This window comes from Microseira sp. BLCC-F43, from assembly GCF_041929235.1.
Lineage (GTDB): Bacteria > Cyanobacteriota > Cyanobacteriia > Cyanobacteriales > Aerosakkonemataceae > Microseira.
This window is the reverse complement of record NZ_JBHFNP010000085.1, coordinates 1-114,872: the sequence shown is the minus strand read 5'-3', so window position 1 is coordinate 114,872 and position 114,872 is coordinate 1. Positions and strand designations below refer to the sequence as shown.

Annotated in this window: 113 protein-coding genes, 1 other RNA gene and 3 pseudogenes (1 of these 117 running past the window's edge); 63 read left to right on the top strand and 54 right to left on the bottom strand. The window is 45.3% G+C overall.

The features are described 5' to 3' along the window. From ACE1CM_RS13185 to ACE1CM_RS13135, 11 genes are all read right to left on the bottom strand, one after another. On the bottom strand, nucleotides 1-76 hold the 5' portion of the coding sequence (locus tag ACE1CM_RS13185) for a chemotaxis protein CheX (RefSeq protein ID WP_374877956.1). The gene continues 917 nt to the left of window position 1, outside the view; only the first 76 of its 993 coding nucleotides appear in the window; its start codon is at nucleotides 74-76; its stop codon lies off the left edge, out of view. An 88-nt stretch (nucleotides 77-164) separates the two neighbouring features. After that, nucleotides 165-2,063, bottom strand: a complete 1,899-nt coding sequence (locus tag ACE1CM_RS13180) for a methyl-accepting chemotaxis protein (RefSeq protein ID WP_374877994.1) — start codon at nucleotides 2,061-2,063, stop codon at nucleotides 165-167. 229 nt (nucleotides 2,064-2,292) lie between these two features. Then, nucleotides 2,293-2,790: a chemotaxis protein CheC gene (locus ACE1CM_RS13175; protein WP_374877955.1), complete on the bottom strand. Its 498-nt coding sequence runs from the start codon at nucleotides 2,788-2,790 to the stop codon at nucleotides 2,293-2,295. After that, nucleotides 2,791-2,898, bottom strand: a complete 108-nt coding sequence (locus ACE1CM_RS13170; RefSeq protein WP_374877954.1) for a chemotaxis protein CheC — start codon at nucleotides 2,896-2,898, stop codon at nucleotides 2,791-2,793. Nucleotides 2,899-2,909: 11 nt separating this feature from the next. Then, a complete protein-coding gene (locus ACE1CM_RS13165) occupies nucleotides 2,910-3,272 on the bottom strand; it encodes a response regulator (RefSeq protein WP_374877953.1) in 363 nt (120 codons plus the stop codon). Between the two features lie 119 nt (nucleotides 3,273-3,391). Further along, complete coding sequence (locus ACE1CM_RS13160; protein WP_374877952.1) at nucleotides 3,392-3,661, bottom strand: adenylate/guanylate cyclase domain-containing protein; 270 nt, start codon at nucleotides 3,659-3,661, stop codon at nucleotides 3,392-3,394. Nucleotides 3,662-3,674: 13 nt separating this feature from the next. Continuing rightward, on the bottom strand, nucleotides 3,675-3,944 hold the full coding sequence (locus ACE1CM_RS13155; protein ID WP_374877951.1) for an adenylate/guanylate cyclase domain-containing protein: 270 nt from the start codon (nucleotides 3,942-3,944) through the stop codon (nucleotides 3,675-3,677). A 78-nt stretch (nucleotides 3,945-4,022) separates the two neighbouring features. Beyond that, the gene (locus tag ACE1CM_RS13150; protein WP_374877950.1) at nucleotides 4,023-4,250 is read right to left on the bottom strand and encodes a hypothetical protein; all 228 of its coding nucleotides are present in this window, start codon (nucleotides 4,248-4,250) and stop codon (nucleotides 4,023-4,025) included. Next, a complete protein-coding gene (locus tag ACE1CM_RS13145; protein WP_374877992.1) occupies nucleotides 4,251-4,760 on the bottom strand; it encodes a response regulator in 510 nt (169 codons plus the stop codon). Between the two features lie 185 nt (nucleotides 4,761-4,945). After that, nucleotides 4,946-5,752, bottom strand: coding sequence for a histidine kinase dimerization/phospho-acceptor domain-containing protein (locus ACE1CM_RS13140; RefSeq protein ID WP_374877949.1), 807 nt, complete (start codon nucleotides 5,750-5,752; stop codon nucleotides 4,946-4,948). A 371-nt stretch (nucleotides 5,753-6,123) separates the two neighbouring features. Continuing rightward, nucleotides 6,124-6,285: a hypothetical protein gene (locus ACE1CM_RS13135; RefSeq protein WP_374877948.1), complete on the bottom strand. Its 162-nt coding sequence runs from the start codon at nucleotides 6,283-6,285 to the stop codon at nucleotides 6,124-6,126. A gap of 180 nt (nucleotides 6,286-6,465) precedes the next feature. On the opposite strand from ACE1CM_RS13135, the gene ACE1CM_RS13130 reads away from it, so the two are divergent. The 6 genes and pseudogenes from ACE1CM_RS13130 (at nucleotide 6,466) to ACE1CM_RS13105 (ending at nucleotide 10,934) form a co-directional block, all read left to right on the top strand. Next, entirely contained in the window at nucleotides 6,466-7,107 is a 642-nt protein-coding gene (locus tag ACE1CM_RS13130) for an Hpt domain-containing protein (protein WP_374877947.1), read from the top strand. Between the two features lie 96 nt (nucleotides 7,108-7,203). Further along, the gene (locus ACE1CM_RS13125; protein ID WP_374877946.1) at nucleotides 7,204-8,286 is read left to right on the top strand and encodes a chemotaxis protein CheA; all 1,083 of its coding nucleotides are present in this window, start codon (nucleotides 7,204-7,206) and stop codon (nucleotides 8,284-8,286) included. 42 nt (nucleotides 8,287-8,328) lie between these two features. Then, nucleotides 8,329-8,784 (top strand): chemotaxis protein CheW, encoded by a 456-nt coding sequence (locus ACE1CM_RS13120; protein ID WP_374877945.1) that lies wholly within the window; start codon nucleotides 8,329-8,331, stop codon nucleotides 8,782-8,784. 126 nt (nucleotides 8,785-8,910) lie between these two features. Continuing rightward, entirely contained in the window at nucleotides 8,911-9,351 is a 441-nt protein-coding gene (locus tag ACE1CM_RS13115; protein ID WP_374877944.1) for a chemotaxis protein CheW, read from the top strand. A gap of 132 nt (nucleotides 9,352-9,483) precedes the next feature. Next, a pseudogene (locus tag ACE1CM_RS13110) lies at nucleotides 9,484-10,311 on the top strand (CheR family methyltransferase). A gap of 245 nt (nucleotides 10,312-10,556) precedes the next feature. Beyond that, nucleotides 10,557-10,934 carry an SH3 domain-containing protein gene (locus ACE1CM_RS13105; RefSeq protein ID WP_374877943.1) on the top strand — a complete coding sequence of 126 codons (378 nt, stop codon included), beginning with the start codon at nucleotides 10,557-10,559 and terminating at the stop codon, nucleotides 10,932-10,934. Nucleotides 10,935-11,179: 245 nt separating this feature from the next. Here ACE1CM_RS13105 and ACE1CM_RS13100 read toward each other — a convergent pair whose 3' ends face one another. Both ACE1CM_RS13100 and trpS read right to left on the bottom strand, forming a co-directional pair. Continuing rightward, complete coding sequence (locus ACE1CM_RS13100) at nucleotides 11,180-12,121, bottom strand: methylenetetrahydrofolate reductase (RefSeq protein ID WP_374877942.1); 942 nt, start codon at nucleotides 12,119-12,121, stop codon at nucleotides 11,180-11,182. A 192-nt stretch (nucleotides 12,122-12,313) separates the two neighbouring features. Beyond that, a complete protein-coding gene (gene trpS, locus ACE1CM_RS13095; protein WP_374877941.1) occupies nucleotides 12,314-13,321 on the bottom strand; it encodes a tryptophan--tRNA ligase in 1,008 nt (335 codons plus the stop codon). A 536-nt stretch (nucleotides 13,322-13,857) separates the two neighbouring features. Between trpS and ACE1CM_RS13090 the strand changes: the two genes are divergently transcribed. Next, on the top strand, nucleotides 13,858-15,432 hold the full coding sequence (locus tag ACE1CM_RS13090; RefSeq protein ID WP_374877990.1) for a B12-binding domain-containing radical SAM protein: 1,575 nt from the start codon (nucleotides 13,858-13,860) through the stop codon (nucleotides 15,430-15,432). Nucleotides 15,433-15,542: 110 nt separating this feature from the next. Here ACE1CM_RS13090 and ACE1CM_RS13085 read toward each other — a convergent pair whose 3' ends face one another. After that, complete coding sequence (locus ACE1CM_RS13085; protein ID WP_374877940.1) at nucleotides 15,543-16,013, bottom strand: tetratricopeptide repeat protein; 471 nt, start codon at nucleotides 16,011-16,013, stop codon at nucleotides 15,543-15,545. A 182-nt stretch (nucleotides 16,014-16,195) separates the two neighbouring features. On the opposite strand from ACE1CM_RS13085, the gene ACE1CM_RS13080 reads away from it, so the two are divergent. The 3 genes from ACE1CM_RS13080 (at nucleotide 16,196) to ACE1CM_RS13070 (ending at nucleotide 17,258) form a co-directional block, all read left to right on the top strand. Continuing rightward, nucleotides 16,196-16,549: an SH3 domain-containing protein gene (locus ACE1CM_RS13080; RefSeq protein ID WP_374877939.1), complete on the top strand. Its 354-nt coding sequence runs from the start codon at nucleotides 16,196-16,198 to the stop codon at nucleotides 16,547-16,549. A 291-nt stretch (nucleotides 16,550-16,840) separates the two neighbouring features. Further along, a complete protein-coding gene (locus ACE1CM_RS13075) occupies nucleotides 16,841-17,047 on the top strand; it encodes a type II toxin-antitoxin system HicB family antitoxin (RefSeq protein WP_374877938.1) in 207 nt (68 codons plus the stop codon). Continuing rightward, entirely contained in the window at nucleotides 17,037-17,258 is a 222-nt protein-coding gene (locus ACE1CM_RS13070; protein ID WP_374877937.1) for a type II toxin-antitoxin system HicA family toxin, read from the top strand. Before ACE1CM_RS13075 ends, ACE1CM_RS13070 begins: the two co-directional genes overlap by 11 nt. 14 nt (nucleotides 17,259-17,272) lie before the next feature. On the opposite strand, the gene ACE1CM_RS13065 is transcribed toward ACE1CM_RS13070, so the two are convergent. Further along, on the bottom strand, nucleotides 17,273-22,072 hold the full coding sequence (locus ACE1CM_RS13065) for a HEAT repeat domain-containing protein (RefSeq protein ID WP_374877936.1): 4,800 nt from the start codon (nucleotides 22,070-22,072) through the stop codon (nucleotides 17,273-17,275). Nucleotides 22,073-22,530: 458 nt separating this feature from the next. On the opposite strand from ACE1CM_RS13065, the gene ACE1CM_RS13060 reads away from it, so the two are divergent. Together ACE1CM_RS13060 and ACE1CM_RS13055 are read left to right on the top strand one after the other, a co-directional pair. Further along, on the top strand, nucleotides 22,531-22,818 hold the full coding sequence (locus ACE1CM_RS13060; protein ID WP_374877935.1) for a hypothetical protein: 288 nt from the start codon (nucleotides 22,531-22,533) through the stop codon (nucleotides 22,816-22,818). A 110-nt stretch (nucleotides 22,819-22,928) separates the two neighbouring features. Then, complete coding sequence (locus ACE1CM_RS13055; protein ID WP_374877934.1) at nucleotides 22,929-23,687, top strand: DUF429 domain-containing protein; 759 nt, start codon at nucleotides 22,929-22,931, stop codon at nucleotides 23,685-23,687. 80 nt (nucleotides 23,688-23,767) lie between these two features. Here the strand turns inward: ACE1CM_RS13055 and glgP are convergent, their stop codons facing one another. From glgP to ACE1CM_RS13025, 6 genes are all read right to left on the bottom strand, one after another. Continuing rightward, the gene (glgP, locus tag ACE1CM_RS13050; RefSeq protein ID WP_374877932.1) at nucleotides 23,768-26,398 is read right to left on the bottom strand and encodes an alpha-glucan family phosphorylase; all 2,631 of its coding nucleotides are present in this window, start codon (nucleotides 26,396-26,398) and stop codon (nucleotides 23,768-23,770) included. Nucleotides 26,399-26,888: 490 nt separating this feature from the next. Then, the gene (locus ACE1CM_RS13045; RefSeq protein WP_374877931.1) at nucleotides 26,889-27,401 is read right to left on the bottom strand and encodes a universal stress protein; all 513 of its coding nucleotides are present in this window, start codon (nucleotides 27,399-27,401) and stop codon (nucleotides 26,889-26,891) included. A gap of 68 nt (nucleotides 27,402-27,469) precedes the next feature. Beyond that, on the bottom strand, nucleotides 27,470-27,619 hold the full coding sequence (locus ACE1CM_RS13040; RefSeq protein WP_374877930.1) for a hypothetical protein: 150 nt from the start codon (nucleotides 27,617-27,619) through the stop codon (nucleotides 27,470-27,472). Nucleotides 27,620-27,718: 99 nt separating this feature from the next. Continuing rightward, on the bottom strand, nucleotides 27,719-28,420 hold the full coding sequence (locus tag ACE1CM_RS13035) for a hypothetical protein (protein WP_374877929.1): 702 nt from the start codon (nucleotides 28,418-28,420) through the stop codon (nucleotides 27,719-27,721). A gap of 46 nt (nucleotides 28,421-28,466) precedes the next feature. Further along, nucleotides 28,467-28,857: a transfer-messenger RNA gene (gene ssrA / locus ACE1CM_RS13030) on the bottom strand. Between the two features lie 159 nt (nucleotides 28,858-29,016). Continuing rightward, the gene (locus ACE1CM_RS13025) at nucleotides 29,017-29,256 is read right to left on the bottom strand and encodes a hypothetical protein (protein ID WP_374877988.1); all 240 of its coding nucleotides are present in this window, start codon (nucleotides 29,254-29,256) and stop codon (nucleotides 29,017-29,019) included. A gap of 249 nt (nucleotides 29,257-29,505) precedes the next feature. Between ACE1CM_RS13025 and eis the strand changes: the two genes are divergently transcribed. After that, a complete protein-coding gene (gene eis / locus ACE1CM_RS13020; RefSeq protein ID WP_374877928.1) occupies nucleotides 29,506-30,690 on the top strand; it encodes an enhanced intracellular survival protein Eis in 1,185 nt (394 codons plus the stop codon). 56 nt (nucleotides 30,691-30,746) lie between these two features. On the opposite strand, the gene ACE1CM_RS13015 is transcribed toward eis, so the two are convergent. Continuing rightward, a complete protein-coding gene (locus ACE1CM_RS13015) occupies nucleotides 30,747-30,962 on the bottom strand; it encodes a hypothetical protein (RefSeq protein ID WP_374877927.1) in 216 nt (71 codons plus the stop codon). Here ACE1CM_RS13015 and ACE1CM_RS13010 point away from each other — a divergent pair, their 5' ends adjacent. Beyond that, a complete protein-coding gene (locus ACE1CM_RS13010) occupies nucleotides 30,963-32,288 on the top strand; it encodes a serine/threonine protein kinase (protein ID WP_374877925.1) in 1,326 nt (441 codons plus the stop codon). A gap of 181 nt (nucleotides 32,289-32,469) precedes the next feature. Here the strand turns inward: ACE1CM_RS13010 and mutS are convergent, their stop codons facing one another. The 4 genes from mutS to ACE1CM_RS12990 form a co-directional block, all read right to left on the bottom strand. Then, complete coding sequence (mutS, locus tag ACE1CM_RS13005; RefSeq protein WP_374877924.1) at nucleotides 32,470-35,235, bottom strand: DNA mismatch repair protein MutS; 2,766 nt, start codon at nucleotides 35,233-35,235, stop codon at nucleotides 32,470-32,472. A gap of 350 nt (nucleotides 35,236-35,585) precedes the next feature. Then, entirely contained in the window at nucleotides 35,586-36,821 is a 1,236-nt protein-coding gene (locus ACE1CM_RS13000; RefSeq protein WP_374877923.1) for an AAA family ATPase, read from the bottom strand. 21 nt (nucleotides 36,822-36,842) lie between these two features. After that, nucleotides 36,843-37,268: an NUDIX domain-containing protein gene (locus ACE1CM_RS12995; RefSeq protein ID WP_374877922.1), complete on the bottom strand. Its 426-nt coding sequence runs from the start codon at nucleotides 37,266-37,268 to the stop codon at nucleotides 36,843-36,845. A 10-nt stretch (nucleotides 37,269-37,278) separates the two neighbouring features. Next, nucleotides 37,279-37,668 (bottom strand): hypothetical protein, encoded by a 390-nt coding sequence (locus ACE1CM_RS12990; RefSeq protein ID WP_374877921.1) that lies wholly within the window; start codon nucleotides 37,666-37,668, stop codon nucleotides 37,279-37,281. Between the two features lie 112 nt (nucleotides 37,669-37,780). On the opposite strand from ACE1CM_RS12990, the gene folD reads away from it, so the two are divergent. The 4 genes and pseudogenes from folD (at nucleotide 37,781) to ACE1CM_RS12970 (ending at nucleotide 41,103) form a co-directional block, all read left to right on the top strand. Continuing rightward, a complete protein-coding gene (gene folD / locus ACE1CM_RS12985; protein WP_374877920.1) occupies nucleotides 37,781-38,656 on the top strand; it encodes a bifunctional methylenetetrahydrofolate dehydrogenase/methenyltetrahydrofolate cyclohydrolase FolD in 876 nt (291 codons plus the stop codon). 27 nt (nucleotides 38,657-38,683) lie between these two features. Then, a pseudogene (locus ACE1CM_RS12980) lies at nucleotides 38,684-39,492 on the top strand (RNA-guided endonuclease InsQ/TnpB family protein); the annotation flags it as partial. Between the two features lie 159 nt (nucleotides 39,493-39,651). Next, nucleotides 39,652-40,605, top strand: coding sequence for a geranylgeranyl diphosphate synthase CrtE (crtE, locus tag ACE1CM_RS12975; RefSeq protein WP_374877919.1), 954 nt, complete (start codon nucleotides 39,652-39,654; stop codon nucleotides 40,603-40,605). A gap of 42 nt (nucleotides 40,606-40,647) precedes the next feature. Beyond that, nucleotides 40,648-41,103 (top strand): divergent PAP2 family protein, encoded by a 456-nt coding sequence (locus ACE1CM_RS12970; RefSeq protein ID WP_374877918.1) that lies wholly within the window; start codon nucleotides 40,648-40,650, stop codon nucleotides 41,101-41,103. A 3-nt stretch (nucleotides 41,104-41,106) separates the two neighbouring features. Here the strand turns inward: ACE1CM_RS12970 and ACE1CM_RS12965 are convergent, their stop codons facing one another. The 3 genes from ACE1CM_RS12965 to ACE1CM_RS12955 all read right to left on the bottom strand — a co-directional run bounded on the left by ACE1CM_RS12965 (nucleotide 41,107) and on the right by ACE1CM_RS12955 (nucleotide 43,155). Then, the gene (locus ACE1CM_RS12965) at nucleotides 41,107-41,892 is read right to left on the bottom strand and encodes a hypothetical protein (protein ID WP_374877917.1); all 786 of its coding nucleotides are present in this window, start codon (nucleotides 41,890-41,892) and stop codon (nucleotides 41,107-41,109) included. Nucleotides 41,893-41,953: 61 nt separating this feature from the next. Further along, nucleotides 41,954-42,283: an MgPME-cyclase complex family protein gene (locus ACE1CM_RS12960; RefSeq protein WP_374877986.1), complete on the bottom strand. Its 330-nt coding sequence runs from the start codon at nucleotides 42,281-42,283 to the stop codon at nucleotides 41,954-41,956. Nucleotides 42,284-42,432: 149 nt separating this feature from the next. After that, nucleotides 42,433-43,155: a pyridoxine 5'-phosphate synthase gene (locus tag ACE1CM_RS12955; protein WP_374877916.1), complete on the bottom strand. Its 723-nt coding sequence runs from the start codon at nucleotides 43,153-43,155 to the stop codon at nucleotides 42,433-42,435. Between the two features lie 122 nt (nucleotides 43,156-43,277). Here ACE1CM_RS12955 and ACE1CM_RS12950 point away from each other — a divergent pair, with 122 nt between their 5' ends. The 10 genes from ACE1CM_RS12950 (at nucleotide 43,278) to ACE1CM_RS12905 (ending at nucleotide 50,335) form a co-directional block, all read left to right on the top strand. Next, on the top strand, nucleotides 43,278-43,535 hold the full coding sequence (locus ACE1CM_RS12950) for a multiprotein-bridging factor 1 family protein (RefSeq protein ID WP_374877915.1): 258 nt from the start codon (nucleotides 43,278-43,280) through the stop codon (nucleotides 43,533-43,535). 3 nt (nucleotides 43,536-43,538) lie between these two features. Beyond that, the gene (locus tag ACE1CM_RS12945) at nucleotides 43,539-43,778 is read left to right on the top strand and encodes a helix-turn-helix transcriptional regulator (protein ID WP_374877914.1); all 240 of its coding nucleotides are present in this window, start codon (nucleotides 43,539-43,541) and stop codon (nucleotides 43,776-43,778) included. Between the two features lie 200 nt (nucleotides 43,779-43,978). Further along, nucleotides 43,979-44,590 carry a Uma2 family endonuclease gene (locus ACE1CM_RS12940; RefSeq protein ID WP_374877913.1) on the top strand — a complete coding sequence of 204 codons (612 nt, stop codon included), beginning with the start codon at nucleotides 43,979-43,981 and terminating at the stop codon, nucleotides 44,588-44,590. 52 nt (nucleotides 44,591-44,642) lie between these two features. Continuing rightward, the gene (locus ACE1CM_RS12935) at nucleotides 44,643-45,395 is read left to right on the top strand and encodes a Rossmann-like domain-containing protein (RefSeq protein ID WP_374877912.1); all 753 of its coding nucleotides are present in this window, start codon (nucleotides 44,643-44,645) and stop codon (nucleotides 45,393-45,395) included. An 86-nt stretch (nucleotides 45,396-45,481) separates the two neighbouring features. Continuing rightward, on the top strand, nucleotides 45,482-46,537 hold the full coding sequence (locus ACE1CM_RS12930; RefSeq protein WP_374877911.1) for a DNA cytosine methyltransferase: 1,056 nt from the start codon (nucleotides 45,482-45,484) through the stop codon (nucleotides 46,535-46,537). Next, a complete protein-coding gene (locus ACE1CM_RS12925) occupies nucleotides 46,537-47,511 on the top strand; it encodes a BsuBI/PstI family type II restriction endonuclease (protein ID WP_374877910.1) in 975 nt (324 codons plus the stop codon). The genes ACE1CM_RS12930 and ACE1CM_RS12925 overlap by 1 nt, the downstream gene beginning before the upstream one ends. Nucleotides 47,512-47,524: 13 nt before the next feature. Continuing rightward, nucleotides 47,525-47,740: a DNA cytosine methyltransferase gene (locus ACE1CM_RS12920; RefSeq protein ID WP_374877909.1), complete on the top strand. Its 216-nt coding sequence runs from the start codon at nucleotides 47,525-47,527 to the stop codon at nucleotides 47,738-47,740. Nucleotides 47,741-48,059: 319 nt separating this feature from the next. After that, the gene (locus tag ACE1CM_RS12915; protein WP_374877984.1) at nucleotides 48,060-48,770 is read left to right on the top strand and encodes a DNA cytosine methyltransferase; all 711 of its coding nucleotides are present in this window, start codon (nucleotides 48,060-48,062) and stop codon (nucleotides 48,768-48,770) included. A 127-nt stretch (nucleotides 48,771-48,897) separates the two neighbouring features. After that, nucleotides 48,898-49,659, top strand: a complete 762-nt coding sequence (gene map, locus ACE1CM_RS12910; protein ID WP_374877908.1) for a type I methionyl aminopeptidase — start codon at nucleotides 48,898-48,900, stop codon at nucleotides 49,657-49,659. 544 nt (nucleotides 49,660-50,203) lie between these two features. Further along, on the top strand, nucleotides 50,204-50,335 hold the full coding sequence (locus ACE1CM_RS12905) for a hypothetical protein (protein WP_374877907.1): 132 nt from the start codon (nucleotides 50,204-50,206) through the stop codon (nucleotides 50,333-50,335). On the opposite strand, the gene ACE1CM_RS12900 is transcribed toward ACE1CM_RS12905, so the two are convergent. The 8 genes from ACE1CM_RS12900 to ACE1CM_RS12865 all read right to left on the bottom strand — a co-directional run bounded on the left by ACE1CM_RS12900 (nucleotide 50,308) and on the right by ACE1CM_RS12865 (nucleotide 60,042). Continuing rightward, nucleotides 50,308-51,156, bottom strand: coding sequence for a hypothetical protein (locus ACE1CM_RS12900; RefSeq protein WP_374877906.1), 849 nt, complete (start codon nucleotides 51,154-51,156; stop codon nucleotides 50,308-50,310). The genes ACE1CM_RS12905 and ACE1CM_RS12900 overlap by 28 nt on opposite strands. Before the next feature lie 267 nt (nucleotides 51,157-51,423). After that, complete coding sequence (locus ACE1CM_RS12895; RefSeq protein WP_374877905.1) at nucleotides 51,424-53,130, bottom strand: tetratricopeptide repeat protein; 1,707 nt, start codon at nucleotides 53,128-53,130, stop codon at nucleotides 51,424-51,426. Nucleotides 53,131-53,140: 10 nt separating this feature from the next. Next, nucleotides 53,141-53,530 (bottom strand): hypothetical protein, encoded by a 390-nt coding sequence (locus ACE1CM_RS12890; protein WP_374877904.1) that lies wholly within the window; start codon nucleotides 53,528-53,530, stop codon nucleotides 53,141-53,143. 770 nt (nucleotides 53,531-54,300) lie between these two features. Beyond that, a complete protein-coding gene (locus ACE1CM_RS12885) occupies nucleotides 54,301-55,473 on the bottom strand; it encodes a hypothetical protein (RefSeq protein ID WP_374877903.1) in 1,173 nt (390 codons plus the stop codon). Next, nucleotides 55,439-57,088, bottom strand: a complete 1,650-nt coding sequence (locus tag ACE1CM_RS12880; protein ID WP_374877902.1) for an MBOAT family O-acyltransferase — start codon at nucleotides 57,086-57,088, stop codon at nucleotides 55,439-55,441. The genes ACE1CM_RS12885 and ACE1CM_RS12880 overlap by 35 nt, the downstream gene beginning before the upstream one ends. Before the next feature lie 197 nt (nucleotides 57,089-57,285). Beyond that, nucleotides 57,286-58,068: an ABC transporter permease gene (locus ACE1CM_RS12875; protein ID WP_374877901.1), complete on the bottom strand. Its 783-nt coding sequence runs from the start codon at nucleotides 58,066-58,068 to the stop codon at nucleotides 57,286-57,288. A 51-nt stretch (nucleotides 58,069-58,119) separates the two neighbouring features. Beyond that, nucleotides 58,120-58,908: an ABC transporter permease gene (locus tag ACE1CM_RS12870; protein ID WP_374877900.1), complete on the bottom strand. Its 789-nt coding sequence runs from the start codon at nucleotides 58,906-58,908 to the stop codon at nucleotides 58,120-58,122. Nucleotides 58,909-59,058: 150 nt separating this feature from the next. Further along, nucleotides 59,059-60,042 (bottom strand): ATP-binding cassette domain-containing protein, encoded by a 984-nt coding sequence (locus ACE1CM_RS12865; RefSeq protein ID WP_374877899.1) that lies wholly within the window; start codon nucleotides 60,040-60,042, stop codon nucleotides 59,059-59,061. Between the two features lie 660 nt (nucleotides 60,043-60,702). On the opposite strand from ACE1CM_RS12865, the gene ACE1CM_RS12860 reads away from it, so the two are divergent. The 17 genes and pseudogenes from ACE1CM_RS12860 to ACE1CM_RS12780 all read left to right on the top strand — a co-directional run bounded on the left by ACE1CM_RS12860 (nucleotide 60,703) and on the right by ACE1CM_RS12780 (nucleotide 71,352). Beyond that, on the top strand, nucleotides 60,703-60,972 hold the full coding sequence (locus tag ACE1CM_RS12860) for a hypothetical protein (protein WP_374877898.1): 270 nt from the start codon (nucleotides 60,703-60,705) through the stop codon (nucleotides 60,970-60,972). An 82-nt stretch (nucleotides 60,973-61,054) separates the two neighbouring features. After that, the gene (locus ACE1CM_RS12855) at nucleotides 61,055-61,438 is read left to right on the top strand and encodes a hypothetical protein (protein WP_374877897.1); all 384 of its coding nucleotides are present in this window, start codon (nucleotides 61,055-61,057) and stop codon (nucleotides 61,436-61,438) included. 126 nt (nucleotides 61,439-61,564) lie between these two features. Further along, nucleotides 61,565-61,750, top strand: a pseudogene (locus ACE1CM_RS12850) (zinc ribbon domain-containing protein); the annotation flags it as partial. A gap of 64 nt (nucleotides 61,751-61,814) precedes the next feature. Next, a complete protein-coding gene (locus tag ACE1CM_RS12845; RefSeq protein ID WP_374877995.1) occupies nucleotides 61,815-62,006 on the top strand; it encodes a hypothetical protein in 192 nt (63 codons plus the stop codon). 15 nt (nucleotides 62,007-62,021) lie between these two features. Next, entirely contained in the window at nucleotides 62,022-62,888 is an 867-nt protein-coding gene (bchL, locus tag ACE1CM_RS12840; protein ID WP_374877896.1) for a ferredoxin:protochlorophyllide reductase (ATP-dependent) iron-sulfur ATP-binding protein, read from the top strand. Nucleotides 62,889-62,921: 33 nt separating this feature from the next. Then, complete coding sequence (locus tag ACE1CM_RS12835; protein WP_374877895.1) at nucleotides 62,922-63,677, top strand: DUF5331 domain-containing protein; 756 nt, start codon at nucleotides 62,922-62,924, stop codon at nucleotides 63,675-63,677. Nucleotides 63,678-63,858: 181 nt separating this feature from the next. After that, nucleotides 63,859-65,253, top strand: coding sequence for a ferredoxin:protochlorophyllide reductase (ATP-dependent) subunit N (locus tag ACE1CM_RS12830; protein ID WP_374877894.1), 1,395 nt, complete (start codon nucleotides 63,859-63,861; stop codon nucleotides 65,251-65,253). A gap of 207 nt (nucleotides 65,254-65,460) precedes the next feature. Continuing rightward, entirely contained in the window at nucleotides 65,461-65,688 is a 228-nt protein-coding gene (locus ACE1CM_RS12825) for a hypothetical protein (RefSeq protein ID WP_374877893.1), read from the top strand. A 350-nt stretch (nucleotides 65,689-66,038) separates the two neighbouring features. After that, nucleotides 66,039-66,461: a hypothetical protein gene (locus tag ACE1CM_RS12820; RefSeq protein ID WP_374877892.1), complete on the top strand. Its 423-nt coding sequence runs from the start codon at nucleotides 66,039-66,041 to the stop codon at nucleotides 66,459-66,461. A gap of 14 nt (nucleotides 66,462-66,475) precedes the next feature. Then, nucleotides 66,476-66,964, top strand: a complete 489-nt coding sequence (locus ACE1CM_RS12815) for a hypothetical protein (RefSeq protein WP_374877891.1) — start codon at nucleotides 66,476-66,478, stop codon at nucleotides 66,962-66,964. A 161-nt stretch (nucleotides 66,965-67,125) separates the two neighbouring features. Further along, nucleotides 67,126-67,344, top strand: coding sequence for a hypothetical protein (locus ACE1CM_RS12810; protein ID WP_374877890.1), 219 nt, complete (start codon nucleotides 67,126-67,128; stop codon nucleotides 67,342-67,344). Between the two features lie 377 nt (nucleotides 67,345-67,721). Further along, a complete protein-coding gene (locus ACE1CM_RS12805; RefSeq protein ID WP_374877889.1) occupies nucleotides 67,722-68,546 on the top strand; it encodes a DUF4231 domain-containing protein in 825 nt (274 codons plus the stop codon). A 497-nt stretch (nucleotides 68,547-69,043) separates the two neighbouring features. Further along, nucleotides 69,044-69,661, top strand: a complete 618-nt coding sequence (locus ACE1CM_RS12800) for a retropepsin-like domain-containing protein (protein ID WP_374877888.1) — start codon at nucleotides 69,044-69,046, stop codon at nucleotides 69,659-69,661. A gap of 115 nt (nucleotides 69,662-69,776) precedes the next feature. Further along, complete coding sequence (locus tag ACE1CM_RS12795; RefSeq protein WP_374877887.1) at nucleotides 69,777-69,995, top strand: hypothetical protein; 219 nt, start codon at nucleotides 69,777-69,779, stop codon at nucleotides 69,993-69,995. 257 nt (nucleotides 69,996-70,252) lie between these two features. Beyond that, complete coding sequence (locus ACE1CM_RS12790) at nucleotides 70,253-70,483, top strand: hypothetical protein (RefSeq protein ID WP_374877886.1); 231 nt, start codon at nucleotides 70,253-70,255, stop codon at nucleotides 70,481-70,483. Nucleotides 70,484-70,612: 129 nt separating this feature from the next. Further along, nucleotides 70,613-70,957, top strand: a complete 345-nt coding sequence (locus ACE1CM_RS12785) for a DUF6883 domain-containing protein (RefSeq protein WP_374877885.1) — start codon at nucleotides 70,613-70,615, stop codon at nucleotides 70,955-70,957. After that, nucleotides 70,954-71,352 (top strand): DUF2281 domain-containing protein, encoded by a 399-nt coding sequence (locus ACE1CM_RS12780; protein WP_374877884.1) that lies wholly within the window; start codon nucleotides 70,954-70,956, stop codon nucleotides 71,350-71,352. Before ACE1CM_RS12785 ends, ACE1CM_RS12780 begins: the two co-directional genes overlap by 4 nt. Before the next feature lie 458 nt (nucleotides 71,353-71,810). On the opposite strand, the gene ACE1CM_RS12775 is transcribed toward ACE1CM_RS12780, so the two are convergent. The 3 genes from ACE1CM_RS12775 to ACE1CM_RS12765 form a co-directional block, all read right to left on the bottom strand. Then, nucleotides 71,811-72,401: a Uma2 family endonuclease gene (locus ACE1CM_RS12775; RefSeq protein WP_374877883.1), complete on the bottom strand. Its 591-nt coding sequence runs from the start codon at nucleotides 72,399-72,401 to the stop codon at nucleotides 71,811-71,813. Nucleotides 72,402-72,666: 265 nt separating this feature from the next. Next, complete coding sequence (locus ACE1CM_RS12770; protein WP_374877882.1) at nucleotides 72,667-73,329, bottom strand: class I SAM-dependent methyltransferase; 663 nt, start codon at nucleotides 73,327-73,329, stop codon at nucleotides 72,667-72,669. Between the two features lie 183 nt (nucleotides 73,330-73,512). Beyond that, nucleotides 73,513-74,010 (bottom strand): DUF4385 domain-containing protein, encoded by a 498-nt coding sequence (locus tag ACE1CM_RS12765; RefSeq protein WP_374877881.1) that lies wholly within the window; start codon nucleotides 74,008-74,010, stop codon nucleotides 73,513-73,515. 168 nt (nucleotides 74,011-74,178) lie between these two features. Here ACE1CM_RS12765 and ACE1CM_RS12760 point away from each other — a divergent pair, with 168 nt between their 5' ends. Further along, nucleotides 74,179-74,949 (top strand): hypothetical protein, encoded by a 771-nt coding sequence (locus ACE1CM_RS12760; protein WP_374877880.1) that lies wholly within the window; start codon nucleotides 74,179-74,181, stop codon nucleotides 74,947-74,949. Nucleotides 74,950-75,774: 825 nt separating this feature from the next. Continuing rightward, entirely contained in the window at nucleotides 75,775-77,709 is a 1,935-nt protein-coding gene (dnaG, locus tag ACE1CM_RS12755; protein ID WP_374877879.1) for a DNA primase, read from the top strand. A gap of 220 nt (nucleotides 77,710-77,929) precedes the next feature. Here dnaG and ACE1CM_RS12750 read toward each other — a convergent pair whose 3' ends face one another. Then, entirely contained in the window at nucleotides 77,930-78,430 is a 501-nt protein-coding gene (locus tag ACE1CM_RS12750; protein ID WP_374877878.1) for a pentapeptide repeat-containing protein, read from the bottom strand. Nucleotides 78,431-78,488: 58 nt separating this feature from the next. On the opposite strand from ACE1CM_RS12750, the gene ACE1CM_RS12745 reads away from it, so the two are divergent. Then, a complete protein-coding gene (locus ACE1CM_RS12745) occupies nucleotides 78,489-79,070 on the top strand; it encodes a YraN family protein (protein WP_374877877.1) in 582 nt (193 codons plus the stop codon). Nucleotides 79,071-79,630: 560 nt separating this feature from the next. Here ACE1CM_RS12745 and ACE1CM_RS12740 read toward each other — a convergent pair. Beyond that, complete coding sequence (locus ACE1CM_RS12740) at nucleotides 79,631-80,020, bottom strand: hypothetical protein (protein ID WP_374877876.1); 390 nt, start codon at nucleotides 80,018-80,020, stop codon at nucleotides 79,631-79,633. Between the two features lie 229 nt (nucleotides 80,021-80,249). Here ACE1CM_RS12740 and queA point away from each other — a divergent pair, with 229 nt between their 5' ends. Both queA and ACE1CM_RS12730 read left to right on the top strand, forming a co-directional pair. After that, complete coding sequence (gene queA / locus ACE1CM_RS12735) at nucleotides 80,250-81,488, top strand: tRNA preQ1(34) S-adenosylmethionine ribosyltransferase-isomerase QueA (RefSeq protein ID WP_374877875.1); 1,239 nt, start codon at nucleotides 80,250-80,252, stop codon at nucleotides 81,486-81,488. 88 nt (nucleotides 81,489-81,576) lie between these two features. Then, entirely contained in the window at nucleotides 81,577-82,476 is a 900-nt protein-coding gene (locus ACE1CM_RS12730) for a tetratricopeptide repeat protein (RefSeq protein WP_374877874.1), read from the top strand. A 184-nt stretch (nucleotides 82,477-82,660) separates the two neighbouring features. Here the strand turns inward: ACE1CM_RS12730 and ACE1CM_RS12725 are convergent, their stop codons facing one another. Both ACE1CM_RS12725 and ACE1CM_RS12720 read right to left on the bottom strand, forming a co-directional pair. After that, a complete protein-coding gene (locus ACE1CM_RS12725; RefSeq protein ID WP_374877873.1) occupies nucleotides 82,661-83,356 on the bottom strand; it encodes a potassium channel family protein in 696 nt (231 codons plus the stop codon). Between the two features lie 92 nt (nucleotides 83,357-83,448). Continuing rightward, nucleotides 83,449-84,783, bottom strand: coding sequence for a TrkH family potassium uptake protein (locus tag ACE1CM_RS12720; protein ID WP_374877872.1), 1,335 nt, complete (start codon nucleotides 84,781-84,783; stop codon nucleotides 83,449-83,451). Nucleotides 84,784-84,884: 101 nt separating this feature from the next. Between ACE1CM_RS12720 and ACE1CM_RS12715 the strand changes: the two genes are divergently transcribed. From ACE1CM_RS12715 to coaE, 7 genes are all read left to right on the top strand, one after another. Further along, complete coding sequence (locus ACE1CM_RS12715) at nucleotides 84,885-85,733, top strand: methyltransferase domain-containing protein (protein WP_374877871.1); 849 nt, start codon at nucleotides 84,885-84,887, stop codon at nucleotides 85,731-85,733. Nucleotides 85,734-86,005: 272 nt separating this feature from the next. Then, the gene (locus tag ACE1CM_RS12710) at nucleotides 86,006-86,596 is read left to right on the top strand and encodes a PEP-CTERM sorting domain-containing protein (protein WP_374877869.1); all 591 of its coding nucleotides are present in this window, start codon (nucleotides 86,006-86,008) and stop codon (nucleotides 86,594-86,596) included. 142 nt (nucleotides 86,597-86,738) lie between these two features. After that, nucleotides 86,739-87,794 carry a glycosyltransferase gene (locus ACE1CM_RS12705; protein WP_374877868.1) on the top strand — a complete coding sequence of 352 codons (1,056 nt, stop codon included), beginning with the start codon at nucleotides 86,739-86,741 and terminating at the stop codon, nucleotides 87,792-87,794. A gap of 472 nt (nucleotides 87,795-88,266) precedes the next feature. Then, a complete protein-coding gene (locus ACE1CM_RS12700) occupies nucleotides 88,267-89,301 on the top strand; it encodes a homogentisate phytyltransferase (protein ID WP_374877866.1) in 1,035 nt (344 codons plus the stop codon). A gap of 678 nt (nucleotides 89,302-89,979) precedes the next feature. Beyond that, nucleotides 89,980-91,119, top strand: a complete 1,140-nt coding sequence (locus ACE1CM_RS12695) for a tetratricopeptide repeat protein (RefSeq protein ID WP_374877864.1) — start codon at nucleotides 89,980-89,982, stop codon at nucleotides 91,117-91,119. Between the two features lie 134 nt (nucleotides 91,120-91,253). Then, on the top strand, nucleotides 91,254-92,993 hold the full coding sequence (gene cobA, locus ACE1CM_RS12690) for a uroporphyrinogen-III C-methyltransferase (RefSeq protein WP_374877862.1): 1,740 nt from the start codon (nucleotides 91,254-91,256) through the stop codon (nucleotides 92,991-92,993). Nucleotides 92,994-93,291: 298 nt separating this feature from the next. Continuing rightward, a complete protein-coding gene (coaE, locus tag ACE1CM_RS12685; protein ID WP_374877860.1) occupies nucleotides 93,292-93,885 on the top strand; it encodes a dephospho-CoA kinase in 594 nt (197 codons plus the stop codon). A gap of 165 nt (nucleotides 93,886-94,050) precedes the next feature. On the opposite strand, the gene ACE1CM_RS12680 is transcribed toward coaE, so the two are convergent. Beyond that, a complete protein-coding gene (locus tag ACE1CM_RS12680) occupies nucleotides 94,051-95,448 on the bottom strand; it encodes a TldD/PmbA family protein (protein WP_374877858.1) in 1,398 nt (465 codons plus the stop codon). A gap of 359 nt (nucleotides 95,449-95,807) precedes the next feature. Here ACE1CM_RS12680 and hemB point away from each other — a divergent pair, with 359 nt between their 5' ends. From hemB to feoB, 3 genes are all read left to right on the top strand, one after another. Further along, nucleotides 95,808-96,806, top strand: a complete 999-nt coding sequence (hemB, locus tag ACE1CM_RS12675; RefSeq protein WP_374877856.1) for a porphobilinogen synthase — start codon at nucleotides 95,808-95,810, stop codon at nucleotides 96,804-96,806. 377 nt (nucleotides 96,807-97,183) lie between these two features. Continuing rightward, nucleotides 97,184-97,429: a ferrous iron transport protein A gene (locus ACE1CM_RS12670; protein ID WP_374877854.1), complete on the top strand. Its 246-nt coding sequence runs from the start codon at nucleotides 97,184-97,186 to the stop codon at nucleotides 97,427-97,429. A 2-nt stretch (nucleotides 97,430-97,431) separates the two neighbouring features. Beyond that, on the top strand, nucleotides 97,432-99,225 hold the full coding sequence (gene feoB / locus ACE1CM_RS12665) for a ferrous iron transport protein B (RefSeq protein WP_374877852.1): 1,794 nt from the start codon (nucleotides 97,432-97,434) through the stop codon (nucleotides 99,223-99,225). 200 nt (nucleotides 99,226-99,425) lie between these two features. On the opposite strand, the gene ACE1CM_RS12660 is transcribed toward feoB, so the two are convergent. The 5 genes from ACE1CM_RS12660 to ACE1CM_RS12640 form a co-directional block, all read right to left on the bottom strand. After that, on the bottom strand, nucleotides 99,426-100,724 hold the full coding sequence (locus ACE1CM_RS12660) for a dicarboxylate/amino acid:cation symporter (protein ID WP_374877850.1): 1,299 nt from the start codon (nucleotides 100,722-100,724) through the stop codon (nucleotides 99,426-99,428). A 16-nt stretch (nucleotides 100,725-100,740) separates the two neighbouring features. After that, nucleotides 100,741-101,484: a TPM domain-containing protein gene (locus ACE1CM_RS12655; protein ID WP_374877983.1), complete on the bottom strand. Its 744-nt coding sequence runs from the start codon at nucleotides 101,482-101,484 to the stop codon at nucleotides 100,741-100,743. Next, the gene (locus ACE1CM_RS12650; protein WP_374877849.1) at nucleotides 101,484-101,726 is read right to left on the bottom strand and encodes a hypothetical protein; all 243 of its coding nucleotides are present in this window, start codon (nucleotides 101,724-101,726) and stop codon (nucleotides 101,484-101,486) included. The genes ACE1CM_RS12655 and ACE1CM_RS12650 overlap by 1 nt, the downstream gene beginning before the upstream one ends. Before the next feature lie 19 nt (nucleotides 101,727-101,745). Beyond that, nucleotides 101,746-102,069 (bottom strand): hypothetical protein, encoded by a 324-nt coding sequence (locus ACE1CM_RS12645; RefSeq protein WP_374877848.1) that lies wholly within the window; start codon nucleotides 102,067-102,069, stop codon nucleotides 101,746-101,748. 157 nt (nucleotides 102,070-102,226) lie between these two features. Further along, nucleotides 102,227-103,066 (bottom strand): prohibitin family protein, encoded by an 840-nt coding sequence (locus tag ACE1CM_RS12640; RefSeq protein WP_374877846.1) that lies wholly within the window; start codon nucleotides 103,064-103,066, stop codon nucleotides 102,227-102,229. 638 nt (nucleotides 103,067-103,704) lie between these two features. Here ACE1CM_RS12640 and ACE1CM_RS12635 point away from each other — a divergent pair. Further along, nucleotides 103,705-104,076, top strand: a complete 372-nt coding sequence (locus ACE1CM_RS12635) for a phage holin family protein (RefSeq protein WP_374877844.1) — start codon at nucleotides 103,705-103,707, stop codon at nucleotides 104,074-104,076. Between the two features lie 394 nt (nucleotides 104,077-104,470). On the opposite strand, the gene ACE1CM_RS12630 is transcribed toward ACE1CM_RS12635, so the two are convergent. The 4 genes from ACE1CM_RS12630 to ACE1CM_RS12615 form a co-directional block, all read right to left on the bottom strand. Further along, nucleotides 104,471-106,465, bottom strand: coding sequence for a carboxypeptidase regulatory-like domain-containing protein (locus ACE1CM_RS12630; RefSeq protein WP_374877842.1), 1,995 nt, complete (start codon nucleotides 106,463-106,465; stop codon nucleotides 104,471-104,473). Nucleotides 106,466-106,869: 404 nt separating this feature from the next. Further along, nucleotides 106,870-107,580 (bottom strand): DevA family ABC transporter ATP-binding protein, encoded by a 711-nt coding sequence (locus tag ACE1CM_RS12625; protein ID WP_374877840.1) that lies wholly within the window; start codon nucleotides 107,578-107,580, stop codon nucleotides 106,870-106,872. Nucleotides 107,581-107,892: 312 nt separating this feature from the next. Then, on the bottom strand, nucleotides 107,893-108,033 hold the full coding sequence (locus ACE1CM_RS12620; RefSeq protein ID WP_374877839.1) for a hypothetical protein: 141 nt from the start codon (nucleotides 108,031-108,033) through the stop codon (nucleotides 107,893-107,895). Further along, nucleotides 108,023-110,635: a dynamin family protein gene (locus tag ACE1CM_RS12615; RefSeq protein WP_374877837.1), complete on the bottom strand. Its 2,613-nt coding sequence runs from the start codon at nucleotides 110,633-110,635 to the stop codon at nucleotides 108,023-108,025. The genes ACE1CM_RS12620 and ACE1CM_RS12615 overlap by 11 nt, the downstream gene beginning before the upstream one ends. Before the next feature lie 85 nt (nucleotides 110,636-110,720). Between ACE1CM_RS12615 and ACE1CM_RS12610 the strand changes: the two genes are divergently transcribed. Further along, nucleotides 110,721-113,063: a hypothetical protein gene (locus ACE1CM_RS12610; RefSeq protein ID WP_374877836.1), complete on the top strand. Its 2,343-nt coding sequence runs from the start codon at nucleotides 110,721-110,723 to the stop codon at nucleotides 113,061-113,063. Between the two features lie 369 nt (nucleotides 113,064-113,432). Further along, complete coding sequence (locus tag ACE1CM_RS12605; RefSeq protein WP_374877834.1) at nucleotides 113,433-114,785, top strand: hypothetical protein; 1,353 nt, start codon at nucleotides 113,433-113,435, stop codon at nucleotides 114,783-114,785. Nucleotides 114,786-114,872: the final 87 nt, after the last annotated feature.

Genomic DNA, 114,872 nt, shown 5'->3' with positions numbered 1-114,872 from the left:
CGCGCAATCTTTGATTTTCTGAAAGCGAACCAGCTGCCAAAAGAATTAATGAAATTGGTTTGAGGTAATTTTTCATTATTATTGGTAATGGGGAATTGGGAATTGCAGATTGCAGATTGGAGATTGCAGATTTAAATCAAATCTAAAATCTGCAATCTAAAATCTTAAATCTTAAATTGCCCGACAAGTTCTTGCAATTCGCTGGCGGTTTTGGATAGCTGAATTGCTGCTGTTTGCGTGTTGCTGGCGCTGGTAGTGGTACTGGTGGCAGCATCGGCGACGCTGGTAATATTGCGGGCAATTTCCGACGAACCGAGGGCAACTTGGTTGACGTTACGAGCAATTTCGTTTGTCGTTGCGGTTTGTTCTTCTACAGCGCTGGCGATGGTGGTTTGGAAATCGCTAATTTGGTTAATGATGGTGGTAATTTGCGCGATCGCACTCACCGAACTCTTGGTATCCGCTTGAATCGCCTCGACTTTCTTGCTAATATCTTCCGTGGCAGTTGCGGTTTGTTTCGCTAGTTCTTTCACCTCATTTGCCACGACTGCAAAACCTTTACCCGCTTCCCCTGATCTTGCAGCTTCAATTGTGGCGTTGAGTGCCAACAAATTCGTTTGTTGGGCGATAGAAGTAATGACTTTAACGATATTGCCAATTTCCCTGCTGCTGACACCCAGCTTAGCGATCGTTTCGTTAGTAGTTTCTGCCGTTTTCACCGCTGAATTTGCAACGGTGGCAGCTTCGGCAGCACTTTTGGCAATTTCTTTGATGCTAGCGTTCATTTGGTCGATACCAGTGGCGACGGACTGCACATTGACGCTAACTTGTTCGGCGGCGGAGGCGACTGTTCCAGCTTGTGCGGAAGTTTCTTCTGCCGCAGCACCCATATTTTGGCTATCTGCAAGCAACTGTTCCGAGGCATTGTTGAGAGCGATCGCAACTCCACCAATTCGCTGCACCTGGTCAGTCAAATTCGCCGCCATTAAATTCACATCATCGGTTAAATCTTGCCAAATTCCGCTCACACCCGATACAACTGCCTGACCGCCTAATTTTCCGTTTACCACCTCTTTTGTCAGTCGCGTTACTTCTGAAGCAAATCCATCCAAGCGATCGGTCATTTGATTGACGGTATTCTTCAGTTCTAAAATTTCTCCCTTCGCTTCTACGGTAATTTTCTTGGACAAATCTCCATTAGCAACTGCGGTGGTTACTTCAGAAATATTGCGTACCTGATCGGTCAAATTATGCGCCATTAAATTAACGCTATCGGTTAATTCTTTCCAGATTCCAGCTACGCCGCGCACTTGTGCTTGACCGCCGAGAATGCCTTCCGTGCCGACTTCCCTCGCTACCCGCGTCACTTCCGAAGCAAAGTCGTTGAGACTATCAACCATTTGGTTGAGGGTATCTTTTAATTGCAATATTTCGCCTTTAGCATCAACCGTTATTTTTTCGCTCAGATCGCCAACGCCGATTGCCGTTGCCACTTTCGTAATATTGCGGACTTGATTGGTTAAATTATTTGCCATCAAGTTGACGCTTGCGGTCAGGTCTTTCCAAATACCGGATACGCCTTCTACGCAAGCTTTACTTCCTAATATTCCTTCGCTGCCAACTTCAATCGCAACGCGGTTAACTTCTACGGCAAAGGCATTGAGTTGGTCTACCATTTTGTTGAGCGTAGTACCGATGCGGCGGAACAATCCCTTTATTTGCTTGCCTTCAACTTCTAACTCAAATTTTTGGGAGAGATCGCCTTTGGAGACAGCGTGCAAAACCCGTGCAATTTCTATAGTCGGGTTAACCAAACTATTGACCATCTCGTTGATAGCATCAATACTGGCAGTCCAGGTTCCTTTAAATTCTTTGTGGACTACCTGTTTGTTGACCTTTCCTTCTTCAACCACTCCCTGGTGAATGCGAATCAACTCGTTAGCAAATTTTTGATTAACGCTCACCATTTCATTAAAAACGGTGGCAATTTCTCCCAAGCCGTTATTTTCGTCTAAGCGCACGGTAAAATCTCCATCCCGCACCGCTGCTAAGGCGTGGATCAGTTGTTGAAGTGACTCGGAATTGGTGATGGGAGATGGGAAATTTTGGAAATATTCCTCAATTTATCTGGCAACATTTATCGTTAATTCGTTTGGCATATCCATGGGTTTGGGTTGAGTTTTTGGTAATTCCTTTTTAATCGGTAATTGCTAATTGGTAATTGGTAATTGGTCATGGTTGAAAGTTTACCGATTACCGATTACCCATTACCCATTACCTATTACCTATTACCTATGACGCTACGGCGGCGATCGCTTCCAGCAAAACCTCGAAGGAACCCACATCGAAAAAGATGACAATATCTCCTTGAACGTGCAATTCCTCAATGGTGAAACGCGCTGGAGCCAAAAGGACAGCACTATCTTGCTCAGACTTGGGGGTGGGTAGCAAATGCTCGATCTGTTCCTCAGCGTAGGAGGGAACCGCGTAGTCTAACGGTCGATTTAACACATTACCAATCGACCCCATAACACCATTGATAACGATATTTCCCACCTCGCTGAGGGTGCTAATTTTTAGCGCATCAAGGTCAGGATTTCCCACATCTTCACCCGTAAGAACAGAGACTAAACTCGCTGCACTTTCGGTTGGGAAAACTAGCTGAGCGCCGCCAGCAAAGGAACCCCTAAAGCCTAGCTTGACAGCCGAAAGCGGATCTGTCCCTAAGCGGCGCTTCAGTTCGTTTTGCAATTCTAAAGGAGATACAACATCAACTTCAGGAATCTGCAACTAAATGCGAAATTCAATCATTTCACTCAACATTCCGGCTGCATTACCCACGCCGATATTAATCAGTTCCCTCAAGGCATCTGATTGTTCTTCTGTTAGTTTTGGCACAGAGTAAGCTCCTACTTATTATTCAGAGCTTTTTGAATAGCGTCGATAATTTCAGGAGCTTTTGGCGGTTTTTTCAGCATCATAAACGCTCCCAAACTTTCACATTGCTGACGCGCACTATCTTGAATATCTGCTGACAAAACGATGACGGGAACCTTCGCTCCTTGCTCGCGCAAAGACTTCAGCAAACCATAACCATCCATTTCTGGCATTAACAAATCCGAAATAATACAATCTGGTGAATTGGCAGTCAGCATGTCTAGGCATTCCCGTCCGTTTGCTGCTTCTATTACTTTATGACCCCCTTCTTCCACCGCTTTGCGGATCATGCGCCGAGAAAATGCCGCATCGTCTGTAATTAAAACTAAAGCCATCTTCCTTCTTTCCTTACGTTGTCAACAGTTTTAAGTTACCCAGTTTGCTGGTTTGCTGGTTCCCAGGTTGAACCTGGGAACCCATTCCGGAGGATCCCGCCACCAAACCAAGACATTATTCACGCCAAGCTTGCATTACTATCCCCTTGTAAATCTAAGTTTTTGGCATACTCATAAAAATCCAACAAAAATGTTTTCAGCTTGCCTTTGCCCTTGATATCAATCATGTCTCTTTCCGTAAATAAATGCTTTCTTGACAATTGCTTATAGGTCGCTTCTGTAATTTGAATACAACCAGGAATACCGTACTTTTCCATCCGGCTAGCGGTATTCACCGTGTCGCCCCAAAGATCGTAGCTGAACTTTTTAATCCCAATCACTCCAGCCACAACTGGACCTGTATTAATACCAATTATCAGGTTGATTTTTTTTTCGTATTCTTGTTAATATTTGCCAGAGTTTCTTGCATTGCCAGTGCCATTTACATAATGGCATCCCCATGAGGCGGGGATTTGGTAACCCTGATGCTACCATATAACCATCCCCAATTGTTTTATTTTTTTCCAATCCATACCGCTCGGTTAATTGGTCAAATTCTGAAAAAATCGAGTTTAATTTTACAATTAACTCCGTCGGTGAAATTTGCGACGCCAGCCGGGTAAAACCAACCATATCGGCAAAGAGAACGCTGACATCTTCAAAGTGTTCTGCTATTACCCATTCTACTTTTTTCAGGCGTTATGCAATCGATTATGGCAAAAGATTGAGCAATAAATTTTCGGTTCTTTCTTGACTTTCAAGTAACTCTCGGTAGATCTGGGATTCTTTAATTAAACGACGAAATCGCTGAATGAGTACGGCGCAATGAATGGGTTTGGTAACATAGTCAGTTGCTCCTACTTCAAATGCTTTATTAACCGATTGGGCTTGCTTGATAGGTTTGTAAACAAAAGCTGCAAAATCAGCTTCTTCTTGCATTTATTTTCGACTTGGTTTACCTCCATAACTCAGAATTAATAAAGGTAAATCTTTTGTCTTCGTTAAAGCATAAATCTCTTGATCCAGAGCAATTCCATCCATTTCTGGCATGTGGTAGTCTAAAATCGCCAAGTCAAAGTCATAGCCTTGATTGAGTAATTTTAAAGCTTGGGCACCCGACTTGGCAGCGCGGACAACCAGGCCCCAAGATTTAGCCATCAGGGTGAGTATTTTGCGGTTTGTGGCATTGTCATCCACCACCAATACCTGCAACCCTGCTAATTCTTGCTGAGGCAGGTTTAGATCTAACGTATCTTCGCTTTTTGGAGCTAAAGGAGCAATTATTGTGAAAGAAAACTTGGAACCCTTTCGTAATTCGCTTTCTACCCACATCGTACCGCCCATCAATTCGCACAACCGCTTGCTGATGGCTAAGCCTAACCCTGTGCCGCCGAATTTGCGCGTGGTGGAACTATCAACCTGAGTAAAGGGTTTAAATAGTGAATTTATTCGTTCGGGGGGAATGCCAATGCCGGTATCTTTAACTGTAAATTGGATTTCGTATTGGGAATTGGTGATGGGTAATGGGTAATTGGTAATTGGGAATTCCCATCTTCGCTTTGAACCCGCGTTGCTGGGTCTTCTGACCCAGTCGACAATTTTTTAGCATAAACGGAGACAACTACTTCCCCTGATCAGGTAAATTTGACGGCATTGCCAATCATATTTACCAAAATTTGCCGCATTCGCGTGATATCTCCAAAAATAAAGTTGGGGGTATTTGTGGCAAATTGGTAGGCTAATTCCAGATTTTTTTCAATGGCTTTGGTAGCAACTAAATCTAAAGCTTCTTCGACACAACTTCGCAGGTTAAAAGGTTCTGATTCTAAATCTAGTTTACTGGCTTCAATCTTAGAAAAATCGAGGATATCGTTAATAATGGCAAGCAAGGAATCGCCGCTGGTGCGAATTGTATTGATCAAATTGCGCTGGTTGGGTGTTAGTTGAGTATCTAACAGTAATTCGGTCATGCCGATGACGCCATTCATGGGGGTGCGAATTTCAGGGCTCATCATGGCTAAAAATTCGCTTTTGGCGCGGTTTGCTGATTCTGCCGCGACTTTGGCGCGTTTTAATTGTTCTTCTACGAGCTGGCGTTGTTTTAGTTCTTCTTGATAGCTTTGGATGCGCTGGGTGAGTTCGGTCACGTCTTGAATGGCAATTAAGGCATCGAATCCTTCTCCCGAAACTGCTGGTACTGGGGTGACGTTGGTTTGTTGAATGCGCGGTTTGCCGTTAGGTTGGTTGGCAGTAATTAATGGCTGGTGCAGCTGAGGGGAAAATACGGCGGGTAAGCCGTGTTTAAACACTTGTCGCAAGCGACTTTGGTACTTCGGTTGATTGATGTGGGGAAAATAGGTATCTAGTTTCTTGCCGATGATTTCGGTTTGAGGGATTTTCGTCCAGTCTTCTAGGATGCGGTTCCAATAAAGAACCACCATATCTTGCTGGATGACGCATAAACCCACTGGGACGCGGTGTAAGGTCTAAAAGGGTGAAATTTTGGGCGGCTTTTTCAATTGCCTGGGTCATGGCTTTAGCTGGAAAAACAACAAATCAGTATTCTTACGTAGATGCGCTCCCTCGATCCTTAATTTATCTGCACCCTATGAAAAATCCATCGGTATTCCCACGTAAGTGTGATGGCGCGGGTCTTGATTTATCTTCACCCTAAAAACTGAATTAGTTTCGGTAATCCCTGAACTTTATGGTTGACTGGTCAAAGTAAGTCAAGCGAATCTCTTTGGCGATTATAATAAGTTCTGATCAAAATAATGAGTAAGGTATAATTACAGTGTCAAGCAATCAACCCTTAAGTTATAAGTTTTAGAGCTAGGGTGTAATTTTGCTGGGGTAGCACTACTGTTTCCAAGTATTCGTCGCTAGATGTGGGTGCATAGTTAGTCAGCGGCGCGGCAATCGCTCGCAAGGCATACAGCGGTCGAGGAAAGTTTTGGGTTAGGGATTTTGGCACAGTTTTAGGTAATCGCCCTAGGCGATCGCTCAATCCAAAGTCTAAAATCTAAAATTTTTATCGTTAACTTTCCGGATACTTAGATATTTCTGCGGAAAAAAAGATCGGGTCGGTTGGAGTCGGGGAGTTTTCTGACTCTTGTTGATGAATCTGGCAGTTAGAAAAGAAGGAACTTAGTCAATGCAAATCGATGAAGATGTCAAGGAATTCCTCATCGAAGGTTACGAACACCTAAACCAGATCGAAGGGGATCTGTTGGTGCTGGAGCAAAGTAATTCCGATCCAGAGGTGATGAACCGCATTTACCGCAGTCTGCACACGATTAAAGGAAATAGCGGATTTTTGGGTTTAGACAAGCTGGAAGGGGTGACTCATGCGGGAGAAAATTTGCTCAGTCGCTTGCGCGATCGCACTATCACTCTCACTCCCTCTATCACCGATGCTTTACTACAAGTAGTGGACGCAATAAAACACCATTTCCAAGCGTTAGAAACAACCAGCAGCGAAAGCGATGCCGAATTTACAGCACTGCTGGATCGATTAAATAAATTACAGGAATCTGAGAGCGTTGGTGAAAAGGACGCGGAGATATCAACTGATCCCCCCCTGCCCCCCCTTCTACAAGGGGGGGTGCCAAATTCACCATCGGATCCCCCCCTGCCCCCCCTTGCACAAGGGGGGGTGGAACGTCCAAAATTGGCAGTTGTTGCTGAAACTGATACTGATAAATTTAGCGTTGCCGATACGGCGATCCGAGTTGATGTTGCGGTTTTAGATAAATTAATGAATTTGGTGGGGGAACTGGTTTTATGTCGCAACTAAATTCTGGAGTTTTCTAATAGCGAAATTAAAGACGATGCTTTTAAATCCGTATCCGGACGCTTAAACTTAGTCACCTCAGAATTGCAAGAAGGGGTGATGAAAACTCGGATGCAACCTATTCGCACGCTGTGGAACAAATTCCCCCGCGTGGTGCGGGATATTGCGATGAGTTTGAGTAAGCAGGTGCGCTTGGAGATGGAAGGGGAGGAAACTGAATTAGACAAGACTTTAATTGAAGCGATCGCAAATCCCCTCACCCACCTGATCCGCAACTGTTTAGATCGCGGACTAGAAACCCCAGAGGAACGAACTGCTGCGGGTAAACCCCCCGTCGGACGAGTTTGTTTGCGAGCGTATCACGAAAGCGGTCAAGTGACAATTGAAGTGTCCGATGATGGTAAGGGAATCAATTCAGAACGCATTAAACAGAAAGCGATCCAACGGGGGATAATTACCTTAGATCGATCTATGCAAATGAGCGATCAAGAAGCGCTCAATTTGATTTTTCTACCCGGTTTTTCCACTGCCGAACAAATTACCAATATTTCCGGACGAGGCGTGGGGATGGACGTGGTGCAGGCGAATGTGGAAAAAATCAACGGTAGCATCGATGTCCACAGTCGCATCGGACAAGGAACGACGTTTAAGCTAAAGATTCCCCTGACGCTGGCGATTATTCCCACTTTGATTATTACCAGTGGAGGCGATCGCTTTGCTATTCCCCAAGTTAATTTAGTCGAACTCGTCCGCCTCGAAGGCGAACAAGCACTCAAAAGCATCGAAATGTTTCACGACACCCCCGTTTATCGCCTGCGGGGACGACTGCTACCGTTAGTTTATTTAAATCGGGAATTAAAGCTGGACTCAGAACAGGACGCGGGGACGGGGAGACACGGGGACGCGGAGAATTCAAATCTATCTAAAATCGCCAATGACGAGGTTCTCAATATTGTTGTTGTCCAAGCAACTGACAAACCGTTTGGATTAGTCGTATATCCGATTAACGACACCCAAGAAATTGTTGTTAAACCTTTAGGAAAACAACTAAGAACGCTCAATTGTTTTGCCGGGGCGACGATTATGGGGGATGGCAAAATTGCCTTGATTTTGGACCTGCAGGGAATTGCCCAGCGAACCCATTTATTATCCGAGCAACAAAAGGCTTTGGTAGCTGAATAAAATCTCCATAAGCAATCAGAAGAAGAACCCCTGCAACTGTTATTGTTTCAAATTGCCGACGAACGCCGCCTGGCGATTTACCAGGCAAATGTATGCCGTTTAGAAGAGATTTTACCCGCTATTTTAGAGCGATTAGGCAAGCAGCATGTCATCCAATATCGCCAGCAAATAGTGCCGCTGATTTATCTATCTTCGGTTTTTGGCAGCGCTACGAGTAACGGGGATATGAGTCAAATAATTACCGATTTACCATCCTCAAACGAGGATAAATTACGAGTTGTTGTCGTATCCCTTGATGGGGAAAATCATGTAGGTTTAGTCGTCGATCGGATTCTTGATATCGTGGAACAAGTCATCGAAGTTAAAGGAGGTGCTACTCAGGAGGGAATTCTATATTGTGCTGTGATTCAAGGTCAAGTTACTGAAATTATCGATTTGTATTCAGTTATTAGTAGTAATTTATTTGGAGGGGGGAAGATGTTGGCAGTTGTTAGATAAAGCACGACGAGGACACGGATTTTTTTCACGGATGCAGGGATGTTTGATCTGGATGACAATTGCCCCTAGAGAAATAACGGCAATTAAAAAGTTACCAATTAGCAATTAGCAATTAGCAATTAGCAAATGCCTAAAACAACTACTCAATTATGTACTTTTTTTATCGACAAATTGTTTTTTGGTATCGAGGTCGAGAAAGTTCAAGAAGTTACTCGCTATCGGGAGATGACGCGAGTACCTCTAGCACCGCCAGTGGTGGGTGGGTTAATTAATCTCCGGGGTCAAATTGTGACGGCGATTGAGTTGCGGCAACGGTTAAATTTAACCGATCGCTCCCCAGATACTCTACCATTAAATGTCATTGTCCGCTCTGGGGAGGAAACCGCTAGCTTACTAGTAGATGATATTGGAGATGTTTTAGAAGTCAGCGCAGAAGACTTTGAAACTCCTCCGGATACTTTTACCAGTCAGGTGCGCTGCTTGATTCGAGGAGCTTATAAGCTTAAAGATAGGTTATTGCTGTTTTTAGATGTGGATAAAGTTGTCGATTTTACAGCTAATGGCTAATAGCTAATGGCTAATGGCTAATGGCTAATGGCTAATCGGTAATAACAAAGGTTGTTGAGGTTAACTAGCAATTAGCAATTAGCTATTAGCCATTAGCGATTCCCAATTACCAATTACCAATTACCAATTACCATGCCAATCAACGCTGCTGACTTTGATTATATACGCAAACTGGTACGCGATCGCACGGGTGTAGTAATATCCGACGATAAGCATTACCTCATCGAGTCGCGTTTGTCAATATTAGCCAAGAATGCTGGAGTTAATTCGATTGGCGCTTTAGTAACGCAACTGCGACTAAAGCCTTTTAACCCGCTCTACAATCTAATTGTGGAAGCAATGATGACCAACGAAACATTTTTATTCCGCGACGAACACCCCTTCCAAGCACTAAAAATACATATCCTGCCAGAATTACTAAAGCAGCGACAAATAGAAGGAAATCTAAATATCTGGTGCGCCGCCTGTTCCAGCGGACAAGAACCTTACAGCATTGCTATGTTGATGCGCGAGCATTTTTCAAATCTTTCTTCTTGGAACGTGCAAATAATTGCCAGCGATATTTCTACCGCCATGTTATAAAAAGCACGCGCTGGACGCTACGGACAGCATGAAATTAATCGGGGAATACCCGCAACATTGCGGACATAATACTTTCAGCCTTTTGGCAATGAGTGGCAGCTAAAAGAAGAGATTCGCCGGATAGTAGAGTTTCGTCAAATTAATTTGACTTCGACTTTTCCACCGTTGTCGCCAATGGATATTATTTTTATGCGTAACGTTTTAATTTATTTTGATATTGAAACTAAACGATGTATTTTATCGAGGGTGCGGCGGGTTTTAAAACCCGACGGTTACCTATTTCTAGGCGGGGGGGAAACAACCATTAATCTTGACGATGCCTTCGAGCCAGTACAATTTGGTAAAGCTGTGTGTTATAAATTGCGACAATTAACTTAGTAACTCAAGTTGCTAGTTATCTCTCTGGTGAGCGGCTAATGGCTAATCGGTAATCACAAAGACTGCAATTAGCAATTAGCAATTAGCAATTAGCAATTAGCCACTTGCGTTAGTATTAAAAAATATCTCTATATAAATGGTGCTCCAGTGGGAGTAAGTTTTGTAGGGGCACGGCGTAGATAACTTTTGATTTGTACTAAAAGGTTGTAAAATGTTCCCTACTGGTTGTTTCTCATTAATTTTACATGAGATATTCAAGAAAATTTTTAGGTGCGATCGCTCTTTTATCTGCCTCTATGACTGGTCTGTCGTTTGCGTCTTTAGCGCTGGCTAATCCTCAAAGGCCAAATTCAGTACAAAATAATGGCATCTGTTCGTTTATTAACGCAAATGGTGTTAATGTCCGCAGCGCTCCCAATACCCAGTCTCAAGTGGTCACCAAACTAAACAGGGCAGACATTGTTAGAGCGGTGCGAAGATCGGGTAACTGGGTTCAAATCTCTGGAAGAGTCACATCACCCCCTGGAACTTCCCCGGAAGTTGTTCGACCCCTTAGAGGTTGGGTACAAAATACTTATATTAACGGCTGTTCTGAAGATCAATTTGAGAGATGGCGACGTTAAGATGAGGTTTTGTAGCGCAGGTAGATAACTTTTCAAGAGTTACGCAGAACATCCATATATAGCGTTTTGTAGGGGCAATCCCCCCGTGGTTGTCCCTAAATCGGTCGGCGTTACGTAAGTCCTGTTTTGATTTCTACCCAAAGATTGTAGAACGCCGTGCTTTTGTTTTAACAGGTTTTGTAGGGGCAGGGCGTAGATAAATTTTGATTTGTACTAAAAGGTTGTAAATGCCGTGCCCCTACAGCTTACACCCCTACTGTCACCGCATGGGAAGCGGATAGGGGAGCAATTCCAGCCATATCCAAAATTGGGGGAATTAAATCTTCTCGCTTCACCGCCATCATGTGAACGCCGTGACAAAGTTGACGCGCATGTTGAATTTGTTCGGCGGCTATTTTCATCCCTTCTTCTAAAGGATCTTTTGCGGCTGCTAGTCGGTCGATAATATGTTGGGGAATGTTAACTCCAGGCACGCATCGATTGATAAATTGGGCATTTTTTGCTGATTTAAGCAGGAAAATTCCGACTAAAATTGGTTTATTCGTACCAGCAACAATTTGAGCCATAAATTTTTCTAGTCGGTCGAAGTCGGTAACCAACTGACTTTGGAAAAATTGCGCCCCTGCTTCTAATTTACGCTCAAATCGTTGCTGCAATCCCGACCAACTGGCACACTGCGGGTCAACAGCAGCACCGACAAATAAGTCGGTAGCGCCATCGGTGAGGGGTTGATCGTTACAGTCAAAACCGCGATTCATTTTATCTATTACTTTGAGCAAGCGTACCGCTTCCAAATCGAAAACGCCTTTACAATCTGGATGGTCCCCCGCTTTCACCGGGTCGCCTGTGAGGGCTAAAATATTCCGGATACCGAGAGCATGAGCGCCCATGAGGTCCGCCTGCAGTCCGATGCGGTTGCGATCGCGACACGCAACTTGGCAAATTGGTTCTACTCCCTGCTGTAATAAAATCATCGATGCCGCCAACGGACACATCCGCAGCACCGCCCGACTGCCATCGGTAATATTAACTGCATGGACTCTACCTTTTAGCAGTTGCGCCATTTTTACCATGTGGGCGGGGTTACCTCCCTTGGGTGGCATAACTTCGGCGGTAATTAAAAATTCTCCCGCATTGACGGCAGCGCGGAAAGAATTTAAGGGTGTTGGGTATAGGGTAGCGTGCATCGGGTGTCAGGTTTGAAGAAATTCTAAAATTAAGCTTTGATCTGTTATGCGTTATGCTTGATTGCTCTGTCCAGCCAATGCCTAATCGCTTTATAGAAACTTTACACTAGGCTGCTGCCTCCATTTGGGAGGCAGAGCCTCCCCAATGGCCTTCCCAGGCCGGAGCCTGGGAACTAGAGAAGGAGAGAATGTTTACAAGGGCTTTGTATAACCCAGGGCGTCTTTCACTTGGGATAGGGTAACGTTAGCGATTGCTTCTGCCTTTTCCCGTCCTTGTCGCAACACCGACTCCAAATAACCTTTCTCGTCCATCACGGCACGATATTTTTCTTGAATCGGGTTTAATGCATAAATTATCGTTTCTGTCAAGAGTGGCTTAAACTGACCCCAACCCATATCCGCACACTCTGCTGCTACTTCCTCCTTAGTTTTCCCAGAAAGTATCATGTAAAGCGTCAGCAAGTTATTGCACTCTGGACGTTCTGGATTGCCAAACTCTAAACCCTTAATTGGGTCAGTTTTACAGCGCTTAATCTTTTTGGTAATCTCATCTGGAGAGTCTAGCAGACTAATCCGACTCAACTCGGAAGGATCGGATTTAGACATTTTTTTCGTCCCATCCGTCAGACTCATCACCCGCGCGCCATCAGACCGAATTAGGGGTTCTGGGGACTTTAACACTTTTTCCCCTTTGCCGAATTGGTGGTTAAATCGGTTCGCAATATCGCGGGTGAGTTCCAAATGCTGCTTTTGATCTTCACCCACGGGGACTTTATCCGCTTGATACAGCAAGATATCCGCCGCCATCAAAACCGGGTAATCCAGCAAGCCGGTATTGACATTTTCCCCTTGCTTGACCGCTTTTTCCTTGAACTGAATCATATCTTGCAGCCAGTTGAGCGGCGTAACGCAGTTGAGCAACCAAGCTAATTCGCTGTGAGCGCAGACGTGGGATTGCACGAAAATGGTGGAATATTCCAGATCTATACCACAAGCCAGGTACAGGGCTGCGATAGTGTAAGTATCGGATGCCAAGGTTTCCACGTTGTGGGGGACGGTAATTGCGTGCAAATCGACCACGCAGAAGTAATTATCGTACTGACTCTGCCCTTCTACCCAGTTGCGAATCGCTCCCAGGTAGTTTCCCAAATGAAGATTCCCGGTTGGTTGAACTCCAGAGAGAACTCGCTGTTTTGTCATTTTTGCTAATTGCTAATTGCTAATTGCTAATTGGTCATTGGTCATTGGTCATTGGTCATTGGGAAAGCTATCGCGCATTATACTTCTGCAATCACTCTTGTGGGATAGGCGTCTCGCCTGTCTTGGAGTTTGTTTTTTGCAGAGGTCTATTACCCATTACCCATTACCCATTACCCATTACCCATTCCCTATCTAGTTTGACATTGTTTGGCGCCACAACCGCAGCCTTTCTCAATGGCAGGCCATAAATTATACCGCTCTAATCTAGCTTTTCACAAAAATTTACCTAAAAATCTTCCTTTTGGATGATATGAGTCAAGGCAGCGGGGAACTAAATTATTTCTTTATATTTTATGTTTTGACGGGTGCGTTCGCGATTTTTCGGCTTCGTTTTCGCCGCATCGGTTACAGGTAAAGCGGTAATCCCCGCCCCGCTTTCCTGCCGATTTGAGAGCCAATGTGCAGGGAAAGCCTTGTCAACAGGGCAACTATCCCCCATCCAACATCCAAAATCCAAACTAGCGGGTTTTTTTGTGATGAAAGCTTTACTAATCTGGCCTCATTTTCCCAATTCTTTCTGGTCTTATCAAGAAACGCTGAATTTAGCCGGTTTACGCTCGACCAATCCGCCCTTAGGATTGATTACGGTCGCTGCGATGCTGCCGAAAGACTGGGAAATCCGATTTGCAGACCGCAATGTGCGGCAGGAAACCGAAGCCGACTGGGAATGGTGCGACATGGCGATCATCTCCGCCATGATCGTCCAGAAAGCCGATTTCCGGGCATTAATTCAAAAAGGCGTCGCCTTGGGTAAAAAAGTAGCCGTGGGTGGGCCATTCCCCACTTCCGTACCGGAGTTTGCATTAGAATCTGGCGCAGATTATTTGATACTCGATGAAGGTGAATGCACAATCCCGATGTTCCTAGAAGCATTGGAACGCGGGGAAGAACGCGGGATTTTCCGTTCGCCGGAAAAACCCGATGTGACTCAAACGCCGATTCCCCGGTTTGATTTACTCGATTTAGATGCTTATTTAGCAATTACGGTACAGTTTTCGCGGGGATGTCCGTTCCAGTGCGAATTTTGCGACATTATTAACTTATACGGACGCAAACCGCGCACGAAGACGCCTGAGCAGATGCTAGGGGAATTGGAAGTCCTCTACAAGATGGGTTGGCATAGGTATGTGTTTATTGTGGATGATAATTTTATTGGCAATAAACGCAACGCCAAGGTGTTTTTGAGGCAGCTAATTCCTTGGATGCAAGAACGGAATTATCCATTTATTTTGCTCACGGAAGCATCGCTAAATTTAGCCGAAGATGACGAAATGATCGAGCTAATGGTGAAGGCAGGTTTTAATATCGTATTTATGGGGATCGAAACGCCAGATACAACTAGCCTGCTGGGTATCCACAAAAATCAAAATACGCGCCATCCTTTGGTTGAATCTTGTCAGAAAATTACCAAAGCTGGAATGCAAATTATGTCTGGTTTTATCATCGGGTTTGATGGCGAACGTCCGGGTGCGGGTAAGCGGATTCAAGAATTTATTGAAGCGACGGGAATTCCTCAAGGTCAGTTTAGCTTGCTTCAGGCGTTGCAGAATACGCAAATGTGGACGCGCTTGAAGCAAGAAGGGCGTTTGGTGGATGGTTTGGGAACGTTTCATCAAGGTGCAATAATGAATTTTACCCCGACGCGCCCGGTGGAAGAAATTGTGGCAGAATACATCGATGCCTTCTGGAATATTTACGAACCGATGCCGTATTTGAAGCGGACGTTCCGTCATTTTATGATGATGAATGGTTGGCGGGGTCGGTGGATGCCTAAAATTACCTCGAAGGAGTTGCGCTTATTTTTGGCAGTTTGTTGGCGTCAGGGTGTGGTGCGTTCAACCCGGTGGCGTTTCTGGTGGCAAATGATGGCGATCGCACTAATCAAACCTCGTCTATTTTACGACTACATGACCGATTTAGGCGTAGGCGAACACTTCTTTAAGTATCGTCATGAAGTGAAAGCGCAACTGCTGCAACAGCTAGAAAACATCAAGCAAGCAAAACAGGAAAAAGTGCAGGAACAAGTGCAGGAACCAGTTGCAGTTGGGTAATAGCTAATAGCTAATTGCTAATAGCTAATTGCTAATTGTTAGTTAACCACAAGAGTCTTGGTTATTACTCATTAGCCATTAGCCGTTAGCCATTAGCTATTAGCTATTACCTAACTTAACTTAGCAGTACATTCTAAAATCCACCGCTGATTTTCGATCGCATAAGGTTGAACTTGCAGTGCTTTGTGGAAAGCTTGAATTGCTTGACGATACTCTCCTAGTGCGACGTGACACAACCCCATCCCGTGGAGTGCGCCGAAGTGATAGGGTACGATTTGCAGAGTTCTTTGACAGTCAGCGATCGCTTTCCGGTACTGGCTGAGAATATAGTAGAGGATGGCGCGTCGATTCCAAGCTTCCGCAAAGTCTGGCATATCTGCAATCAGTTGATTCAAGACGGTTTCCGCCTTGGTCAACTCTCCCGCTTCCAGGAAAGCTTGAGATTGCTGTAGCAGTTCCAGTCCCAGTACACCCTTTTGGCGAAACCAGAGACGCCAAAGTTCCGATGACGCCTCCTGGCGCACCGTGTCATCGGGGTTTTTCAGGTCTTCGAGTAACTGTTTGATCGATGAATTGTTCATGGCTAAAGCAGGCGAACAGTTATAGTACTATTTTCCCTTGAATTCGCTCCATATCCGGCGTTACCCATCCCGCTTTCCTCTCCCGCTTACCTCTCTCTGTTAAAAGTACCCCGTAATGGTACTGTCAAACCCTAGTTAGCTTGCTGAGAATGAAAGAGTAAAGCAACTAAGGAAAGTAGTTTATGAAAACTATCAATTACCGGAAAAACTTTTTAGCAGCAATTGCATTTTTATCCCTCGCCGTGCCTAGTTTAACATTGATTTCTGCTGCCAATGCTACTACCACGGGGCGTTCATTTGAGCAAAATGCCGCTGAAGAGGAATTGGTTACAGTCGCCAATAATTCCAGCTGTCGGCGAGTTGTAACTAACGGTACTCCTTTGAATGTGCGTTCAAGACCAGGCGGTCGAATTATCGGTAAATTACGCAACGGAACCCGCGTTACGATTGTAAATCGCGGTGCAAATGGCTGGGTGCGGATTTCCCGTCCTATGCGGGGTTATGTATCTTCCCGTTATCTGACTTATTGTCGTTAAAAACTGAGAAACCCGGTTGCTTGAAGAAACCGGGTTTCTGGGTGTTTGGTGTTTGGGATGCGATCGCTTTAACAGTAACATGCTCTTTGTTTTAGGTAATATAATCTCCCGTAGCTTTGGTTGTGTATAGTTTTTGTTCCTGTAGGGGCGGGTTTTACGAGAGATCTTTGCTACTAGCGCAAAGGATAAATAAACCCGCCCCGCCTCACGCTACCGATACAACCCGGCATGATATAAGCCATTGTTGTGGCATAATAAAGTTCAAAGCTCGTGACCGAAAAAAGAAAAGTTATGAAACGAACTTTTACAGCAAGCGTATGGCAAGAAGGTAGTTGGTTTGTGGCGCAGTGCGTAGAGGTTGATATTGCCAGTCAAGGGGAAACGGAAGCAGAGGCATTAGCTAATCTTAGTGAAGCTTTGTCACTGCATTTTGAGCCACCATTCGCTACGATAACCCCTCAAATGAGGACGTTGGAGGTAGAAATCGGTGCCGCTTAACCCACTATCTTATCGTGAAGTTAAACGTAAATTAGAGACAGCTGGGTTTGTGGAGGTTAGCCAGAAGGGTAGCCATGTCAAGTTTGCCAAATCTACTGATGAAGGAACTCGCACGGCAATAGTACCTCGTTATCGGGAAATTACTATCGGTACGCTAGCAAGTATTTTACGACAGGCTGGAATAAGTGCTGATGAATTTGGGGCGTTGTAATTGCATCGGTTTCTCTATTGTTCCATCATCTTCTCTCTCATCCAACCGACAATATCTGCTATTAAATTTGGTTGACTGGGTGAAAAAGTTTGCAAGGGAATATCCCCTTTTTCCCGCACCACACAAATCGCACCATCAAATTTGCTTAAAGCTTTCAGAAATGGATTGCTAAATCCTGTGGGTGTAGAGAGTGCTGTGGAATCGTAGCAGATGAAAAACCGGGGAATTTCGCTATTGCGGCGTAGGTAATTCCAATAAAGTTTAAGTTTTTGCATTGTTTCTGGATACCCATTCTGCCACTCTGGACATTTTTGATTTAGCATCTGGTCGTAAATTTCTGGGGCGGGGTTTTCAGGGTCGATGAATTGATGCGTGTCGATGCAAATTAGCTTTACTTTGCTGCATATTTCGGGTTGATTGTTAATAGCTTCGGCAAGGATTTGGGGTAAGTTTGCTAAGTTGAGGTTTGCTGTTGCGGAGTTGGTAAGGGTGTCTTTGTGCCAAGCTTGGTAGAAGTCGGGGTAAGGCAGATTTTGGGCGCAGTGCCAGATTAATCCGTAGTGGTACTTATCAATTTTCTGAGAGTCGTTGAAGTTGGCTTTTAAGGCTGTGATGACGGCAAACTGCTTGTCTATCTCGATTTCCTTCAAACTTTGTGCTACTCGCCAACGGGTGTAATCATAAAAATTGGGAGAATTGAGCAGTTGCACCAAAGCATTGATGGCTATTTGATTGCCTCGCCCAATTTTTCCTAAGCTTTCTGCCACTTCCCTACGGGTGATATCATCCAAATCGGAACAATTGAGCAGTTGCACCAAAGCATTGATGGCTGTTTGATTGCCTTGCCCAATTTTTCCTAAGCTTTCTGCCACTTCCCTACGGGTGTAATCATCAAGATGGGGAGAATTGAGCAGTTGCACGAAAGCAGGGATCAAATTTTGATTGCCTGGGTCAATCTTCTCTAAGCTTTCTGCTATTCGCCAAAGGACGACATCATTAAACTTGGCAGGATTAAGCAATTGCATCAAAGTATCAATGGCTTTTTGATTGCCAAAATTAATTTCCCTTAAGCTTTCTGCCACTTGCCTACGAGTGTCATCATCAAGAGCGGGATAAATGAGCAGTCGTACCAAAGCATTAATGTCTTTTTGATTGCTACGACCAATTTTCCCGAAACTTTCTACCAATCGCCAAACCCAGCCATCATTAAGATAGAAAGAAATTAGCATTTGAACCAAAGCATCGATCGCATTTTGATTGCCTGGGTCAATTTTCCCTAAGCTTTCTGCCACTTGCCTACGGGTGAAATAATCAAGTTGGTCAGAACCCAGCAGTTGCACTAAAGCAGCGATCGCTTTTTGATTGCCTGGGTCAATTTTCCCTAAGTTATCTGCCACTTGCCTACGAGTGTAATCATTAAGAGCGGAAGAATTGAGCAGTTCCTCTAAAGCATCGATCGCTTGTTGATTTCCTTGCCCAATTTTCCCTAAGCTTTCTACCACTTGCCTGCGGGTAGAATCATCAAGCTCGCGAGAATTGAGCAGTTGCACTAAAGTATTGATCGCTTTTTGATTGCCTTGACCAATATTCCCTAAGTTTGCTGCTACTTCCTCACGGATGTAATCATCAAGATTGGGATAAACTAGCAGTGACACCAAAGCATCGATCGCTTTTTGATTGTCATAGCCAATATTCCCTAAGCTTTTTACCACATCCCTACGGATGTAATCATCAAGATTGGGATAAACTAGCAGTGACACCAAAGCAGCGATCGCTGTTGGATTGCCAATGCCAATATTCCCTAAGCTTTTTACCACTTGCCAACGGGTATAATCATCCAGATCGGGAGAATCTAGCAGTTGCACTAAAGTATTGATCGCTTTTTGATTTCCTTGACCAATATTCCCTAAGCTTTGTGCCGCTAGCCTACGGGTATCATTATCGAGAGTGGGAGAAGTGAGCAGTTGCACCAAATCATTAATGGCTGTTTGATTGCCAATTCCAATTACCCCTAAGATTTCTGGCACTTGCCTACGGGTGTCATTATCGAGAGTGGGAGAAGTGAGCAGTTGCACCAAATCATTGATGCCTGCTTGATTGCCAATTCCAATTGCCCCTAAGATTTCTGGCACTTGCCTGCGGGTGCGAGGATTGAGATAGGGAGGACTGAGCAGTTGCACCAAAGCATCAATGGCTGTTTGATTGCCTTGACCAATCTTCACTAAGCTTTCTGCCACTAGCCCATAGATGAAATCATCAAGATCGGGAGAATCGAGCAGTTGCACCCAAGCATCAATGGCTGTTTGATTGCCTTGACCAATCTTTCCTAAACTTTCTGCCACTAGCCTATAGGTGAAATCATTAGGATCGGGAGAATCGAGCAGTTGTACCAAAGCATCAATGGCTGTTTGATTGCCATGACCAATCTTCCCTAAGCTTTCTGCCACTCGCCAACGGGTGTAACCATCAATATCGGGAGAATTGAGCAGTTGCACTAAAGTATTAGTGGCTTTTGGACACTGCGTCTGTTGGAATGCTTCCCTAGCAGCATTGCTAATTACATCGGAAAAAATTACCCACTCTTGTTTTTCAGTATCGAAATAACCAAAGCCCCACGTAAAAATTTGCCCTATTACTTCATCTATTTGGTCGTAATCGTGATACTCAGAAATTCCAGCGACAGCTAAAAAATAGGCTTGATATTCATAAAAGCCTTTATCTATATAACCAAAGTTGCTAGTGACCTCTTGGTTTTGGCTAGTAGTAGGTAGTTGATAGTTGGTAGGAGGTGAGGAAAAAGTAGCAGTTTTATCCCGAAAATTTACTAGCCCGTCATTTGGCAGTACAACCTCAATTTTTTTAATATATAGATTACGATTTCCCAAAAAGTGTTCATTTAGTACTATATATAGATTGCGCCATTTTCCACATCCATCCTCGAACTTAATCAAAGCATCAATAAACTCTTCCTTTTGCTTATTTATCATTTCCTCATCACGCCCCAACCACAGCAAAATTACCTCTTTCCACTGCGGCTCAAAAATGCGGTATCGCTTATATTCCTGTGGCTTATCTCGATCTTTAACAGGTCGATCGATATGTTCGCGAGGTAAGAAAAAATCCCGATCGTCAACAGCCAACGCCGCAAAATATTCCTGAAAAGTCGAATGAAAAAACTCATAAATAGGCTTTTTCGCGCGCGTATCCCTATCAACTAAAACCAACCATCCCAATTCATCTGCTAAATCAAACCACTCCTCCTCCATCTGCTCAATCGCAAAATCTTGCTCAATCAAAAACCTATTGTTGCTTTCCATTGCCGCTAAAGCCAACTTTGCCAAAGCTTGTTGAATCTGTTTTTTATCCGTCTCCTTTAATACTCGATGTTTTTTCTGAAACTCCTCTTGTTTCCACTCAAAAAAATAAGTGGTAAACTGCTCGTAAAGTGCCGCTTTCGTTTCGGGCAAATCCTGTTCGGGTACGCACCAAGACTGACACAACATCGACAACCGCAGGGGATTGCGTACCAGTTCCCTAATTCGCTCTTTTCCAGGTGCTTTTAACTGTTGCTGTAAGCGTTTTCCCTGTTCCCGCCAAAAAGTTTCATTCCCAGAATTGCGCCGTTTCTCATCCTGAGAAGCTTCCTCAAACCACTGGCGAATAAACTCATCCACATCATCGGGTTCAAATTCCAAAGTTTTATAAGTATCAAAATTTGTCAGGGTATTGCTAATCGCCGCATCCCAAACATTCAAACGGCAAGTTAGCACCACCCGCGCCTTACCCACCCAGTCTGTCAGTTGTTCCCGAATTCTCGCCAACGCCTCCACAGGGGATGTCGCCGCCATTTCATCCACCCCATCCAACAGCAACCACACCTTACCTTCAGCGAAAAGTTGCTTGAGTGCTTTCCCGATTTCTGGGGTGACATTTTCCGCCTCATAATCGATAAATTGCAGCGCTTTTGAGAGCCAATTATTGAGTAAATAATCTGCAATTGTGCTATCCCGTAAATCTGCCAGTCGAATACAAATGGGGAACCTAACCCCCCAACCCCCTTCCCTACCAGGGAAGGGGGAGTAAGAGTTAGAGTCATTCTCCCCTCGCCTCGCAGGAGAGGGGTTGGGGGAGAGGTCAATCAACCGTTCCGCCAGTTCTCCTAACAGCGTAGTTTTTCCCGCACCCGGTTCGCCAATAATCGCGATATGCTTGCGGTTTTCGGTGCGATTTTCGGCAATCACTTTCTGGAAAAAAGCATCATCTTTATAAGTTTGGACGATTTGCAGTTCTGGTTCTTTCTGCGGTTGCGACTCTTCGCCAGTAGGTTCTGGTCTGGGGTTTGGTGGCAATTTGGGACGTTCCATTAATCCCAAGGGAACGTAAATATTTAATTCATATTGTTGTGCGGTTGCTGGGCGGCGGAGTTGTTGAGTTGCTAAAACTTTGTTGCAGATATCGCGCCAGTCTATCGGTGTTTCCGTTGTAGCAGGTGATGAGGCAGAATCAGAGTCTTGAACAGGTAGCCATTGAGAATATTGAGCCTCTAGCCATTTCTGTAAAGCCTTGGATTTGTGCTGGATCGATTTAAGTTCAGGGTAGCTCTGAGAGAATTTATCATATACCTCTGACATCCGCTTTTTATGAGTTGCCAGTGGATTTTCCATCAGCGGCAGTTGTTCGGAAAGTTCGTTTTGACTTTTACCAATATTCTGTCTAGTAAATTGTAATAAAAAAGATTCTGTTTCAGCCTCAGTCAACCGATAATCGCGAGACATTATTTTTATAAAATCATCCCAGTGTCGCCACGATTCCATAATTAATCTGTTCAGCAAGATATTTTAATTATACAAGCGGTGATTGTAGAGGTGGCAAGTGCAGCACAAATCTTTGTGGGGACAAGACCTTCAACCATTTGTCGGTTGGTAGGGGCACGGCATTCTACCATCTTTGGGTTACCTTCCAAGCTTATTGATGCCGTGCCCCTACATCCAATATCGTCAAATGTAACACCTCTCTTTGTGGGGAAATGGCATTTAATTAACCATTCGTTTTTGGGACAAGACCTTCAACCATTTGTCGGTTGGTAGGGGCACGGCATTCTACCATCTTTGGGTTACCTTCCAAGCTTATTGATGCCGTGCCCCTACATCCAGGATCTCGAAGTGGAAGATTATTTCCACTTGTTTCTACTTCTGGTGGAAACTATTGGGAACTGACTTGCTTATTTCGGTCATTTTTAATGGGATTAACAACCCATTGAAGGCTTTTGTTTATGTATCCAATCCCTAACAATTTGCTCAAATACAGCCTGGTGATTCAAGAACCCGAAGTTCAGGTTTTAATCTTACAATGTCTTATTCTTGCTTTACAGTCGGACAATATCAATCAAAGGTATAAGTTTGCAATTAAAGCCGCGTACATTGATGTCAAGGGCATTGTTTTGGTGTTGTCGGGTGTTCCCTTGCCGCTGGTGATTTTTTGGATGGTGATCGAGGGAACTAATTTAATTATGGAGGCTCGCCGCGTTGAGAGCAACGGGAATAAATGCGATCGCACGTAAAATCCCCATAAAAATACCCTGACAATTGAACATCCCCCAGTTTGAAACCAGGGGGAATCTAGGGGCATTTTATCGGGCATGATAAGAGAGCGATCGCACGTAAAATCCCCATGATGAAATTTCTCGGAATTGACTTAGGTTGGCGTTCCGGTGCCAGTGGTTTATGCTGTCTACAATGGCAAGATAACCAATTGCAACTCCTCGATTTAAACCGACTAGAAACCATTACAGACATCCTCGCCTGGATCGATACCTGGCTATCCCCCAACCAACCCGGAATCATCGCCGTAGACGCCCCTACAATCATCCCCAACGCAACCGGAATGCGCCTCCCCGATAAACTCGCTCACAAACATTTTGGACGCTATCACGCCGGTTGCTACCCCGCCAATTTAGGACGCCCTTTCGCCCAACGCACAGTAGAATTTGGCCTAAGTTTAGAAGCACGCGGTTTCGCCCACGCCCCGATTATCGAACCACAACGATTGGGACGATTTCAAATCGAAGTCTTTCCCCATCCAGCGATTGTCAATCTCTTCAAATTAGACCGAATTTTAAAATACAAAAAAGGCAAAATATCCGAAAAAAGAGCCGAATTAATCAAGCTGCGACAGCATATTTTAAATGATTTTTCAACCGTACAACCGCACCTCAACCTAACAGAATTACCCGAAATTCCCTTGACGGGATTAGCTCTAAAAACCGTAGAAGATAAACTAGATAGCCTGATCTGCGCTTACGTAGCCGCCCACTGGTGGTATTGGGGGGTGGAGCGAAATTTGGTATTAGGCGTTAGCGCAGCGACGACCCAGGAGTTTCGCTCCACCGGATACATTATCATTCCTGGTAGAGGTAGAGGTAATGGGTAATAGGTAATAGGTAATCGAAAAAAATCAACTCAATTACCCATTAGCAATTAGCAATTAGCAATTACCCATTACCAATTCCCCTAAGCCCAACGAATCAATCCCAGTTCATAAGGATTGCTGAGATTATCGTGTTTGGGTAGAACGCGCAGGGACATCCCTTGCAAACCACTGGCATTATAGATAATATCGCCCGTGTAAATGCAGGCATGTTCTTGATCTTTTCCTTGGAATTCCATCACCGATGACTTGGCGTTGACAATATTCCCATCGGCATTGACTTCGCCGGTATAAAGTTCTACCTGTACGTCATCGGGACTCAAACCTGCCAAATGAATGCGCGCTTTCACCCCAATGTTTTGATTCACCTGAACTTCAGGGCCATTGGAAACATCAACGTTGGCGATTTTAATGTTGTACCAATTATCAAACAATTTGGTTTTCCAATGCGCCAAGTCTTTAGCAGGTGCAAAGTTTGAGCTGCTCAAATTCGAGAAGCGATCGCTTGCCGGGAAATAAGCCCGCCATGCATAGTCTCGCACCATCCGCGCCGTATTAAAGTGCGGACAATTTAACCGAATCGCATCTTTCATTTTCTTCACCCAAGCGCGGGGAATTCCTTCGCTATCCCGGTCGTAAAATAGCGGTACAACCTCCTGTTCGAGCAATTCATAAAGCGCGTTAGCTTCCACATTATCCTGATAGTTGGGATCTTGATAATCTTCCCCATGACCGATGGGCCATCCAGTACGGACGTAATCCGCTTCATCCCACCAACCATCAAGAACGCTGAGGTTTAATAACCCGTTCATCGAAGCTTTCATACCGCTAGTACCGGATGCTTCGCGGGGACGGCGGGGAGTATTTAACCAAACATCGCAACCCGCTACCATTAATCGCGCCACGTGCAAATCGTAATCGGGAATAAATACAATTTGACGACCCAATCCTTGTTCGCGAATAAAGTGGTTAATATCGCGGATTAACTCTTTTCCGGGAATATCCATTGGGTGCGCTTTACCGGAAATTACGAACTGCACCTTGCGATGTTTGTTGCCTAAAAGGCGCTTAATCCGTTCTACGTCGCGCATCCACAAAGTTGCCCGTTTATAAGTCGCAAAACGACGGGCAAAACCGATAGTGAAAACACCCGGATCGAGGAATTCAGCAGCGGCGGCGACTTCAGCGGGAGATGCACCGCGATCGCGCAACTTTTTCGCCATCCGTTCCCGCACAAATACTACCAACTCGGCGCGACACCGTTCGTGATAGCGCCACAATTCTTCATCGGGCATCGACTTCATCTTATCCCACAGGGGATCGTCAGTTGGCGCGTGTTGCCAGCGCGGACCCAGGTAGCGATCGTACAATCCTTGCATTACCGGCGAAGTGCAACTGCGCGCGTGTACCCCGTTGGTAATAGATGTGATCGGTACTTCCTCCAACGGTAAACCCTGCCACAGGCGGTGGAACATCGACCGGGCGACGACACCGTGCAACTTGGCAACCCCGTTAACAAACGAAGCCATTTTAATTGCTAAAATTGCCATGCTGAAAGGCGCTGCCAAATCTCCCGTATTTTCCCGCCCTAAAGCCAGAAATTCTTCTCGCCGCAAGCCAAAAATATCTGCATAGTAACCCAGGTAATACAACACCTTATCCGGCGGGAACAAATCAATCCCCGCAGGTACTGGCGTGTGAGTCGTAAAAATGCTACTCGCCGTCACCACCTGCTTAGCTGCTTGGTAACTTAAGCCGTTTTCTTGCATTAAAATGCGGATGCGTTCTAACGCCAAAAACGCCGCGTGTCCCTCGTTCATGTGATAGGCGGTCGGGTTTAATCCCAATGCTTTGAGCGCCAAAACGCCGCCGATACCGAGCATAATTTCTTGGTGAATCCGCATGTCGATATCGCCGCCATATAATTGGTCGGTAATATCGTGGTCGTATTGACTGGCGTTAGCTTCAATATTGGTATCCAACAAGTATAAGGGTACCGTTCCCACCTGCACCCGCCAGATGCGAGCGTAAACTTTGCGCCCCGGATAATTGACTTCAATCCGAATTTCCGATCCATCTGGATGCCGCTCTAATTGTAGGGGCATGTTGTAAAAATCATTGATCGGATAGTGTTCGTTTTGCCAGCCATCGGCGTTAAGAAACTGGGAAAAGTAACCTTGTTGATAAAGCAACCCCATCCCTACTAAGGGCAAACCTAAGTCGCTAGCAGATTTCAAGTGATCGCCCGCGAGAACCCCCAAACCACCAGAATAGACCGGAATGCAATCCGCCAGGCCAAATTCCATTGAAAAGTAGGCATAGCACTCTTTTTGGCTATTGGGTAATGAGTTATTGGTCGTGGGTGCTGTGTCTTCTTCCCCATTACCTATTACCGATGACCCTTTGACCAATTTGCGATTTTTGTGATACCAAGTTAATCGGTGATGGTAGTCGTCTAATTGTTGGACGGCGCGTTCCATTTGGGCGATAAAGCCTTCGTCTTCGGCTACTTCCTGTAACCGCGCTTGGGAAATCGTGCCTAACATTAAAACTGGGTTATGACGACTCGATTCCCACAAGTCGCGGTCGAGGCGGCGGAACAGGTCTTTAGTATCTGCATTCCAATCCCAGTGCATGTTGTAGGCTAGTCGCCGCAAGGGTTCGAGTCGCGAGGGCAGGGCGGGAGTAACGTTAAAAGTGCGAATCGGCTGCATGGGCGGGCTTTCCTCCTAGTCTAGATATGGCTATTGTGCCTTCACTTCTGCTGGGAGAGGACGATCTTAATACTCATTTTGTCCTGTCGGCTAGGAGAGTTCCGCCCCAATAAACAAGCCACGAGGCCAGAAACCCGGTTTCTTCATCGATCTATAGCTACCAAACCCATGATTTTTCATAGAAACCGGGTTTCTTTGCGCCAGAGATGTCACCCAAAATAAAAAAGCCCAGAGCGACCGACCTCTAGGCTTCTCGTTGGTGTGTGAGGAGTAAAATAATTTACTATGTTTATATTGACTAATGCTTTTGACGCTGTTGTGACGCGGATATTTCAATTTTGTGAAATTTGACACAACGCGAACCCACGCTCACTCCTCCCGACCTTGCCATCAACTTTGTTTCGACCTAGATCTCTAGTTTCCCAGCGACGATTTTTCATAGAAACCCGGTTTCTTGGCGTAAGTCTTGACAAAGTGCGCGAACGCACGCTTACTCCTCCCCCCCATCTCCCCCACCTTCCTTACCTTGCACGGTGAGAACCGAACAAGGCGCATGGTGGGTAACGTAGTTACTAACGCTACCTTGAATCAGTTCGCTCAATCCCGTGTGGCCCCGGCGACCCATGACAATCAAACTGGCTCCCCAACTACGCGCCAGTTGGCAAATCTCTTTACCCGCATCGCCGATTGGTTGTGCGTACTCTGTAGCAATACCTGCGTCTTTAGCCTGTTCTGCCAAAGATTTCAGCAATTCCAGGTCTTGCTGTTTCACGATCTCCCACTGCTGTAGGTAATTTTGCAAAGCCTCTGTTTGCGCGGCGATGTAGGCACTGTTTACTATTGGCATTACCAGATTCGGATACCCGGAATCGAGTCCAGCCAGGGACGAGACGTTAACTAGCATTAAACTAGCGCCTGTGGCTTTTGCCAAGAACATGCCTTGCTCAAATGCCTGTTTGCTAGTGGGAGAATTATCGATTGGGACTAGAATTTTTTCAAACATAATTCTTAAGGTGAATAGCAACGGGTTCAATCCAAGTTTAGTTTATGCCGTGCTATCGCTCTTCCACTTTAACCGTTTCCTCCCCTATATTCTGCCACTGCTTGACAAAATTCTAAAAGTTCCTCTTGCTTAAAATCTCTCTTTCCCAAGTTAGCTATCACCGACACAAACTGCACGTTTCCCGGCACATAGCCGCCATGGGGATCTATCCTGTCCAAACTCGCTCTCTGCGGGTGAAACCTATAATTCTCCCAATCTTTAGTTGTTTGTGGATTATCTAGTTTCCACCCAGCATAAGGGCAGCGTCCACCTTGTTTTTACCACAAATATTTTAAGTAGTCCAGGGTGATACTGCATTCTTTTCCTTTTGCTTTTGCATTCTTTCTTGCCATCTTTAAATAATAGCGATTCAAGCATTCATCTATCCTGTTTTCTGCGAGCGATGATTTTATTAATTCAGATTTTGTCATGTCATATTGAGTGACTGCTTGACAAAATTCGATTAAATCTTGGTCGGTAAAGGCATTTTTAGTGAAGTTGGCAATCGCCGCCACAAATTGTATGTTATCAATCGTGTATCCTTTAGAACAATCTTTCCGATCTACACTAGCTCTTTTGGGCGTTAAAGGTGCCTTCTCGCAGTCAGTCACGCAAGGTAAAAGCTCTAACTTCCATCCCGTATAAGGACAAATACCTTGCTGTTGCTCCCATAAAAACTTTAGTTCTTCCAGCGTTACAGAATACTCTTTATTTCTCTGTATACTCGATTTTTTAATAATTTTTAAGTAATAGCGAAACGGCGACAACTCGTCTCGTTCGCTGCCTTTTTGTAAATGTTCGGTATTTGTATTAATCTTATCCTTAAAATTTCGGATTCCTTTACACTGTGCGAAGCATTTTAAACAGCAAAAATGCTGCCTACCTAAGTTTTCACTTCGTTTAAATTCAGCTAGCGACTTAGTAAATTCTTGGCTACAAGCCGGATTCTCACAGGTTAGAATTATTAGCGCTCCCGCCATAAAAACTTAAAAACCACCCTGTAACTAATTGTACGGGGTGGTTTTTAAATGGAGCCTACGGGAGTCGAACCCGTGTCCAAACCGGGTATTAACCTACCGCTCATTCACAGGCTTAGCTCTTCTGACCCTCAGAGCGGGAACCATCCATTATCCCGGATGACAGGATGCTCTGGTTAATTCTTAGCTAGAAAGCTGACCAGAGGCTACTTTCTAGAGCATCCGTTGGGGTTTGTCCGCAGCCCTTAACGGAGTCAGACTACAGACGCTCGAACCTTGTTTAGGGGTTATTAGGCAGCTACAGTGGCAGCCTTACGAGCAAAAGGAACGATGTTGTTCGCATTTACTTTTTTTTGAGCCTTGGATTAACGAGAGCAGACTCACTCTCGGCCTGTATCACGGGGCGGCGTTCGCCAGCCTGTCGAAACCATTAAGGCCCCGTGTCTTACATTTCTTATTATAGTGCGCGGTTTCAGGTTTGTGTTTTCCCACCAGAGGCAGAGCCTCCCGGCACTCGTTCCCAGGCGTAAGCCCGGAGAACGATAATCTAGTGGGCTGCTGCCTCCCGATCAGATGATGAGACGGGTTAAAGCTTTGGATTAAAACCCTTGTCTGGAAACTAGCTTTTCAAAATCTGCTTGAGTCTGCTGTAGCAACTGCTGGCGGCTATCTACCGCTTGGGTGAGGGTGGGAACTAGGTTACGAGCTTGTAACGCCATGTGAAGTTGGAGGTGAGCCACGTACTCGCTAAAATCTTCACGAAATGCAGCAGTTGAGGATTGGTGCGTCGGTAATGCCACAGTGTTCTCCGTTCCTGTCTCTAAGCCGTTTGTCAACATCAATGAAAGTACCATGACAGCCTTGCTATGTTGGTACTCCGCAATGAAGTTTAACGCTTTTGACCACTAATTGTTAAGTAAAGTAAATTTATCGGGTCAGTTATTCAAATTTCTTCGCATTTTGGCTAAAGAGACTGGGACTAAAATTAGCGAGGCAGAGCCTCTAAATCTTCGTTCTCCGGGCTTACGCCTGGGAACGAGTTCGGAGGCTGAGCCTCCTGTGTCTCCAGCTAAAGTAGCAATACGACGATGACACCTAATTTTGAATTTGGCACGCCTACAAACCCCGAACAGACTCAGCAGTTAGGAGCGATACTCAGCCAGTGCTTCAACTCGCCGCTGAGCGAATGGTCTGTTTATCTCAACCGCATCGGGGTGGAAAACTTCCGGGTGCTTCGCCAAGGGGGACAAGTTGCGGGCAGTTTGGCTGTTATTGAGATGGGACAGTGGTTTGGGGGATGTAGCGTCCCGATGGCAGGGTTGGCGGTGGTGGGAGTACCGCCAGAGTATCGGGGGATGGGGGTCGCGGTAGAATTGCTTACCCGCACGCTTTTGGAACTCCAGGGGAAGCAAGTGCCGATATCGGTATTGTATCCGGCGACGCAGTATCTTTATCGGCAAGTGGGTTACGAACAGGGGGGAACGGCGGGTGGTTTTGAAATGCGGTTGGATGGGTTGAGGTTATCAGTTGATCAAACAATTCGTGCCATCCCAATGCAAGCGGTAACTCCCATCCGCCACGAAGTTTTTCACGAGATTTACCGCCAATGGGCAGTACAAAATAACGGCAATTTAGACAGAAACTCAGCCATTTGGCAGTCAATTATCCAACCGCGAGAACAAGAGACAATTTATGGTTATCTAGTCGGTTCGCAAAATCAACCGCAAGGCTACATTATTTTTAAACAGGATGCCAAAGAATCGCAAATAGTAATTCTGGACTGGGTAGCGCTAAGTGCGGCGGCGGCCCAACGTTTGTGGATGTTTTTAGCAGATCACCGTTCCCAAATTCAAAAAGCGGTATGGCGGGGTGCAGCGAGCGATCCTTTTTTATTATTGCTGGCGGAACAAACCGCGAAGGTGCGATATTTAGAACGCTGGATGCTGCGGATAATTGATGTGGCTAAAGCTTTGGAGGGTAGAGGTTATCCAATGGGAGTGGAAACCGAATTACATTTGGCAGTTGTGGATGAATTATTGCCTGAAAATAACGGTAATTTTGTGGTGAGGGTTTCCGGTGGGCGAGGCGAGGTGACGCGGGGAGGTAAAGGCGAATTGCAGTTAAATATACGCGGACTTGCACCGCTTTATACGGGTTTGTATACGCCTTCTCAGTTACAAGTTAGCGGTTATTTGGCAGGGACAGATAATGCTGTTGCGGCGGCGACGCAGATATTTGCGGGTGCTGAACCTTGGATGCCGGATCACTTTTGATTGGTAATTGGTAATTGGTAATTGGTAATTGGTAATTGCTAATTGCTAATTGGTCATCAGACGGGCAAGATGCCCATCCCACAAGAATCATTTTCAGCATCTAGGCAAAGAAACCGGGTTTCTGCGAAAAATCGTCGCTTTATCACCACAGATCTATGCAGCAACCCGGTTTCTAGATCGCGATCGCGTAAGTCCTGATTTTTTCTTGTGGGGTAGGCGTCTCGCCTGCCGAGTGCCAATATAGAAATACACTTTCTAGGAAGCGATACCAAATGTTGCAACCAGAACAGATATTACAGGAACGCTATCAACTCCAAGAAAGATTAGGACGGACGGCCGCAGGTCGTCAAACTTGGTTAGCCAGGGATTTACAATCTAACGAGCAGGTAATTGTTAAGTTACTGGCGTTTAGTCCTCAAATGCAGTGGGACGAATTGAAATTATTTGAACGGGAAGCGCAAGTTTTGGCGAATCTGAATCATCCGCGAATTCCTCGCTATCGGGATTATTTTTCCCTAGATAGGCAAATAGGAGAAGGGTTGCCTTGGTTTGGGATTGTGCAAGATTATATTCCCGGTGCTTCTCTACAGGAATTATTAGAACAAGGTAAGCGTTTTTCGGAAAAACAGGTGAAAAGCATTGCTACCCAAGTTTTGGATATTCTGATTTATCTGCACTCACTCATTCCGCCCGTTTTGCACCGCGATATTAAGCCGAGTAATATAATTTTAACAGAAGATGAGCAAGTTTATCTGGTAGATTTTGGGGCGGTTCAGGATAAAGCTGCTTTTACGGGGGTGACATTTACTGTTGTTGGGACTAGCGGGTATTCACCGTTAGAACAATTTTGGGGAAGGGCAGTTCCCGCATCGGATTTATATGCTTTGGGAGCAACTTTGATTCACTTATTAACGGGTATTGCTCCTGCTGATTTACCGCAGAAAGATTCGCGGATTCAATTTAGCGTTCGCATCACCCTAAACCCCAATTTTATAAGTTGGATTGCTCAGCTTACAGAAATAGCAATAGAAAAGCGATTCAGTAATGCTAAGCAAGCACTGCAAGCGCTGGAATCTGGAATAATTAGACCTTCTCGCGGTACTTACACTAGAAAAATACCTGAACCTTTTACTTTCATAAAATTAAGTAAATCGGCGGAAAAAATGGAAATTCAGCTGACATCTGGGGGAACGAAACAACTTGAGAGGTTTGGCTGTTTGGGTCTATTCTTTTTTCTAGGTTTTGGAACAGTTATATTGTTCCTAATACTGTTTATAATAGTGGCGGGACAGCCTATTATTGGATTGACAATTTTCGCAGCCTTATGTGCTGGATTAGCAATTTTATTTGGCAAACAGACTCACATTTACTTTGACCGCAAGCGGTTTGAAATTGTCCGGCAGACATTTAACTATACTTACAGTAGCCGAAAAGGGAATGTTGCAGAAATTTTAGGTGTTTTCCTAACTCTCCAAGGTTGGGTTTATGAAGTATGTATTCGCACCGACTATGGACTTTATCAATTGGGTGGTGCTTTGGACGAATCTGAGGCTACTTGGTTAGCTAAAGAAATCCAAGATTGGCTTAATTTAAAGTAAAGACTGACCTCTCCCCCCAACCCCCTCTCCTGGGAGGAGAGGGGGCTTTTTAAACCCCCCAACCCCCTCTCCTGGGAGGAGAGGGGGCTTTTTAAACCCCCCAACCCCCTCTCCTGGGAGGAGAGGGGGCTTTTTAAACCCCCCCTTCCCTTGCAGGGAAGGGGGATGGGGGGTTAGGTTTTTATTCGGTTGGTTGTTCGTCGGGTGTAGGGGTTTTTGGGGATTTTTTCTTGCGTGTAGTAGTGCGCGTTTCGCTGCCAATTCCCTCTCTCAATCCCACGGCTATTTTACTATGCTTCTCAATCTGTCCCATCACTTGTTTTGCCCGCTGAATTACCACCGCTGGTAACCCCGCCAAACGCCCTACTTCTATTCCATAAGACTTATCCGCACCTCCGGGTTGCACTTGATGCAAAAATATAATTTGCTCCGGCAATTCTTTCACAGTTACCTGATAATTAGCCACATTAGACAACATCGAAGCCAATTCGTTCAACTCGTGATAGTGCGTGGCAAAAATAGTCCTAGCTTTGATTTCCGCTGCCAAGTATTCCGCCACCGCCCAAGCAATAGAAAGACCATCAAAAGTAGCCGTCCCCCTTCCTATTTCATCTAACAAAACAAGCGATTTAGGCGTCGCATGATTGAGGATATTTGCCGTCTCATTCATCTCCACCATAAAAGTAGATTGACCAGTCGCCAAATCATCCACCGCACCCACTCGCGTGAAAATGCGATCGCACACCCCCAAAACCGCCTCCCGCGCCGGAACAAAACTCCCAAGCTGCGCCATCAACTGAATCAACCCCACCTGCCTCAAATAACAACTCTTCCCACTAGCATTAGGCCCCGTTAATATTACCAAATCCGGCCTCTCTCCCTCTTCCTCTGCGCCCTCTGCGTCTCTGCGGTTCAATAACTCATCCCTCCCCAACTGCGTAGAATTAGGCACAAAAAACCCAGCAGGTAAAGATTGCTCAACCACCGGATGACGCCCATCAACAATAATAATTTCCCGCCCCATCACCATCTCAGGACGACAATAACCTTGATATACCGCAACTTCAGCCAAACCAGCCAAAACATCCGCCGCAGCAACAGCACGAGAAACATTACGAATTAACTCCGCTTGTTCTCCCACCTCGGATCTCAAATCGCAAAATATTTCATATTCCAGCCGGTCTAAATCTTCCTTAGCTGTTAAAATTCTCGCTTCCCTTTCCTTCAATTCCGGAGTAATATAACGCTCCTCTTTAGTCAGCGTTTGTTTGCGTATATAGTTTTTTGGAACTTGGTCTATTTTCCCTTTCGAGATGCTGATATAGTATCCAAAAGTTTTGTTATATCCTACTTTTAGCGTAGAAATACCCGTACTAGCTCTTTCGGTTACTTCCAAATTGGAAACCCATTCATGGTCATCTTTTGCCCCTGCTCGCATTTCATCTAATTGGGGATGGACTCCATCTCGAATTAAACCACCTTCGGTGATATGAATTGGCGGCGATTCTACTAAATAAGCGCGAATTCTTTGACCCAATTGTTCCAGAATTGGATGTACTTTTTGCAATGCTCTCAGGTAAGGCGATTTCCCATCTGTTACCAGTGCTGCTAAGTCTGGTAATTTTAACAGCGAATCGGCTAATGCTACTAAATCTCTCGCACTCGCCGTACCAGATCCTGCGCGTCCTGTCAAGCGCTCAATGTCGTATATTTGGCGCAATAACTGACGCAATTCTTGCCGCAAAGAGCTATTTTCTACTAATTCTTGAATTGTATCTTGTCGCGCTCGAATTCCTTTAATATCGAGCAATGGTTGCAAAACCCATCGGCGCAAGGCGCGACCTCCCATTGCGGTGCAGGTTTTATCTATTGCCCACAATAGAGAACCGTGAAAGGTGTTATCGCGGACGGTTTGAGTGATTTCTAAATTGCGGCGGGTTTGGTAGTCTAATATTAAATAATCGGCAATGGTGTAAGTTCGCAGAAGTTGTAAAGGAACCTGGAGTTTATTTTGGATTTGGGATTTTATATTTTGGATTGAATTTTTTCCTGTTGTCTCCTTTTCTTCTACTTTCTTATTTACAGTTCTTTCCAGATATTCTAATAATCCACCAGCGGCGCGGGCGGCGAGGGGGAGGTGTTCGCATCCCAAACCTTCGAGGGATTTCAAATTAAATTTTTGCAATAATCTCGGCTTGGCTTCGGATAAACTAAACGGACTTTGGGGACGCAATGCATAACAAAAACTATTGGGTAAACAAGCTGGTATACTCTCCGATTTTTCTCCTGGACGTAGCAGTGCGCCTAAATCTGGGGCGTTGGTTGGTACTAAGATTTCCGAAGGCTGCAAGCGCATTAATTCTTGCGTTAAATGAGCTAAATTAGTCGATTGCGTGGTTAGAAATTCGCCTGTAGAGATATCTGCATAAGATAAACCCCAATGTTCGCCTGCAATCACAACTGCTGCTAGAAAATTATTGCGCTTTGCAGTGAGCATTCCCTCATCTAAGAGAGTTCCGGGGGTAAAAACGCGGGTAATTTCTCGGCGGACTAAACCTTGTGCTTCTGCTGCATCTTCGACTTGGTCGCAGATAGCGATCGCATACCCTTTTTCTACTAACATCGCGCAGTATCTTTCTAACGCATGGTGAGGTACGCCCGTCATCGGAACTCGCCCAACTTCTTTCCCCCCTTCTTTACTCGTCAGAACCAGTTCTAATTCCCGCGAAACTGTAATTGCATCCTGAAAAAACGTTTCAAAAAAATCGCCGCACCGATACAACAGCAACGCATGAGGATACTGCTGTTTTACTTCCACGTAATGCTGATACATCGGCGACAGCTTTGTCCGATCCAACAGTCGGTAGTCTGCATTAGGGATTGTAGCTTCGGTTACTCTAGCGCTTTTGGTTGTTTTTGGAGTCGATGCCTCGGTAGAATAGCTCATGGACGTTTGGTGATAGAGATGGAATTTCCATTTAAGGATCGTACCCCGTAGCCAGTCTTGTCTTTTGTGGCGATTTTTCTGCGGTAAAAACCGCTCAATTTCCACTTCTCCTTTTCTTTTGAGTCCTGACTGGGGGAGACGGTTCCTATGCCTTTAACTGCTCAGCAACTGTTAAAAATTGTACCCGATCGCCTTTTTTTGCCTAGAATTGTCCAACAATCTTAATAGTTGCATCCCCCATCGAAGTCTGTTGTGTTGCTATATTAGGCCATTGGGCCGCTAATTTTTTCAGTTTCTCCGCATTTCCCAGGACAAACTCTGTGCCGAAAGCTGCCTCAGGACTTGTCTCATTACCGGCATCGGTCATTACCCAAAGAGGCAGATGCCAACATCTGGGAAAAATTCTGAATATCTTTTACCAGGGTAAGCTTGCTTTTTCCAGTTTCTGTATCTCGATGCGCTACCACTACAAATCTTACTATTTCTGGCCATAAAGCATCTAGCAAACTTGTATTATGCGTAGTAACTAATATATCAATCTTTCTCTGTTCCCCTATTTCTCTTAGCATTTTTACAAGCAATTCTGAACGAGATGGATGCAGTCCATTATCCACATCTTCAATTATTAATTGACTACCTTCAGGTCGAGTCATAAGTGCTGCGATAATACCGAGAAACCTCAGAGTTCCATCTGACATTCCCCTCGCATCTATTAGCATTGGCGGTTGAGCGGGTATCCACTGTTCTTCGCAGTATAGCATTGCATCGCTATTCAATCTGCCAACTGGTTCTGCCCAAACTTTCTGAATATCTTTTTCTGGTAAATGCTTTACATAAGTAAGTATAGTTGATTCCACCTGTTTTTTTTGTTCATCTGGCATTGCTGCTAACACCCCAGCAATATTCGATGCATCGCTTAGAAGTTGAGGAGAAAGGGGTGAATAAGATCGCATTTTATCAGGACTAGGATCTAGAGTAAATATATTACCTATTGTTTCCCAAATTATAAAAATCCCTTTTGCCAGTTTGCCTACCACCGAATCCTTCGGCAATAAACCTGGTAATGACTGAAAAATTAATTGACTCAAAATAGATTTGTAACGTAAAAAAAATTGTTTTCCTTGACTATTTGTATCGTAAATTTTTGCTTCAATCGCTCCATATGTCGTCAGCGGTTCTGTTTGAAATAATATTTCTTTCTCTGTTTCCTTTTCATAATTCAAGTTTTTTTTAATCAGCCTCAAAGATTCCGCCATCAGTTGAACTTGTGGTTTAGTTTCAACCGTGATGCTATAAAGGTAATCCTTACTATCATCTTCCCCCTTAATTAATACCTTCAAAGTAAATTTAGTTTCTGGTTTGAGTGCAGCCCATTCTACACCTCCCCGAATCGAGGGAACTATCAAATCTCCTACTAAAGCCGATTGAAGTTGTCTACCTTCTACGGTTCTTTTAAGAAATTCCAGTGCTTCAAGTGCATTGGACTTGCCACTAGCATTGGTTCCAATAAGAACGGTAAGGGGAGCGATGTCAAGTACCGCATGGCGGAAACTTTTCCAGTTTTCCAGGATGAGTTGTTTAAGCATGACTATTTCCCAATTCAATTTTCACAATGCTCTCTCTATAAAATCTAACAAAATTCGCTGGTGAGCCAGCCCCAAAGGTCGGACTTGTCCTGCTATTTCCGAATAACGTTCGCCTGCTCTTATTTCTGCGGGTGTTAATAGTCCCATATCCCAACCTTCGCCTAAAATTAATTGATTTAATTCCACTGTCAAGGGTGCGTGATAAACGTGGCGAAGTACGTTGTTATCGGCATAATAACCAAAAAATGAGGGAGAAGCAGGTACGTAACCAATTTCCTCTAATAATTCTCGCTTGAGTGCGTCTTCTGGAGCTTCATCTGGTTCGATATGTCCGCCAAAAAAGGCCCAGTGTCCGGGATAAGCAATACCGGGAATATCATCGCGCAGTTGCATGAGAAATTTACCGTCGCGATATAAGATGGCGATCGCTACCTGTTTTCTATCCATAACTTCTACCTCACAGTCGCTGCTGTTCTTCAACGTACACTTCTTTTAAAGTTTTCCCACCAACACTAATATTTTTATGTTGCACCTTGGCTTTAAGCAAAACTTGCTCTTTTTGATTCGGGGCTTTTTGTTTAGTAACTACCCAGATACTCCCCGTTGAGTCTTTCAACTCATAGGCGCTACTCTCCAACAACGGAACTTGCTTGCCAACCTCGCCTTCCAGGTATACAGTAGAAGATTTAGTCGCAGACTTCTGCACATCGCCGATAGTGGTAATCGGGACATTAGGTCTTGGCAGGAAACTCAATCTCGATTTTGCCAAGTTAGCGCAACCGCACAAGCCTCCCATCATCAGTGATACAGTACCGATCCGAAGTACCTGGTGCTTAGCTGTTATCATAAAAAATTTCTGATGGCGGATACTCATTTTGATTAATCTGCTTTACTAGAAAGTGTTTGCTTGCTGTTGCTGTTAAAGACATTAACGCAAGCGCCAGCATTTCTGGAAGCTGATGGATACAAAAGTTGCCCAAACCCTAGACGGTAAAGCCCTCGCCCAAAAAATTTACGCTGAACTTGCGGATCAAATTCAGTCGCTGCAAGCTGAAATCGGGCGGAAGCCTGGTCTAGCGGTGCTAATGGTAGGCGATAACCCCGCTAGCGCCGCCTACGTGCGGAATAAAGAGCGTGCTTGCCAAAAAATCGGGATTGCTTCCTTTGGCAAGCATTTTCCCGCCGAAACTGCTTTTGGTGAATTAGAGCAAGTGATTCAATCTCTGAATCAGGATGAACGGGTAGATGGGATTTTAGTTCAACTGCCTTTACCGCCCCACTTGGATAGCGTCGCACTGCTGCACGCGATCGCACCCGATAAAGACGCCGATGGACTCCATCCGGTTAATTTGGGGCGTCTGGTGCGGGGAGAAACCGGTTTACGTAGTTGCACCCCCGCAGGCGTCATGCGCCTCCTGCAAGAATATGAAATTGAATTAAAAGGGAAACAAGCGGTCATCCTTGGGCGTAGTATTTTAGTGGGCAAGCCAATGGCTTTGATGCTGCTAGAAGCGGATGCGACGGTAACGATCGCTCACTCGCGATCCCAAAACCTCCCCGACATCACCCGCAGTGCCGATATCCTAATTGCGGCAGTAGGGCGTCCCAATTTGGTCACCCCTGAAATGGTCAAACCGGGCGCCGTCGTCGTCGATGTCGGCATCAATCGCGTTACCGATGACGCCGGTAATTCCCGCCTCGTGGGAGATGTCCAATTTGACGGGGTAAAAAGCGTCGCCTCTTCTATTACCCCCGTTCCCGGCGGCATTGGTCCGATGACCGTCGCCATGCTGTTGCAAAATACAGTGTGGAGTTATCGAAAATCTTGGGTTTAAAACCCTGTCCTTCTGGGACGGCATTACTCCCGACCGATTCCCGACGGTTTCCTTGTCAAACAGGCGCGGGTAGTCCTTAAAGCGTCCGGGTATTTCGTCACGCTGTCGTTACAGCTAAATGTCAACGTTCCCGATGTACCTTTTCGCGGACACCCGCTAGGGATAGATCTTGGACTCGATAAATTCTTGGCTACTTCCGATGACGAATTGGTCGATAGACCCCGATTCTTGAATAGCCTTCACCGTAAGCTGAAATTGCTACAAAGAAGACTCAAGAACAAACAGAAAGGTTCTAACAACCGACACAAGCTGAATCAGAAGATAGCGAGACTACATCAAAAAATCTCCGATACCCGAAAGGATTGGCACTTCAAACTAGCTCATCACCTAACCCGACAGGCGGAGGGGATATTCGTAGAGGATATCGACTTCGGTTCGTGGGGACGGGGGATGTTGTCGAAACACTGCCTCGATGCGGGATTCGGGCAGTTCGTTAATATCCTGAGTTGGGTGTGTTGGAAAGAGGATGTCTATTTCGGCAGGGTCGATAAAAACGGAACCTCTCAAATCTGTCCGAATTGCGGCACACACACGGGCAAGAAAACTCTCGATGTTCGGGTACATTCCTGCCCGTCGTGCGGGTACACGACCCATCGGGATGTCGCCGCCGCCAGGTCATTCGGAATCGGGGAATTGAAGCCGTAGGGCATACGGTATATCAAAATGTCTGTGGAGACGATGGGGCGGGGGTTGTCCGTCAGGGCGATCTAGCCAGCAGTCTAGGAAGCAGAAAACCTAAAAGGCGACTTTTAGGAATCCCCGCCCTTCAAGGGTGAGGAGGATGTCAAAGCCAAAAGCGGTAATCGGTCAAAGCGAATTGCAGATTGTAGATTTGAGATTTCAGATGGGAAAATTAAGATTTTGCTGTCAATCTGCAATCTGCAATCTCAAATCTGAAATTCATTTGCCGCTTCACCTGTAAAATTGGTACGGAAATGACAAACGTAAGGAATCCAGGGATGGTAGTTACGGACGATCGGCATTCGCCAACAGGGGAATCTCCAACCTTTGATTTATCAGCTTATCTGAACCAGCGACAGGCTTTGGTGGAGGCAGCTTTGGATTGTGCCTTCCCCCTCACCTATCCTGAAAAAATATACGAGTCGATGCGCTATTCCCTGCTGGCAGGTGGAAAGCGCCTGCGTCCCATTCTCTGTCTCGCTACCTGCGAACTCACCGGGGGGACGGTGGAAATGGCGATGCCAACTGCAATCGCCCTGGAAATGATTCACACGATGTCGCTGATCCACGACGACCTGCCCGCGATGGATAATGACGATTATCGGCGGGGGCGTCTGACCAATCATAAAGTTTACGGTGACGATATCGCGATTTTGGCGGGAGATGGTTTGTTAGCCTACGCTTTTGAGCATGTAGTTGAGGAAACTAAAAACGTACCCGCCGAACAACTTTTAAAGGTAATTGCTCGTTTGGGGCGTGCCGTCGGGGCGGCAGGTTTAGTCGGCGGTCAAGTGGTTGACTTAGAATGCGAGGGACGCACTGATACAACCCTGGAAACGCTGCATTTTATCCACACCCACAAAACAGGGGCGCTGCTAGAAGCTAGCGTAGTTTGCGGCGGGATTTTGGCAGGCGCATCCGCTGCCGATTTGCAACGCCTGTCCCGTTATGCTCAAAATATCGGGCTAGCGTTTCAAATTGTGGATGATATTTTGGATATCACCGCAACTCGCGCCGAGTTGGGCAAAACCGCAGGTAAAGACCTGCAAGCGAAAAAGGCGACCTATCCCAGTCTTTGGGGGTTAGAAGAATCGCGCCAACAAGCAAAGCAATTGGTTGAGGATGCTAAGGCGGAATTAGCACCCTTTGGTGAAAAAGCTCAACCGCTACAGTCGCTGGCTGATTTTATTACTAGCCGCACCCACTAATCCGGATAATTTAAAATCCAAAATCCAAAACCCCAAATCGATATGCAGGACTTTGGTAAAATTTTAGACAACCACGTGCTGGTTGTCGCTCTTATAGCCTGTCTCATCGCTCAACTGTCTAAAATCATCGTCGAACTTGTCCGACACGGCAAGGTAAGTTTGCGCGTTTTAACGACAACTGGCGGAATGCCCAGCGCCCATTCGGCTTTGGTAACATCCCTGGCAGCGGGTGTAGGACAAACGGTAGGATGGGCGTCTCCTGAATTTGCCATCGCCACCATTTTCGCCATAATTGTCATGTACGATGCCGCCGGAGTCCGTCAGGCGGCGGGCAAGCAAGCGCGCATCCTCAATCAAATGATTGATGAATTATTCCGCGAACACCCTACGTTTAGCGAAGACCGCCTCAAGGAATTGCTCGGTCACACGCCGTTTCAAGTAATTGTAGGATCTGTGTTGGGGGTGACGATTTCCTGGCTAGCTGGACCAGCTTATTAAATTTTAATTTCTGGGCTGGTTCGGTAAAACTTGCCCTCGCAGCAACGTCACCTGCCGACCATCTACCATCATCGCAAAAAAGCCCCGCTCCGATAGCAACTCAAATGTATTCGTCGCATTCTTATCGTTAGTGGTATGCAGCACCAATAAATAAGGACGTTGCGCGAAGGAAACTAAACCCACTTCCTTCCCTACCAGTCGCTGTACCTGTTCGGCAATTTCCGGTTTGTTAAAGAAATCTACCAATATCGCATAACCCCTTCCCAAGGGTTGAGGATTAAAAGCAGGTATATTCTGAGATACTACCGTTTGTTCTCGCACCTGTCCCTCTGTCGTCATCCCCCTTTGACTCGATGTTTCCCTAGCAGTTTGAACAACTACAGGGGGTTCCACAAGGAAAGCTTGCAACCCGACAATATCATTTAAGTAACGCACCCATTTTTGCACTTCCTCTGCGTCAGCAAACCCACCTATGCGCGTCACTACATTGTCGGAATATCTACAAACAGAAAGGTTGGTAGTATTTGGCACGGTTTGTCGCACCAACTCCCGACTCCGGGGTGTCTTGCTTTCTACTAACAATAAATACTCGCCCGGTTTAGGCAATTGACAATTTGGAATTGAAGACTGAGCCACAGCAGCATCTATTTTAACAGCCAACCCAGCCGTCGCTAGCAAGGTTGACCCTAAAATAGATTGCGCTACCCTGATGAAACAAGTTTGATGCATAACTGGTGAATTGGTAATTGGTAATTGGTAATTGGTAATTGGTAATTGGATTTTTACCATTACCCTCGTTCCCTGGAACCTTCCTGGGAACGCCATTACCCACTACCCAAGATAAAATTTTTCAGGACACGCCTGCGAGGGATGCTAGCGGGTTAGGAATTGCATCGGAAGGTGCTTGAAATTCGCCAGTTGCGACATATTCCAACCGCAATTTCAGCCAAGTAATAAATTGCTGATTTGTTGAAATAATTGCCGCTGCTGGTTGGGGACACTTGGCTTTAACTTCTGCCATTGTTGGTGCTTCTATAAAAGCGGGTTGTACAACCAGCCAAAAATCTATTTCTTTTTCTTGCTCTTGATAGTTCCGGGTTCTCTCCCTCAAAACTTCTTCCAGGGGTTCTTCTTCGAGTAAAAAGCGTTTGCTTGCTAGGACGTAGTAGTAAGTTGTCATGGTAATTGGTGATTGGTAATTGGTAATTGGTAATTGGTGATTGGTAATTGGTAATTGGTAATTGGTGATTGGTGATTGGTAATTGGTAATTGGTGATTGGTGATTGGTGAAGTCTTTTCTCTTACCCATTACCCATTACCCATTCCCCATTACCCATTCCCCAATATTGCTTGTTTCATTTCGCGGACGGCGCGTTCTAATCCTACTAAAACGGCGCGACTAACGATCGTGTGACCGATATTGAGTTCTTCCATCCCTTTGAGACTGGCGACCAGGTAGACGTTCCAGTAGGTGAGTCCGTGTCCCGCGTTCACTCTCAGACCCGATGCGATCGCATTTTCGCATCCTTTCGCCAAAACCGCTAATTCTTTCTCCCGACTCGCTTCATCGTGCGCTTCGGCGTATTTCCCCGTATGCAGTTCAATAAATTTGGCTTTTACCTTGACAGATGCCTCAATTTGTGCATCTTCCGCATCGATAAACAAGCTGACGGGAATACCGGCATCTTGTAATTTTGCCACCACATCGGTGATGCGGGGAATAAGTCCTGCGATATCGAGACCGCCTTCGGTGGTGACTTCTTCGCGGCGTTCCGGGACTAAAGTCACGTAATCGGGTTTGATGTCTAGTGCGAAGTCCACCATTTCATCTGTCGCCGCCATCTCTAAATTTAGATGGGTGCGAACAGTTTGCCGCAAGATTCGCACATCGCGGTCTTGGATATGCCGTCTATCTTCCCGCAGATGGACGGTAATGCCATCCGCACCTGCAAGTTCTGCCAGCACCGCCGCCGCCACGGGGTCGGGTTCTACCGTGCGACGTGCCTGCCGAATCGTGGCAACGTGGTCGATGTTGACGCCGAGTGTAGGCAAGATTAGATTCTCCTATGGGCGAATCCACAATCTTTTATTTTACCCTACAGGCACGCAAGAGGCAAAACTTGCAACAATACTGAGGGTATCGGCTACTAACCTAAGACAGGGCAGTCTTAACTTTGGAAAACAACGAACCAACCGTACAAACACTCATAGAAGCAGCGGGGACAACTCAACGACAATTAAGCCAGAAGCTAAAAGTCACCGAATTAAGTATTAACAACTGGGCTAACAGGAGAAAACTGCCAAGAGTCGATCATTTTTTAGCGATGTGTCGCGAGTTAAACGTTTCACCTAAAACTCTGGCTAAGGCGATGCGGTTAGAAGTTGAGGGGATACCTGATGATGTACCACCATTTCCACAACCTGACGAATAACTCATGACTGAACCAGCAACATCACCTCTGATGCGTCTCAGAATCCTGCGACATTTGACTCAAAAGGAACTGGCAGAAGCTTTAGGCGTTACAGAGAATACCATTGCCAACTGGGAAAGAGGTAGAGCCATACCCAAGTTAACGCCGAATCAATTCAAAACTCTGGTTAAAATGTTGCAGATCGGTTTGGAAGACTTACCCGATGATTTTGGATCGCAGTCAGGAACGCCACCCGACCAATAGTATTACTCCCTTCGCGGTATAAGACTATCTATCTCTTCTTTTCTCTTACCTCTGTGTTCTCTGTGTCTCTGTGGTTCGTTAATTATATATTCTTCTGGTGCGAAGGGAGTAGAAGAAACGCTTGCTCTAATTTTTACATACGTTGGCGACCGCTAAAATGTAGCTATATAGCTCTAAATCAAACATCACAGGTAACTCCCATGACTGCTTCTTCAACTCAATCAAAGCAAAAGCTAACTTTTGAGCAATTTATAGAGTACCCTCTTGAAGATGGTCGCTATGAACTGGTGAATGGAGAAATTGTGAAAATATTAGCCACCCGACAGCATGACGATATCGCGGATTTTCTTGCAGACTTAATGAAAGCCGAAGTCAACCGCCTGAATCTGAACTATAAAGTTTCAGACAGGATTATGATTGCCACCACAACTAAAGAGGGTAAAGAACAAGGACGATTTCCTGACGTGAGCGTAGTTAGCCTAGATATATGGCGTTCAAACCGTTTGGCTTATTCAGCTTTGCGCGACCCTTTGCAACTCGCTGTGGAAGTGGTTTCAACTAATTGGGAAGATGACTACATTGATAAATTGGGTGAATATCAACGTTTGGGTATTCCTGAATATTGGATTGTAGACTATTTAGCTATTGGCAGCAGAGATTACCTTGGCAATCCCAAACTTCCTACTTTTTTTGTGTATCAACTAAATGCAGATGGAGTTTATGAAGTTACTGCCTATAGAGGTTCTGAACGGATAGTATCTCTTACATTCCCAGAATTGGAATTAACAGTTGAGCAGATTTTGATCGTTTAGATTAGTACCAAAAAGTAGATAATAAGTTAGGTGCTGATTTACCAAGGCGAGTATGAAGATACACCCACGAGAAATCTACGATTTGCTGCTGGAGTCGAGTCAAACGACAGCATTGGTGCGGGAGGTATTGATCGGTTTAACCTGGACATTTTGCCAAGCAGAGGGGATGGGGTTGTGCATGAGTCCGGGACAGCCAACGCGCACCTTGCCTTGGGCAGGAACGCTGGTAAACAAAGCGATCGCACAGTTAGCCCCCTGGGTGCGTTCTTGGGATAGTTATCAAGCAACTGTTGGGATGGCAGCAATTAATGCGGCGATTAATCCATCTTCACCACTACTGGAAAAAGCCCAGCCGATTGCGCCCAAAGGTGCGGCGAATCTCGCTGTTTTTGAGCATTTTTTACCATTGATTCGCGGAAAAAAAGTAGTAGTAATTGGTCGCTATCCCGGACTATCTCAGTACGAACAAGAGACAGAAATTACGGTAATTGAACGCCAACCCAGCGGTCAAGATTTGCCAGATACTGCCTGTGAATATCTCTTACCAGAAGCCGATTGGGTTTTTCTCACTGCCACCTCAATTGCGAATAAAACTTTTCCGCGCTTAGTAGAGTTGTCGCAAAATGCCAACTTAGTTTTGATGGGTCCGACGGTACCCTGGTTGCCAGATTTAGCCCATATGGGAATCGATTATTTAGCAGGTGTAAAAGTTACTAATACCGAGGCATTACGGCAAACAGTTGCCGAGGGAGGCGGTGTGAGAATTTTTGACACTGGCGTGCAATATTGCGTCCTGAAGTTATGAGCAAATCCTTTTGATTTATCGGCAAGGAAAGCGAGCGGGATCGCTTTCGTTTCTCCACTACAATCCCGAAACTATATCCGAACTATATGACCTCAAAAATACTCAAAAATCAACTCCATTATCTTGATTTCATCGAACAAGAGTTGCTTTTGTGCCCAAAACAGCCAACCGCTCCTTTAGTTATAGATATGTTTGCAGGTTGTGGCGGTTTTGCTCTAGGTTTTGAAGCCGCAGGTTTTAGAACTATTGGTTACGAAATGTTAGCAGATGCCTGCACAACTTATCGACACAATCTCCATACTTCATGTTATCAAATTACTTTAACACCTGCATCAGATTTAGTTGATGGCGCCGATGTAATAATTGGTGGCCCTCCATGTCAACCTTTCAGCGTGGGGGGAAATCAACGAGGATTAAAAGATAGCCGCGATGGTTTTCCAACATTTCTATCTGCCGTTGAGCGTTATCGTCCTAAACTTGCCTTGTTTGAGAACGTGCGGGGAATGTTATTTCGGAATCAAGCTTATTTTCAAGAAATTGTCAATGCTTTGCAAAAATTTAACTACTTTGTTGAATGGCAAATTTTAAATGCCGTTGACTATGGAGTTCCACAACGCAGAGAGCGACTTTTCTGCGTAGCCCATCAAGGTGGTTGGAAATGGCCTAAAAAAACGAATTTATCATTACATTATACAGCAGGAGAGGCATTAGGAGAACTGGCATTATCAGCACCGCCTGAATCAAAATTTCTCACGATCAGTATGGATGAATATGTCAAAAAATATGAGAAAGCTTCCCAATGTATTAGGCCAAGAGATTTACATCTAGACACCCCTGCAAGAACCGTAACTTGCCGTAATTTATGCGGTGCAACTGGCGATATGTTGCGAATCCGCTTACCCGATGGACGGCGCAGAAGGCTGACAGTTCGTGAAGGAGCGCGCCTTCAGAGTTTTCCAGATTGGTTTGAGTTTCAAGGCTCTGAAAATAGTCAGTTTAATCAGATTGGAAATGCCGTACCGCCGCTTTTAGCAAAAGCTTTAGCGCGTTCTGTAATGGCATACTTGAATAATTTGGAAAACAGCCCATCTGAGAAGGTAAATCCACCAGCACAATATATACAGTTATCTTTTGATTTTTAATGTCTAATAGCCCTAGTTTTCCCGAACCAACTCAAGCTATCAAAAAGATGGAGGAAGCTAAAGCTATCCTCCGAGATATGGGGTTACCAGCAGCTCAGCAAAACGAACGCTCTGCCCTCACATTACTAGCTTTGCTAAATTTAAAGGTCGATACACCCTGGACAGAAGCAAGTAATCCTTTACTCGGCATTACTCCAATTATGGAGTTTATTGCCCAACAATATGGGAAAATATACGCACCCAACACGAGGGAAACGATTCGTCGCTTCACCGTTCATCAGTTTGTAGAAGCTGGCTTTCTGATTCCAAATCCAGATCGGCCTTCAAGACCTACAAATAGTCCAAAAACCGTTTATCAGATTGAGGCTAACGCTCTGGAATTGATTCGTACTTACCAAACAAATTACTGGAGCGATCAACTAAAAAATTACTTAACGTCTATTAAGACATTGCAGCAGCGATATGCTCAAGAACGGGAGAGGCAACGGATTCCCGTGACGCTGAAAACTGGGGAAAAAATCTCTTTGTCTCCGGGAGGGCAGAATCTTCTGACCGAGAAAATTATCAATGATTTTTGCGAGCTATTCACGCCAGGAGGAAAGCTAATTTATGTAGGCGATACGGGTGATAAATGGGGTTATTTCGATCGTGAGTCACTGGAAGCGTTGGGTGTTACTGCTGATGCACATGGAAAGATGCCTGATGTTGTGGTTCACTATGTTCAAAAGAATTGGCTAGTCCTAATTGAGGCCACTACCAGTCATGGCCCCGTGACTCCAAAACGCCGGAACGAACTGCAAGCAGTCTTTCAAAATTCTACAGCTGGCCTTGTATTTGTCACTGCTTTTAATCACCGCAGCGATATGGCAAAATATCTAAATGAAATTGCTTGGGAAACGGAAGTCTGGGTGGCTGATGCACCAACTCATATCATCCACTTTAACGGCGATCGCTTCTTAGGGCCGTACCCTTGAATTTTGGGTCATCATGCGGGTAGCCTCATTCTTTACAGGCATTGGTGGGTTCGATCTTGGCTTTGAAAGATCTGGAATGAAAGTCGTATTCCAATGCGAAATAGACCCCTTTTGCCAAAAAATTCTCAAACGACACTGGCCTTGCGTACCGATTCATCAGAAATTTGGGTGGAAACCCGGTTCTTCGAGGACGGCTTTACATTTACTGGAATGCTTGGGCATAATTTGAGTGGTCGCAGACCCGCCCGGACAACGGAGACATAAAGCCTAACACCAAAGTCTGTTCCAGGAGCAGCGGCGCAGAAAAGTTGGCAGACCGGGATAAGAGTAAGGGGCAATGGTAAATCAACCCTAAACTTCAAAAAGTGCATAAGCATTTGTTTGTTTGGTTTCGTTTTGGCGGTGGGACACACCGTGTCAGTCTGTGGAGCGAACATAAGACCAAATCTCTTTAAGGGTGGAGGCAGTTGCTATGAAGCAGAAACCTAAATCGCGAGGTTTAGGAATCACCGTGGCTTGAGCAACAACGGTGAGGATGTCAAGAAGACATCACAACCCTCGTTCCTGCAACTATCCCTGCCGCTGATTTATGGTGTGCCGGATGGCCCTGTCAAGACCTCAGCAACGCCAACACAGAACGAAAGGGACTTGCAGGAGAACGAAGCGGACTGTTCTACAAATTTATGGAACTTGTTGGAGAAGTTCAGCCAGCGTGGTTGGTCTTGGAAAATGTGCCTGGGTTGCTCTCGGCAGAGCAAGGAACCGCGCTTGAACTCGTTATCGACACGCTGGAAGCGCACGGGTATTTGGGGGGATGGCTATCGTGTAACGCTCTCGATACGGGCATACCCCACGACCGAGATCGAGTCTTCTTTATCGCCAGTTTTAGATCGCAAAGTGCCTATAGAATCTTTACTGACAGCAGCGAATTGTCTGGGGATTCTCCGTCGCGAAAATCGAGCCAAACGCAAACTAGATCGAGCGTTCGTGAAGGCACTGTCGGAAACACTCCGCTTGTGGTACAACGTCGCGGCGGCTTCGGGTATACCTTGGCAAAAAGCATCTGCCCCACGTTACGCGCCCAAACTGGAGGACATCAAGGAGGTCATTCAGACCGACCAATACTCTGTGGCGAGAAACTTGACCTGGACAGAATGGGAAAAGCTGATGGGGTTTCCTCCCGGATGGACTCTCGCAGAGGGAGACTCCTTGGTAACGCCGTTCCGCGATCGCACAATGGATTGGCAGAAAAATCGTAGAAATCCAGAGTCAAGATCAAGCCTAACAGAACATCTAAGGTAAGCTTTCCCCAGCTTACTCAAGTTCTTTTGAGGCGATACTGATATATACAGTCCCAAAACAGCAGTAAAAATTAAACAAAACACTATGACCACCGAAACCATAGAACTGTTATCCAGCCGAGAAATAGAAAAAATGCGTCAAGCTGGGCGCTTGGCGGCTCAACTCCTGGAGCATCTCGAACCAATGGTAAAACCAGGAGTTACTACCCTCGAACTCAACGATGAGGCTGAACGCTGGACAAAAGCGCATGGTGCTAAAAGCGCCCCCCTTGGCTATCACGGTTTTCCCAAATCTATCTGCACCAGCGTTAATCAAGTCGTATGTCACGGCATCCCCAATGCTAAGCAAATACTTAAAGATGGTGACATTATTAACATCGACGTGACGCCGCTTGTAGATGGTTACCACGGCGATACGTCTAAAACTTTCTTCGTCGGTACGCCTTCACCCACAGCCAAAAAGCTCGTAGAAGTGACTCAGGAGTGTCTCATCAGGGGCATTGCTGAAGTAAAACCAGGGGCGCGGATTGGCGATATCGGCGCGGCGATTCAGGAATACGCAGAAGCCCAAGGCTTTTCGGTTGTGCGAAATTTTACCGGACATGGCGTTCACCGGATTTTCCACACTGCACCGGAAATCCCCCACTATGGGAAGCGGGGTACGGGGAAGCGTTTAAGACCGGGTATGGTGTTTACAATCGAACCGATGATTAATGAGGGGACTTGGGAAGTTGAGGTTTTAGATGATGGGTGGACTGCTTTGACGTTAGATCGAAAACTTTCTGCTCAGTTTGAGCATACCGTCGCGGTGACTAACTCTGGCGTCGAAATTCTTACCAATCTTTAGCAATGAAATCTTTGACAATTGAGTTGTTTTGTGGTAAGGGAGGATAGGTGGGGTGAATGCGATCGCCCAACCAACTCCACTTGAAGCGGACGCGGTGATGCGGAGAGACCGTGACGCGGGGACACCTTATGGTAAGCGGCAGGGGATTCTAACCAGGAAGAATTTTCTTCATATTGAAGAGGACAAGGGAGAGCACCGGAGACGGTGACGCGGGGACACCTTATGGTACAAGCTAGGGGATTCTCACAAGGAATAATTTTTTTCTTCTAGCGCGTTTAAATTCGGGAGGCTGAGAGCGGGTGCTTCTCACTTGAGAAGGGTGCAAGATCGCGTCTCCCCAACTCCTTTGTCTGGGCGTCTTCTTGGTCAAAATGCTGGGAAAGGAGAAGCAAAGCGATGGCAAATCAAGCCAAAGGCATCATATCATGTCGCTTGAATTCCCCATAATAAAAAAACCTTACCCCGTCGTTGCGTAGGGACACGGCATCATAGATATCTCGGACAAACAGATAAAGTTAATTGTGCCGTGTCCCGGAGCGTGATTATGGGTAATCGACCCGACATGATATCAGTTACCGCAAGACTTGCAATTGTCTTGCAGCGTCGCAGCGACTGGGAAACCGAACCACTCGATCGCCGGATTTCAGTCTACTTAGGCAGCGGAAAAGGAACGTAGTCATAACCTGTAACGGTGATATTAATCTGTTTCAGTTGGACTAAAGACACTTCACCATTGCGATCGCCTTGAAAATGGACTTTTCCTGTTACGCCATCGACCGAGAACTCGTTACGAGCAAGGTCATTTTTCAAGCATTCACGACTGGGTTTGTCTGCCGTTTGATCGCAAGTTTTGATACCTTGGATAATTGCCTGTGTTGCATCATAAGCCATAGCAGTGCGCCAAGTCAGATTACCACTGCGCCAATCAACATTCTTCCCCCACAATTTGGTAGCGTTCACAGCAAAACTCTTTCCTCTCCCTGCTGTGGGATTCCAAGGCACTGCCACTATCATGCCTTCAATACCCTGTCCTTGCTCTAGTGTTTGATAGGTGTTAATTGTAGAAGAACCAAACAACTTTAAATTCTGTTTTTTTGCTGCTGCTGCCATCTTTATGGCCTTAGCCTCAATTGCAGCTGCTGCGTCGGTTGTTAGTCCCAAACTATCTCGTAGCTCATTTAATGTTTGGCGACCAAGAGGAATAATCTCTCCGCCACCCTGCTTTGACCAATACTCAACTTCTTGACGATATTTGAGCTTCGGATCGTCCTTCGGTGCTTTAGCAAGCTGGATTTTATAGCCTTCTTTAATTGCATAGATCTCAGGTTTCATTGCCGGAACAGATTCTTGCACTTTTTCTTTGGCATACTGATGTAATTCATCAACAGAAATCCAACCGTCTTCATCTCGATCTGCTGCACCAGTATTGAGCCCCTCAACTATATAACGGGTGTAGATATTTTCAAAACTATATTGGGTTGAAGTCGAAGATGTCAAAACAGCTCGCCCCTCTCCACCTAATTGGTTCAGGACTTACCCAGGTCTAGGCCATCACCTTTGTTTCTGTGTAAAGAAACCCGGTTTCTTTGCGTAAGTCCTGGAAAAATCGATACGCAGTAGGATAAGCTACCATCGGGAACCTTCCCGCTTCTAACAACCCTCGCAGCACTTCGGTAATGTGTTAGATCGAAAACTTTCTGCCCAATTTGAGCATAGGGTTGCAGTTACTAACTCCGGCGTCGAGATTCTGACATTAAATTATGGCTATCCCTGAAGTTTGGCTATTTTATCTAATGCCGCTTGGTATTGCTGGGTATATCCTTTTTTGTGAAAAAGTTCTGCGGCGGTTTGATAAGCTGCGATCGCTTGCTGCTTGTCTCCCAGTTTAGAGTAAGCGTCCCCCAGATCCTCGTAAACATAGGGGTCTTTGATTTCCCGGGTATCGAATTGAATGGCTTTGTTGTAATACTCGATCGCCGCAGCATATTTTCTCAAAGCCCCATAGGCGTTTCCTAGAAATTGATAGGTTTCGTAGTCATTGGGGTTAATTTTAATCGCTTTTTCGTAATCAGCGATCGCTCTGGGATAGTCGCGCAAATTGAAGTATGCCCTGCCTCGGCTGTGGTAGGTTTTAGCCTGTATGGGATCGAAGCTAAGCGAGCGCTCGAACTCCTCAATCGCTCGCTTAAAGTCATTTTTCTTAGACTTTTCGAGGCCGATATTATAGAATTTTTCAGTACAGGTAGGGGGTGAATCAAAAACTCTGCATGTAAAAACGGGCAGTTGCGGACTCACTAGAAAATAGGTTGTTAAAAGCAGCACCGCGAGCGTACCTGTCCCAGCGATCGCTCTGGGATTTCTCAAGCTTGAGACTTTCTTAGAAACAAGTTCGCTCAGCTTAAATCTAACGGGTTTGTGTTGCTTTTCAATCGGAGCGATATCTTCTTCCCTCAAACCTAAAACCCGCTGAAAATGTTTTAATTCATCGCGAGCAAGGCTACTAAGAGGATATCCATTTTGAATCGCCTTAACAAATACTTCCTCGTATGTTTGCAATTTTCGCTTGTATTCTTGGTAAGGTTTAAGAACTTCAGCTTCAATTGCCGCAGCATCTTCCGGCAGCAATCCCAAATGATTTCGCAGTTCGTCTAACGTCAAGCGACCCACATCAGAAATCTCGCCGCGAAAGGCAAAATTTTCTACCTCTTTCCGATACCTGAGCTTCGAGTCTCCCCTGGGTGCATTAGCCAACAGAATCCTAAAGCCTTCTTTAACCGCATAAATTTCTGGTTTCATGGCGGGAGCGGCTTCTTTGACTTTCTTTTTGGCATATTCGTGCAATTCATCAATAGAAATTGCACCATCATTATCTAAATCTGCTGCACCCGTTTCAATCCCTTCGACCAGGTAATGAGTGTAAGTCGAGAGGTCTAACTCTTTCTGCTCAAAAGAATACTGAGTTGAAGTAGAAGATGTGAGAACCGCACGTCCCTCGCCACCTAGTTGAGTCTGAAGATTCACAGACCCATCATCTTTAGCAGACCAACCTTCGGCAAAAGCTCCGCTAAAACAACAATCCAGAATTACTACCTGTCGCTTCGAGCGACTGTCGCTCATAACATCCTGTACAAAACTGGCTGCAACGGCTGTAGCTTTTATCAGTTCTCCCTGGGTATTTTTGCGAGTGTTGCGCGTGGCAAAATAAAGCTTGCCGCTCTCATCTTTAACGCCGTGACCTGTAAAAAAAAGCAGTGCGAGGTCATCCTTTTGACAACCGGAAAATAAAGTCTCAATTGCTTCTTCCATCGCTTGTCGTTCGGGATTAATTAACGGTTTTACTGAGGTAAAACCGCCCATTTCTGGGTGCTGCAAAATGCGCTGCATTGCCTCGACATCTTTGACTGTACCAGGTAGCGGGTTCAAACCCGAACCATACTCGCTGACTCCTATCAGCAGTGCCACCTTATTCATTTGCTACCTCCTAACAAGCTAGGGATGCAAAAAATGGCTTGACTATTTCCTCATTCGCTGCTACTAGCTCTTGCTTACTGCTGGCTTTGATTTTGAGTTTTTTACCGTTGGCTTCTAGTTCTATTTCAATCGGTTTGTCCCCCAAGCGATCGCCCACAAATCCCAGCAAAGCCTTAATATTTTGTAGGCTGACTTCAGCCGTCAGGATTCCTATTAGTGTGCCTCCAAACGCCTTCGCTCCCTCTGGCATTTCTTCTGGTGACACCAAACCTGCTTGTTCGACGCCATCCAGGTCTTTTATATCTCGCAATAGATTGCGCGTTTTCCTGTCTAGCCTGTCTTCCTCTAAGTCCGGATCTTTGAGAGCTAGGGTAAGTTTAACCGTAGATTCGCCTGTCATTTTAAACCTCTAAATATTGTTAAGTATTGCCAAGGAATTGTTTTCCCTCCTGCTATTTAGATCCGAGAAAAACAAGGAATCTCCTGGTTAACTTAAATATTTTTTACAAAAATTTACAGCGAGCGCTCCCCATTCCCTCTAACTCAAAGCACTGGTATAAAATCGCAACGCAAACCGCCTACACCCAATCGAAATCAAAAATAACCCCAACGCCAATACTCCCAAACCTATCACCCCAACAACTTCACCTCGTCCTCATATTGCCTCCGGCGATACAGTCGTTAAAAATGCTACATAACACTCAAATTAAAGCAAAAACGACTATTGACGAGCCGAGAAACTGAACAAGCAAAGCAACCCGGTTTCTACAAAAAATCGTTGGTTTGGGAACTCGAGATATGCCTCCCTTCCCCACTCGCGTTCGACGGTCGAAACCGGGTTTCTGGCAACGCCCTTTCTAAAGCAAGGGTTGTGTAACTGCTAATAGCTAATCGCTAATGGCTAAATAAAAAAGAAACAGTCAATAATTACTGAGCAGCTCTGGAGGCAATTGAAAAGCGAGCAATTAGCAATTAGCAATTAGCTATCCATACAATACCGATGCCTAAGGATATGATATTACAGCGGATTTCAACCCTTGTGAGGTACAGCGTCAAAGGCTTTGCGTGCAAGCAGCAAAAATGGCAGCGCGCTTGACAAACAAAACCGTACCTCTTTGGGCTGCAATCCGCTATACGAAGCTTTGTTGGCTACTCAACTTGAAACTTCCCCTATTGCTTCAAGACATCGCGGCGGTCAAAATGTTCGTTAATCAACTTTAGTACCGCTTTGGCGATTAATTTGTTAGCACTCTCGGTGAAGTGTCCCTCAGCAACAAAGTTTCTGATGTCGGTAGCCGCAGCAATATTATGAGTACTGATATAGGGAATTGAAGCGCCCTCCAGAGTCGCCGAAAGCGCCTGAAACAAATGATCTTCATAGCCGCGATCGCTAATCAGAAGCACAATGGGAAATTTGCCGTCACTTCTAGCCGTTGCCGCAAAATCGGTAACAATTGCGCTTAAAACGGGGATGTCTATTTCTGCGTTGAACCCGGCTGAGCTATAAATTTTATTTGCAATCATCGCCTGATGCCGCTGTGCATAAGCTCTGCGAATCAGCCGTACAATTGCAGAATTATCCAGCCAATTCCGCTTGAACAAGAATGAGTTAAAGAATTGATCGTTTTCTCGAATTTGGGTGACAAATTCGTTCCACTGTTGCTGGTCTTGCCTGACGGCGCGGAGTTGAGCCAGCGACAAAACTTGAGGCCAAATCGCCTTCAATTTTCCATCTTCCACAAAGTAGCGCGGGTAAGTGTAAGGAATAGGCACTTCAAAATTCCAGGTCAAACCGCTGATTGTTCGGAGTGCTTTAACGCTGGAAGCCAGAATCCCTAAAATCGCTACATCGGCTTGGTGCTTACCCCGATCTAAGTTGTACGCCGCGAATGCGTAATTCGGTGGCGCAGATGGTCCAGCGATTAATCTTAACCCGATTTTGGCATCGATTTCCTTCATCGCCTCACCCATATAATTTGAAAATGACATGCCGTAGATGGCAACAAGCAAATCTTCACCGGCTGCACGGTTTGTGGGTATATTTAATTTTTTCCACATTTCTGGGTCTAACCAGCCAGCCTGTGCGACGGGCCCACTTAATTCGTCTGTCGGCCCTATCATCCGCGCCAATTTTCCTTCCACAGACCGCCCGTATTCAAAATAAAGGTTAAGCTGTCCGGGGGAAGTTACGCGCGGATCTGATGGATACGGAAACAGAAAATTGATCGAGATATCGAACACAAATAGGAAGAAAACTATCCACATTCCGGTTACAAATGCCTTACGGATTTGTTGACTTTTAGCCAGCTTAGAACTGAGAGTATATATACTGTGCAGGTGCATTGCTCAATCCCATAAACACAATAACCAGCATTGTTGCATAAATGGCTGCACGCGCTGGGGTTGGATAACGAAGGTAAAAATCTTGATTCTGAGATTTGTAGGCCAAAAATTCATACCCCATGAGTATTGGAATACCCAACAAGGCAGGTAACGGCGGCTTTGGCATGGTGAGGGCGAAGTTTCCTATATCCACAAACAGAATTTTTGTCAACGTGACAATCTGAGCCAGAGATGTTGCTCGGAATAACAGCCACCCATAGCAAGTTAATACAAAGAAGAACAATGTTGCTACTATCCCTTGCCAATTTCCCAAACCATTTGGCGATGCACTTTGTTTCTTATCTTTGGGACTAAAAACTCGATACACGCACAAAAGTGCGCCTTGATAAAAGCCCCAGAGGACAAAGTTCCATGCCGCACCGTGCCAAAGTCCACCCAGCACCATTGTCGTCATCAGATTTAAATAAGTTCGTAACTCTCCTTGACGGTTTCCACCCAGGGGAATGTAGAGATAATCCCGCAACCAAGTAGACAGACTGATGTGCCACCGCCGCCAAAACTCGCTAGGATCTTTGGAGAAATATGGCAGATTGAAGTTGAGCATCAGTTCGATGCCGAACAGTTTGGATATTCCCCTAGCCATATCGGTGTAGCCGGAGAAATCGCCGTATATTTGGATAGCGTAAAGGAAAGTTGCCAAAACCACATCAATCCAAGAAACCGCCCCACTCGTACCGTAGATTGCATTGACCGAACCTGCTACCCCGTCAGAGATTGCCACTTTCTTGAACAAGCCGAATAATATCAGAAATACACCTTGAGCAGATTGCTCGAAACTTAGCCTACGTCGCTTTGACAACTGCGGCAGTAAGTGGGATGCCCGATCGATTGGACCCGCAAGTAATGAGGGAAAATAAGCTAAGAAAAGGGCAAATTCCGCAAATTTTTCCGCTGGCTCGATCTTGCCTCGATAGATATCAACGGTGTAGCTTATCGTCTTAAACGTGTAAAACGAGATTGCTACAGGCAGAACGATGTTTAAATTTAATAATTCTGCCTCAATCCCCAGGGAGCGAATGCCTGCAACAGCACTGTCAATGAAGAAATTGAAGTACTTAAAAAAGCCAAGCAGTCCCAGGTTTGTACATATACTAATCCACAGGAACAAATCCCGTCGTTTTTTTTCCTTGATTGCGGTCAACCTTGGATACAGCAGATTAGCTATCCCTACTAATGCTATTGTCGCAATTAATACCAACCACCCTGACGGGGCAGCAGGTAGAAGTTGATTCCACTGCACTGATAATCCGAATGTTTCTGTGTTGAGCCGAACTGCATTCCATTGCACGGTAATACAAAAGAACGCTGCCAATATCAGGCACCAAGCCGCAACCCTGCGCCCAGATCGGGTTAATCGACCCGTCTCAATCATAGACCCGCAGTAGAAATCAACTGCGGTTGATAAGACGATCAGAAAAACGAACCTCACATCCCACCAGGCATAAAATATATAGCTAGCCGCGAGCAATATCAAGTTTTGCCCGCCCAGAAGCACCCGGTAGAGTAAATAAGTTACTGTTACAAAAATTACAAATTCAACGGAATTAAACGTCATTTTTTTTTTTTTGAGATAATTGAATTTCCCAAGGACGTCGAGTTCAAATCCATTATATGGTTTGAAATAGAAGTTGGTTAAACTGGCAGAAAGTTTTTTTTTATTCTTAAATCGGTTTCGGTATATTCAACTAGCACAATCGGTTTTTCGCTAATTTTAACTCCCCGTAACCACGCAAGTGAATTCCCATCGTCATGCTAACTCGACGCACTCGTATAAAACCGCAATGCAAATCGCCAAAACCCTATTGAAACCAAAAATAACCCCAGCGCCAATACTCCCGCACCTATTACCCAACCAATTTCCACCCGCCCTAACATCGCTTCCGCTGGTACAGTTGTTAAAAATGCTACCGGCACTATAAAAGTAAAGAAAAATCGATAAGCAGTTGGATACGCTACCATGGGGAACCTTCCCGCTTCTAACAACCCTCGCAGCACTTCGGTAACATTATAAATTTTGACAAACCAGATACTGGTTGCTCCCAGCATAAACCACAAGCTGTAAAGAATTCCCAAACCAAATACAATCGGTACGGCAGCGAGCGCATAATCGCTGGTTTTAATCCCCAGTCGCGTACCCGTATATCCAACTAACACCAAACCAAAGATTAAATCTGGCAGTCCCCAAGGCGAAACGCTACGGGCAGAAAGCCAAAATTGGCTGCTAATCGGCTTTAATAATACAAAGTCCAAAGTGCCGTCTTGGACTTGTCGCACGATGCGATTTAGGTTAGGAACGAGGAAGGTACTGGAAAAACCCTGGAGTAAAGTAAACACTCCCAGCACTACTAATGCTTCTTCCCACTTCCACCCCTGGAAGCTATAACCAGTGCGATAAAACAAAAACAGGGTAAATAAACTGCCCAACAGGTTGCCCAAGCTGCTCAGTGCTGCCAAAATAAAGTTAACCCGGTACTCCAATTCAGCGGCGATCGCTGTTCCCCAAAATAACCCCAATACTCGTAAATATCTTGTCATTGCTAATTGCTAATTGCTAATTGTAAAAGCAGTTTCAGCACACCCGCATCTTCACGCGCCCATCCCAGAATAATGCTTTAATCCTCGACGCCACAACCAACGGTTCCAAACGCAGAAAATTATCAGCCACCCCAATGTTGTCAAAAATCCTCTGACTGCATCTACAGGTAATCCTATTAACAATGCTGCGGGAAAATGGATTAAATAGGGAAATGGCGTCCAAAGTACTATCTCGCGCACTTCGCTGGGGAATAGTTCTAATGGAGCAATAATACCAGAGAGAAAGAGATATAACAACGACCAGAATTGCTCGATCGCCGTTGCGCGTTCTACCCAAAATGCGAACATGGCGAAGGTGTATTGTACCAGGAAACGTAAGGAGAAGGAGAGAGCGAGCGCTAGCACAAACAGTAATAATCTGGATAAACTAGGTATCCAAAAAGACTGGGGATACAGAAGGAAAAATAAACCCACCAGCGCTAAAGAAAACGGCAAGCGGGCAAACCTTTCACTAAAGTGGGAAGCAATGTGATGCCAAATTGGATCTATTGGCTGAAGTAATCGAAAGGAAAGCTTTCCTTCTACTACCTCGCGCTCAAAGTCCCAAATCACCCAAACTGTATTGAACTGCCGCACGATAAATACTGCCAGAAAATAGCGAATAAAGTCTACAGGTTTTAGTCCAAACTGCCCACCTTGCGCCGCTTGCATCCAAATGCCCATTAAAATAATCGGCAAACACCCAGCCAATACCCATAAAATTAGCTCGGCTCGGTATTCCACCATGTAGGCATAGTAAACTTCAATCAGCGTCTTGACTTTTCTGATAATTTTTTTCATTTCACTCTTGCGCTTGTCTTAATAACGCCCACAGGCTGAAGCCTGGGGCTATACAAACCAAGTCCGCCTGCGCGGACTAAACCAAAGCCTGCGGAGGCAGGCTTAGTTCGTGTAGCCGCACGCTTTAGGGTCTGGGCGACTCAATTTCACTCACGATACCACCCCGGCACGGAATACCCGACCTATTACATCTTCAACCGGCGGATCTGTGATGGTCAAATCTAATACTTGCAACTCGGCTAACATCCGAGAAACCCTGCGGGTGAGTTCTTCCCTTCGCACTAGCAAGCGCACTTCCCGCCCTTCTATTGCTTCTATTTCTCCGTAGGGAGATAATTTTTCTTCAGGTAGGGCATGAGCTAGTTCGAGTTGAACTTCGCGACAGGGGGCATATCTTTCTAATAACCCTTCTAAACTGCCGTCGTAAATTAGCTGTCCTTGGTGAATTAAAAGTACTCGCTGGCACAAAGCGGTAATATCCGCCATGTAGTGGCTGGTTAAAAGTATTGTCGCTTGGTAGCGCTGGTTATACTCGCGCAAGAAGTCGCGCACGCTAACTTGAGCGTTGACATCTAGTCCCAAAGTTGGCTCATCTAAAAATAGTACTTGGGGACGGTGCAAGAGTGCGGCGAGTAATTCGGCTTTCATGCGTTCGCCTAAAGATAGTTTTCGCACGGGTTGGTTTAATTTGCCTTCGAGGGCAAGCATTTCGGTGAGTTCTCCCACCCGATAGCGAAACTCTTTTTCTGGTATATCGTAGACGGCGGCGTTGATTCTGAGCGAGTCCAATGCTGGTAAGTCCCACAGCAGTTGCTGTTTTTGCCCCATTACTAGGGTAATTTTTTGCAAAAATGCCTTGTCCCGCTTGAAGGGGATGCGTTCTGCTACTTGGACTTTACCGCTGGAGGGATGAATCAGTCCGGTGAGCATTTTCAGCGTCGTGGTTTTTCCCGCACCATTCGGGCCTAAAAACCCCACCACCTCGCCCGCTTCAATTTGGAAGGAAACCGACTGCACGGCTTTTACCTGGCGGTAGGTGCGGCGCAGAAAGTGCTTCAGCGTTCCTTTTAGCCCTGGTTCTTTGACTGCCACCGGATAGACCTTGCTCAGGTCAAAAGCTTCGATGATTGGCATATTCTTTGGTTACATGATGCGATCGCGGGGCAAACGTCACTTCATTGTAACTAACCCATTTTCCGCGACTACCAACCAAAGACAGAAGTCGAGCCAGCGCTAAAATTAATTATTCTTTACTAATTTCACACCCCCGTTGCCAAACCTCGCAGATCAGCAGGTGAGTAGGTGAGCAGATCAGCAGGTTAGTAGGTGAGCAACTTTCACCAAGTCTTATCACCGCACCCAATTCATACTCAGCAGAAGTGCTTTCCCTCAGCTTGCCGGATGCATATCGCACCCCACCGCGAAACCGATTTTTTTACTTTTGCTTATTGTAACAACTTATTATAAATAATAACATAAAAGTAAATAAAATAAGTTTTAAATGCTATAGATTGAAGCAAAAGCGGTTGGCAATTTATAAATAACTAATAAAAGCAGATGCTCTGTTTTAAACCATTACCTGTCTTGAGAAGCCCTTTCAATCCAGGGAAAGTTGGACAATAATGCTTTTGTGTAGTGAACGAACCGCTAGTCTTCGGCGATCAAAGACGTAGTACCAGGTAGGCATTTATCTAGGTATCCCGCTTAATCCTTAGCATTTCGCTCACAGCCTTTAGCCCATTATTGGAGGAGTAGCGATGTACAGCCTGAAGTTAGAGCTAAAACTCAATAACTTTGAGCGTTCAAAACTTGCCGGAGGCGCTGGATTTGGCCGCCTCGTGTATAACGCAAGGGCGATCGCTGCTTACCCAATCATGGGGACTTCAGGGAATTAAAGCTAGCGACTCCAAGCGCTTAGTTGAGATTGAGAAAGTCAAAACCAACCAGGTCAAGGCTAAACCTGAATACGGTTGGATGAAACAATATCCATCAGCCATCTATTCATCAGCACTAAGAAATTTAGCTAAAGCGGTTGACCGATGGCGTAAAGGTGATTCAGGCTAGACTCAATTCAAATCTAAAAAGAGGGGGGACAGTTTCACAGTCCTGAAAAAGTCACCCGGTGTATCCTGCCAAGGGTGAACCAATGATTCCGTTGACTCATCGTCAAATTCTTCACCCAGGCAAGAAGATCGCAATCCCCGGTTTAGGAGAATTCAGGCTTAAACAAAGAATTCCATTCCTCTGTTCCAGCCAAACATTCACTATTTCGAGGAAAGCGGACAGATGGAGAGTATCATTCGCGTTAGATGTTGACAAAATTCCACCACTTCTACACCCAGTTCAATCGGTTGGCATTGACTTAGGTGTCAAATGTTTTGCCACCTTATCAGATGGCTCTAAAATTGTTGCAACACACAGCCTGAAACAGGCTCTAACCAAGCTAAGTAAGGATATGTGGCATAACCGCAACAAACAACTGGGCAACCGTCGTCAAGGAATTAGGGCATCGAACAATGCCTTAAAGTAATACCAAAAATTGGCAATAAGACACGCCCGGATTGCTAACATCAGACGAGACTTTTTGCAGAAAACCACGACTGACATAAGCCTTAAGTAATACAACATTCGGATTGAAGATTTGCATGTTCAAGGAATGATGGCTAATCAAAAATTAGCTCTGGCTATTTCAGGCTTGGGCTTTGATGAATTCCGAAGAATCTTGAATTATAAGGCGACATTCTTTGGTACTCAACTGGAACTGGTTGACAGGTGGTTCGCTTGCTCTAAAACATGCTCTTGCTGCGGCAACGTTCAACCAATGCCTCTCTTGGAGCGTGTTTACAAATGCAGTAAGTGTGGCGTTTCCATTGCTCGCGATCTAAATGCTGCAATAAATCTGGAAAATGCTCCAAAAAACCGAGTACGTGCGGCAAGCGCGGAATTTACGCCTGGGGACTGTTTTCGCCGACTCCCAAAGGTTGAAGCAGGAAGCTTTCCGTCGCAGGGAGCGAAATGCGCCCGAAGAAGTAAGTTTTGTCTTGCACTCCCCAAGCAGCAGTAGACAAATCAAGCATATTTTGACAAGCCAAAATTAAGGAGAACAAAAGCCTGTGAAACTAGCAGTTTACGGAAAAGGCGGCATCGGTAAATCCACAACGAGCTGTAATATCTCCACAGCCTTAGCCAAACGTGGAAAGAAAGTGCTGCAAATTGGTTGCGACCCCAAACACGACAGCACCTTTACCCTGACTGGTTTCTTAATCCCCACGATTATTGATACGCTTCAGGCGAAGGACTACCACTACGAAGATGTTTGGCCCGAAGATGTGATTTACACTGGCTACGCCGGAGTGGACTGCGTGGAAGCGGGTGGCCCTCCGGCGGGTGCGGGTTGCGGCGGTTACGTGGTAGGCGAAACTGTGAAGCTGCTCAAAGAACTCAACGCCTTCGACGAATATGACGTGATTCTGTTCGACGTATTGGGTGACGTGGTTTGCGGCGGTTTTGCAGCGCCCCTCAACTATGCCGACTACTGCATCATCGTCACCGACAACGGGTTTGACGCTTTGTTCGCCGCCAACCGCATCGCCGCCTCGGTGCGGGAAAAAGCTCGGACTCACCCGTTGCGTCTGGCTGGTTTAATTGGCAACCGCACCTCGAAGCGCGATTTGATTGATAAATACGTAGAATCCGTCCCCATGCCGGTGCTGGAAGTGCTGCCTTTGATTGAAGACATTCGCGTGTCCCGCGTCAAGGGCAAGACCTTGTTTGAAATGGCAGAAAGCGACCCCTCGCTCAACTACGTCTGCGACTACTACCTCAACATTGCCGACCAACTGCTGGCGCTGCCAGAAGGCGTGGTGCCAAACGATGCTCCAGACCGGGATTTGTTCGCACTCTTGTCAGATTTTTACCTAAATCCAACCAAACAAGCGCCAAAGACGGAGGAAGAAGAACTAGACTTAATGATGGTTTAAACAGTCTAGTTTTCAGGATGAGGGGGAGAACCTGTGGCTTTCTTTGACGACTTCACGGCATCTCTAAAAAAGAAGTGGTTGGAATATTTTCAGCTAAATCACAGTTGGATGACCTTACAAATGGAGGTCGATAGCGTTAAGACTCCAGATGGTGGTCGTCGACCTCCCTCTTACCTCATCCTGGGGGTACTCAACGCGATCGAACCCAAGCTGGCGCAGTTGATGTTCCCGTTTTCCAGACTCAACTCCGATCCAGACTCCCTCATCGATGTATTGGAGTTGAATTTCGACCCCGACATCGCGCTGGGTAACCGTCCACCTGAGAAAGTTGAACCAACGCCATCTGAGGCATCTGCTGAGGTGGGATTGCTCGCAGAAGAAGAGGAAGAGGAAACTGAAGATTTGCTCGCAGTATCCTCGTTGGAGTCGGGTGCCATGGCGCTTGATGATTTTGGCAGCGAAGCATCTGATGAATCGAGCGAAGAAGAAGAGGATGCCTTTGGTGCCATGGGGCTCGATGATTTTGACACTGAAGCGTCGGATGAATCTGCCGCAGCGTCGCTGATGGATATGGAAGACATCTCCCTAGATGCATGGGGCGACGAGGAAACTGCTTCTGAGTCTAAGGATGAGTCCTTGGCAGATTTGGGTGACATCAGCTTCCTTGGATTCGGCGAACAATCGTCCAAGAAATCGGATGATGATGACTTGGATGCCTTTGGCGATATGACTTTCGAGGAGCTTGGGGAAGTGGAGTTGAAAGACGATGATGATGTCTGGAAGAAATAACAAATTTGTTGGCAGTTAACGATTAACCGCCGTCAGTATCGCCAAAAAATCTGTTGGAGTTGTAAGGTTGGGTACACTCCGCACTTACACTCCTGGTTGCCCAAATTAATAGAAATTGAAATAACGGGGCGAGTCCCCGAATGATTTCTTCGTCCATTTATAGAGAGAGGATTAACATCAAATGACTGTTACTCAACAACCCCAAGCGCTTACCTTTGAGTGCGAAACTGGGAATTACCATACTTTCTGTCCGATTAGCTGCGTGGCTTGGCTGTACCAGAAAATTGAAGATAGTTTTTTCCTGGTAATTGGTACTAAGACTTGCGGCTATTTCCTGCAAAACGCGATGGGGGTGATGATTTTCGCCGAACCCCGCTACGCGATGGCGGAGTTGGAAGAGGGAGATATTTCGGCGCAATTGAATGACTATGAGGAATTGAAGCGATTGTGCTTGCAGATTAAGCGCGATCGCAACCCCAGCGTCATCGTCTTTATCGGCACTTGCACGACGGAAATCATCAAAATGGATTTGGAAGGCTTAGCACCCAAGCTGGAAGCCGAAATTGGAGTTCCCATTGTCACCGCGCGCGCTAACGGTTTGGACTACGCTTTTACCCAAGGGGAAGATACCGTATTAGCCGCAATGGCGGCGCGCTGTCCCAGCAAAGAAAAGGAAGCCGAAAAAGAAGAACGCAATGCGATTCAAAAACTGCTCAACTTCGGTAAAAAGAAAGAAGAAGTAATAGCAGAAGAATCGGAATATGTCAAGCATCCACCTTTAGTTCTTTTCGGTTCTTTACCCGACCCGGTTGTAACTCAATTAACTTTGGAATTGAAGAAGCAAGGGATTAAAGTTTCTGGTTGGTTACCCTCGAAGCGCTACACTGAATTGCCCGTTTTAGAAGAAGGGTATTATGTCGCGGGTGTCAATCCTTTCTTGTCGCGGACTGCCACAACTTTAATGCGTCGTCGCAAGTGCAAATTGATTGGCGCACCGTTCCCAATTGGTCCCGATGGTACTCGCGCCTGGATTGAAAAAATCTGCTCGGTGTTCGGAATTGAACCGAAAGGTTTGGATGAACGGGAAAAACAAATTTGGGAAAGTTTGGAAGATTACATTAGTTTAATTCGCGGCAAGTCTGTGTTTTTCATGGGCGATAATTTGCTGGAAATTTCCCTGGCACGGTTCTTAATTCGCTGCGGTATGACTTGTCCAGAAATTGGCATTCCTTACATGGATAAGCGCTATCAAGCGGCTGAATTGGAATTGTTAGAAAAGACTTGTCAGGAAATGGGCGTGCCGCTGCCGAAGATTGTGGAAAAGCCGGATAATTACAATCAGATTCAGCGGATTTACGAGCAAAAAGTGGATTTGGTGATTACGGGGATGGCTCATGCTAATCCGTTGGAAGCGCGGGGAATTAATACTAAGTGGTCGGTTGAGTTTACTTTTGCTCAAATTCACGGGTTTACTAATGCGCGCGATGTGTTGGAATTGGTGACTCGTCCTTTGCGTCGGAATAATTCTCTGAAGGATTTGGGTTGGGATAAGTTGGTGCGGGAAGCGATAGGTTAATAGAATCCGATAGGTTGAAACCTATCGCTACACAAACGAAGCCCGCCTTCGCGGGCTTTATAGGGAGGGGCGATCGCGCAAGCGTGCGATCGCTCTTTTTTCTATCAGAACATTGGCATCTAAATGCTGGTCAAGACGGTTATCCTATTTGTCACAAACAACTAAATTTATTAGCATCCTAATATATCTTTAATAGCATTCACCATTGTGACTATTAACCCTACTGAAATACCAGTTGTATTAAGATCTACGTCAATTGCAGCAACTATCGCAGCAATTGAAGCACCTGTAAGAATTCCCTGTACTATTGCGAACGCTATAGATGCAATTGCAGCCGCAGTGCTAACGGCAAATACTCCAACTGCCCCAATCATTCAAGCAACTAAGGCAGTTATTGCGATCCATTGCAGTGCGTCTGGAGTTGAACAAGTTTGAGCTTGCGCTATTAATAGGGGAATAAGTTGTATCGTATCCGTCGATAACATTTTTACGATCTTCCAAAAAATACATAAAACATAAAATAACGTTTTTTTGATTAATTTATAATGGAAGAAACACTGAAACCATCATCAATCTCAATAGCATATAGTCAGATAAATACGTGTTTCTACGGTTCAGATGGGTATAAGCTGTTAGGCGAACGCTCCTTAAGTTTTACAAACCAGCCCGCACAGAGGATAGACAGAAGGGAAAGAGCGCCAAATTTGCCGGTATTCTTGCTTCTATAGCCTATCGATTAGTAAGTGCTAAAGTAAAATATTGACCATCAGGGAGTTCTAAGACTGGTGATTAATAATGGGGCGGATAGCCAACGTCAAGCTTCTGGAGAGTCCGCCAACACTGTTAGACGAGTTCAGGTACAAAAAACACTGTACGCATTTGGCAACAGACAAAGCCCCCGTCCTCCGCGTGAAAATAAAGATATTGCGGTTGAAAATAATTGTGTAAAACCGACACAGCCACCGACAGGTGCATCAACTTTTGGCGATATCCAATACGCACCACTCACGGGACACTACCATAAACTAGATAAAGATACAGAGTTGCCTGAAGGTATTGATGTGGTGGCTGATGGTAAAGATGTTGGCGGGACTCACTCACCAACTCATCACACTATCTACCCAAGTCGAGAAATGGCTTTTACAGAATTTGTTGATAAATTTCTCAATAGCGGGTGGGTTTACGCAGGTAAGAAGGAATTACGATAAGCAGAAAGGGAACTATGCTTCAAGAACAACATGCAGAGAAAGAACGCGAACTTTGGCATCATCTTGTTGAAAGAGAACTTGCCTACATCCAAATTCGCCAAGAGTTTCTGACCAATTGTACAGATAGAATGGCTTTTATTAAGAAAGCACTACACAAACCCAATGAAAGAGGTACAGCACTGCGACTGATAGAATATCTGAAAATTGAAGAACGTCAGAGTTTGTTAAAAGATCTAGTTGATTTGGCAAGTGTTTCTCACTCGGATATTGAACTTGTCAGACAAGCTATTCTTTCGCTTCCTAAAACCTGGCTATTGGACAACATCGAAAAGAGTGCTGAACCGTTGCTCAAAAATGGGACAGACGAGGAGTATAGACGTTTGTTAGAGCTATATATTCAAATTGATAGGGATTTAACTGAAAGACTCGCTAAACGAGCTTTGCAGCATGAAGATCCAGATATTCGCGAAGCTGGGGAAGATTTTCAGAATTATCTCAATTAGTGTGGGGTGAGTATAGCTTTCGCTCTTACCCTTGTCTATAATCGAAGTGCGATGCTGCCATTCCTTTATCTTCAGCAAAACTTATCAGTAGAACACCTTCTATAGAAAAAAGCCACTGGAGAGAGTAATATTTACAATTGAGCCAAGTTAGAGGAACGACTATGAAAGCCAAATTGTCGGCGGCGGCTATTGTATCGAGTGTGGCGATGGCAAGTAGCGTTTTGTTGAGTTATGCTACTCCAAGCGTTGCTTGCATGTATCGCCAAGCAAGATATCAGCAAACGAATTGGTTTCAGTCTCCTTTGTCCGTAGTCATTGCTTTACCGGGAATCGCTTTGGCTACTGCTCTTTATATGGGTGGTAGTTCCGATCAGAATTAAAGCCCAGAGGCGCTTAGTTGAGCAAGGAACCCATGCCGATCTGCTATTAAGTGGCGGTCACTATTATCACCTTTGGGACACTCAAGGTAACCCTCTCATCCAAGTGTAAAGATAAGCACCATGCTCGATCCCCCCAGTCTCCATCACCCATCTTTATATTGGGTATCATGCGGCGTAGCGGTAAAAATTTCCTACACCATGGGGCAAAGCTGAAGGATACCAATATTGAGGCTGCAATCGTTGCTACCACCACCTATTCCGCACAATAACTGGTAATTTTTTATGGTACAATAGAAGTACATTAGAGCAGACATATAGTTTGCCCTATAATAGATTTTGTTTGGAGCAATTTGTGTTGTAGCAGTCGTAATTTGAAGATGACCACTCAATTGAACAGTAACTCAGTAGCTTCCAGTAGCTTGGGCACAACCGATGTCAAGATTCCCCTAATTTTTAGTGTAATAGAGTTTCTGCTGATTGCCTGTTGCATAGGTGCGATCGCAGTCGCTGTCTTGTTCCAAGCTCATTTAATAATAGTCATCTACACGCTCGCGGCTCTCACCATTCTCGTCTTTCTTATCCTTCTCAATCGGCGTTTCCAGGAAACCTACAAGCGATCGGCAAAACAACTGGATAATCAAAGAAAAGCCGAACTTTACAATTGTATGTTTGGCAAAGCGATTGGAGTTGAGGACGATCCGATCAATCTGATTCGAGGTAGAGCGATTGAATATTCTCAGCAACTGATTGACGATTACAAAGTGACGCGACGGAATGCGAGAAACATCTACTATATCTTTCAACTCTCTACAGTTGTTTTATCAGGAGTGACGCCCATCTTGGTACTTTTGGACAAGCTTGATACCGGCTCAAGTCTCACCCGTTGGTTACCCGTCATTTTCCCCGCTATAGCAGCGATTGTCACGAGTATTTCGACCTCGTTTCCATTTCAGAAAACCTGGCTTGCAGCCAACACGACTGTCGAATTATTGGAGGCGGAACAGGAAAAATTTATTCTAGGAGTTTCGCCCTATCGCTTCTACGATCTACCAGATGAAGCCCAGCGCCAACAAAAAGTACAGGAATCGGTGGAAACCTTTATTAACCAAGTGAATACGATCCACCTCAACCAGATTCAATCTCCCCAACCTGAAGCCAAGCCAACAAGTGAGTCCAGAGAAACAGCAAAAGCTGGAGCGTAAAATTAACCTCATTACTTCCGTTTAGACTAACCGCGCCGAAGGGCGCGGTTAGTCTAAAATCCTATAGGTAAGCTTTATTTAACTCAAGTTGCTAGTTATCTCTCTGGGAGCTGCTAATGGCTAATGGCTAATGGTTCGATTGGTAAAAATCCAAGATTAGCAATTAGCAAGCTTGCAACGCCCTTGTTTATAACTAGCAACTTGCGTTACTTACCTAAGGATTCGAGAAATGCCTTTTACAGAATTTGTTCAGGACTTACGCACGACGAGAAAAGAAACAAAGGTGAAGAGTCGTTCGCTCGCGCGGAAGGGAGGCATATCTCTGGTTCCCTTTCCCAAGGATTTTGCGGATCGCCCTTTGTTTCTTTGCGTAAGTCCTGTTGTTGAGAAATTTGTCAATATTATCTCAATCAGTGTAGGGTGAGTATAGCTTTCGCTCTTACCCTTGTCTATAATCGAAGTGCGATGCTCCGATTCCTTTATCTTCGGCAAAACTTATGAGTAGAACACCAACTCCTGAAGAAAGCCGCGCCATGCTCAAGTGGCTAAATCATAACCGTCGCCAGTTACAAAAGTATGCCCATCAATATGTTGTCTATAATGCCAATGGAATTATTGCTCATAGTGAAAATTTGCCTGAAGTGTTGCAGTTAGCTGAAGCTTCAGGAGAGGTTTATTCAATTTACTTAGTCCCCGGTTTTGTCGGTTCAATTGTAATTTTACCGATTTACTTTCGCACGATTAGCCGCCATGAGTGGTCGCCTGACTATCAAGTCAAACTGAAGCATAAACAGTTTGAAATGGATGCAACGATGGTGGTAGATTCAGGGGCAGATTTTAGCGTCATTTCTCTAAAAGTAGGTCAAGATTTAGGCTATGCTTTGGCTGATGATGAGGAAATATTAGTCGGTCAGGCAATCGGTGGAAAGGTAGAGTATGTTTTACGCAGGATTGAAGTTACGATTGATGGACATAGTTTTACAATTCCAGTTGCCTGGTTACAAAATAATACGGCAGATGTGATGCTCTTGGGGCGAGAGGTTGTATTTGATAAGTTTAATATTGAGTTTAGGCAAGCTGACGAGCAAATTATGTTTACCTGGCGTGGAGATTGAATGCGATCGCGTTCCCGTAGCGTGCTGGATGGCATATCCCATGAGGTCGCCTTTTTTTATTGGTACTCGGTTAGAGAGATTGGGTTTAAAATTGATCCAAGTTGGAGGAACAACTATGAAAGCCAAATTGTCGGCGGCAGCTATTGTATCGAGTGTTGCGATCGCAAGTAGCGTTTTGTTGAGTTCTGCTACTCCCAGCGTTGCTTGCATGTATCGCAAAGCACGTTATCAGCAAACGAGTTGGTTTCAGTCTCCTTTGTCGGTGGTAATTGCTTTACCGGGAATCGCTTTGGCTACTGCTCTTTATATGGGTGGTCGTTCTGATCAAAATTAGATTTATGGGGGCGATCGCTTGGTGTGCGTTCGCTCTTTTTTTTTGAACCGCTCCAGGCGCAGAGAACAACATGCAGAGAAAGAACGCGAATTTTGGCATCATCTTGTTGAAAGAGAACTTGCCTACATCCAAACTCGCCAAGACTTTCTGAACAATTGTACAGATAGAATGGCTTTTATTAAAAAAGCACTACACAACCCCACTGAAAGAGAACACTGCGACTGATAGAATATCTGAAAATTGAAGAACGTCAGAGTTTGTTAAACGATCTAGTTGATTTAGCAAGTGTCTCGCACTCGGATATTGAACTTGGCAGACAAGCTATTCTTTCGCTTCCTAAAAACTGGATCTTGGAAAACATCGAAAAGAGTGCCGAACCATTGCTAAAAAATGGGACAGACGAGGAGTATAGACGTTTGTTAGAGCTATATATTCAAATTGATAGGGAATTAACTGAAAGACTCGCTCGCACGAGCTTTGCAGCATGAAGATCCGGATATTCGCGAGGTGGGGGAAGATTTTCATAATTATCTCAATTAGTGTGGGGTGAGTTAAGCTTTCGCACTCCCATTATTCTATACTGTAAGGAACGATCGCTCTCTTTGATCGGCGCAACCATGACTTCCCCAGCAAGTTTTGAATTTCCTATTGCTAAGGCGCAATATCTCCTCAAGCGTGCTGCTGAATCTGGAGAAGGTGAAGATAAGCGAAAGTTTTGGCGCGAGGTAATGGGGTTTGAGTCGCCGGAAGCAATTCGAGAAGCTATCCTGACATCAGTATCTTTGGATATGCTACAACCTCAGAGTCAGAATCCCCAAGGTGAGCTTTATCGAGCTTATATCCAGCTTACCTGGCCTTCTGGTTTATCGCGGCGGATACCCACGGTTTGGATTATGCTTTTTAATCTTGATGTAGCTAGGTTTGTTACAGCAGTACCAGATAGGTTGGGGGGCTTGCAATGATGAAATTTCAGTTATTTGATGGGGTAAAGTTAACCGAGGAAATTCCCTTAACTCATGGGGGAGTAGCGCCAGTAGGAACGGTGGGAGCAATTGTCGAAGTTCTGAATAATGGCGAGGCTTATATTGTCGAGTTGTTTGGGGGCTGGGTTAAATACGACGAACAAGAAAATTTTGTACCAGCAACCCAGGATGAGCAGGGAGCATTTATGGAAACGATTGGTGTGGAAACTGTCTATCCACAGCAATTAGTATTGACTGTGGCGGCGCGGGAAACTATGGGAGTTCGGGAGCATTTGGCAGGTGTGTTAGATGATTTATCTGACGATTTAGTAGCAGAAGTCAGGGATTTTGCCGAATTTTTACAACAGAAACAGCAACACAAGAGTGCAAGTTAGCGATCTCGATCGGGACTGACCTTTGAAGACGCACCAGACGGGGAGAATGGGAGACGCTAAGAGTGCACCATTCTCAAGATCTCTGCACCTGGTCACAAGCCCCCGGATTTATCCGTGGAGAGAAAAGAAATTCTTCCTTGCTTGAATCCCCCGGATTTATCCGTGGGGTTTCCCCGCGTCAGGAGCGTCTCCTTGTCCGGTGTGTCCTCTTCAAGCAAGGGCGTTGCCAGAAACAAAGGTGAAGACCGTCGTTCGCGCAAGCTAGGGTATGCATATCTCTGGTTCCCAAACCAACGATTTTTCGGAGCGCCCTTTGTTTCTTTGCGTAAGTCCTGAAGATGTTAGCCATCATAGAGCTTTAAAACTGGTGATTAATAGTGGGGCGGATAGCAAATATAAAGCGATCGCTCTTTTTTTGAACCGCTCCAGGACGCATAGAGAAGAAATGGGAGCGTTCGCTACTCGTCTTCCTCAGCTTCAAATTCAATTTCTTGGTAAATATCCGGTAAGGGAATTTGCAATTTTACGCAGGTTAAAGATAATACCGCCCCTTCTCCGTCATATTCAGAAAATAACCATCTTCCCTCTTCCGTTTTGGAGAATTGGTCAACGTGCATTCTATATTGATCGATGAGAATGTATTCTTGAAATGTTGGAATAGTTCGGTAATGCTCGAATTTCTTGCCTCGGTCATAACTTTCTGTTGATATTGATAATACTTCGGCAATCATCAGAGGATTGGTAATCGTGTCTTTGCGTCCTTCTAGCAACTCTACAGGACGGGAAGCTACCATGACATCCGGATAGGTGTATATTTTACGCTGGGGTATCCACAAGCGTAAATCGGTCATAAAAACTCGATAAGGTTGTCCTCTCAATGCAGCTAGGATTGCAGCATAAAAATTTCCTGCTATTTGGTTATGATTGGGAGTGCCACCTGTCATAGGAATGATTTCTCCTGCGTGATATTCACTTCTAAATTCTGCTGCTTCTTCGAGTTCTAAATACTCTTGGGGGGAGTAGTAACGTTGTTGCGTGACTGGTATCATATTTCCTCCGGATATTTTAAGCAGGACTTACGCTTGGGCGACCTAGAAACCGGGTTTCTCTGTAGATCTCTAGTTGCCAAACCGACGATTTTTCATAGAAACCCGGTTTCTGTTTCTTTGCGTAAGTCCTATTCAGGATAAATTGCGTGCGTTCGCGTAGCGTGCCGTAGGCATATCGCCTTTTTTATCAATCTAGCACTGCCAGCGATCGCACCTTGGTCAGAAACCGGGTTTTTCCAAAAAACCCGGTTTCTACATCTCACTTTTACCGCTTCAGTGCTAAAGTCAATCCATCTGCAATGGGAACCATACTCAAAGTTACTCTTGAGTCCAGGTGTAATTTTTTATTGAAATCTCGAATTGCTTGAGTACTGCTATCCTGAACTTGCGAATCTGCGACTCTTCCACCCCATAAAACATTATCGACGGCAATTAAACCGCCGGGGCGAATTAGTTGAAGCGATCGCTCGTAATACCCCTCGTAATTCGCTTTATCTGCATCAATAAAGGCAAAATCAAATGTTCCCGCCTGTCCTTCTGCCAATAATTTATCCAAGGTTTCCAATGCGGGTGCAATTCGCAGAGCGATTTTGTCTGCTACTCCTGCTATTTCCCAATAACGACGCGCTATTGCAGTATATTCTTCGCTGATATCGCAAGCAATTACTTTTCCATCTTTTGGTAGTGCCAGCGCGACGCAAAGCGAGCTATAACCTGTAAATACACCCACTTCCAGCGTTTTCTTTGCTCCTAATAGCTGCACTAGCAGTGCCATAAATTGTCCTTGTTCTGGGGCAATTTGCATCGTCGCGTAGCGATGATTTGCGGTTTCTTCCCGCAATTGGCGCAAAATCTCTGGTTCGCGCAAGGAATTAGATAAGAGGTAATTGTACAGTTGATTGTCAAGGCCAAGCGTCTTTTTTGACATAGTTGTATTTCCAGATTAATCTAAAACTATATTAACTCAATTTTCTGCGGTTAATGGCTAATGGCTAATGGCTGGCTAATGGCTAATGGCTGGTTAATGGCTAATGGCTGGTTAATGGTTAATGGAATGTTATTAGGAATTTATCTAGCAATTACCAATTACCAATTAGCCACTATAATTTTTCTATTCCTGCTCGTACAACTGTTGATGCTTTGCTAAAAGCTGTTGATATTTCTCATTTGTCTTAGCTGCTGTCCACTTAACTTTGAAAATGGCGGCAGATTCGGCTTTTACCGGGTCTGGTTCGTTAGGCATAATCTCTTTACGGGCTTGTTTTTGGGCGGCTATTGAAGTTTCTTTTTGCGGATTGTTCTTATATTTCCTGCCGCTTTTATGGTTGGCATATCTCCGCGAGCGCGTGTAACCCATTTGCAAGAACTTCCGCGCCATATCCGCCCCAACAAAATCATCTCGTTCCAGATATTCCAAAAATATCTGATATATTTTTTCGCTCGACTCTCTAGCTATTTCCGGTGTTTTAAACCGCCAGTAAGGTAAAATTTCCGATTTATATGGTTCAACTAACAAAACTCCCTGTTCCCCTTTCCCGACTCGATACAGTTCCGGATGCTCTCGAAAATTGATCTTCTTGAAATCCAACGAATAATCAAATTGTTTCATAACATTCCTCTTTTTGGCGTTCTTGGCTTCTACCCTACGGGAAGCCGCTGGCGCGTCTATGGCGGTTCAAAAAAATTCTGTGCAACTTGTAAAACCGTCACAGACTCTTCAAATATTGCCACATAACCCAGCCAGGATTGAAGCGAAACTTATCTGAAGGTGACTCGCATGTATTACAGCATTATCAGTATTAATATCGGAGTTGTATTTTTTGTGTTGCTGGTTTATGGCATTTTACAATGGTTGCACGTGCCAACTGGTAGCTTTCTCGACTGGGTAATTGCTGTCGCTATTTTTGAATGGCTATTAGTTATTGTAACCGTGCCGTGGAATATCCATTTTGAAGCAAAAGAAGTTATTGCAGAAGCCGCTCAATCTTCTGAAAAAGGAATTAGGGTAGATGAAAAACAAGTTAATTACGCCAAAATGGTGGCTAAGCGATCGCTCCCCATCGCCATTACACTCCACATAATTTCTGCGATCGCATTTTACACCCTTGCCGCCACGGGCATTAGTCCCATCGGATATATTAGTTCCGGTGCGGCTTTATTGTTAACGTTTTTGCGTCCAGCTTACCGCGCTTATGAGTATTTAGCCGTTAGACTGGCAGCGATTCGCCAACAAGTCGTCTATCCTCGTGAAGATATTTTGGAGTTGCGATCGCGTTTTACCAGTCTAGAATCAACCGTAGAGCGTCTTTCAGCCCAACTTAACCCAGAAGGGCCCCAATCTGTTGTCGCAACCCAACAGCGCCTCTTGGAAGCAACTCGCAACGATTTATCTCGCATCGCTACTACCCTGGAAGAACTGCGCGCCGCAAATCAGGCGGAACATCAACGCCTCTCTTGCGAAGCACAACATGCAATCGCTCAACTGACCACAGACAGCCAATTTCTCGACCACGTCCGGGAAATTATCCGCTTTTTCAAGACTGCATAAAAGGCGAGGCAGAAAGGAAAATATAATTAATTTGCCTGCATAAATTTTCTGAAGATGGTAAAGAGCGATTTGGTTGCGTTCGCCCAGCGCCTGCTACCCACCTATCGCTCTCCATTTCTCGTATCTCTGCCCCCTCCTACCTGATTAGAAAAAAGTTTATGAGAAATTTATATTTAGCAACACTCAGGCAAAGGGTATACTTTGACTCTTTTTTCAGTAATAATACGGTTAATTTATATATAAGCTATGCTAATATAAGACTATTTATAAGTGGCAATGCTAGGGTGAAGCCAAGGAATTTTTAGGCAATCTCTCAGTATTTCAGTAATAGTACGGTACTTGGGAAATCTTATGGCATCGTAAATCTACGCTTGACGTACATCTTCTGAATTTGTCACGCTTAAATACAGTAATCCACGCATTCCAAATCAAACGCGAAAGTAGGGCGGTAATGCCCACCCTACTTTAACGCTTCCTAATTTACGACTAAAAATAACAACAATTACCGCCAAATTTCATCTGAGATGAGAAAAATTTGCCATTAAAATTTCGGTGGCAAAATTGTCCCATACTGGAGCAGAGCAGAAATATTTTGGCAAAAAAAAGTCTCATAATTTCACTGGGTTCAAAGTAAAAATAGTGGGCAATGAGGCAGTAGGTGAGCAGGTGAGCAGGTGAGCAGGTGAGCAGGTGAGCAGGGGAAAATGTACCTTCAAATTCTCCTGGAGCACCTGGACCTCTTCACCTTTTGCTCCTCGTCTCCCCATCTTCCCCAGCTTCCTTGATGCCCCATACAATAGGTATGGATTTGACCTTTGGGAAGCAATGCAAAATCCCCGCCTGCATCCAGATACCATAGAAGAAGTCAAGCAACGAGCCGATATTGTGGATGTAATCTCGGAACATGTCGTGCTACGTAAGCGGGGTAAAGATTTTGTCGGGTTATGCCCGTTCCATACCGAAAAATCCCCTAGTTTTACCGTCAGTCCGAGTAAGCAGATGTACTATTGCTTTGGCTGTCAAGCTGGGGGAGGTGCGATTAAGTTCCTGATGGAACTGGGTAAGCAATCCTTTGGTGATGTGGTGTTGGAATTGGCGCGACGCTACCAGGTGTCGATAAAAACCCTGGAACCAGAACAAAGGCAAGAACTGCAACGGCAACTTTCGCTACGCGAGCAGTTATACGAAATTCTGGCGCTGACGGCGCGGTTTTACGAACATGCTTTGCGTCAGTCCCAAGGACATCAGGCGCTGGAATATTTGCAATCTCAGCGACGCTTGCGCCAGGAAACGATCCAACACTTTCAGTTAGGATATGCACCCGCAGGGTGGGAAACGCTGTACAGATATCTGGTAGAAGATAAACACTACCCGGTGCAATTATTAGAACAAGCGGGATTGATTCGACGGCGGCGGGAGGGGGAAGGGTATTACGATTATTTCCGCGATCGCATCATCATCCCGATCCGCGATACCAACGGACGAGTCATCGGTTTCGGCGGTAGAACCCTCACCAACGAACAACCCAAGTATCTCAACTCGCCAGAAACCGAACTATTTAATAAAGGTAAAACTTTATTCGCCCTCGATCAAGCCAAGAATGCAATCGCAAAGCTTGACCAAGGTATTGTAGTCGAAGGATATTTTGATGCGATCGCCCTCCACGCCGCCGGGATTACCAACGCCGTCGCCTCGTTGGGAACCGCACTCAGTTTAGCCCAAGTCCGCCAACTGCTGCGCTACACCGAATCCAAACAACTCGTACTCAACTTCGACGCCGACGCCGCCGGTACTAACGCCGCCTCTCGCGCCATCGGGGAAATTTCGGACTTAGCTGACGCTGGGGAAGTGCAATTACGCATTCTCAACATCCCCGATGGTAAAGACGCGGATGAATTCCTCAACAGCAGCAGCGACGGTGGGGAAAAATATCGCCATCTGCTGGAAACCGCACCGTTATGGTTAGATTGGCAAATTCAGCTTCTGATTAAAGATCAAAACCTCAAACAGGCGGATCAATATCAGCGAGTTGTGCAGCAAATGGTGAAATTACTCGCACAAATTGCCAACCAAGAAATCCGCACTTATTATATTAACCACTGTGCAGAAATTCTCAGTCAAGGCGAGTCGCGACTGGTAGCTAATCACGCCCAAACGCTCCTAGTTCAAATTAAACGAAACCAGCGACAAAAATCTACTGGGGTGGTAACAAAGCAACCTGCGGAAACCATTGTAGTAGAAAGCGAGCGCGCTCGGTTAATACAATCAGAAGCTTTACTGCTACGCATTTACCTCCACTGTCTTGAACATCGTCAATCCGTCATTAATGGTTTGCAAGAGCGAGATTTACAATTTAGCCTTTCCCACCATCGGTTCTTGTGGGCGAAAATATTAGAATTACAGGAAACAACTCCCGACACTGACTTCGATCTGCTCTCGAAGCTACAAGACCAATGCCTAGAATTTAAACAGGAAATGGCTCAAGTCCAACCTCTATTTCACCTCAACGAAATCACTCAGTACGATACTTACCGCGTGACTAATTTAATTCTAGCCGCCCTGGCGCGCATGGAACAGCTAATGTGCGAAAAACAATCTCGTTACTTTTTAGATTTGTGGCAAAAAACCGACCCGATAAAAGAACCGGAACCCGCTCAGCAATACTCCCAAGAATTCCTCAAAGCTAAACAGCGGATCGCGCAATTAGAGGAAGAATGTCAGGTTTCTACCATTGATCTGACCATGGGATATTGGGCATAGGACATTGAAGAAGAAGGCAGGTGGGCAGAGGGGCAAAGGAGAGGTGCGGTCAATCATTTGTTGGTTGAGATTGACAGGGGGACAAGGGGACGCTCCTGACGCGGTGAAATTTTTGCGATATGACCAACGGGTTTTGACCACACCTGCAAAGGAGATAACTCATAAGAATTAACTACTTCCCCATCTCCCCATCTCCCCATCTCCCCATCTCCCCTCCTCCTCAAGGGCAATTTAAAGTATCGCGAGTATCGCGTTTGGTGACTGGATTAGTACCTTTGGCAACTTGACACAGCATTTTTTGCTGATCGTCGCGCAGCATGACATCGGTAAAATCTGCCCCATCGATAGTAGCGCCGTTAAACCTAGAATTGGGGGCAAAAGCACCCTCTAAGACGGCGTTGGTCAAATTCGCTTTGAGGAAAAGTGCTTGACCGATGATGGCGTAACTCAAGTCAGCGCCTTCTAAATTCGCCTTTTCTAGATGAGCGCCGAATAAACTTACCCCGCGCAAATCTGAATGGCTAAAGTTACTCTTTTGCAGCTTAGCTCTAGTGAAGCTAGCATCCCTTAGATCGCGATTGGAAAAGTCAGCACCGATGAGAAATTCCTCGTTATATTCCAACGCGAAAGCTGGTGAGGTTATCGTGCCAACAATTGCCAAAATTGCGGTCGCTAAAATCAGTAAAAATCTCTTAATCCGATGGCCTTTTCCGCTGCTCATGTTCCCTGGGGCTAAAACTCTGCGATTCTTATTATCAATGTTTACGATACCTCATACTATGGTCGATCCAAGCCACCCACCATCCTCTGCCGCCGATATCGGTATTTTAGGAGAAGATTTCGTTGCCTCTTGGTTACAGGCACAAGGTTGGACAATTCTACATCGCCGCTGGCGTTGTCGCTGGGGAGAGTTGGATATCATTGCTCAACAGGGAGCAGGGGAGCAGAGGAGCAGGGGAGCAGGTGAGCAGGGGAGCAAGCGAGCAGGGGAGAATGTACGTTCAAATTCTCCTCTGCCCCTCTGCCCACCTCCCCCTCTGCCTTCTTCCTCAATGCCCTACATCGCCTTCGTAGAAGTTAAAACCCGCAGTCAAAGGAATTGGGATGGGGATGGAAGAGAAGCGATCGCGCCCCAAAAACAAGCTAAACTCTGGAGTGCTGCTACTGCTTTTCTCGCAGCCTATCCAGAGAAAGCTGAATACCCCTGCCGATTTGACGTTGCTTGCGTTGGCTATCAACGGCTATCCCGTAAGCTATCTCAAGCAGCGATCGCCAACGACATCATTTCTGATAGATCCTTACAGATACCTGGATATCGCCTCTTCTTGCGAGACTACATCCAGTCAGCCTTCGACAACTGAAGTGTCAAAGTGAAGTACCCCAACCTGCGAGAGCTGAGGTTGGGGCTTCCAACAACAACTCAATTCAGGGACGGTCTTATTCGTCTTCGGGATTTCCCGTCTCACAGGCAAATGCCACGTTAGCGACTCTTACGAGGCAAGGAACTAGGGTCCGATGATGGTCTTACTTTGCCTCCACAGGCAGCAACCCGTCTTCCACAGGTTGTTTAAGCTTTTTACGTACAACTTCTCGTGGATTTCTGCAATGGCGAGAAGTGGGAGAAGTTCTTTCCCTGATCTCTGATGTTTCTATGGCTTACGCCACGCTGACGCTGACGCGAACGGCAAGCGTCTTACCGCTACTTCGGAATTAGCCTTTATGTTCCATACAGTCAGGCGGGTCATCGACCAATACAAGTTTACCTGATTTGCTTGGAGATTCCCAAGAGAGATTGGCTCTGAGAGCGCCGTCGCTATCCATCCCCACCGCTAACGGCGGATGGGGAATTCCGCGAGGTTAGTTAAAAATTAAAAACCAAGAAATAACTGTCTTAATCTTTAATTTTTAATTTTTAATTGTCTTAAGCCAGCGTTTCGGGACAGTATCCCAATCCGTTGACAAACTGCTTGCGAAAAGCTTCAATTTCCTCCCGATCCGGATGACCGTGAGAAACCACGGCTACCTGGTAGCGACGCATCACCTCAATGGGTGATTGTCCCGCATCCAAACTCCAGAGTGCCATTTTGACTCGCACTTCCGGTTGATAGGGAATGCCTATTTCGTTCAAGAACGCCCTAAAGTCCCCATCTTGCTGTGGTTTTAGGGGTTCTCTCATTTTGACCTTCACCACCCAGCCATCAATTTGATGAAGGACTGTGACCGAATGCACCGGGAGTTGGCGGGTTACGTGTAGGAAATCAACGACTCTCTGCGTTAGGCTGGCATTCGCGAGGAAATAGAGGTATTCCATTATGTTTGTACTTGGGGGCCAAGCCAATACTTTACTGATATTATTTTCCCCAGCTCAACAGGTAAAAACTAGGGGATTTGCCCCCAATTTTGACTAGGGAGTTTTACCCAATTTAGGTCGCCAATCCAGGGGTGCGTTGAGATCGTATCCATCTGTATCCTTAGATAGATGACGCAGCTTTACCGCGACAAAAATCTGCCAGGAATATTATTGTACCCGGAGCGATCCCATGCAAGTGAACGAATTTTCTAAAGCCAATATTAAAATTGCCCATCCCATCGATACAACGACACCCACCCCCGAGCCTGACAGGGAAGCGGATCGCACCCTCGCCGCCTATGACTACTTTCTTCCAGAGCATCTGATCGCTCAAAATCCCGTCACGCCCAGGGATAGCGCCCGCCTGCTCGTGGTTGAGGAGTCAAAAGAGGGCCACGCCCACTGCATATTTCGCGATTTGCCGGCTCTGCTCCAACCGGGGGATCTACTGGTACTCAACAATACCCGCGTCATCAGAGCCAGACTCTACGGGCGGAAAATCAGCGGCGCATCGGTGGAAGTTTTACTGCTCCAAGAGCGCCAAAAAAACACTTGGCTAGCCTTAGTCAGACCGGGGAAACGCCTTCTAGTGGGTGCGAAGATTATTTTTGACCCCCCATCTAGTCGGGAAGAGGATAGGGAAAATCAGACAAGTGAGGATGCAAAGATATCTTTACTCTCCACTTCAGAGCGTCCCTTTGTCCCCGCGTCTTCCTCACTCAGTGCCAAAGTCCTGGCGGTAGACGAGGCGACTGGGGGACGCATTTTGCAGTTTGATATCCCTGAAGGGAAATCCCTCACCGAGTTGTTAGAGGAATTCGGACATGTGCCGTTACCGCCTTATATTACAAACTCCCAAGCTTTACCAGAACAGTATCAAACAGTCTATGGCTCTCGAGCGGGGTCGGCAGCTGCGCCTACGGCGGGGTTACACTTTACCGAAGAGTTACTCGAAATCTTAGAACAACGGGGCATTGAGCGAGCGTTTGTGACGCTGCATATCGGCGTGGGGACATTTCGACCCGTCGAAGTGGAAGACGTAACCCAGCATAAAATGCACGAGGAATGGGTAGAAGTATCGGCGGAAACGGTAGAAAAAATCCGCTCTACCAAAGCGCGAGGGGGGCGGGTGATTGCTGTCGGGACTACCGTCGTGCGGTCGTTGGAAGGGGCGGCAGCGGTAACCGGCGAATTGCAAACATTTTGCGACAAGACCGATTTGTTTATCTATCCGGGATATCAGTGGCGCGTCGTTGATGGACTGATTACTAATTTTCACCTGCCCCGCTCTAGTTTGCTGATGCTGGTGAGTGCATTGGTGGGGCGTCAGAGGCTGCTAGATTTGTATCGGGAAGCGATCGCACACAACTACCGTTTCTATTCCTTTGGCGATGCCATGTTGATTTTGCCAACATCTGGTAATGGCTAATGGCTAATGGCTAATGGCAAGAAAACGCAATTAGCAATTAGCAATTAGCAATTAGCAATTACACTTCACCAATTACCAATCACCAAAAATGTTTAAAAAGTCCTTGTCGATTTATCTTGTTGCTGCTGTTACCAGTTTTGTCTTAACGCCGTTTGATCCAGTCACCGCTGGTAATAAACAACTGGTGGAAGGTGTTTTAACGCAAAACCTGGAAGCGGCGCGTTCGTTCCAGCAAGGGGTGAATTTTTACAACCAAGGCGACTTTGAACAAGCAGGTCGCGCATTTCGTCAAGCACTGGGACGCGACTCTAATATTGCTCTGGCGCAGCATTATTTGGGGATTATACAAAGCAAACAAGGCAATTTTCCCGGTGCGATAGCAGCTTTTCGGGAAGCGGTGCGACTCGATCCGAGTTTGGCACAAGCTTACTACAACTTGGGCGTGGCTTTATATCAACAAGGCGAACTGCAAGAAGCTGGCGCCGCTTTTGCACAATCGATTCAAATCGATCCAGACAATGCGGATGCTTTTTACAATTGGGGACTGACTTTGTATCAACAAGAGCAGTTTTCTCAAGCCAGTACTGCCTACCAGCAAGCAATTCGATTGGCTCCCAATAATGCCAATGCTTACTATAATTTGGGATTGGCTTTGGAGAAAGAAGGCCAACTAAAAGCGGCAACTTCTGCTTATCAGCAAGCTGTTAATCTCGCTCCTCGTTTTGTGGCGGCGCGAAATAGTTTGGGGAATGTTTTAGCGAGACAAAACCAGTTAGAAGCTGCTATAATTGTTTATCGGGAAGCCGTTAATCGCCAGCCTAATAATCCAAGTGCTAACTATAACTGGGGCATGGCTTTGTATAATTTAGGCCGCATTCGAGATGCCAGCGGGCGACTGAGAAGAGCGAGAGATTTATATAGACAGCAAGGCGACCTGGAAACAGCAGATCAAATCGACCAGTTTGTGCGAGAAATTCAGGCAAAATAGCACTGGGTAATTGGTAATGGGGAAAGGGGGGAAGCGGGAAAGGGGGAAAGGGGGAAAGGGAAAGACTGGTGGGAAGGAATAGATATGTGGCAAAAGTGCCTCTGTGGGAATCGACTTTGAAAACAGACCTAATGCTTTAGCTTTCCCCTTTCCCCCTTCCCCCTTTCCCCCCTTCTCCACTTCTTTAAATTGGCAGGCGATCGATATCTTTGTTAGAGCCAATTACTACCATAATTTCACCCTTGTAAAGGCGTCGGTTGGGGTTGGGATTGACTTCAAAGGTGCCATCGTTACACACTGCTAGCAAGTTTAAACCATAACGAGTTCTAAGTTGCAGGTCGTAGATGGTTTTGCCGTCAAATTCTTTGGGAACGATCGCTTCTACAATGCTGTTGTGTGGGTCTAGCTCAAATCGGTCTAAAATGGCGGGTTTAGTGAGCAAGCGCGCCAATGCACAACCAGCTTCATGTTCTGGATAAACTACGTGGTCTGCTCCCACTCGCGTTAATACTTTACCGTGGACTTCTGACGAAGCTTTCGCCACCACGTGGGGGACGCCGCCTTCCTTCAGATTCAGCGTGGTAATAATACTTTCTTGTAAATAGTTACCGATGGCAACAATCACCGTATCGAACTCAAAAATTCCCGCTTCTTTTAGCGCCGACGGTTCGGTTGAGTCGAGTTGCAACGCATGACCTACAATTTGATCCGTCAGGACTTGAGCGACTCGTTTTTCATCAACATCCGTACCCAGTACGTCGTATCCCAAACGGTGCAGAGTCGAGCATACTCCCCGCCCAAAGCGCCCCAAACCAATCACGGCATACTGTTTATTATCTTTGCGTAAACTGCGAAAAAAACCTATGGACGACAGATTCACTTTTTTCTACCTGTGTAATAGAGACTTTGGCGAGAACAACCCCTACAAAACCAGTCTTATCTTTCCAGCCTAGCAAATATTTTCTACCATCATTACCCCACGAGTAAGTTTTCTTCGGGGTAGCGAATTTTACTGGGGCTGGGATCTCCCAAAAGCGCCGACATCAGCAGCAGAATGCCTACCCTTCCCACATACATTGTCACAATTAAAACTAGCTTCGCAGCACCTGAGACGCTAGCTGTTATTCCCGTGGACAGACCAACTGTCGCAAAAGCGGACACGACCTCAAACAAAATTTGAATAAAATTAAACTTTGTATCGGTGAGAGAGATTAAAATTGTGGCAATAATCACAGTTGCCAACGAGCCTATAAACACGCCAACCGCTTTCAAAATCAGCGATAGAGGTATTTTTCGCTCGTACAAAACAGCTTCTTCATTTCCCTGTAAAATGGCTTTGGTGCAAGTGGTTAAAACTCGCAGCGTTGTCGTTTTCATACCGCCTCCTGTCCCGCCGGGACTGGCGCCAATAAACATAAAAGCAATCGTAATAAATAAACCCGCTGTGGTCATTTTGCTAAAATCAATCGTGTTAAACCCCGCGGTTCGGGGCGTTACCGATTGAAACCAAGCTGCTAGGATTTTGGTCTTTAAGTCCATTTTACCAAAGGTTTCGGGGTTTTTCTGCTCGATTAAAAAGAACGCCACCGTGCCGAGTATTAAGAGAATTAAAGTGGTGCTGGTCGCGACTTTAAAATTGAGGGAGAAGATAATGCAATGGGTTTTTCTGAGGATGCGGTCGCGCAACCACAGGTACATTTCCATAATCACCTGGTAGCCAATCCCGCCAAAGATAATCAACCCCGTTACCGTCAGGTTTAATAAAATCGATGATTGATAGCGGATAAAGCTATCACTAAACACACTAAATCCCGCATTATTCCAAGAATTAATACTGTGAAAAATTGCGTACCACAGTCCCCGATAAAATCCAAAATCGGGAACAAAAACAGGCAGCAGCAGAAAGACTCCGGTGAGTTCAAATATTAGCGTCGTGGCAATAATCGAGCGCAGCACTTGGGCGCTACCCTGGATTCCCGTTCGGTCTAAAGCTTGTTGAATTGCCACTTTATCGCGCAAGCTAAACCTGGCACCAATCAGCAGCAAAAGAAAAGTAGTTGCCGTCATATAACCGAGTCCGCCAACTTGGACAAGTATGGCAACAAACAGCTGACCCCAGAATGAAAAATAAGTGCCGACATCGACAACCGACAAACCCGTAACGCAGACAGCAGAGGTTGAGGTGAATAAAGCCACTAACGGGTCAATCCAAGTCCCGCTGCTGCTAGAAAACGGCATCATCAACAAAAGGGCGCCCAAACCGATTACGGCAAGGAACCCCAGGCAAATCGTTCTAGAAACTGTCATGGATGGGTTGCAATTCGATCCAACAATACTTTTGATCGCGTGTCTTGTAAAGTACCCTTGCGATTAAACTAATTTTAGTCTGCATTAAAGCTATTGGTTCCATGACAGCAACACTTTACGAGCAAATTCAGCAATTTTACGACGCCTCCTCCGGTTTGTGGGAGCAAATTTGGGGCGAACACATGCACCACGGGTATTATGGTGCAGATGGCAAGCAAAAAAAAGACCGCCGTCAAGCTCAAATTGACCTGAATGAAGAAATACTCCAATGGGCTAATTTACATAGGGTGGAAACTATTCTAGACGTAGGCTGCGGCATTGGAGGCAGTTCCCTCTATCTGGCTCAAAAGTATAACGCCAAAGTCACCGGAATTACACTCAGTCCGGTTCAGGCGTCTAGGGCGAAGGAAAGGGCAGCTAATGCTAATCTAAGTCAGCAGACTTCCTTCCAGGTAGCAGATGCATTGAATCTGCCCTTTGCCGATGCATCCTTTGATTTTGTTTGGTCTATGGAAAGCGGCGAACACATGCCGGATAAAGTTAAATTCTTGCAAGAATGCTACCGGGTATTGCAGCCTGGTGGCACGTTTTTAATGGCTACTTGGTGTCATCGTCCCGTGACGCTTCCCGATGGATACTTGACGCCGGATGAGTTAAAGCATTTGGCAGAAATTTATCGAGTTTATTGCTTGCCTTATGTCATTTCTCTGCCGGAATATGAGCAAATTGCTCGCAATGTTTCTTTTCAAGATATCCGGACGGATGATTGGTCAACTGCTGTAGCGCCATTTTGGAATGTAGTGATTGATTCTGCCTTCAATCCAGCGGCAATTATTGGTTTAATTTTTAGTGGTTGGACGACGATTCAAGGGGCGCTTTCACTTTCCCTGATGAGTCAAGGATATGAGCGGGGATTGATTCGATACGGGGTGTTGCGAGCGACAAAGTAGGGTTATCCCCGAGCGGTGCTTGTCTGCAAATAGGGGTGCTTAGTCGCTCACATGCTTTATAGGGATTAGCATTTTGGCTAATCTTTGCAGAATCTTCATCGTCAGACGGTTGATTGTGTTTTTTGGGTTAAGTTTCTGTAGAAATACGGATGGTCATCTTAGAGGTAGATTATCCTGAGCCTTAGACCGCAATTGGGTCGAAATATCCGGCTGGGCAAAAAAAATTGTAGTTGTCCCGCCGCGATCGTTAGAGTAAATTATGGCAGGCAACTATGACAAAATTCAAAAAATTAGCAGTGACAACAGCCAGTGTAGCTCTCAGCTGCACCGCAATAGAAGCCAACCCAGCACAAGCTGCCGTCTTTAACTATGATTTCACGGTTAACATTACTAGGGGTTTTCTAGTTGGCAACCAGTATTCGGGTTCGTTTAGCTACGATGACGCTTCGCCTAAAACTTCTTTTGGTGGGTATCGACCTTTTGATTTTAACTTTGATTTTGAGGGTAAAAATTTCACTGAATCAGACCTACAAATAGATGTGGGGGGCTATGGTGGCTTCTTTCCTAATGAAGGGTTGGTGACGGCTTCCATTGGGCTTTACGACTTTCCTCCAAAACCAGAATACTTTCCTAAAATAATCTTTCTCCGGTCTTGGATGGGTCAGCCAGCGTTATTTTACGGTTATGTGCAGGACTGTTCTAGCTCTGCTTGTCCAGAAGGATCTTATGGAACGGTGACGTACAATTTGCGGTCAAATCCTCCAACCTCGGTTCCGGAACCAAGCACTGTGGGAGGGTTGATGTTTCTTGGTTTAAGCAGCTTGCTTTTGCAGCGAAAAATAGCATCCTCTCAAGGCGAATAGCTGGTTAACTCAAATTGCTAGTTATCTCAACCGTGCGGCTAATGGCTAATGGCTAATGGAAAGATATTATTGAGAAGCTCTCTCTCTCTCCCAATTAGCAATTAGCAATTAGCAATTAGCAAAACGATCGCAGTAACAGGTGATGAAAGTTTTACTTGGATGGGAACTGGGAGGGGGACAGGGACACATTCAACGTCTGGTGGCACTTGCTCAGATGCTGGAATCCTATGGGTTAGAACCAGTCTTTGCCCTCAAGTCCTACAACATCAAAGGGATTGATTTTCCCTATCAGATTGTCTTTGCCCCTCGCTTGCCTTTTTATGGTCGGAAAGAATCTTATACCTTTGCCGATATCCTGGAAAACTTCGGTTTTGGGAATGCCTGTATACTGCGATCGCACCTTGAGGCGTGGCGCTCGGTTCTGCAACAGCTCAAACCAAGCTTAATTATTGCCGATCATGCCCCTGGTCTTGTCCTAGCAGCTTACGGCTTTGTGCCTACAGTTGCGATCGGAGAGTGCTTTACAGTACCACCACCCGTTGATGTTTTCCCGATTCTGAGATTTCCCGCACCGCCTGAGTCAGTCTGGCGCCAAGAGCAAGTCAGCAATACAGTGCGCGAAGTTGTCAAGTTTGATGCGCCTCTAGGACAAATTTTGAATGGGGATGCCAGTTTTATTTTTGGCATTCCTGAGTTAGACCCTTATCAGCACTTGCGGCGTAATGACCAGTATGTCAGTCTGCACGTTACACCGATTCCTGGAAATCTGCACCGTGCCGATGGCCCTGCTTGGGCTTATCTGGCAGATAATTATCCTCAGCGCACGATGGTGCTGCAAACTCTGAGACCCCAATGTGAGTTCAAACCTTTAAGCGAGGTTCTAGAGGGAAAGTCTTTGGCAATCCACAATGGAGGCTTAACGACGGCTATTACCTGTCTGCTAGCAGGCATTCCTCAATTAGTCTTGCCTATGCACTTAGAACAGCAACTCAATTGTGCTGCACTTTCTCGGTTAGGTGTAGCGACTGCGATCGCTCAACCTACATGGGAAAATTTGCTAGTGGGACAAGCGCAAGCTTATGCACTCACCCAGAATGCCCAGCAGCAAGCTGAAAGTCTTGCCCGTTGGAACCAGAACTTTATGGAAGTCGTTGTCGAAACTTGTCTCAAATTCACAGATATCACGAACGGGGTATAAATCCAAGCCTCCTACGCACGAGGAGACCAGAAACCCGCAGGACTTACGCAGGACGAACCTATCACCTTTGTTTCTGGGTAGATCTCTGCTGCAAAACCCACGATTTTTCCGAGAAACCCGGTTTCTGCGTCGATCTCTGCTGCAAAACCCACGATTTTTCTGAGAAACCGGGTTTCTTTGCCTAAGTCCTATCAAATTCACACAAGCAGGTCAGAAACCCGGTTTCTGCGTCGATCTCTGCGGCAAAACCCACGATTTTTCTGAGAAACCGGGTTTCTTTGCCTAAGTCCTATCAAATTCACGCAAGCAGGTCAGAAACCCGGTTTCTCAGTCGATCTGTGCTTCCCAAACCCACGATTTTTCGTATCACCTGAGTTTCTTTGGGTAACGAACGGGGTATAAATCCAAGCTTCCAGTAGGACAAACTTTATGCAACGATTAAAAACTAGCTGGAACCTTGATTGAAGTATTCATGAGCCAAATTTCTTCTCAAAAGTCTTCGGTGCCCCAAAGCAATCCTTCTGATGCCAAACCTGTCCAGCAGACGGGTTCTTGGCTTTATGCTTTTTGGAAGTTCAGCCGCCCCCATACAATTATTGGTACGAGTTTGAGCGTTTTGGGGTTGTATTTGGTGGCGATAATGCTCCGCATCGCTGGCGCGAACGCTCTCTCACCCCCCAACTTGTCTGGCACCCATCTGTTGCAGCTATTGGGAGCTTGGATATCCTGTTTGTGCGGCAATATTTACATTGTCGGGTTAAACCAATTAGAAGATATCGAAATCGACCGGATTAACAAACCCCACTTGCCTTTAGCAACGGGGGAATTTTCACCCCAGCAAGGTAAGATAATTGTCAGCGTTACGGGTATCCTGGCGCTGCTGTTGGCGGGGTTTTTGGGGCCGTTTTTATTCGGAATGGTTGGGATTAGTTTGGCAATTGGTACGGCTTATTCTTTACCGCCAATTCGGTTAAAAAGGTTTCCGTTTTGGGCAGCAATTTGTATTTTTAGCGTCCGGGGGGCGATTGTTAATTTAGGGTTGTTTTTGCACTTTAGTTGGGTGTTCCAGAATAAAGTTACAGGTAGCACAGGCAAGCTGCCTGTGCCACAAGAAATACCCGCAGAAGTTTGGGCGCTGACGCTGTTTATTTTGGTGTTTACGGTGGCGATCGCTATCTTTAAAGATATCCCCGATATGGAAGGCGATCGCTTGTACAATATCAGCACTTTTACGCTTAAATTGGGCGCAACCGCTGTGTTTAATTTGACTCTATGGGTGATAGCAATTTGCTATCTAGGCATTGCAATTGCTGGCTTGTTGTGGCTAACTTCTGTAAATACGGTATTTTTAGTGACAACCCATTTGGTGGCATTGGGTTTAATGGGGTGGCGGAGTCGGTGTGTAGACTTGCAGGATAAGGGTGCGATCGCTAGTTTCTACCAATTCATCTGGAAATTGTTTTTCCTAGAATATCTAATTTTTCCTGCTGCTTGTTTATGGCATTAGGAAGAACAGGACTGACCCACGACGATGGCAGAAACAAAGGTGAGACCGTCGCTCTCTAGTTGCCAAACCAACTATTTTTCAGATCACCCTTGTTTCTTTGCCATGACTTACGCACGAGGATGGCAGAAACAAAGGTGAAGAGTCAATTTCTGGTGGCAAAACCAACGATTTTGCGGATCGCCCTTGTTTCTTTGCGTAATATGATGTCCGCCTAATTACCCTGAATAAAAATCTCTCCCAAGTCACCGTGTCACCGTGTCAGGAGCGTCATTCCTAATTATGGGTGAAGAACCGGACATGATATAAGTCCTGTTTGCGTAATTGCTAAATAATTTACTTTTTTCGCGCTGGAAGAATCTTTGGAGAATGAATCGCCATAGACGCCAAGTACGCCAACTCACATCTGGCACGATTCTCAACCTGCCTGGAAACCCTTGTTTCTTGACGAAAAATTTAGGCTTTCAAGTTTAGCTATTTGCCAGAAACTAAGGTGTTAACCCTGGTGCAAGATCTGAGCCAAGGAAGAAGAAAGGGAAGGGAGTGATGTTTGTCAAGAGCAATTATGCGGAATTAGGGCAGGAAATATCGATTGTGCCGATTGGGGGAGGGGACTCCACACGCAGAGGGAACGCACCGCGTAAACTAGGCTAAGAGCCTACAAATACCATGTCCCGAATCATGTCGCAAAAACTGCTTAAATTTTACCTGCTGCTGGCGGCGAGCGTTAGTCTCGGTTTGACTGCCGTGGCGTGTTCTAAGACGCCTTCTGGAACGAACACCGCCAGCACCAGCACGCCTTCTCCCGCCGCACCGGCACAAAATACCGCCGCTAACGGGACAGTTTCCCCATCCGCAACTACACCGAGTCCAGAAACTACCGTTGCCGCCGCACCTGGTAGCGCCGAAGATTTTTATCAGCGAGGAATTGAAAGCGTTAAAAAAGGCGATGCTGCGGGTGCAGAAGAAGCTTGGCGCAAATCGATTGAACTGGACGGCAAAAATCCCAAAGTTCACTCGAATTTGGCCGTGCTGCTGCAAAGTCAAAATAAGTTAGACGAAGCTAGCAAGCAATTTCAAGAAGCGATTCGCCTCGATCCTAAAAATGCGGAAGATAAGGTCAAATTAGCTGTTGTTTTGGGTCAACAGAAAAAACTAGACGAAGCAATCTCTCAAACAAAAGAAGCGCTGCAAATCAAATCGGATTTTGCACCCGCTTACGTAGTTATGGCGGCGGCGTTAGCAGAACAAGGCAAGCAAGAAGAAGCAATAAAGAGCTTACAAACCGCCAGAGATTTATTCAAAAAGCAGGGAAAAGTTGACCAACAGGTAGAAACTCAAATTAATTTAGCTGTTGCTTTAGCAAAACAGAAGAAATTAGACGATGCAGTAGCGCAATTACAAGAAGCGGTTAAACTCAAACCAGACTTTGCCCCCACTCACGTTATCTTAGCAGGCGCTTTATCCGAACAAGGCAAAAAAGACGAAGCAGTAGCCTCGCTAAAAAAAGCCAAAGACTTATTCAAAAACCAGGGCAGAACCGAACCGCTGGTAGAAACTACAATTAACTTAGCCGTTTTGTTGGGACAACAAAACAAAATCGACGAAGCAGTCACCGAATCAAAAGAAGCTGTTAGCCTCAAACCAGACTCGGCAAAAGCCCACTACGTCTTAGCCCTGGCTTTATCAAGTCAAGGCAAAAAAGACGAAGCGATCGCTACTTTGAATAAAACCAAAGAACTGTTGAAAAACCAAGGTCAAACCCAGCAAGCCGAGCAAATTGACAAAATCATCCAGAAACTCGGCGAACCGAAAAAATAATTGAGGTATTTTAGATTTGAGATTGCAGATTGCAGATTTAATTCCAATTTTTTCATAAATCAGAAATATAAGCTCTGAAATCTGCAATTATTCCATAAATCAGAAATCAAAAATTTGCCATCTGAAATTATTCCATGTTCGAGGAAAAAGGCAAAGTTTATCTAGTGGGTGCAGGGCCATCGGATGTCGCTTACCTAACTGTGCGATCGCAACAATTATTATCGCAAGCAGAGGTATTAATTTATGATGCCTTGATCTCGGAGCGACTGTTAGATTTAGTACCGGATAATTGCGTAAAATTCCACGTCGGTAAGCGGGGTGGACGCAAGAGTACCCCCCAAGCAGAAATCGACCGCTTGCTGGTGGAACAGTGCCTGTTAGGGAAGCAAGTCGTGCGATTAAAAAGCGGCGATCCGTTGATTTTTGGGCGATCTAGTCAGGAAATTCAAGCATTAATTGCCGCAGGTTGCCCGTTTGAGGTTGTGCCGGGAATTTCTTCCGCATTGGCAGCACCATTGCTAGCAGGAATTCCCCTAACAGATCCGGTTTTGAGTCGGTGTTTTGCAGTTTTAAGCGCCCACGAACCAACAGAATTAGACTGGGAAGCCCTATCGCGGATCGATACGCTGGTAATCTTGATGGGGGGGCGTAATTTGGGGGAAATTGTCCGCCAACTGCATCGTGGGGGGCGAAGTCTGCAAACTCCCGTCGCCGTTATTCGTTATTGCGGACATCCCCAACAACAAATTTGGACAGCACAGTTGGGAACTATTGCAGCTGCATGTGCTGGGGCGTCTCTTTCCCCGGCGGTCATTGTAATTGGAGAAGTTGTTGGACTGCGCCCCTACTTACAACCGCCGTTAGCAGGGCAGAGGGCAGAAATGTTGATTAATATTAACGGCAACTTGGTATCCGAGCGAATGTCCCCAATTGGGGATAATTTAAAATCCAGCCCCCTAGATTTGATATCCCCTATTGCTATGACTCAGACAAATAACCAACATCCAGCGCCAGAAACCAAGAAAGAAGCAGAGAATCAAATCATCCCCGCGTCTCCCCGTCTCCCCATCCGGGCGTCCTCTTCCCTCCCCCTCGCCAATAAAACTATCCTCGTTACCCGTTCTGCTGGACAGTCGGGGGAATTTACTCACCGCCTTCAGGCAGCAGGTGCAACGGTAATTGAAATGCCTGCGATAGAAATTGGTCCGCCTTCAAACTGGGAAGGATTGGATAATGCGATCGCTTGCATACAAACCTTTGATTGGTTAATTCTCACCTCTACCAACGGTGTAGATTATTTCTTTGAGCGCTTATTCGCTCAAGGAAAAGATGCCCGTAGCTTAGCGCAGCTTAAAATCGCCGTTGTCGGTAAAAAAACAGCTAATAGCCTAAAACTGCACAATTTGCAACCCGATTTTATCCCGCCCAACTTTGTGGCAGATTCCCTCGTGGAACATTTTCCCGCATCTCTCCAAGGGAAAAAAGTGTTATTTCCCAGAGTGGAAACTGGTGGACGGGAGGTGTTAGTCCAGGAGTTATCGGCTAAAGGTGCAGAAGTCGTCGAGGTGGCGGCTTACGAGTCCAGGTGTCCGGATGCGATCGCACCAGAAGCAAAACATGCCTTGTCGAAGCAAGCAGTAGATATCATTACCTTTGCTAGTTCCAAAACTGTGAGAAATTTTTGTCAGTTAGTAGAGGCATCCCAATTAACCGATAAGCTGGATAAAGTAGCGATCGCCTCGATCGGTCCCCAAACTTCCCGCGACTGCAAGCAACTCCTGGGTCGGGTAGATGTGGAAGCGCTTGAATACACCTTAGAAGGATTAACCCAAGCTATTATTAACTGGGCGACAATCCACCAGCCTCCTGTTTAAAAAGCCTATATTAGGTTATATTAAACTGTAAATTTTTAGCAGAAGTAGGGGCGAGTTTAACAACATATCTCGTGGTGACACAGACTGATTGGTAAAACCCGCCCCTACTGTAAAACTGAATCAAGATAACTTCTATTTTATTCAGTAGATAAAAATCAATTTATAGACAAACGGTCGTGTTTGATGACATAAAATTGTCCATAGATAGTACTTCGGTCGGGGCTTTACTATCAGCTAATTGCTAATTGCTAATTGGTCATGGCAAATCTAAAATCTAAAATCTAAAATCTAAAATCCTATGAGGCGTATTATTGGTTTAACGGGCGGTATTGGTACTGGCAAAAGTACCGTCTCGAATTATCTGGCAAGTCACTATAATTTGCCAGTTTTGGATGCAGATATTTATGCGCGCGAAGCCGTACAACCAGGTTCTCAAGTATTAGAAGAAATTCAGGAACGCTACGGTTTCGGCATCTTACTACCCGATGGCAAACTCGACCGCCTGCGCCTGGGTCAAATTGTTTTTAGCAGTCCCTCAGAACGCTTGTGGTTAGAGCAACGCATTCATCCATACGTGCGCGATCGCATTACCGCTCAATTAGATACCCTAGACCCCCAAAAATCCCCCACAGTCGTCCTAGTCGTACCATTATTGTTTGAAGCTCGCATGACCGATCTGGTAACGGAAATCTGGGTAGTAACTTGCGACCAAACCCAGCAAGTTGAACGAGTCAAATCTCGCGATGGTCTGCCTTTAGAAGAAATTCAATCCCGCATTAACAGCCAAATGTCAATAGAAAAAAAGCTAGCCCAAGCCAACGTAGTTTTAGATAACTCTTCAACCCCAGAAGCATTGTTAAAACAGGTAGATGCTGCGATTGGTAATAGGTAATTGGTAATTGGTAATTGGTAATTGGTAATTGGTAATAGACAATAATTTACCATTACCAATTAGCAATTAGCCAGCAATTAGCCAGCAATTAGCCATTAGCAATTAGCCATTAGCAATTACCCATTACCAATTACCCATTAGCAATTAGCCATTAGCAATTAGCCATTATGCCGCTTCTCCCCCTACAATAACATTGCGAATTCGCAAACTCGGACCACCGCAACCTACGGGTAAACCGCTTTGTCCGCCTTTACCGCATCCGCCGGATTCATCCCAGTAAAAATCATCGCCAATTGCTTCAATATCCGCCAGCGTGGAGAAAACATTACCGGAAAGCGTGACATCGCGCACGGGTTCGGCTATTTTGCCATTGCGGATCATCCAAGCTTCCCCCGCACTAAAGGTGAACATTTCCCCATTCGTCATTCCACCCAACCAATTACGGGCATAAACGCCTTCTTTGATACCAGTAAATAAGTCCTCGACTGGCGTATTTCCCCGTTCGATCCAGGTGTTGGTCATCCGCACGATGGGGGGATAGTGATAACTGAGACAACGGGCATTCCCGGTGGGTTGTTCGTCTAATTTGCCAGCAGTTTCGCGGGAGTGCAATCTTCCCACTAAGACGCCGTCTTTAATTAATTGAGTCGTCGTTGCGGGGGTGCCTTCGTCGTCGTAAAAATAGCTACCGCGATGACCTTCTGGGGCGGCGCCGTCAAAGATTTGCAGATCTTTGGGACCAAATCTGCGTCCAATGGTCATGACTTCTAGCAAGTCCGGGTTTTCGTATGCCATATCGGCTTCACTCAGGTGTCCGAAGGCTTCGTGGACGAATAACCCGCTGAGAATCGGATCGATGACGACGGTGTAGGTATTGCCTTTGACCGGCGGTAAGCTTAAAGCCTCCACCCCCCGTTGCGCTGCACCCCGCACTTGCTCGTCTAAATTGGTTAAATCTTCGTAAGCTTTGCGCGATCCCGTTGTTTCCCGTCCAGTTTGTACGGTTTCCCCGTCGCGCGCCGTGGCGGCAAAACGCATTTCCATATCCACCCAGGATTGTTCTAACATCGTCCCTTCCGACGTGGCGAGGATGATGCGCTGGGCGCTGTCGCCATAGCGCACCGAGGTGGTAGCGATGCGAGGGTCAACGCTGCGGAGAATTTCGGTGTAGCGATCGCACAATGCCTTTTTCTCGGCTAGCGGTATTTGGCGAGGATCGGTGCCGGTGAGGGGGATAATGCATATATCCTGCACCGCGTCAATAGGGGCGAGGATGGTTTCTTCTTCACCCACGATGCGGGCGGCAGCGATCGCTTCCTCAACCCGTTCTGCTAAGGTCGAAAGTTGATTAAAGCTGGCAAAACCCCACCCACCCTGATAACAAGCGCGTACCTGTCCGCCGATCGAAATCCCTTGGGACAAAGTTTCGATCTTATCGGCGCGCAGTAAAATATCGGTTGCTTCAGCTTCTTCCAGTCGAATCGCCAAATAGTCAACCCGCTTGCCATAACGACGTATCAGGTCAGAAAGAAGATTCTTGGCATCCGCTAGTAAGGTAGGCATAGCAGGCACTGGTACAGATAAACTGCATCCATTTTGCATTTATTTAGCCCCTTGTGCCACCGAAGCGAAGGGCAGATACCCGACTTCTGCGAGAAGTGGGGGTTTTCGCTTTTGCACAAAATACCGGCTACCAACCAAAAGCGCGACAAACCTAACCCCCCCTGCCCCCCTTCCCTGCAAGGGAAGGGGGGAGAAAGACTCCCCTCTCCTTGCAGGAGAGGGGTTGGGGGAGAGGTCTTTCTGTCCCAGCTTGGGTTGGTAGCCAAAATACCTTTAACTACCCCGATCTAGTTAGTTTGACAAAATGCTAGCGCTTTTTTTGTAGAATGATTCTCATTCCATAAAATTAGAAAGCCTCAATGAATAAAACAACCCCCGCGACTGAATTAATTTATCGCCCCCGCCGCCTGCGTCGCACCCCTACGTTGCGGCGAATGGTACAGGAAACTCATTTAACCGCAAATGACTTAATTTATCCCGTCTTTGTGATGGAAGGAGAAGGGCAAAAGGTTGAAATAGGATCGATGCCGGGATGTTACCGCTATACGTTGGATTTGCTGCTAAAAGAAATAGCCGATGCAGCGGCGTTGGGAGTGAATGCTGTAGCGCTTTTCCCCGTCATTTCCCCTGCCAAAAAAGACGATACTGGCAGCGAAAGTTACAACGAATCAGGATTAGTCCAGCAAACGGTAAAAGCAATTAAAAAAGCCGTTCCAGATATTGTTGTCATCACCGATGTAGCGTTAGACCCTTTCACCACTCACGGACACGATGGTGTCGTAGATGACAATGGTGTGATTCTCAACGACCCCACCGTAGAAATTTTAGTCAAAATGGCGCTATCTCAAGCAGCAGCAGGGGCAGATATGGTCGCACCTTCTGACATGATGGACGGACGGGTAGGCGCAATTCGCCAAGCTTTGGATGCAGCAGGTTACTTTGATGTGGGAATACTTGCTTACTCGGCTAAGTATGCCTCTGCTTATTATGGCCCGTTTCGGGATGCCCTCGATTCTGCCCCCAAATTTGGCGATAAAAAAACATACCAAATGGATGCTGCAAATGCCAGGGAAGCACTCAAAGAAGTTGCACTAGATATTGCCGAAGGGGCAGATATTGTGATGGTAAAACCTGCTTTGGCTTATTTGGATATCATTTGCCAAGTGAAAGCGGCAACAAATTTACCTGTTGCTGCCTATAACGTCAGCGGCGAATATGCCATGATTAAAGCTGCCGCACAGCAAGGCTGGATTGATGAAAAAAAGGTTATTTTGGAAACTCTAACCAGCATGAAACGGGCAGGTGCTGACTTGATTTTGACTTATTTTGCTAAAGAAGTCGCGTTGATGTTGCGCTAGGGAATTTCCCCAGAGAACCCCGGGTTTCTTGTCAAGATAGTAGGTGAGAAAACGCGCTATCTACAATACCCAGATACCCGACTTCTCTAAGAAGTCGGGTATCTTGCTCTTCCGTTCATATCATGTCCGGTTTTTCACCCATAATTAAAACTCAGAGCGTCTCCCTGTCCGGTGCGTCGCCGCGTCAGTCCCAACTATGGGTAATCAAACGGACATGATATCACTTGCCGATTACCCGATCCAACAGAAATTTTCACCTGTAGAAAGGCATAAATTTACAGGTTTTTTTAACAAAACCCCCCTGGAGTTAGCTAGATCACAGGAGTATGCTGATATTATCATCAAGTTTTTGAGAAAGTTTCCTAGTAATTCCCAAAATGTTAAGAATTCACCTCGCTTCATTACAACCGGGTCAAATCGCCACCATCGTGGCGTTACAAGCAGAAGAGTGCTTGCAACAACGCCTGCAAGCACTGGGTTTTCGCGCTGGACGGCAAGTGGAAATGATTCGGCGTGCCTGGTTTGGCGGGCCACTTCACGTGCGGGTGGGAACCACGGAAGTGATGCTGCGCCGCAGCGAAGCCAAAGAAATCCATGTCACGCACTTGAGTGAAGGAGAATGAGCATGAAACAGATAGCTGTCTTAGGAATGCCTAATACGGGCAAATCGACCTTTTTTAACCGAATTACGGGCGCAAATGCCAGTATAGGCAACTGGCCTGGAATTACCGTAGACCTGATGATGGCGAAGGTCAAACTCGGCGACGAACCCGCCGAAATAGTTGACTTGCCAGGTATTTACGATCTGCGGGGGTTTTCGGAAGATGAGGCAGTAGTGAGAGATTTTCTCGAAAAGACTCCTTTAGATTTAGTACTAATTATTCTCAATACTGTCCAAATTGACCGCCAAGTCAGCCTTGCCTTACAGGTGAAGCATTTGGGAGTTCCGGCGGTATTGTTGTTAAATATGGCAGATGAGGCTCCCAAGTTTGGAGTGGAAGTCGAACCGGAGAAAATGGCAGCGCATTTAGGGATGCCGGTAATGCCAATTAGTGCCAAGTACGGTCACGGTTACGAGACGGCATATCGGGCAATTGCTGATAGTTTGAGCCATCAAGAGGAGGCAATTTGCGTTGGTAAGATTGAGGAGCATTTAGTAAGCGATCGCAAACTTGCCGAAGAAATGGGTAACCTATTGCAAGATGCGGTTCACGTACCAGCGCAAGCGAAGGAAAACTGGACAACGCGGTTAGATAAAGTCCTACTCCATCCTGTGTTTGGGTTGCCAATCTTTTTTGCGGCAATGTTTTTGATGTTCCAGGCAGTTTATGCGTTGGGAACGCCGCTGCAAGACTTATTGGGAAATGGGTTTGATTGGTTGCAGAAAAATGCCTTAGAACCTGGTTTAGCGGGACTGCCAGAAGTATTGAGGGGTTTCCTAATTGACGGGTTGTATACTGGTTTGACAACCGTCGCAGCATTTATTCCGGTGATTATTTTGTTCTTCTTCTGCATGGCAATTGTGGAAGATAGCGGCTACTTATCTCGGTCGGCATTTTTGATGGATGCGTTGATGCAGAGATTGGGATTAGACGGTCGATCTTTTGTGATGTCGCTGATGGGATTTGGCTGCAACGTACCGGCAATTATGGGGACTAGGGTGATGCGTTCCCCTGGTTTGCGGATGCTTTCCATGCTGGTAATTCCCTTTTCTTTGTGTTCGGCGAGGTTGAACGTATTTATCTTTATGACGACGGCGCTTTTTGCCGCCAGCATTGCGCCTATAGTCTTGTTTAGTTTGTATATTCTCAGCTTTGTGGCGGCTATTTTGACCGCGTTTTTGTTCAAAGGTCAGTATCCCAACCAAGAGCCATTTGTTTTGGAATTGCCTCCTTATCGCTTCCCTACTTTCAAACAAATTCTGCTGCGTTCTTGGTGTGAGGTAAAACACTTTTGGCGGTGGTCTTATCGGTTTATTATCTTAGGGGTTGTGGCAATTTGGGCGCTGAATAACTTACCGCCTGGTGTTCCACCTGCGAGTTCCCAAACGCTTTCGGGAATCCTGGGTCAATTCATGCAGCCGATTTTAGGACCGATTGGAATTAATTCGCAATTAGCGGTGGCGCTGGTTTTTGGCTTTGTGGCGAAAGAGATCGTTTTGGGTGGATTGGCGGTAATTTACGGTCAGTCTGAGGATAGTCAATTAATGGGAGCGATCGCGCAGCAAATCGACTGGGTACAGGCGTATAGTTTCATGCTATTTACGCTGCTGTATATCCCTTGTCTTTCGACAGTAGCTGTGTTAAAAAGCGAATCCAAGAGTGCGAAATTTGCTTGGATATCGGTGGCGTGGTCGGTGGGTTTAGCATGGGTATCCAGCTTTATTTTCTATCAAGGTGCGAGGCTTTTAGGATTTTGATTGGCGCATTTGTATCTAACGGCGTAGTGGGGCGATCGCTTGTTTTTACCAGCTTTATCCCCACTTTTTTAATCTTTAGGACTTACGCAAACACCAAAGTTTCTATGAAAAATCGTCGCTGGGAAACTAAAGATATACACAGAAACAAAGGTGATAGGATCGTCGTGGGTAAGTCCTGAGCTTGTTTTTTATCATATCCATCATGATAAATTTTCATCAGATGGTTCAATTCCACTCAATTGAGGTTGACGTTTCTTTCCATCTAACAAACAACTCACCGTCATATCTCCCATGACATTAATCGCAGTCCGGCAACGATCTAAGAACCAGTCTACAGTAATTAATATAGCGATATACTGAGTTGGCAAGCCAACGGCACTGAATACCAGCGTCATCGTTACCAAACCTGCTTCTGGAATTCCTGCTGCACCTACAGAGGCGAAAATAGCGGTGAGAATCACAATGAATTGTTGGGGTAAGGCAAGACTTAACCCCAATACTTGAGCGACAAATAAAGCGGACATTGCCTCATATAAAGCAGTGCCGTCGTTATTAAAATTGCTGCCGACTAACGCACCTAAAGAAGCAGAAGATTCCCGCAAACCGATTTTTTCTAGCAACGCTTCAAAGGTGATAGGCATGGTGGCGGTGGAAGAAGCAGTTGAAAATGCGGTTAACAGTGCATCAGAACCTCCGGCAAGAAAGCGTTGCGGACTCACCCAAGAACCGAAATGCACCCGAATTAAGTAATAGCAAGCTTGCAAAAATAAAGCGACCAATACGGCGATGATAAACGCACCTAAAGATTTAAACGGTGCAAAACCTTGAAGCGCGACGGTTCTGGCAACTATTCCGAAAACGGCGATGGGAACGAGGGCAATAACCCAGTGTAAGATGCGGATTACTGCCTCGAATAGAATTGCGATTGCATCCTCAATTGCCACATATGCCGTCTTTCCTTCTTCAATTTGTTGTTGTTTCAAACCCCGTAAAACAATCCCAAACGCTAAGGCGAGAAAAATCAGTTGCAGGACGTTGTTATCAACCAAAGGTTTGAGAACTGCTTCCGGTACCATATCTTGCAAGAGTCCCCAAGGATCGAATTCCTTAGTTGCAGATGTTTCTGTAGGCGCAGCAAGGCTACCCCATTTTCCCGGTTGCAGGATATTAGCAACTAAAAGACCGATTAAGATAGCAACCGTGGTATTGCTAAACAGCAAAACTGCCAAACGACGCCCCGATCTGCCGGGAATATTTGCAGTCAGGAAAGAGTGGAGGACTGCTAGTAAAATTAGGGGCGTAGCGAGGGCGCGCAGCGCCTTGAGGACGAGGTTGCAGGGAATTACTAGGTTATTGATCCAGGCGACATTGGCGGGGTTAGGTTGACCTGCGCCGAGGGCGACGCCTAAAATTAATCCCAGAATCAGCGCGATCGCTATTTGCAAATACAGCGGAATCCGCTGCCACAGAGGACGATCTTTAATTGCTATTTCACTCATTTTTTGATTCCTTTAGTTACCAACTACCACCTGCACCATCACCGCCGCTACTACCGCCACCAAAGTCGCTACTGCTACTACTATAGCTACTGCCACTGTCATAGCTACTACTGGTACTGCTACTGTCATAGCTAGTAGTGCTGCTGCAACTACTGCTAGTGTCAGAACTATTATTACTGTCGCAGTTACTGCTGGTGTCAGAACTACTATTGCTGTCCGAGTTACTAGCGGTGTAATTGTTACTGACAATTTCATAGCTACAGTCGCTGTCATTGCTAATTTGCTGCGAACTGTTGCTAGAAACAGAGGGAGATTTGCTGTGCTTATTTTTACTTTGGTGCGAACTGTTGCTAGAAACAGAGGCAGATTTGCTGTGCTTATTTTTACGACGACGCAGGAGGAACCATAACACAATTATTCCACCTCCAAATGCACCTGGAAAGACATACCAAGGTATGTCAGCGTCACCAACTTGGTTGGAAGTTTCCAGTGCTAATATCAGAGATTTAGTGCCAGCAATTGTACCGCCGTCATAGTCTCCTTGTTTGAATTTTGGCGTAATTTCCTGCTGGATAATATCGCTGACTTTGGTATTAGGTAGAATAGCTTGCAACCCGTAGCCTGTTTCAATTTCTACGCGGCGATCGCTTTGGGAAATTAAAACCAAAACTCCGTTATTTTTATCCGCTTTCCCAATAGCCCAGCGATTAAACAACGTTGTGGCAAACTGCTTGGGACTTGCAGAAGGTGCAGTTTCAATTACGGTAAATACGGCGATTTCGCTGCCATTTTTGGTAGATTTGAAATAATTTGATTTAGCTGAGCTTCGGCATTTGGAGTGAGAATATCAGCCATATCCGTTACCCAACCTTTATTTGCTTGTCTGGGATTAGGAACTTGCTCTACGGTGACAGCCAAACTAACAGAAGGAATGGCGATAATAACCAAACTCGCCAATCCCGCGCAGAAAGTTTGTTTGAAGGGAAGAGCTACAAATTTCATAGTTGATTTGGGACGCTAATTATTTAAGATTGACTTGCGCTTTAAACACAAGCTTGTCATCTACGAACGCACCCGTCATCCCACTACCGTCGGGGTTTTTCCACTGGTAAATAGCCTGTTTATTTCCACTCGGTAGATTTGGAACACCTGGAATGGTAAAAGATATTTCGGCACTACTTTCCCCTGGTTTTCCGATAATTTTTTCAATCTCGGATACAGTCATGCCTGTTTGAACTTGGTCGTACTTAGCCTTAGTAACGCTAGGGCTATTGAGAGTACAAGCGCTGACAATTAACGGTAAAATAATTAGGGGTAATACTTTATTTATGAGTGTTTTTAACATTTTATTTCTCCTGTGAATGCCAATCTTTGTAGTAGTTACACCCTGATTAAATCACCTTTGTTTCTATGAAAAATCGTTGGTTTATAACTAGAGATCTACGCAGAAACCCGGTTTCTGACCTAGATCCCCCCCTTAACAAGGGGGGGCAGGGGGGGATCTATCGATTTGGCTGGGAGGGCGGGTTTTGGGGAGTAATATTGATGAATGGCAGCGCATTATTTCCACCCATCACTTGAGGAAAGCGACCATCCCATTTTTCAATCGCTTGCTTTTGCAGAATTTGAGGCGTTAAATTTTCCCGCAGCAATCTTTGTGCTTCAGCTTGACCTTTAGCGCGATTCACTTCTCCCTGAGCTTCTTTAGAGGCTTTTAAGGCTATATACTCGGCTTGCTTGGCTTCTTGTTCGGCGATTTGTTTGGATTCAATCGCTTTAGTAAATTCGGGAGAAAACCCAAAATTAACTAAAGAGACATCATCGACAATAATTCCGTAAGCAGCGAGACGGGTTTTGAGGGCGTTATCAATTTCCTCTTTTAACGCAGTGCGTTTGGTGATAATTTCTTCAGCGGTTTTTTTGGCAGTGGCTGCTTTGAGAACTTCGGAAACCGCAGGAGTGATAATTCCTGTAACAATCTGCTCTTGATCTCCAACTTGTTGATATATTTTGTTAACTTGGGCAGGATCGATGTGCCAGTTGACAGCTATTTCCGTTGTCACTTTTTGCAGATCTTTGGAAGCAGCATCGCTTTGGAAATCATTTTTTTGCACGCGGACGCTGAGTCTTTTAACCGATGTGACGATTGGTACAATGGGATGGATACCTTCATCTAAAACGGTGTTTTGAACTTTGCCGAAGTTCATGACAACGCCGCGCTCTCCAGCTTTGATAATCGTAAAGGGACGGAAAATAATCGCTACCAGTAATAGGATGATTCCGCCTGTAGCGTAAAGGCTAAAGGGAAGATAATCGGTGGGTCTGTTTCTGGTGGTTTGCATAGTTCGATGGTTAGAAAATTTGAAGAAGAGTTTTTTTAGGCTAGTTATGACAACAACATCGCGATCGCATATTCCGTAAACCGTTTGTAAAATCTGGAGCATTCAATCGATTAAGCTGTTTACCCAACAGCCACAAAGTCTCGCGTTAAACTCAAAGCATCAGCATTCAACCCTCGGACAAAACCAATAACGTCCAGAAAGTGTCGGGTAAAGCAGCACCGTTTGTAAACTAAGATTAAATCAAATAAAAATCAGCTAATTTTGTGCTAAAATTAAAACAGTTGGTTTGAAAAAGTCGGTTTGTAGTAGGGAATTTATTCCCTTTAGTTTGGGAATTAGACGAATGAATTCCTTACAACAAACACAAAGACAGGACTTAAGCACGACGCTCCTAGAAACCGGGTTTCTTGCTGGGATCTCTAGTTCCAAAGCAACGATTTTTCGGAGAAACCCGGTTTCTTTGTGTAATATGATGTCCGCCTAATTACCCTGAATAAAAATCTCGCTCCGTCACCGTTTCACCGTGTCTCGGCGTCATTCCTAAATAGATGGGTGTTTAAGCGGACATGATATAAGTCATGTCTTTGTCAGGACTTACGCTCTCGGTCTATTGACCTAATTTCAAAAGGTGATGCTATATGCTAAATTTCTGCTTGACTTGGTTAGTTGCAGCAATTTCGCTGCTGGTAACGGCAAAGATAGTACCGGGAATTGAGGTGAGCAGTTTTACGGCAGCTATATTCGCCGTGGTGATTATTGGGTTTGTAAATGCAACGGTTAAACCGATTATCACGATCCTGACGTTACCGCTAACAATTTTATCCCTGGGTCTATTTCTGTTAGTCGTGAATGCCATCTCCCTGTCCTTAGCGGGATGGTTAGCAAGTGCGTTTGACATTGGGTTTAAAGTTTCTGGTTTTTGGCCTCCTTTGTTTGGTTCAATTGTGCTTTCTTTGGTATCTGGTTTTATCGGTAAGTTTGTGAAATTGGAGGGAAATCAGACAACTTGATTTTGGGCGATCGCAACCGCGCCAAGAAACCGGATTTCTCTCAAAAATGAGGTACACCTGAGTTTGTCAAGCGCGCAGCATTAATGCTGCCGCTACACAAACGAGAGCCACTGGGGCTGCACCTCACTGCGTCTCTATATCCCAGCAAGAAACCGGGTTTTTGGGAAAAATCGTCGCTTTAAAACTAGCTATTGCCGCCAGAAACCCGGTTTCTAGAATGGTTGCGCTCGCTACGCAAAGAAACCGGGTTTCTGGGAAAAATCGTCGCTGTAAAACTAGATATCGCCGCCAGAAACCCGGTTTCTAGGATGATTGCGCTCGCTACGCAAAGAAACCGGGTTTCTGGGAAAAATCGTCGCAAGAGAACTAGATCTTGCCGCCAGAAACCCGGTTTCTAAGATCGCACTAAAGGCACTCGCACCACCGTGTATGCTCCAGCAACTACATCAATTGCTAAAGCATCAACGGCGGTTTTCCAGCCGGGGGGAAAACCAGATGGCTTAAAATCAAGGCGATAAGTGCCTTGGGGTAGCCGCAGACTGTTGCGCTCGCGCCGCCGCTGGACTTGATATGATGCCAGGGGTTTATTATTTAGCACAAACATATCTAGATTGCCTGTATAAACCGATTCGCCTGCATCTTGTTTGCCGTTATTGTTAGCATCAAAAAACGCAAAGATAGCGATTCCTCCTAACGTGCGGAAGTTATCGTTGCGGCGATCGCTGGGGCTAATTCCTGCCTGTAAATCCAAGCTGGAAACTAACTCAATATTAAAACTCGATTCTGAGGAAGTAAGCGCCACTCCCTGATAGCGTCCCCGCAACAACAAACCCGGTATAATGGTTGTTCCCGCCGAGGCAATAATTCCCTCACCGCGAGAACCAATTGCGTATCCCAATTGCGCTTCCCAAAGATAATTGCCATCAAGCGATCGCGCTGTTGAGCGATAGCGCCAAGATAAAGTTGCCAGGTTATCATCTAGCAAGTTTTGAGAGCGAGTTTCGTAATTAAATAGCAGCGATTGTTGAGCAGAAAAGTTATAGCTTAGTGCAGATTGCGTGCTGATTTCGTTCCCTTGTTGAGTGAATTCTAGTTTACCCAAACGTTGTGTTAAATTCCAGCGAAAGCGATTGTTACTATCAAAAGTCGCGCGCAGAGATGTTTCTGAAGTTTTACCCCGACGGGAAAATTGCAACCCGGCGGAATTGCCATCGCGGCTGTCAATCGCTCCAAATAAACTTAAACTCGGCAAAACTCGCCAATCTAAATTGAGCCGTTGCGAGAAGCGATCGCTATTAAATCTAGCAGTAAAATTGCGAAACGGCTGCAAGCGAATATCAGCATTTACATCCCAAGTATCGCCCTTGATCGCCGAAACCGATGCTTGTACTTTGCCCGACGCAGGTAGAAAGAATAACTCTGCCAAACCTCTAAACTCACTTGCGGATTGGGGATCGCTGGCGCGATCGTAAACACCCCCCAACCCCACTGTCAATTCTTCTGTTAAACCCCAGCGTTGGGAAATTCCACCCCGGAAATCCGAGAAGGTTCCTAGCCAAGTATCATTAGCAGCAAATTGCCGTCGCAAACCTCCAGAAACAATCAAAGCAGACGCCCCAGAAGGCAATAGTTCCAGCGCTCTAGAAAAACTCACATCGCGAATTTCTGGCTGAGCGGTAAGCGAGGCGTCGCGGTACAGTAAAACGCGATAGTTAGTATTAGCAGATTGATTGTCAACCCGCACGTTTTCAAATCGATAAATGCCAGAAGAATCTACTAAAACTTCAGCTAGCGCCCCCTCGCCCAAACCTTGAGTTAGTCGCACCAAAGTACCGGGATTTGCCCTACCCACAATCGTGCGTTCAATTTGAGATGCTTGCAAGCGTTGTTGAGGATTGAAACCACCCCTCCCCGAAGGTGGTGGGGGAGTAAATCCCCACCGCTGAATCACCGTAAAACCCCAATAATCACCCGTTCCTTGACTACGCCAAAACGGTGCTTGGGAACCGAAAATATAATCAGATCGATCCAGCTTTCTGAGAAACTGCGCTTCAGCTAATCTCCAAGTTTCCCGTTGTTGTAAGTTTGGTTGATCTAACCTGACAAAGAAGCTGCCTCCGAAAATTGTCCCCACAGCAGTTAAATTTCCTTGGAAATTTTGCGGCGTTCTTTCCCTACCAGTAATATTCACCCGCTGATCGATTGCAGTTAGGGTAATAGTTGGTGCTTGAATGCGCGGGAGTTCCTCTAAACTTATGGGAGGCTCTTTTGGTTGGTTGGTTTGAGCAGTTTGAGTTAATTCAGGAATATTTAACTCAATAGCACGAGCGAGCCAGTCAAATTCAGCGTTAATCAATCCCCAATCTAGCAAAATCACGAAATATGGCAACGATAGAAGAATGCAAATCCTATTTTAACTTTTGCCAGAGGTTGAATTACTTCTTGCTTTCCCATTACCTATTACCAGAAAAAATTGGTTTAATACCAAATCCGGGTTCTAAACCCCCTTTATTTTACAGCCCGCGAAGGCGGGCTTAGTTTGTGTAGCCGCGAATGCGCGTCGTTCGGCATCAAAGGGGTGATGAAAGCGGATTTGGTTTAAAGCCCCCCCTTTAAGCGGAAAGGAAAAATTAATTTCCCTCCTGCGCAATCCGATCTTAGAAACCGGGTTTCTGCTGCGTTCGCGTAGCGTGCCGGAGGCATATCTAGAGTTCTATAAACATTTTTCACAGAAACCCGGTTTCTTTGGGTAACTGTCAACTGTCAACTGTCAACTGTCAACTGTTGAACCAATCAAACGGTTGTTTCTACAGAAAGAGCTTCGTCGCGAGTTAAACGACCATCTTCCATATGTACGATGCGATCTGCAATATCTAAAATGCGGTTATCGTGAGTCACGATTAATATCGTACCGCCTTGTTCTTTGGCTAAACGCTGCATAATTTCTACCACATCGCGACCGGATTTACTATCTAATGAAGCGGTGGGTTCGTCTGCTAAAACTAACTTGGGATGACTGACTAAAGCGCGCGCGATCGCAACTCGTTGTTTTTGTCCTCCTGAAAGGTTTTCTGGATAATAATTCATGTGGTCACCCAAACCAACGGCTTTCAGGATTTCCTCTTCTTTTTGGTACATTTCTTGAGCAGAAATCTCTGGGTGAAGTTCGAGGGACATTTGCACGTTTTGGATCGCCGTTAAGCTCTTCAATAAGTTGTGAGCTTGGAAAATATAACCAATATCGCGACGGACTTCTACCAACTTGCTTTTACTCGCTCCTACCAGTTGTTGTCCGAAAACTTTTAAACTCCCTTCTTGTGCCGAACGCAAACCACCAATCAAGGTCAGCAAGGTTGTTTTACCCGACCCAGATGGCCCGGTCATCAGCACAATTTCTCCCGGATAAATTTCCAGGTCAAGATCGAATAAAACTTGCTTGCGTAAGGCTCCTTTACCAAAGTAAAAATTGATATTTTTGCTGTCAATAACCGGGTCGGATATCATAGGTAATTGCTAATTGCTAATTGCTAATTGCTAATTGTTCAAATGGTGTTAGTTATTACCGATTTGCTCAAATATTTCAGCAGAAACGGAACAATGCAGTTGGCGGCGGGTAATTACAGCCGGAATCAAACGGATGGCACAGGTTAAAATTAATACTTGCACTGCTCGCAATCAAGCCGTAATAATGCTTTTTTAATCAAGCATTGCAGATTTTAACCCACTTTAAATTTAGTCAAAAAGTGTGAGGAAATTGTGAAGTAATGAGTAAAGGGTTAAACTTTTAAGTTAGCTTTCCCAAGCTTGCAATATTTCTCAATCTTTGAACCCAATCCAAGCGATCGCCTTTAGTTCGTAGTAGACGCCTTTCGTTCGTAGTAGGCGCTTTCGTTCGTAGTAGGCGCTGTCTTCGCTGTGGTATGGTGCAACAATGCTTGGCAGAGAGCTATCTGGCACTTTGATGCAAAATTACTTCGATCTGATGCTGTACCTGTTCAAACTCCCCACGCTTTTGGGCGAGCCAAACTTTTTCAGCATCGCATTCCTCTTGAGTTTGTCGCTCGCGTTGTTCCTGTTGTTCTAATAGATTTTCCAACCGCAAAATAGCTTTTTTCATCAGCCCGCTATTAGCCTCAATCCTTTCTTCAAACCCAGCGATAATTTTTTCTTGTATCTTACCAAGAATAGACTCCGCAGATTCGTCAAATTTCTCAAACCCTAACTCGCAAACCTTTTGCCTAATTTGCTCTTTAACAGCATCGCCATCCAGCCAACTCCAGCCCAAACCTCCACCAACACCAGCAGCTAAGCCACCCAAAATAACAGGAATAATACCCAGTCCTGTAAAAACTAGCAACGCTGCACCAACTGCTGCACCAATGCCTATACCGCCAAAAAATCCACCATCTTCTATTTCTGGAATTGATGAAGCAAACCCGCTTCCACCGATACCAATTCCACCCACATTACCTGCTATTGCTAAGTGATTGAATTGAGCGACAAGGTTACTGCTGTGTTGCTTGTCTAACTTTTCAAACTCTTGCCGAATCGCGTTAATATCTTCCCTAATTTGCTCCTCTAAAACTGCCATATTTTGCCGCACAATCCCTTGCACTTTTTGGTTTGCCCAATTTTCAGTTTCTTGGGTGATGTCTCGCACAAATTGATTGGCGTAATCTTTAGTCAACTTGTCTTGACCCATGATGTGTCCGTGTTCAGAAGTCCAGTACTTACTTTTTGAAATTACCCTTTCAGCCAATCCTTCTACCCATTCATTCCAAGATTCAAGAGTTTCTTCTAAAGATTGTTCGATCAATTCTTCAGCTAAAACTCTAATTTTCACATCGCGTCCGCTCACTTCTGCCATTTGTTCAAATATTTTCGGCTTCTCTTGTTGAGAAACTCTCAATTCTCCGTCTAACATTTTCTGCTTTTGATTCAACTCATCGCAGCCAGTATCAATGATTTGCTGAATTCCTGCGGCTGACTGTTGAAGTGAAATCGAACCACGTTCAACTGTCAAAAACTTCTCAACCGAAGAAGTAAAACCCTGAAAAGCTTTTAGATAATTGTCATTTTCTTTACCTGACAAAATCGCATCTAAAGCTGATTTCGCAGAAATAAAATGAATCCTATTTTCCCCATAAATAATTGGATTTGCCCCATTAACAATAGTTTCTACCCTTCGTCGCACCTGCTTGCGGCTTTCTTCCTCTTGTAGCAAATCCACAAAATTAACTACAATAAAAATATTCCTCGCTCCTTCATCTTCTTTACCATAGTTCAAGTCTTTTTTCAAGTCTAAAAGTAGTTCTCGCTCTGTTTTTGTTAAAACACTTTGAGCGTTAGTCAGGAAAATAATCGCATCAGCCGTTTTCAGAATTTGCTGAGTCACCAATATGCGTGACTCTGCCTCGTTCAATCCGGGGGAATCAATAATTTCTACCCCATTGCGGCACAACTCTAAATCGGGGTGTTCAAAAACAATTTCTGCTATTTCCGATTTGGCTATCTCATCTTCGTAAGAACCCAAAGCCGCCTCTTCCGAAATAGAAGCTTTTTCTTGATATTGCTCCGGTGAAATTTCTTGCTCCGGTCTATCTTTATCTTTGTAACGACAAATAACACGCCGCTGTGAACCATATTTTAAAATAGTCACAGTACCGCTACAGGGGATATCCCGCACTGGTTGGATTTTTTCGCCCAGCAAAGCATTAAGTAAAGTGGATTTTCCTTTACTAAAATCACCGACAACAACAACGCGAAAACATTGAGATTGCAATCTCTCTTGAGTTGTTTTGATGTCGCCTGTTAAAGCATCAGTCAAAACGGCGCGATCGCATCCTTCTTGAATAATCTGGCTCAAGCGATCGCAAACACCATTCAGTTGTTGCCGATACTCCTGAAACTTTTTCAAATCATGATATGACGAAACTAAATGCTTTTGATTTACTTGCGGTTTTGGTTTGGCTGGTAAATGTTCGATAATGTGACTAGCAGCCCGGACAAACAAAGAATGGATAGCTTGAAATTGTGCCGGATCGAGTAACGAGTGAACTTCGGCTAAAGCTGCTGTATCGCCGATCGCTTGATTGCTAAAACTAGCCGACAAAACTGTCAAATATCGCTCATCAATTCCGATGCGTTTGGCGATGATTTTCAAATACTGTTTTTCCCGTTCATCGATTGTGCCATCTGCTGCTGACATTTGATAGCCAAAACTAATTAACAACAGTTTCTCCGCCTCGGAAAAGCCCGCTGTCAAGACTAAAAACTCTGGCAGTTTCTTATAAAATTGATGTTCCTTCACGCCCTTAGCCATCAGCATTGCCAATTGCCGCAAACTGTTATTAGGGGGGATGAGTTCCGTCAAAGTTGTCCGCAACCGCTGGGTTTCTTCAGCGCTAACTGTACCGTCGGCGTAGATGACTCCCAACAACACCGTTACCAGCGCCGCCAGGAATAGGGCAGGGGAATCAATATCCTGTTTGGACAGTTTTTGTCCGGTGATGCGTGAAACAAGATCAACCGTTTGAGGAGTGATTAGCGACTTGTCCATTTTCAGTACAAATACATAAGTTTTTTTTATTAAAAGCATGATAATAAATTAGCATTTCTTTGGGAAGCTCCCAGGGTAAAGATTTATGATGAATTTTGTATTTCCCCCGGTGGTAGAGGCTGCGATCGCGGCAGGCAAGTACGCGCAAGTTTATACATCTGCCGGAGTGCCTATCGGCATGGCGCGCGATGCAGCGACGGGGCAGTTTGTCGCCCATGCCGTTGGGGCGACAGTCAACGACAGCCCCCTATCGCCGTTAGTGTCTGCGATGCAGTTTGTCATGGGCGGGCAGATGCAGCAAACGCAAATGGGCTTTCAAGCCGTCCAAGCGAGTTTGGGCGTGCTACAAGCGACTACAGCCGTCATAGGTGTGGGAACTTTGGCAGGGGTAGCGTTATCGGCAGTGAATTTGCACCAGACATTGAAACTAAAAAAAGCAGTAGAGAGGCTAGAAGTTAAAGTAGAAAACGGTTTCATCAATTTAGAACAACTTTTGAAAGACCAAGGCACGGAAATTAAGCAATTAATTTACCAAGTTGTCGAAGAGATGAAATTTGAAAATCATCGGCTAGTTTTAGTGCGAGCTTATGGGTTGTTTACGCAAGCAATACAACGAATGCGATCGGCATTGCAATTAAAAGATATTGACCGCCGAAATGCGGAAATTGATGCAGCGCGGGGAATGTTATTTGAAGCTTTAGCAGACTACAGAAATCCCCAGTTATTAGAAGAAACTTGTGCAGCGGGACAGTTGCGCCGATTAGAGTGCAGTTGGGCGATCGAGCAGAGTATTATTGCGACTTATCAGGTGCAAAATGAGTTCGGGGCGGCAAGCGATCGCATCTCTCAACTGCAAGCAAATATCCGTCAAGATGGTTTAAGAATAATTGATGCTTGTGACTCTGATGACGAGCTTGATTTTCTCTTCCCTGAAATTACCCGGATTCACAATCACGATTTAGTTTTATTAGACAGTTGGCAGAATCAAATTGAATGGACTATAGCTCTACCACCCAGTGAGTTAAAACTCTTACAAAGTGCTGAGTTCAATGCTTCACAAACTTCTGTTAGTGAGGATGCAAAATCAGATAAAACAGCCTTGGTAATACCGCCAGAACAGTTAATTTATGATAATTTGAGGCCAAAGTCTCATTTTTACTCCCTTTGCACTCAACTCGAATTAATGCTCGAACCCCAGCGACGTGAAGAGTATGAAAGTTATATTATCAAGCAAGGTGAAATAGCAGGTTACAAAACCTTTGTGCTATCGAACTTAGAAAAAGCCTCAGATTTAGCTGTTGCTAATCTCTATCACTACTTGAAAGTCCGCGATGAATCTGAAGATGAATCAGAAAACGAGCCAGAAATCAATTCTGAAGCGATTAAAGAGGATTCACAAGCTATGAAAGAATTTGGCTTAACTCCAGAACAAACCAGAATTATGTTCAGCTATCAGTACCACTTGGTACAAGCTGATATTGACAGTGGATCTGATTACGAGAAAAACTCCCTTAAGCGAGAGTGGTTGCGTAAGTGGAAAGCGTCAACAGAGCTTTTCTTGAACAGCCAAAGAACACCCTCTAGTCTTTCTAAGAGTTCATTCGACATAATTACTGATTTTGAACATCTCAAAAATCTAGTAAAATCAAGCCTAATCGCTCCAGGTAATCAATTGACTCGGTGTCTAATTTTATTAGAAGTAACGCTGTTTCAACCCTATTACCCCTTGGGCGACAACCGCGATGAAGCATTCAAAAATTTGAAAATTGCTGATGAAGAAAAACTCACCAATAAGCTAAGAGTTTTTGCTATAACACTAGACATCGAGCCAGATTCTGTTCATCGCTTTAAGTCCAATTACAAGGAAGCAATCAAAGGAATTAAAGGCGGTGTAAATCCTTGGTTAGTTGGTGCAGCAGGAGCAGTTGTGTTAGGAGTAGCAGCTATATTTGCTACACCATTGATAGTAGGTTTACTTGCACCTATACTAGCACCTGGTTTAGGAGGTGCAGCCGCAGTATCCGCCGTTTTAGCTGCACTTGGAGGAGGTGCGATCGCAGCTGGAGGTTTCGGAATGGCTGGCGGAATGGCTGTAATTGTTGCTGGCGGTTCAATTCTCGGTGCTGGTGCAGGAGTTGGTGTTGGCGCTTTATTCGGTCAATCTCCAGATGCCGCTTTAACGCAAGCAGCCAAGCTGGAAGTAGCGATCAAAGAGATTATTTTCATTCAAAAAGATAGCCGCAAAGATCAAGAAATTATCAAGCTTCCAGAAATTATAAAACAACTAAGGCGAGGTATCCGCTCCCTTGAAGACAAACTCGACGAGCTACTTCTTGAACCAGAAAAAAATAAGAAAGAAATCGAAAATCTCAAACAAGCTATTGAGTATTTGAAGAAAGCGCTAGGAAGAATTCAAGGCTTAATGTAACAATAAGTAGGCACGAAAAAGCAAATAACCCGGATTTATTAGCAACAAAAATCCGGGTTATGCCTAACTTATACACGACTTAAGCAACTGTCAAAATAAAAATATCAATTCATGTTCGTAGTAGGCACTTTAGTGCCAATCTTTAAGCAAGCGCTAAAGCGCTTACTACGAACCAAGAAGTTGCGTAATTCCTGTTATATGATGTCCGTTGAATTGCCCATAATAAAAAAACGTTACCCCGTCGTTGCGTAGGGACACGGCATCATAGATATCTCGGACAAACAGATAACTTTGATCGTGCCGTGTCCCGGCTTCCGATTATGGGTAATCGACCGGGCATGATATTATATCTAACTTCAGAGGAGAGCCATGTCAGGAATATTTAATTGGGATGATGAATTGTTAGAATCTTCTCAAAGAATTAGAGACATCAATTCAAGCTTTGATAAAATTAGTCAAACTAATCAACAAGATTCAGATGAATTAATGCAATTGCGATTGGAAATAATTAATCTTGCCAGTGCGATCGGAGTTACTGTAGAAAATATATTAGAAACCCCCAGCCAACAGCCTGCTAATGAATCAAGCCAATTACAATGGGATGATGATTTTTTTCTCAACGATAATCCTTTGATGATTGAAGCCAAAGTCAAAGCAGAAGTTTTTAGAAGTCCAGAAATTCTCCCACCTTTATCAAGCTTAGACTATGGAATAGTTGGCATTGCTGGCGTTGTTGCTTCTCTGCTTGATTTTTTAATTGTCAAGATTCCCAAAGATATCAACTATCTTGGGAAATACCAACAACAGGGAAGTCGCTTTACCGCTTGGCTAAAAACTTTAGGAGTTGACGAAAATGGCAAATTAAATCCATTTCTTAAGTGGTGCGAGACTGTTTGTAAAGTACCCTACGATCGCAGCATAGATCCGAATATCCCAGGGTTTAATCCTAGATCCCACAGACTGTTAAGCCTCAGTCACGATCCTCTGTTTGGTTTAATCTTTGGTACGCTAGATATCCTCAATGGATCGATGACAGCTTTTGATATCAATGGCAACATACAAATTCTTAAAACGTTTGATATGTCGCTAAAAGATAAAGTCTTTGCGCCGTTACTCTGGTTGGGGCATATTATATCTGATATGTGTACTAAAATGGGAGTTCCTATACCAGGATGGGCTTTTCTACAACTGCTACAATTTGGTTCCTTTGGTTCCAACAATAAAACCATTGCAGACATATCTCGGTGGATGTATCTGAATGGTTACGATCTAAGGCATTTTATTTCTATGTCGGTTCCCGTAGCAGCAATTGAAATAATAGTTAGGGGTTATCACTACCTTTCATCATTAGAAACTCCCGCACAAATTGAATACTCTCTCCACGGTTCTGTTGCTAGTAAAGAACTGACACAAATCCAGTCTAACTTGAAGCTGCATAAAATGTTGTTTCTAGCCCACGCTATAGCAGCTAGTGGTAATGCCTTGAAAGTTTTTATCTACTCTGGTAATCCTTTGGCGATTAATCTCACTCAATGGTTATTCTTTTTAAAGGAGAGTGTAAATATTGTACGCGCATCAATGAGAGATAGAACACCAGAAATTATTATTCGCAATCGCAGTAAAATCAATCAGGAATGGGAAGAAATCCAAAAGATAAGTATTGGTAGGTTCAATTTGTCAACCACTGACTCTACCATCTATTTCGATTATTTTCAAGGTTAAAATTACAGCGGATTGCAGCCGTATCAGGTACACCTTCGTTTGTGTAGCGGCACCCATAAGGGGGGCGCGACACACACGCAGCCGAAA

What these genes read in the sequence shown, in the direction of transcription:
- ACE1CM_RS13165 (WP_374877953.1), bottom strand. Translation starts at nt 3,272, where the DNA reads ATGGCTTTAGTTTTAATTACAGACGATGCGGCATTTTCTCGGCGCATG.
- ACE1CM_RS13155 (WP_374877951.1), bottom strand. Translation starts at nt 3,944, where the DNA reads ATGGTTGGTTTTACCCGGCTGGCGTCGCAAATTTCACCGACGGAGTTA.
- ACE1CM_RS13150 (WP_374877950.1), bottom strand. Translation starts at nt 4,250, where the DNA reads ATGCAAGAAGAAGCTGATTTTGCAGCTTTTGTTTACAAACCTATCAAG.
- ACE1CM_RS13140 (WP_374877949.1), bottom strand. Translation starts at nt 5,752, where the DNA reads ATGGTGGTTCTTTATTGGAACCGCATCCTAGAAGACTGGACGAAAATC.
- ACE1CM_RS13130 (WP_374877947.1), top strand. Translation starts at nt 6,466, where the DNA reads ATGCAAATCGATGAAGATGTCAAGGAATTCCTCATCGAAGGTTACGAA.
- ACE1CM_RS13125 (WP_374877946.1), top strand. Translation starts at nt 7,204, where the DNA reads ATGAAAACTCGGATGCAACCTATTCGCACGCTGTGGAACAAATTCCCC.
- ACE1CM_RS13115 (WP_374877944.1), top strand. Translation starts at nt 8,911, where the DNA reads ATGCCTAAAACAACTACTCAATTATGTACTTTTTTTATCGACAAATTG.
- ACE1CM_RS13105 (WP_374877943.1), top strand. Translation starts at nt 10,557, where the DNA reads ATGAGATATTCAAGAAAATTTTTAGGTGCGATCGCTCTTTTATCTGCC.
- ACE1CM_RS13100 (WP_374877942.1), bottom strand. Translation starts at nt 12,121, where the DNA reads ATGCACGCTACCCTATACCCAACACCCTTAAATTCTTTCCGCGCTGCC.
- trpS (WP_374877941.1), bottom strand. Translation starts at nt 13,321, where the DNA reads ATGACAAAACAGCGAGTTCTCTCTGGAGTTCAACCAACCGGGAATCTT.
- ACE1CM_RS13090 (WP_374877990.1), top strand. Translation starts at nt 13,858, where the DNA reads ATGAAAGCTTTACTAATCTGGCCTCATTTTCCCAATTCTTTCTGGTCT.
- ACE1CM_RS13085 (WP_374877940.1), bottom strand. Translation starts at nt 16,013, where the DNA reads ATGAACAATTCATCGATCAAACAGTTACTCGAAGACCTGAAAAACCCC.
- ACE1CM_RS13080 (WP_374877939.1), top strand. Translation starts at nt 16,196, where the DNA reads ATGAAAACTATCAATTACCGGAAAAACTTTTTAGCAGCAATTGCATTT.
- ACE1CM_RS13075 (WP_374877938.1), top strand. Translation starts at nt 16,841, where the DNA reads ATGAAACGAACTTTTACAGCAAGCGTATGGCAAGAAGGTAGTTGGTTT.
- ACE1CM_RS13065 (WP_374877936.1), bottom strand. Translation starts at nt 22,072, where the DNA reads ATGGAATCGTGGCGACACTGGGATGATTTTATAAAAATAATGTCTCGC.
- ACE1CM_RS13060 (WP_374877935.1), top strand. Translation starts at nt 22,531, where the DNA reads ATGTATCCAATCCCTAACAATTTGCTCAAATACAGCCTGGTGATTCAA.
- ACE1CM_RS13055 (WP_374877934.1), top strand. Translation starts at nt 22,929, where the DNA reads ATGATGAAATTTCTCGGAATTGACTTAGGTTGGCGTTCCGGTGCCAGT.
- glgP (WP_374877932.1), bottom strand. Translation starts at nt 26,398, where the DNA reads ATGCAGCCGATTCGCACTTTTAACGTTACTCCCGCCCTGCCCTCGCGA.
- ACE1CM_RS13045 (WP_374877931.1), bottom strand. Translation starts at nt 27,401, where the DNA reads ATGTTTGAAAAAATTCTAGTCCCAATCGATAATTCTCCCACTAGCAAA.
- ACE1CM_RS13035 (WP_374877929.1), bottom strand. Translation starts at nt 28,420, where the DNA reads ATGGCGGGAGCGCTAATAATTCTAACCTGTGAGAATCCGGCTTGTAGC.
- ACE1CM_RS13025 (WP_374877988.1), bottom strand. Translation starts at nt 29,256, where the DNA reads ATGTTGACAAACGGCTTAGAGACAGGAACGGAGAACACTGTGGCATTA.
- eis (WP_374877928.1), top strand. Translation starts at nt 29,506, where the DNA reads ATGACACCTAATTTTGAATTTGGCACGCCTACAAACCCCGAACAGACT.
- ACE1CM_RS13010 (WP_374877925.1), top strand. Translation starts at nt 30,963, where the DNA reads ATGTTGCAACCAGAACAGATATTACAGGAACGCTATCAACTCCAAGAA.
- mutS (WP_374877924.1), bottom strand. Translation starts at nt 35,235, where the DNA reads ATGAGCTATTCTACCGAGGCATCGACTCCAAAAACAACCAAAAGCGCT.
- ACE1CM_RS13000 (WP_374877923.1), bottom strand. Translation starts at nt 36,821, where the DNA reads ATGCTTAAACAACTCATCCTGGAAAACTGGAAAAGTTTCCGCCATGCG.
- ACE1CM_RS12995 (WP_374877922.1), bottom strand. Translation starts at nt 37,268, where the DNA reads ATGGATAGAAAACAGGTAGCGATCGCCATCTTATATCGCGACGGTAAA.
- ACE1CM_RS12990 (WP_374877921.1), bottom strand. Translation starts at nt 37,668, where the DNA reads ATGATAACAGCTAAGCACCAGGTACTTCGGATCGGTACTGTATCACTG.
- folD (WP_374877920.1), top strand. Translation starts at nt 37,781, where the DNA reads ATGGATACAAAAGTTGCCCAAACCCTAGACGGTAAAGCCCTCGCCCAA.
- crtE (WP_374877919.1), top strand. Translation starts at nt 39,652, where the DNA reads ATGACAAACGTAAGGAATCCAGGGATGGTAGTTACGGACGATCGGCAT.
- ACE1CM_RS12970 (WP_374877918.1), top strand. Translation starts at nt 40,648, where the DNA reads ATGCAGGACTTTGGTAAAATTTTAGACAACCACGTGCTGGTTGTCGCT.
- ACE1CM_RS12965 (WP_374877917.1), bottom strand. Translation starts at nt 41,892, where the DNA reads ATGGTAAAAATCCAATTACCAATTACCAATTACCAATTACCAATTACC.
- ACE1CM_RS12960 (WP_374877986.1), bottom strand. Translation starts at nt 42,283, where the DNA reads ATGACAACTTACTACTACGTCCTAGCAAGCAAACGCTTTTTACTCGAA.
- ACE1CM_RS12945 (WP_374877914.1), top strand. Translation starts at nt 43,539, where the DNA reads ATGACTGAACCAGCAACATCACCTCTGATGCGTCTCAGAATCCTGCGA.
- ACE1CM_RS12940 (WP_374877913.1), top strand. Translation starts at nt 43,979, where the DNA reads ATGACTGCTTCTTCAACTCAATCAAAGCAAAAGCTAACTTTTGAGCAA.
- ACE1CM_RS12935 (WP_374877912.1), top strand. Translation starts at nt 44,643, where the DNA reads ATGAAGATACACCCACGAGAAATCTACGATTTGCTGCTGGAGTCGAGT.
- ACE1CM_RS12930 (WP_374877911.1), top strand. Translation starts at nt 45,482, where the DNA reads ATGACCTCAAAAATACTCAAAAATCAACTCCATTATCTTGATTTCATC.
- ACE1CM_RS12925 (WP_374877910.1), top strand. Translation starts at nt 46,537, where the DNA reads ATGTCTAATAGCCCTAGTTTTCCCGAACCAACTCAAGCTATCAAAAAG.
- ACE1CM_RS12920 (WP_374877909.1), top strand. Translation starts at nt 47,525, where the DNA reads ATGCGGGTAGCCTCATTCTTTACAGGCATTGGTGGGTTCGATCTTGGC.
- map (WP_374877908.1), top strand. Translation starts at nt 48,898, where the DNA reads ATGACCACCGAAACCATAGAACTGTTATCCAGCCGAGAAATAGAAAAA.
- ACE1CM_RS12905 (WP_374877907.1), top strand. Translation starts at nt 50,204, where the DNA reads ATGGGTAATCGACCCGACATGATATCAGTTACCGCAAGACTTGCAATT.
- ACE1CM_RS12895 (WP_374877905.1), bottom strand. Translation starts at nt 53,130, where the DNA reads ATGAATAAGGTGGCACTGCTGATAGGAGTCAGCGAGTATGGTTCGGGT.
- ACE1CM_RS12890 (WP_374877904.1), bottom strand. Translation starts at nt 53,530, where the DNA reads ATGACAGGCGAATCTACGGTTAAACTTACCCTAGCTCTCAAAGATCCG.
- ACE1CM_RS12885 (WP_374877903.1), bottom strand. Translation starts at nt 55,473, where the DNA reads ATGCACCTGCACAGTATATATACTCTCAGTTCTAAGCTGGCTAAAAGT.
- ACE1CM_RS12880 (WP_374877902.1), bottom strand. Translation starts at nt 57,088, where the DNA reads ATGACGTTTAATTCCGTTGAATTTGTAATTTTTGTAACAGTAACTTAT.
- ACE1CM_RS12875 (WP_374877901.1), bottom strand. Translation starts at nt 58,068, where the DNA reads ATGACAAGATATTTACGAGTATTGGGGTTATTTTGGGGAACAGCGATC.
- ACE1CM_RS12870 (WP_374877900.1), bottom strand. Translation starts at nt 58,908, where the DNA reads ATGAAAAAAATTATCAGAAAAGTCAAGACGCTGATTGAAGTTTACTAT.
- ACE1CM_RS12865 (WP_374877899.1), bottom strand. Translation starts at nt 60,042, where the DNA reads ATGCCAATCATCGAAGCTTTTGACCTGAGCAAGGTCTATCCGGTGGCA.
- ACE1CM_RS12855 (WP_374877897.1), top strand. Translation starts at nt 61,055, where the DNA reads ATGATTCCGTTGACTCATCGTCAAATTCTTCACCCAGGCAAGAAGATC.
- ACE1CM_RS12845 (WP_374877995.1), top strand. Translation starts at nt 61,815, where the DNA reads ATGCTCCAAAAAACCGAGTACGTGCGGCAAGCGCGGAATTTACGCCTG.
- ACE1CM_RS12830 (WP_374877894.1), top strand. Translation starts at nt 63,859, where the DNA reads ATGACTGTTACTCAACAACCCCAAGCGCTTACCTTTGAGTGCGAAACT.
- ACE1CM_RS12815 (WP_374877891.1), top strand. Translation starts at nt 66,476, where the DNA reads ATGCTTCAAGAACAACATGCAGAGAAAGAACGCGAACTTTGGCATCAT.
- ACE1CM_RS12810 (WP_374877890.1), top strand. Translation starts at nt 67,126, where the DNA reads ATGAAAGCCAAATTGTCGGCGGCGGCTATTGTATCGAGTGTGGCGATG.
- ACE1CM_RS12805 (WP_374877889.1), top strand. Translation starts at nt 67,722, where the DNA reads ATGACCACTCAATTGAACAGTAACTCAGTAGCTTCCAGTAGCTTGGGC.
- ACE1CM_RS12800 (WP_374877888.1), top strand. Translation starts at nt 69,044, where the DNA reads ATGAGTAGAACACCAACTCCTGAAGAAAGCCGCGCCATGCTCAAGTGG.
- ACE1CM_RS12795 (WP_374877887.1), top strand. Translation starts at nt 69,777, where the DNA reads ATGAAAGCCAAATTGTCGGCGGCAGCTATTGTATCGAGTGTTGCGATC.
- ACE1CM_RS12785 (WP_374877885.1), top strand. Translation starts at nt 70,613, where the DNA reads ATGACTTCCCCAGCAAGTTTTGAATTTCCTATTGCTAAGGCGCAATAT.
- ACE1CM_RS12780 (WP_374877884.1), top strand. Translation starts at nt 70,954, where the DNA reads ATGATGAAATTTCAGTTATTTGATGGGGTAAAGTTAACCGAGGAAATT.
- ACE1CM_RS12775 (WP_374877883.1), bottom strand. Translation starts at nt 72,401, where the DNA reads ATGATACCAGTCACGCAACAACGTTACTACTCCCCCCAAGAGTATTTA.
- ACE1CM_RS12770 (WP_374877882.1), bottom strand. Translation starts at nt 73,329, where the DNA reads ATGTCAAAAAAGACGCTTGGCCTTGACAATCAACTGTACAATTACCTC.
- ACE1CM_RS12765 (WP_374877881.1), bottom strand. Translation starts at nt 74,010, where the DNA reads ATGAAACAATTTGATTATTCGTTGGATTTCAAGAAGATCAATTTTCGA.
- ACE1CM_RS12760 (WP_374877880.1), top strand. Translation starts at nt 74,179, where the DNA reads ATGTATTACAGCATTATCAGTATTAATATCGGAGTTGTATTTTTTGTG.
- dnaG (WP_374877879.1), top strand. Translation starts at nt 75,775, where the DNA reads ATGCAAAATCCCCGCCTGCATCCAGATACCATAGAAGAAGTCAAGCAA.
- ACE1CM_RS12750 (WP_374877878.1), bottom strand. Translation starts at nt 78,430, where the DNA reads ATGAGCAGCGGAAAAGGCCATCGGATTAAGAGATTTTTACTGATTTTA.
- ACE1CM_RS12745 (WP_374877877.1), top strand. Translation starts at nt 78,489, where the DNA reads ATGGTCGATCCAAGCCACCCACCATCCTCTGCCGCCGATATCGGTATT.
- ACE1CM_RS12740 (WP_374877876.1), bottom strand. Translation starts at nt 80,020, where the DNA reads ATGGAATACCTCTATTTCCTCGCGAATGCCAGCCTAACGCAGAGAGTC.
- queA (WP_374877875.1), top strand. Translation starts at nt 80,250, where the DNA reads ATGCAAGTGAACGAATTTTCTAAAGCCAATATTAAAATTGCCCATCCC.
- ACE1CM_RS12730 (WP_374877874.1), top strand. Translation starts at nt 81,577, where the DNA reads ATGTTTAAAAAGTCCTTGTCGATTTATCTTGTTGCTGCTGTTACCAGT.
- ACE1CM_RS12720 (WP_374877872.1), bottom strand. Translation starts at nt 84,783, where the DNA reads ATGACAGTTTCTAGAACGATTTGCCTGGGGTTCCTTGCCGTAATCGGT.
- ACE1CM_RS12715 (WP_374877871.1), top strand. Translation starts at nt 84,885, where the DNA reads ATGACAGCAACACTTTACGAGCAAATTCAGCAATTTTACGACGCCTCC.
- ACE1CM_RS12710 (WP_374877869.1), top strand. Translation starts at nt 86,006, where the DNA reads ATGACAAAATTCAAAAAATTAGCAGTGACAACAGCCAGTGTAGCTCTC.
- ACE1CM_RS12705 (WP_374877868.1), top strand. Translation starts at nt 86,739, where the DNA reads ATGAAAGTTTTACTTGGATGGGAACTGGGAGGGGGACAGGGACACATT.
- ACE1CM_RS12700 (WP_374877866.1), top strand. Translation starts at nt 88,267, where the DNA reads ATGAGCCAAATTTCTTCTCAAAAGTCTTCGGTGCCCCAAAGCAATCCT.
- ACE1CM_RS12695 (WP_374877864.1), top strand. Translation starts at nt 89,980, where the DNA reads ATGTCGCAAAAACTGCTTAAATTTTACCTGCTGCTGGCGGCGAGCGTT.
- cobA (WP_374877862.1), top strand. Translation starts at nt 91,254, where the DNA reads ATGTTCGAGGAAAAAGGCAAAGTTTATCTAGTGGGTGCAGGGCCATCG.
- coaE (WP_374877860.1), top strand. Translation starts at nt 93,292, where the DNA reads ATGAGGCGTATTATTGGTTTAACGGGCGGTATTGGTACTGGCAAAAGT.
- ACE1CM_RS12680 (WP_374877858.1), bottom strand. Translation starts at nt 95,448, where the DNA reads ATGCCTACCTTACTAGCGGATGCCAAGAATCTTCTTTCTGACCTGATA.
- hemB (WP_374877856.1), top strand. Translation starts at nt 95,808, where the DNA reads ATGAATAAAACAACCCCCGCGACTGAATTAATTTATCGCCCCCGCCGC.
- ACE1CM_RS12670 (WP_374877854.1), top strand. Translation starts at nt 97,184, where the DNA reads ATGTTAAGAATTCACCTCGCTTCATTACAACCGGGTCAAATCGCCACC.
- feoB (WP_374877852.1), top strand. Translation starts at nt 97,432, where the DNA reads ATGAAACAGATAGCTGTCTTAGGAATGCCTAATACGGGCAAATCGACC.
- ACE1CM_RS12660 (WP_374877850.1), bottom strand. Translation starts at nt 100,724, where the DNA reads ATGAGTGAAATAGCAATTAAAGATCGTCCTCTGTGGCAGCGGATTCCG.
- ACE1CM_RS12650 (WP_374877849.1), bottom strand. Translation starts at nt 101,726, where the DNA reads ATGAAATTTGTAGCTCTTCCCTTCAAACAAACTTTCTGCGCGGGATTG.
- ACE1CM_RS12645 (WP_374877848.1), bottom strand. Translation starts at nt 102,069, where the DNA reads ATGTTAAAAACACTCATAAATAAAGTATTACCCCTAATTATTTTACCG.
- ACE1CM_RS12640 (WP_374877846.1), bottom strand. Translation starts at nt 103,066, where the DNA reads ATGCAAACCACCAGAAACAGACCCACCGATTATCTTCCCTTTAGCCTT.
- ACE1CM_RS12635 (WP_374877844.1), top strand. Translation starts at nt 103,705, where the DNA reads ATGCTAAATTTCTGCTTGACTTGGTTAGTTGCAGCAATTTCGCTGCTG.
- ACE1CM_RS12625 (WP_374877840.1), bottom strand. Translation starts at nt 107,580, where the DNA reads ATGATATCCGACCCGGTTATTGACAGCAAAAATATCAATTTTTACTTT.
- ACE1CM_RS12615 (WP_374877837.1), bottom strand. Translation starts at nt 110,635, where the DNA reads ATGGACAAGTCGCTAATCACTCCTCAAACGGTTGATCTTGTTTCACGC.
- ACE1CM_RS12610 (WP_374877836.1), top strand. Translation starts at nt 110,721, where the DNA reads ATGATGAATTTTGTATTTCCCCCGGTGGTAGAGGCTGCGATCGCGGCA.
- ACE1CM_RS12605 (WP_374877834.1), top strand. Translation starts at nt 113,433, where the DNA reads ATGTCAGGAATATTTAATTGGGATGATGAATTGTTAGAATCTTCTCAA.